The 115343-nt window shown below is 72.2% G+C and carries 101 protein-coding genes and 2 pseudogenes (1 of these 103 cut by a window edge); 50 read left to right on the forward strand and 53 right to left on the reverse strand.

Annotated features, from left to right (window positions below; genetic code table 11):
- Positions 1-138: 138 nt before the first annotated feature.
- Positions 139-3513, forward strand: a complete 3375-nt coding sequence (locus RM479_RS07950) for a pyruvate carboxylase (RefSeq protein WP_311511294.1) — start codon at positions 139-141, stop codon at positions 3511-3513.
- Positions 3514-3809: 296 nt separating this feature from the next.
- Entirely contained in the window at positions 3810-5354 is a 1545-nt protein-coding gene (locus RM479_RS07955) for an APC family permease (protein ID WP_311511075.1), read from the forward strand.
- Positions 5355-5474: 120 nt separating this feature from the next.
- Here RM479_RS07955 and RM479_RS07960 read toward each other — a convergent pair whose 3' ends face one another.
- The 6 genes from RM479_RS07960 to RM479_RS07985 all read right to left on the reverse strand — a co-directional run bounded on the left by RM479_RS07960 (position 5475) and on the right by RM479_RS07985 (position 11191).
- Complete coding sequence (locus tag RM479_RS07960; RefSeq protein WP_311511076.1) at positions 5475-6929, reverse strand: PepSY-associated TM helix domain-containing protein; 1455 nt, start codon at positions 6927-6929, stop codon at positions 5475-5477.
- A 116-nt stretch (positions 6930-7045) separates the two neighbouring features.
- A complete protein-coding gene (locus RM479_RS07965) occupies positions 7046-7615 on the reverse strand; it encodes a hypothetical protein (protein WP_311511077.1) in 570 nt (189 codons plus the stop codon).
- A gap of 108 nt (positions 7616-7723) precedes the next feature.
- A complete protein-coding gene (locus RM479_RS07970) occupies positions 7724-8743 on the reverse strand; it encodes a pyridoxal-phosphate dependent enzyme (RefSeq protein ID WP_311511078.1) in 1020 nt (339 codons plus the stop codon).
- A complete protein-coding gene (locus RM479_RS07975; protein WP_311511079.1) occupies positions 8701-9663 on the reverse strand; it encodes a GHMP family kinase ATP-binding protein in 963 nt (320 codons plus the stop codon). The genes RM479_RS07970 and RM479_RS07975 overlap by 43 nt, the downstream gene beginning before the upstream one ends.
- Positions 9660-10469 (reverse strand): Rossmann-like domain-containing protein, encoded by an 810-nt coding sequence (locus RM479_RS07980; RefSeq protein ID WP_311511080.1) that lies wholly within the window; start codon positions 10467-10469, stop codon positions 9660-9662. The genes RM479_RS07975 and RM479_RS07980 overlap by 4 nt, the downstream gene beginning before the upstream one ends.
- Positions 10466-11191, reverse strand: a complete 726-nt coding sequence (locus tag RM479_RS07985; RefSeq protein WP_311511081.1) for a methyltransferase — start codon at positions 11189-11191, stop codon at positions 10466-10468. Before RM479_RS07985 ends, RM479_RS07980 begins: the two co-directional genes overlap by 4 nt.
- Positions 11192-11480: 289 nt before the next feature.
- On the opposite strand from RM479_RS07985, the gene RM479_RS07990 reads away from it, so the two are divergent.
- A complete protein-coding gene (locus tag RM479_RS07990; RefSeq protein WP_311511082.1) occupies positions 11481-12722 on the forward strand; it encodes an MFS transporter in 1242 nt (413 codons plus the stop codon).
- 5 nt (positions 12723-12727) lie between these two features.
- Here the strand turns inward: RM479_RS07990 and RM479_RS07995 are convergent, their stop codons facing one another.
- Positions 12728-14062 carry an MATE family efflux transporter gene (locus tag RM479_RS07995; protein WP_311511083.1) on the reverse strand — a complete coding sequence of 445 codons (1335 nt, stop codon included), beginning with the start codon at positions 14060-14062 and terminating at the stop codon, positions 12728-12730.
- A gap of 177 nt (positions 14063-14239) precedes the next feature.
- Between RM479_RS07995 and RM479_RS08000 the strand changes: the two genes are divergently transcribed.
- The 7 genes from RM479_RS08000 (at position 14240) to RM479_RS08030 (ending at position 21306) form a co-directional block, all read left to right on the forward strand.
- Positions 14240-15331: a CobW family GTP-binding protein gene (locus RM479_RS08000; RefSeq protein ID WP_311511084.1), complete on the forward strand. Its 1092-nt coding sequence runs from the start codon at positions 14240-14242 to the stop codon at positions 15329-15331.
- Positions 15332-15702: 371 nt separating this feature from the next.
- A complete protein-coding gene (locus tag RM479_RS08005) occupies positions 15703-16857 on the forward strand; it encodes a FecCD family ABC transporter permease (RefSeq protein ID WP_397221621.1) in 1155 nt (384 codons plus the stop codon).
- On the forward strand, positions 16857-17639 hold the full coding sequence (locus RM479_RS08010) for an ABC transporter ATP-binding protein (protein WP_311511085.1): 783 nt from the start codon (positions 16857-16859) through the stop codon (positions 17637-17639). Before RM479_RS08005 ends, RM479_RS08010 begins: the two co-directional genes overlap by 1 nt.
- The gene (locus tag RM479_RS08015; RefSeq protein WP_311511086.1) at positions 17636-18631 is read left to right on the forward strand and encodes an ABC transporter substrate-binding protein; all 996 of its coding nucleotides are present in this window, start codon (positions 17636-17638) and stop codon (positions 18629-18631) included. Before RM479_RS08010 ends, RM479_RS08015 begins: the two co-directional genes overlap by 4 nt.
- 64 nt (positions 18632-18695) lie before the next feature.
- Positions 18696-19574: a LysR family transcriptional regulator gene (locus RM479_RS08020; RefSeq protein WP_311511087.1), complete on the forward strand. Its 879-nt coding sequence runs from the start codon at positions 18696-18698 to the stop codon at positions 19572-19574.
- A gap of 81 nt (positions 19575-19655) precedes the next feature.
- The gene (locus RM479_RS08025) at positions 19656-20840 is read left to right on the forward strand and encodes an alcohol dehydrogenase catalytic domain-containing protein (protein ID WP_311511088.1); all 1185 of its coding nucleotides are present in this window, start codon (positions 19656-19658) and stop codon (positions 20838-20840) included.
- A 55-nt stretch (positions 20841-20895) separates the two neighbouring features.
- Positions 20896-21306, forward strand: coding sequence for a ChaB family protein (locus RM479_RS08030; protein WP_311511089.1), 411 nt, complete (start codon positions 20896-20898; stop codon positions 21304-21306).
- A gap of 177 nt (positions 21307-21483) precedes the next feature.
- Here the strand turns inward: RM479_RS08030 and RM479_RS08035 are convergent, their stop codons facing one another.
- Positions 21484-22338 carry an SDR family oxidoreductase gene (locus tag RM479_RS08035; RefSeq protein ID WP_311511090.1) on the reverse strand — a complete coding sequence of 285 codons (855 nt, stop codon included), beginning with the start codon at positions 22336-22338 and terminating at the stop codon, positions 21484-21486.
- Between the two features lie 140 nt (positions 22339-22478).
- Between RM479_RS08035 and RM479_RS08040 the strand changes: the two genes are divergently transcribed.
- Positions 22479-24569 (forward strand): catalase, encoded by a 2091-nt coding sequence (locus tag RM479_RS08040; protein WP_311511091.1) that lies wholly within the window; start codon positions 22479-22481, stop codon positions 24567-24569.
- Between the two features lie 241 nt (positions 24570-24810).
- Here the strand turns inward: RM479_RS08040 and RM479_RS08045 are convergent, their stop codons facing one another.
- A complete protein-coding gene (locus tag RM479_RS08045) occupies positions 24811-26460 on the reverse strand; it encodes a carbamoyltransferase family protein (protein ID WP_311511092.1) in 1650 nt (549 codons plus the stop codon).
- Positions 26461-26661: 201 nt separating this feature from the next.
- Between RM479_RS08045 and RM479_RS08050 the strand changes: the two genes are divergently transcribed.
- From RM479_RS08050 to mgrA, 5 genes are all read left to right on the forward strand, one after another.
- The gene (locus tag RM479_RS08050) at positions 26662-27084 is read left to right on the forward strand and encodes a CBS domain-containing protein (protein ID WP_311511093.1); all 423 of its coding nucleotides are present in this window, start codon (positions 26662-26664) and stop codon (positions 27082-27084) included.
- A gap of 640 nt (positions 27085-27724) precedes the next feature.
- Positions 27725-28555, forward strand: a complete 831-nt coding sequence (locus RM479_RS08055) for a SigB/SigF/SigG family RNA polymerase sigma factor (RefSeq protein WP_311511094.1) — start codon at positions 27725-27727, stop codon at positions 28553-28555.
- Positions 28556-28563: 8 nt separating this feature from the next.
- A complete protein-coding gene (locus RM479_RS08060; RefSeq protein WP_311511095.1) occupies positions 28564-29757 on the forward strand; it encodes an aromatic acid exporter family protein in 1194 nt (397 codons plus the stop codon).
- A 229-nt stretch (positions 29758-29986) separates the two neighbouring features.
- Positions 29987-30415, forward strand: coding sequence for an HIT family protein (locus RM479_RS08065; RefSeq protein WP_311511096.1), 429 nt, complete (start codon positions 29987-29989; stop codon positions 30413-30415).
- 112 nt (positions 30416-30527) lie between these two features.
- Positions 30528-31568 carry an L-glyceraldehyde 3-phosphate reductase gene (gene mgrA, locus RM479_RS08070; RefSeq protein WP_311511097.1) on the forward strand — a complete coding sequence of 347 codons (1041 nt, stop codon included), beginning with the start codon at positions 30528-30530 and terminating at the stop codon, positions 31566-31568.
- A 16-nt stretch (positions 31569-31584) separates the two neighbouring features.
- Here the strand turns inward: mgrA and crcB (RM479_RS08075) are convergent, their stop codons facing one another.
- The 4 genes from crcB (RM479_RS08075) to RM479_RS08090 form a co-directional block, all read right to left on the reverse strand.
- A complete protein-coding gene (crcB, locus tag RM479_RS08075; protein WP_311511098.1) occupies positions 31585-31953 on the reverse strand; it encodes a fluoride efflux transporter CrcB in 369 nt (122 codons plus the stop codon).
- A complete protein-coding gene (gene crcB / locus RM479_RS08080) occupies positions 31950-32366 on the reverse strand; it encodes a fluoride efflux transporter CrcB (RefSeq protein ID WP_311511099.1) in 417 nt (138 codons plus the stop codon). Before crcB (RM479_RS08080) ends, crcB (RM479_RS08075) begins: the two co-directional genes overlap by 4 nt.
- Before the next feature lie 111 nt (positions 32367-32477).
- A complete protein-coding gene (locus tag RM479_RS08085) occupies positions 32478-32651 on the reverse strand; it encodes a DUF397 domain-containing protein (protein WP_311511100.1) in 174 nt (57 codons plus the stop codon).
- Positions 32648-33409 carry a Scr1 family TA system antitoxin-like transcriptional regulator gene (locus RM479_RS08090; protein ID WP_311511101.1) on the reverse strand — a complete coding sequence of 254 codons (762 nt, stop codon included), beginning with the start codon at positions 33407-33409 and terminating at the stop codon, positions 32648-32650. Before RM479_RS08090 ends, RM479_RS08085 begins: the two co-directional genes overlap by 4 nt.
- An 89-nt stretch (positions 33410-33498) precedes the next feature.
- On the opposite strand from RM479_RS08090, the gene RM479_RS08095 reads away from it, so the two are divergent.
- Both RM479_RS08095 and RM479_RS08100 read left to right on the forward strand, forming a co-directional pair.
- Positions 33499-33762, forward strand: a complete 264-nt coding sequence (locus RM479_RS08095) for a hypothetical protein (RefSeq protein WP_311511102.1) — start codon at positions 33499-33501, stop codon at positions 33760-33762.
- Positions 33763-33914: 152 nt separating this feature from the next.
- Positions 33915-34151 carry a hypothetical protein gene (locus RM479_RS08100; RefSeq protein ID WP_311511103.1) on the forward strand — a complete coding sequence of 79 codons (237 nt, stop codon included), beginning with the start codon at positions 33915-33917 and terminating at the stop codon, positions 34149-34151.
- A 26-nt stretch (positions 34152-34177) separates the two neighbouring features.
- Here the strand turns inward: RM479_RS08100 and RM479_RS08105 are convergent, their stop codons facing one another.
- Both RM479_RS08105 and RM479_RS08110 read right to left on the reverse strand, forming a co-directional pair.
- Complete coding sequence (locus RM479_RS08105) at positions 34178-35080, reverse strand: aminoglycoside phosphotransferase family protein (protein ID WP_311511104.1); 903 nt, start codon at positions 35078-35080, stop codon at positions 34178-34180.
- Between the two features lie 120 nt (positions 35081-35200).
- On the reverse strand, positions 35201-35773 hold the full coding sequence (locus RM479_RS08110) for a DUF4334 domain-containing protein (RefSeq protein WP_311511105.1): 573 nt from the start codon (positions 35771-35773) through the stop codon (positions 35201-35203).
- A 517-nt stretch (positions 35774-36290) separates the two neighbouring features.
- On the opposite strand from RM479_RS08110, the gene RM479_RS08115 reads away from it, so the two are divergent.
- Positions 36291-38681 carry an excinuclease ABC subunit UvrA gene (locus tag RM479_RS08115; protein ID WP_311511106.1) on the forward strand — a complete coding sequence of 797 codons (2391 nt, stop codon included), beginning with the start codon at positions 36291-36293 and terminating at the stop codon, positions 38679-38681.
- Between the two features lie 272 nt (positions 38682-38953).
- Here the strand turns inward: RM479_RS08115 and RM479_RS08120 are convergent, their stop codons facing one another.
- The gene (locus tag RM479_RS08120) at positions 38954-39583 is read right to left on the reverse strand and encodes a TetR/AcrR family transcriptional regulator (protein ID WP_397221631.1); all 630 of its coding nucleotides are present in this window, start codon (positions 39581-39583) and stop codon (positions 38954-38956) included.
- 145 nt (positions 39584-39728) lie between these two features.
- On the opposite strand from RM479_RS08120, the gene RM479_RS08125 reads away from it, so the two are divergent.
- The 4 genes from RM479_RS08125 to RM479_RS08140 all read left to right on the forward strand — a co-directional run bounded on the left by RM479_RS08125 (position 39729) and on the right by RM479_RS08140 (position 42162).
- Positions 39729-40490 (forward strand): SDR family NAD(P)-dependent oxidoreductase, encoded by a 762-nt coding sequence (locus RM479_RS08125; RefSeq protein ID WP_311511297.1) that lies wholly within the window; start codon positions 39729-39731, stop codon positions 40488-40490.
- Positions 40491-40976: 486 nt separating this feature from the next.
- Positions 40977-41219: a helix-turn-helix domain-containing protein gene (locus RM479_RS08130; RefSeq protein WP_311511107.1), complete on the forward strand. Its 243-nt coding sequence runs from the start codon at positions 40977-40979 to the stop codon at positions 41217-41219.
- 26 nt (positions 41220-41245) lie between these two features.
- Positions 41246-41713, forward strand: coding sequence for a hypothetical protein (locus tag RM479_RS08135; RefSeq protein ID WP_311511108.1), 468 nt, complete (start codon positions 41246-41248; stop codon positions 41711-41713).
- The gene (locus RM479_RS08140) at positions 41710-42162 is read left to right on the forward strand and encodes a hypothetical protein (protein ID WP_311511109.1); all 453 of its coding nucleotides are present in this window, start codon (positions 41710-41712) and stop codon (positions 42160-42162) included. The genes RM479_RS08135 and RM479_RS08140 overlap by 4 nt, the downstream gene beginning before the upstream one ends.
- 36 nt (positions 42163-42198) lie before the next feature.
- Here the strand turns inward: RM479_RS08140 and RM479_RS08145 are convergent, their stop codons facing one another.
- On the reverse strand, positions 42199-44952 hold the full coding sequence (locus tag RM479_RS08145; protein ID WP_311511110.1) for an HAD-IC family P-type ATPase: 2754 nt from the start codon (positions 44950-44952) through the stop codon (positions 42199-42201).
- Positions 44953-45222: 270 nt separating this feature from the next.
- Here RM479_RS08145 and RM479_RS08150 point away from each other — a divergent pair, with 270 nt between their 5' ends.
- The 4 genes from RM479_RS08150 to RM479_RS08165 all read left to right on the forward strand — a co-directional run bounded on the left by RM479_RS08150 (position 45223) and on the right by RM479_RS08165 (position 50711).
- Complete coding sequence (locus RM479_RS08150; protein WP_311511111.1) at positions 45223-45963, forward strand: HAD family hydrolase; 741 nt, start codon at positions 45223-45225, stop codon at positions 45961-45963.
- The gene (locus tag RM479_RS08155) at positions 45960-48332 is read left to right on the forward strand and encodes a glycoside hydrolase family 65 protein (protein WP_311511112.1); all 2373 of its coding nucleotides are present in this window, start codon (positions 45960-45962) and stop codon (positions 48330-48332) included. Before RM479_RS08150 ends, RM479_RS08155 begins: the two co-directional genes overlap by 4 nt.
- A gap of 108 nt (positions 48333-48440) precedes the next feature.
- A complete protein-coding gene (locus RM479_RS08160) occupies positions 48441-49118 on the forward strand; it encodes a helix-turn-helix domain-containing protein (RefSeq protein ID WP_311511113.1) in 678 nt (225 codons plus the stop codon).
- Between the two features lie 162 nt (positions 49119-49280).
- Positions 49281-50711: an acyl-CoA synthetase gene (locus RM479_RS08165; RefSeq protein WP_311511114.1), complete on the forward strand. Its 1431-nt coding sequence runs from the start codon at positions 49281-49283 to the stop codon at positions 50709-50711.
- Positions 50712-50737: 26 nt separating this feature from the next.
- Here the strand turns inward: RM479_RS08165 and RM479_RS08170 are convergent.
- The 5 genes and pseudogenes from RM479_RS08170 to RM479_RS08190 form a co-directional block, all read right to left on the reverse strand.
- Positions 50738-51901, reverse strand: a pseudogene (locus RM479_RS08170) (MFS transporter); the annotation flags it as partial.
- Complete coding sequence (locus RM479_RS08175; RefSeq protein WP_311511115.1) at positions 51898-52734, reverse strand: ABC transporter ATP-binding protein; 837 nt, start codon at positions 52732-52734, stop codon at positions 51898-51900. The pseudogene RM479_RS08170 and the gene RM479_RS08175, both read right to left, overlap by 4 nt.
- An 8-nt stretch (positions 52735-52742) precedes the next feature.
- Positions 52743-53759: an ABC transporter ATP-binding protein gene (locus RM479_RS08180; protein WP_311511116.1), complete on the reverse strand. Its 1017-nt coding sequence runs from the start codon at positions 53757-53759 to the stop codon at positions 52743-52745.
- The gene (locus RM479_RS08185; protein ID WP_311511117.1) at positions 53756-55576 is read right to left on the reverse strand and encodes an ABC transporter permease subunit; all 1821 of its coding nucleotides are present in this window, start codon (positions 55574-55576) and stop codon (positions 53756-53758) included. The genes RM479_RS08180 and RM479_RS08185 overlap by 4 nt, the downstream gene beginning before the upstream one ends.
- Entirely contained in the window at positions 55573-57060 is a 1488-nt protein-coding gene (locus RM479_RS08190; protein WP_311511118.1) for an ABC transporter substrate-binding protein, read from the reverse strand. Before RM479_RS08190 ends, RM479_RS08185 begins: the two co-directional genes overlap by 4 nt.
- 580 nt (positions 57061-57640) lie before the next feature.
- Here RM479_RS08190 and RM479_RS08195 point away from each other — a divergent pair.
- Positions 57641-59008, forward strand: coding sequence for a hypothetical protein (locus RM479_RS08195; RefSeq protein ID WP_311511119.1), 1368 nt, complete (start codon positions 57641-57643; stop codon positions 59006-59008).
- Between the two features lie 425 nt (positions 59009-59433).
- Here the strand turns inward: RM479_RS08195 and betT are convergent, their stop codons facing one another.
- The 8 genes from betT to RM479_RS08235 all read right to left on the reverse strand — a co-directional run bounded on the left by betT (position 59434) and on the right by RM479_RS08235 (position 68064).
- Positions 59434-61578 (reverse strand): choline BCCT transporter BetT, encoded by a 2145-nt coding sequence (gene betT / locus RM479_RS08200; RefSeq protein ID WP_311511120.1) that lies wholly within the window; start codon positions 61576-61578, stop codon positions 59434-59436.
- Positions 61579-61953: 375 nt separating this feature from the next.
- Positions 61954-62274 (reverse strand): putative quinol monooxygenase, encoded by a 321-nt coding sequence (locus RM479_RS08205; RefSeq protein ID WP_274812380.1) that lies wholly within the window; start codon positions 62272-62274, stop codon positions 61954-61956.
- Between the two features lie 195 nt (positions 62275-62469).
- On the reverse strand, positions 62470-62847 hold the full coding sequence (locus RM479_RS08210; protein ID WP_311511121.1) for a DUF1304 domain-containing protein: 378 nt from the start codon (positions 62845-62847) through the stop codon (positions 62470-62472).
- Positions 62848-63023: 176 nt separating this feature from the next.
- Positions 63024-63341: an L-rhamnose mutarotase gene (locus tag RM479_RS08215; protein ID WP_274812378.1), complete on the reverse strand. Its 318-nt coding sequence runs from the start codon at positions 63339-63341 to the stop codon at positions 63024-63026.
- 29 nt (positions 63342-63370) lie between these two features.
- Positions 63371-64435: a rhamnose ABC transporter substrate-binding protein gene (rhaS, locus tag RM479_RS08220; protein WP_311511122.1), complete on the reverse strand. Its 1065-nt coding sequence runs from the start codon at positions 64433-64435 to the stop codon at positions 63371-63373.
- Positions 64432-65517: an ABC transporter permease gene (locus RM479_RS08225; RefSeq protein ID WP_311511123.1), complete on the reverse strand. Its 1086-nt coding sequence runs from the start codon at positions 65515-65517 to the stop codon at positions 64432-64434. Before RM479_RS08225 ends, rhaS begins: the two co-directional genes overlap by 4 nt.
- The gene (locus RM479_RS08230; RefSeq protein ID WP_311511124.1) at positions 65501-66550 is read right to left on the reverse strand and encodes an ABC transporter permease; all 1050 of its coding nucleotides are present in this window, start codon (positions 66548-66550) and stop codon (positions 65501-65503) included. The genes RM479_RS08225 and RM479_RS08230 overlap by 17 nt, the downstream gene beginning before the upstream one ends.
- Positions 66547-68064: a sugar ABC transporter ATP-binding protein gene (locus RM479_RS08235; RefSeq protein ID WP_311511125.1), complete on the reverse strand. Its 1518-nt coding sequence runs from the start codon at positions 68062-68064 to the stop codon at positions 66547-66549. The genes RM479_RS08230 and RM479_RS08235 overlap by 4 nt, the downstream gene beginning before the upstream one ends.
- Positions 68065-68407: 343 nt before the next feature.
- Here RM479_RS08235 and RM479_RS08240 point away from each other — a divergent pair, with 343 nt between their 5' ends.
- Together RM479_RS08240 and RM479_RS08245 are read left to right on the forward strand one after the other, a co-directional pair.
- Positions 68408-69463, forward strand: coding sequence for a LacI family DNA-binding transcriptional regulator (locus tag RM479_RS08240; protein WP_311511126.1), 1056 nt, complete (start codon positions 68408-68410; stop codon positions 69461-69463).
- Positions 69464-69659: 196 nt separating this feature from the next.
- Positions 69660-70268 (forward strand): flavodoxin family protein, encoded by a 609-nt coding sequence (locus RM479_RS08245; RefSeq protein WP_311511127.1) that lies wholly within the window; start codon positions 69660-69662, stop codon positions 70266-70268.
- A 16-nt stretch (positions 70269-70284) separates the two neighbouring features.
- On the opposite strand, the gene RM479_RS08250 is transcribed toward RM479_RS08245, so the two are convergent.
- The 4 genes from RM479_RS08250 to RM479_RS08265 are packed head-to-tail and all read right to left on the reverse strand — an operon-like array spanning position 70285 to position 73177.
- Complete coding sequence (locus RM479_RS08250; RefSeq protein WP_311511128.1) at positions 70285-71331, reverse strand: L-histidine N(alpha)-methyltransferase; 1047 nt, start codon at positions 71329-71331, stop codon at positions 70285-70287.
- Complete coding sequence (locus RM479_RS08255) at positions 71328-72329, reverse strand: iron-containing redox enzyme family protein (RefSeq protein WP_311511129.1); 1002 nt, start codon at positions 72327-72329, stop codon at positions 71328-71330. Before RM479_RS08255 ends, RM479_RS08250 begins: the two co-directional genes overlap by 4 nt.
- A 10-nt stretch (positions 72330-72339) precedes the next feature.
- Positions 72340-72540: a CDGSH iron-sulfur domain-containing protein gene (locus RM479_RS08260; protein ID WP_311511130.1), complete on the reverse strand. Its 201-nt coding sequence runs from the start codon at positions 72538-72540 to the stop codon at positions 72340-72342.
- A complete protein-coding gene (locus RM479_RS08265) occupies positions 72533-73177 on the reverse strand; it encodes a HemK2/MTQ2 family protein methyltransferase (protein WP_311511298.1) in 645 nt (214 codons plus the stop codon). Before RM479_RS08265 ends, RM479_RS08260 begins: the two co-directional genes overlap by 8 nt.
- 417 nt (positions 73178-73594) lie before the next feature.
- Between RM479_RS08265 and RM479_RS08270 the strand changes: the two genes are divergently transcribed.
- The 5 genes from RM479_RS08270 to RM479_RS08290 all read left to right on the forward strand — a co-directional run bounded on the left by RM479_RS08270 (position 73595) and on the right by RM479_RS08290 (position 76838).
- Positions 73595-73837, forward strand: coding sequence for a hypothetical protein (locus RM479_RS08270; RefSeq protein WP_311511131.1), 243 nt, complete (start codon positions 73595-73597; stop codon positions 73835-73837).
- Complete coding sequence (locus tag RM479_RS08275; protein ID WP_311511132.1) at positions 73812-74339, forward strand: DUF6879 family protein; 528 nt, start codon at positions 73812-73814, stop codon at positions 74337-74339. The genes RM479_RS08270 and RM479_RS08275 overlap by 26 nt, the downstream gene beginning before the upstream one ends.
- A 27-nt stretch (positions 74340-74366) precedes the next feature.
- Complete coding sequence (locus RM479_RS08280; RefSeq protein ID WP_311511133.1) at positions 74367-75218, forward strand: helix-turn-helix domain-containing protein; 852 nt, start codon at positions 74367-74369, stop codon at positions 75216-75218.
- Positions 75219-75308: 90 nt separating this feature from the next.
- Positions 75309-75584 (forward strand): hypothetical protein, encoded by a 276-nt coding sequence (locus tag RM479_RS08285; protein ID WP_311511134.1) that lies wholly within the window; start codon positions 75309-75311, stop codon positions 75582-75584.
- A gap of 144 nt (positions 75585-75728) precedes the next feature.
- Positions 75729-76838 carry a protein-L-isoaspartate O-methyltransferase family protein gene (locus tag RM479_RS08290; protein ID WP_311511135.1) on the forward strand — a complete coding sequence of 370 codons (1110 nt, stop codon included), beginning with the start codon at positions 75729-75731 and terminating at the stop codon, positions 76836-76838.
- Between the two features lie 333 nt (positions 76839-77171).
- Here the strand turns inward: RM479_RS08290 and RM479_RS08300 are convergent, their stop codons facing one another.
- The gene (locus tag RM479_RS08300) at positions 77172-77429 is read right to left on the reverse strand and encodes a Scr1 family TA system antitoxin-like transcriptional regulator (protein ID WP_311511299.1); all 258 of its coding nucleotides are present in this window, start codon (positions 77427-77429) and stop codon (positions 77172-77174) included.
- Between the two features lie 73 nt (positions 77430-77502).
- On the opposite strand from RM479_RS08300, the gene bla reads away from it, so the two are divergent.
- Positions 77503-78444, forward strand: coding sequence for a class A beta-lactamase (bla, locus tag RM479_RS08305; protein ID WP_311511136.1), 942 nt, complete (start codon positions 77503-77505; stop codon positions 78442-78444).
- 114 nt (positions 78445-78558) lie between these two features.
- Here bla and RM479_RS08310 read toward each other — a convergent pair whose 3' ends face one another.
- Positions 78559-79308 (reverse strand): response regulator, encoded by a 750-nt coding sequence (locus RM479_RS08310; RefSeq protein WP_311511300.1) that lies wholly within the window; start codon positions 79306-79308, stop codon positions 78559-78561.
- 82 nt (positions 79309-79390) lie between these two features.
- Positions 79391-81013, reverse strand: a complete 1623-nt coding sequence (locus RM479_RS08315; protein ID WP_311511137.1) for a sensor histidine kinase — start codon at positions 81011-81013, stop codon at positions 79391-79393.
- Positions 81014-81181: 168 nt separating this feature from the next.
- Here RM479_RS08315 and RM479_RS08320 point away from each other — a divergent pair, with 168 nt between their 5' ends.
- The 5 genes from RM479_RS08320 to RM479_RS08340 all read left to right on the forward strand — a co-directional run bounded on the left by RM479_RS08320 (position 81182) and on the right by RM479_RS08340 (position 86611).
- Positions 81182-82234, forward strand: a complete 1053-nt coding sequence (locus tag RM479_RS08320) for a tripartite tricarboxylate transporter substrate binding protein (protein ID WP_311511138.1) — start codon at positions 81182-81184, stop codon at positions 82232-82234.
- Positions 82231-82905, forward strand: coding sequence for a tripartite tricarboxylate transporter TctB family protein (locus tag RM479_RS08325; RefSeq protein WP_311511139.1), 675 nt, complete (start codon positions 82231-82233; stop codon positions 82903-82905). Before RM479_RS08320 ends, RM479_RS08325 begins: the two co-directional genes overlap by 4 nt.
- A 24-nt stretch (positions 82906-82929) precedes the next feature.
- Entirely contained in the window at positions 82930-84480 is a 1551-nt protein-coding gene (locus tag RM479_RS08330; RefSeq protein ID WP_311511140.1) for a tripartite tricarboxylate transporter permease, read from the forward strand.
- 36 nt (positions 84481-84516) lie between these two features.
- Positions 84517-85512: a Bug family tripartite tricarboxylate transporter substrate binding protein gene (locus tag RM479_RS08335; protein ID WP_311511141.1), complete on the forward strand. Its 996-nt coding sequence runs from the start codon at positions 84517-84519 to the stop codon at positions 85510-85512.
- Positions 85513-86149: 637 nt separating this feature from the next.
- Entirely contained in the window at positions 86150-86611 is a 462-nt protein-coding gene (locus RM479_RS08340; protein WP_311511142.1) for a hypothetical protein, read from the forward strand.
- Between the two features lie 47 nt (positions 86612-86658).
- Here the strand turns inward: RM479_RS08340 and RM479_RS08345 are convergent, their stop codons facing one another.
- Genes RM479_RS08345 through rhaI form a run of 3 tightly spaced genes read right to left on the reverse strand, consistent with a single transcriptional unit; the run spans position 86659 to position 91417 of the window.
- Positions 86659-88116 (reverse strand): rhamnulokinase, encoded by a 1458-nt coding sequence (locus RM479_RS08345; RefSeq protein ID WP_311511143.1) that lies wholly within the window; start codon positions 88114-88116, stop codon positions 86659-86661.
- A complete protein-coding gene (locus tag RM479_RS08350; protein WP_311511144.1) occupies positions 88113-90215 on the reverse strand; it encodes a bifunctional aldolase/short-chain dehydrogenase in 2103 nt (700 codons plus the stop codon). The genes RM479_RS08345 and RM479_RS08350 overlap by 4 nt, the downstream gene beginning before the upstream one ends.
- Positions 90203-91417, reverse strand: a complete 1215-nt coding sequence (rhaI, locus tag RM479_RS08355; protein WP_311511145.1) for an L-rhamnose isomerase — start codon at positions 91415-91417, stop codon at positions 90203-90205. Before rhaI ends, RM479_RS08350 begins: the two co-directional genes overlap by 13 nt.
- 442 nt (positions 91418-91859) lie before the next feature.
- On the opposite strand from rhaI, the gene RM479_RS08360 reads away from it, so the two are divergent.
- Both RM479_RS08360 and RM479_RS08365 read left to right on the forward strand, forming a co-directional pair.
- A complete protein-coding gene (locus RM479_RS08360) occupies positions 91860-92423 on the forward strand; it encodes a DUF3887 domain-containing protein (protein WP_311511301.1) in 564 nt (187 codons plus the stop codon).
- Positions 92424-92476: 53 nt separating this feature from the next.
- Positions 92477-93448, forward strand: coding sequence for a CPBP family intramembrane glutamic endopeptidase (locus RM479_RS08365; protein WP_311511146.1), 972 nt, complete (start codon positions 92477-92479; stop codon positions 93446-93448).
- Positions 93449-93617: 169 nt separating this feature from the next.
- On the opposite strand, the pseudogene RM479_RS08370 reads toward RM479_RS08365, so the two are convergent.
- From RM479_RS08370 to RM479_RS08385, 4 genes and pseudogenes are all read right to left on the reverse strand, one after another.
- Positions 93618-93953: pseudogene (locus RM479_RS08370) on the reverse strand (Tn3 family transposase); the annotation flags it as partial.
- A gap of 88 nt (positions 93954-94041) precedes the next feature.
- Positions 94042-94980, reverse strand: a complete 939-nt coding sequence (locus RM479_RS08375; protein WP_311511148.1) for a universal stress protein — start codon at positions 94978-94980, stop codon at positions 94042-94044.
- Between the two features lie 127 nt (positions 94981-95107).
- Positions 95108-96154 carry a glucose 1-dehydrogenase gene (locus RM479_RS08380; protein ID WP_311511149.1) on the reverse strand — a complete coding sequence of 349 codons (1047 nt, stop codon included), beginning with the start codon at positions 96152-96154 and terminating at the stop codon, positions 95108-95110.
- Positions 96155-96278: 124 nt separating this feature from the next.
- Positions 96279-97910: an FAD-dependent oxidoreductase gene (locus RM479_RS08385; RefSeq protein WP_311511150.1), complete on the reverse strand. Its 1632-nt coding sequence runs from the start codon at positions 97908-97910 to the stop codon at positions 96279-96281.
- A 52-nt stretch (positions 97911-97962) separates the two neighbouring features.
- On the opposite strand from RM479_RS08385, the gene RM479_RS08390 reads away from it, so the two are divergent.
- Complete coding sequence (locus tag RM479_RS08390; protein WP_311511151.1) at positions 97963-98541, forward strand: TetR/AcrR family transcriptional regulator; 579 nt, start codon at positions 97963-97965, stop codon at positions 98539-98541.
- Positions 98542-98614: 73 nt separating this feature from the next.
- Here the strand turns inward: RM479_RS08390 and RM479_RS08395 are convergent, their stop codons facing one another.
- Positions 98615-99409 (reverse strand): helix-turn-helix domain-containing protein, encoded by a 795-nt coding sequence (locus RM479_RS08395; protein WP_446725096.1) that lies wholly within the window; start codon positions 99407-99409, stop codon positions 98615-98617.
- A 187-nt stretch (positions 99410-99596) separates the two neighbouring features.
- Between RM479_RS08395 and RM479_RS08400 the strand changes: the two genes are divergently transcribed.
- Positions 99597-101603 carry a cation:proton antiporter domain-containing protein gene (locus RM479_RS08400; protein ID WP_311511152.1) on the forward strand — a complete coding sequence of 669 codons (2007 nt, stop codon included), beginning with the start codon at positions 99597-99599 and terminating at the stop codon, positions 101601-101603.
- Positions 101604-101692: 89 nt separating this feature from the next.
- Here RM479_RS08400 and RM479_RS08405 read toward each other — a convergent pair whose 3' ends face one another.
- Positions 101693-102106 carry a hypothetical protein gene (locus tag RM479_RS08405; protein WP_311511153.1) on the reverse strand — a complete coding sequence of 138 codons (414 nt, stop codon included), beginning with the start codon at positions 102104-102106 and terminating at the stop codon, positions 101693-101695.
- Between the two features lie 214 nt (positions 102107-102320).
- Here RM479_RS08405 and RM479_RS08410 point away from each other — a divergent pair, with 214 nt between their 5' ends.
- Together RM479_RS08410 and RM479_RS08415 are read left to right on the forward strand one after the other, a co-directional pair.
- Positions 102321-102743 (forward strand): hypothetical protein, encoded by a 423-nt coding sequence (locus tag RM479_RS08410; RefSeq protein ID WP_311511154.1) that lies wholly within the window; start codon positions 102321-102323, stop codon positions 102741-102743.
- A 92-nt stretch (positions 102744-102835) separates the two neighbouring features.
- Complete coding sequence (locus tag RM479_RS08415; protein WP_311511155.1) at positions 102836-103468, forward strand: DUF305 domain-containing protein; 633 nt, start codon at positions 102836-102838, stop codon at positions 103466-103468.
- A 58-nt stretch (positions 103469-103526) separates the two neighbouring features.
- Here the strand turns inward: RM479_RS08415 and RM479_RS08420 are convergent, their stop codons facing one another.
- Positions 103527-103715 (reverse strand): hypothetical protein, encoded by a 189-nt coding sequence (locus RM479_RS08420; RefSeq protein WP_274812337.1) that lies wholly within the window; start codon positions 103713-103715, stop codon positions 103527-103529.
- Positions 103716-103873: 158 nt separating this feature from the next.
- Positions 103874-104902 carry a zinc-binding alcohol dehydrogenase family protein gene (locus tag RM479_RS08425; RefSeq protein WP_311511156.1) on the reverse strand — a complete coding sequence of 343 codons (1029 nt, stop codon included), beginning with the start codon at positions 104900-104902 and terminating at the stop codon, positions 103874-103876.
- 171 nt (positions 104903-105073) lie between these two features.
- On the opposite strand from RM479_RS08425, the gene RM479_RS08430 reads away from it, so the two are divergent.
- On the forward strand, positions 105074-106348 hold the full coding sequence (locus RM479_RS08430; protein ID WP_311511157.1) for a L,D-transpeptidase: 1275 nt from the start codon (positions 105074-105076) through the stop codon (positions 106346-106348).
- 54 nt (positions 106349-106402) lie between these two features.
- Here the strand turns inward: RM479_RS08430 and RM479_RS08435 are convergent, their stop codons facing one another.
- A complete protein-coding gene (locus RM479_RS08435; protein ID WP_311511158.1) occupies positions 106403-107155 on the reverse strand; it encodes an isocitrate lyase/PEP mutase family protein in 753 nt (250 codons plus the stop codon).
- A gap of 265 nt (positions 107156-107420) precedes the next feature.
- On the opposite strand from RM479_RS08435, the gene map reads away from it, so the two are divergent.
- Positions 107421-108203, forward strand: coding sequence for a type I methionyl aminopeptidase (map, locus tag RM479_RS08440; protein WP_311511159.1), 783 nt, complete (start codon positions 107421-107423; stop codon positions 108201-108203).
- 169 nt (positions 108204-108372) lie between these two features.
- On the opposite strand, the gene RM479_RS08445 is transcribed toward map, so the two are convergent.
- From RM479_RS08445 to gndA, 3 genes are all read right to left on the reverse strand, one after another.
- On the reverse strand, positions 108373-109443 hold the full coding sequence (locus tag RM479_RS08445; RefSeq protein WP_311511160.1) for a potassium channel family protein: 1071 nt from the start codon (positions 109441-109443) through the stop codon (positions 108373-108375).
- 74 nt (positions 109444-109517) lie between these two features.
- Entirely contained in the window at positions 109518-110423 is a 906-nt protein-coding gene (locus tag RM479_RS08450; RefSeq protein ID WP_311511161.1) for a polysaccharide lyase, read from the reverse strand.
- A gap of 276 nt (positions 110424-110699) precedes the next feature.
- Positions 110700-112139, reverse strand: a complete 1440-nt coding sequence (gene gndA / locus RM479_RS08455; RefSeq protein WP_311511162.1) for an NADP-dependent phosphogluconate dehydrogenase — start codon at positions 112137-112139, stop codon at positions 110700-110702.
- A gap of 451 nt (positions 112140-112590) precedes the next feature.
- Between gndA and RM479_RS08460 the strand changes: the two genes are divergently transcribed.
- Positions 112591-114297, forward strand: coding sequence for a dihydroxyacetone kinase subunit DhaK (locus RM479_RS08460; RefSeq protein ID WP_311511163.1), 1707 nt, complete (start codon positions 112591-112593; stop codon positions 114295-114297).
- A gap of 357 nt (positions 114298-114654) precedes the next feature.
- Here the strand turns inward: RM479_RS08460 and RM479_RS08465 are convergent, their stop codons facing one another.
- On the reverse strand, positions 114655-115343 hold the 3' portion of the coding sequence (locus RM479_RS08465) for a thiolase family protein (protein WP_311511164.1). 490 nt of this gene lie beyond the right edge of the window; 689 of the gene's 1179 nt are visible here — the last part of the coding sequence; the start codon falls outside the window, past its right edge — the gene reads right to left on this strand; it ends in the stop codon at positions 114655-114657.

Below are 115343 nucleotides of genomic sequence, written 5' to 3' on the forward strand. Positions count from 1 at the left end.
GACCCGGGGGCCGGCGCTGGTTATGGTGCCCGTACCGACGTGCGGGGCGTACACGCGCGAAGGGGGCGCGCCGTCAACGGGGACGGCGCCGGGCCCCTCGGCGCGACCTCCGCCGTTCCCACCGACCAGAAGGACACCATGTTCCGCACCGTGCTCGTGGCCAACCGTGGCGAGATCGCCATCCGGGCCCTGCGCGCCGCCTACGAACTGGGCGCCCGCACCATCGCGGTCTTCCCGCACGAGGACCGCAACTCGCTGCACCGTCTCAAGGCGGACGAGGCCTATCAGATCGGTGAACCCGGACATCCCGTCCGCGCCTACCTGTCCGTCGACGAGATCGTCCGGGCCGCCCGGGAGTCCGGCGCCGACGCCGTCTACCCCGGCTACGGGTTCCTGTCGGAGAACCCCGAACTGGCCCGCGCCTGTGAGCGGGCCGGGATCACGTTCGTCGGCCCGCCCGCCGACGTCCTGGAACTGACCGGCAACAAGGCCACCGCCGTGGCCGCCGCACGCGAGGCGGGCGTGCCGGTGCTGTCCTCCTCCGCGCCCTCCTCCGACGTCGACGCCCTTCTCGCGTCCGCGGACGACATCGGCTTCCCCCTGTTCGTCAAGGCCGTCGCCGGGGGCGGTGGCCGCGGCATGCGCCGCGTCGACCAGCCGGACCGGCTGCCCGAGGCGCTGGCCGCCGCCATGCGCGAGGCCGAGTCGGCGTTCGGCGACCCCACCGTCTTCCTGGAGAAGGCGGTCATCGACCCCCGCCACATCGAGGTGCAGATCCTCGCCGACGGCGAGGGGAACGTGGTGCACCTGTACGAACGCGACTGTTCGTTGCAGCGCCGCCACCAGAAGGTCATCGAGCTGGCCCCCGCGCCCAACCTGGACCCGGAGCTGCGCGCGCGGATCTGCGACGACGCGGTCCGCTTCGCCCGCCTCATCGGCTACCGCAACGCCGGGACCGTGGAGTTCCTGGTGGGCGCCGACGGCTCCCACGTGTTCATCGAGATGAACCCGCGCATCCAGGTCGAGCACACCGTGACCGAAGAGGTCACCGACATCGACCTGGTCCAGTCCCAGATGCGCATCGCCTCCGGTGAGACCCTCGCCGACCTGGGCATCTCCCAGGAGACCGTCACCGTGCACGGCGCCGCCCTGCAATGCCGCATCACCACCGAGGATCCCGCCAACGGGTTCCGCCCCGACACCGGCATCATCAGCGCCTACCGGTCCCCTGGCGGTTCGGGCATCCGCCTGGACGGCGGCACGGCGGCGGCCGGCACCGAGATCAGCCCCCACTTCGACTCGTTGCTGGTCAAGCTGACCTGCCGGGGTCGGGACCTGACCACCGCCGTCAACCGGGCCCGTCGCGCGGTGGCGGAGTTCCGCATCCGCAGCGTCGCCACCAACATCCCGTTCCTCCAGGCGGTGCTGGAGGACCCCGACTTCCAGGCGGGTCGGGTCACGACCTCGTTCATCGAGCAGCGCCCCCACCTGTTGACGGCGCGCCCCTCCGCCGACCGGGGCACCCGCCTGCTCACCTACCTGGCCGACGTCACCGTCAACAAGCCGCACGGCGAACGCCCCCACCTGATCGAACCGGCCGTCAAGCTGCCCGAGCTCCCGGCCGGGTCGCCCCCGCCGGGATCGCGTCAGCGGCTGGCCGACCTGGGCCCGGAGGGGTTCGCGCGGTGGCTGCGCGAGTCCCCGAACCTGGGGGTCACCGACACCACCTTCCGTGACGCCCACCAGTCGCTGTTGGCCACCCGGGTGCGCACCAAGGACCTGTTGGCCGTCGCGCCCACGGTCGCGCGCACCCTGCCCGGTCTGCTGTCCCTGGAGGCCTGGGGCGGGGCCACCTACGACGTGGCGCTGAGGTTCCTGGCCGAGGACCCGTGGGAGCGACTGGCCGCCCTGCGCGAGGCGGTCCCCAACATCTGCCTCCAGATGCTGCTGCGCGGTCGCAACACCGTCGGCTACACGCCCTATCCCACGGAGGTCACCTCGGCGTTCGTGGAGGAGGCCGCCGCGACGGGGATCGACATCTTCCGGATCTTCGACGCGCTCAACGACGTCGAGCAGATGCGCCCGGCCATCGAGGCGGTACGCGCCACCGGCACCTCCATCGCCGAGGTCGCCCTGTGCTACACCGGCGACCTGTCCGACCCGGCCGAGGAGCTCTACACCCTCGACTACTACATGCGCCTGGCCCAGAAGATCGTGGACGCCGGCGCGCACGTCATCGCCGTCAAGGACATGGCCGGTCTGCTGCGCGCCCCGGCCGCCGCCACCCTGGTGTCGGCGCTGCGCCGCGAGTTCGACCTGCCGGTGCACATCCACACCCACGACACCGCCGGTGGCCAGTTGGCCACCTACCTGGCGGCGGTCGGGGCCGGGGCCGACGCCGTGGACGGCGCGGTGGCGTCCATGGCCGGGACCACCTCCCAGCCGTCGCTGTCGGCGATCATCGCCGCCTTCGACCACACCGAGCGCACCACCGGCCTGGACCTGGGGGCCGCCAACGACCTGGAGCCGTACTGGGAGGCGGTGCGGCGCGTCTACGCCCCGTTCGAGGCGGGTCTGTCCTCGCCCACGGGGCGGGTGTACCGGCACGAGATCCCCGGTGGTCAGCTGTCCAACCTGCGCACCCAGGCGATCGCGCTCGGGTTGGGCGACCACTTCGAGGACATCGAGGCGATGTACGCCGCCGCGGACCGGATGCTGGGCCGGCTGGTGAAGGTGACCCCGTCCTCCAAGGTCGTGGGCGACCTGGCGTTGCACCTGGTCGGCGCGGGGGTCTCCCCGGCCGACTTCGAGGCCGACCCCGACCGGTTCGACATCCCGGACTCGGTGGTGGGCTTCCTGCACGGTGAGCTGGGGGTCCCGCCGGGCGGGTGGCCCGAGCCGTTCCGCACCCGCGCCCTGCGGGGGCGTCCGGCCGCACGGCCGGTGGTGGAGCTGACCGAGGAGCAGCGCGAGGGGTTGGCCAAGGAGCGGCGGACCACGTTGAACCGTCTGCTGTTCCCCGCGCCCACGGAGGAGTTCCAGAAGCACCGGTCGGCCTACGGGGACACCAGCGTGGTCTCCAGCGCCGACTTCTTCTACGGGCTGCGCGCCGGCAGGGAGTGCACCGTGGACCTGGACCCGGGTGTGCGGCTGCTCATCGAACTGGAGGCGGTGGGCGAGCCCGACGAGCGCGGTGTGCGCACCGTGCTGGCCCGGCTCAACGACCAGTTGCGGCCGTTGCAGATCCAGGACCGGTCGTCGGCGTCGACGGTGCGCGAGGCCGAGAAGGCCGACAAGAACGCGCCCGGGCACGTGGCGGCGCCGTTCGCCGGTGTGGTGACGCTGGTGGTGGGGGCCGGGGAGTCGGTCGAGGCCGGTGCCACGGTCGCCACGATCGAGGCGATGAAGATGGAGGCGGCGATCACCGCACCCGTCGCGGGCACGGTGTCGCGGGTGGCGGTCGACCGCGTCCAGCGCGTGGACGGCGGTGACCTGCTGGTCGTCCTGGAGTGACGTCCCGTTCGTGGTGACGCCCCCGCCGTTGCCCGGCGGGGGCGTTCGCGTTCCAGCGGCCCGGGGGAGGTGTCGGCGCGCGGGTGTGCTCAGGATGCGAAGGTGCCGTCCGGCCCCGCCCGGGGAGGGTGCGCGAGCACCGATCCCCAACCTGACGGAACCTCCTCACCAGACAACTGAATCCGTTGTCTTAATGTAAGAGTACAACGATCTCGACAGATTTAGGCAAAGTCCCATCAGATTTCAGTTGCTTAAACCTTGACTCGCAACGGTATCAGCATCTTCAATTGGGCACCATGCGTGAGACACATCACCCCCACCACTCCGGCTCGGGCGTCGGCGCCAAAGGGCTGGCCCGCGACCGTGTGGGCGTTCTTTCCGGTGCCCTGATCGGCGTCTCGACCGTGGCGCCCGCCTACACGCTCACCGCCACCATCGGCCTCATCGCGGCCTCCGTCGGCCTGAAGATGCCCGCCATCTTCATCGCCGGATGCGTACCGATGTTCCTCACCGCCTACGCCTACCGGGAACTCAACAACGCCGTGCCCGACTGCGGGGCGTCGTTCACCTGGTCGGCCCGCGCCTTCGGCCCCTACGTCGGCTGGATGTGCGGCTGGGGCATGGTGGCGGCCACCATCATCGTGCTCTCCAGTCTGGCGTCGGTGGCCGTGGAGTTCGGCTACCTCTTCCTGGGACGACTGTTCGGGGACCCGGCCATCACGGCCCTGGCCGCCGACAGGTTCGTCAACGTCCTCTCCACCGTCGCGCTCATCGCCCTGGCCACCGCCGTCGGATACCGGGGCGTCACCGTCACCCAGCGGCTCCAGGCGGTGCTGGTGATCTTCCAGCTCACCGTGCTCGCCCTGTTCGTCGTGGCCGCGTTCGTCCAGATCTCCACCGGCCGCGCCGCCGACGCGGTCCCCTTCGACCCCGACTGGTTCAACCCGTTCACCGGGCTCACCACGGTGGCGTTCGTCGCCGGTGTCACCGGATCGATCTTCGCGTTCTGGGGCTGGGACACCTGCCTGACCCTCAACGAGGAGAGCCGCGACCCCGAACGCACCCCGGGCCGGGCCGGCCTGCTGTGCGTGGCCGCGATCCTGCTCACCTACCTGCTGGTCACCGTCGCCGCGATGATGTACGCCGGGGTCGGCGAGACCGGGCTGGGCCTGAGCAACCCCGACACCGCGGACAACGTGTTCGCGGCCCTGGCCGGACCGGTCCTGGGCGGTCCGGGCGGCATGCTGCTGTTCCTGGCGGTGGTGGCCTCCAGCGTCGCCAGCCTCCAGACCACGCTCCTGCCGGCGGCGCGCACCATGTTGTCGATGGGCTCCCACGGGGCGTTCCCCCGTTCCCTGGCCGACACCCACCCGCGCTACCACGTGCCCTCCCGGGCGGTGGTCGTCGCGGGGGCGACCACCGCCGCCTTCTACACGGTGACGATGTACCTGAGCGAGCGGGTGCTCTACGACATGGTGGCCTCGCTGGGCATCCTGATCTGCTTCTACTACGGGATCACCGCGTTCGCCTGCGCGTGGTTCTTCCGCCGCTCGCGGCGCGGCGCCCGCGACCTCGTGTTCCGGCTGCTCTTCCCCGTCCTCGGCGGCCTGATGCTGCTGGGCGTGTTCGGGGTGTCGGTGTACGACAGCATGGACCCGGCCTACGGCAGCGGCAGCTCCGTGGGCGGGGTGGGCCTGGTGTTCGTCATGGCCTGCGGCATCCTCGCGCTGGGCGCGGTGCTGATGGGCGTCATGCGGGTGCGGAACCCGGCGTTCTTCCGGGACGGCGTCACGCCCACCGCCCCGCCCCCGGAACCGGAGCGCGCCTCCGAGCCCGTCTGACCCCGTCCCTTCCCGGCGGTCCCACCGTCGACGACGGAGGGACCACGCGCCCCCGCCGTCGTCGACGGCGGGGGCGCACGACCGTTCCGGATCCCTCGCCCGTGGCACCGGGCGGGTGCCTCAGGTCGCGGCGGTCCCGCGGCGGGCTCGGGCGGCGAGCAGCAGGTCCACCAGGACGAACGCCGCCAGCGACACCGCGAAGACCGGGAGCAGCAGACCGACGGCGACCGCGATGGCGACCACCAGGGCCTTGCCCCACCACGGCAGCGCCGACCAGGCGCCCCGGGCGACGGGGCGGCCCACCGTCCACGCCCCGGCCCGGGTGGGCCTGCGCAGCCACCACATCCGGTAGCCCCACGCCACCAGGGCGAGCACCCCCAGGGCGACCACGGTCAGCAGCACCTGGTTGGCGACCCCGAAGAGCAGCCCCATGTGGAAGGCGATCCCCCACGTGGTCAGCTTGGCCGGGAGCGGGTGATCGGCGAACCGCAGCTCCTCCACCACCTCGCCGGTGACGGAGTCCACCGCCACCGCGTCCTTGCGGGTGGGCCACCGGTCACCGGTCTCGCGCACCGTGTACGCGGCGCCCTCTTCCACCGGAAGGGTCACCTCCACCGACCCGGACAGCCCGGCGTCCCGGGCGGAGGCCAGCGCCGCGTCCACGTCCACCGCCGACGCGCCGTGATCACCGTGCCCCGAGTGCTCCCCGTGACCGGTGTGACCCCCGTGGTCGGAGGGTGCGGGCGCCGACAGGGACGGGGTGCTCCAGCCCCAGGCCTGCCGCAGTTCCCCGATGTTCTCCCCCGCGAAACGGGACCAGGTCAGCCCGGTCGCCGCCAGCACCAGTACGCCGACCAGAGCCCACACGCCGACGGCGCCGTGCCAGGACAGGGTGCGGGCCCGGCCGGTGGCCGAGGTGTCAGGGAGCAGGACCCGCCGTACCGCGCGACGGCGCCGCCCGATCCACAGGGCGGTCCCGCCCAGGGCGATGACCCAGATCCAGGTGGCGGCCAGTTCGCTGTAGATCCGGCCGGTCTCCCCCAGGTGCAGGTTCCGGTGGAACGTGGCGACCCAGGACCGCACCGGCAGGGAACCGCTGCTCCCGTAGCTGGTGGTCTCGCCCAGCACCTCGCCGGTGTGCGGGTCGACGAAGACCGCCAGCCGGTGGCTCTCGGGCAGGCCGTCGGCGTCGGCCAGCACCCGTGTGGCGTCGCCGGGGTCGGCGGCGGGGCGCACGGCGAGCACGGTGGCGTCGGGCCGGGTCTCGGCGGCGGCCGTCACCTGGTCGGCCAGCGGCACCGTCCCCGCTCCGGCTTCGACGGTGAGGAGGTCGGCGTACACGACCTGTTCCAGTTGCGGGGTCCACACGTAGACGAGGCCGGTCAGGGCGGCCACGGCGATGAACGGGGCGACGAGCACCCCGGCGTAGAAGTGCAGGCGCAACAGCAACGGCCGGGTCGAGGCCCACGCGCCGCGGCGGGCGCCGTCGTCGTCGGACCCCGTCGGGGCGGGGTCAGGCGCGGGAACGGCGGGCGGGGGTGCGGGCACGGGTGTGGAGGTGTCGTCCTTGGACACGGTGGTGTTCCTTCTGATTCCGCGCGGCGAGGCCGCGAGCACGTCGAGGATCCGGTGCGGGGGTCACCGGTTCGAGGCCGGGCGCACGGGCGCACGGCCATCGGAGGGGCGTGGGATCAGAGGGAACGCGGAGGGCCGCGCCGCACGTGGACGTGGCGCAGCAGGAAGGGCCGGGGAGGACGTTCGTCGACGGCCGCGAAGCGCGTCCCGCCCGTGGGGAGGGCGGGCGCCGGCAGGGGCCGCACCACCACCAGAACCCCGGCCAGCAGGACGCCGACGAACCCGAGCAGGTCGAAGAACCCGCGTTCGCCCTGGCGCAGCCACCAGGCGCTCGCGCATCCGGCGGCGATGTGCGCCGCGATCATCGACGCGCTCAGCCCGCCGTCACCGAGGTCGGCGGTGCCGCCGTGCGTCGTGGCGTGTCCCGACCCCCGGGTGGTGAGGGTGAACAACAGGTGCAGGGCGCCCTGCCCCCACAGCATCCACCCGGTCAACGGGCCCAGCCGGCGTTCGGACCGGGCCCATGTCCGGGACGCGGCGAACAGCAGCAGGAACCCCGCCGCCAGCGCGACCGGTGGGATCACGTGGCCGGAGCTCAGCGCGTGGCCGCACGCCGAGACCCCGGTGCACACGCCGGCGAACACGGCGGCGCGCGCCGAGCGGGGCGGTGACGGGGTCCGTGGCACGGGGTCGACCTTAACGCCACCTCACGCGGCGTCGCCATCCCCCCACCGACGAACGGGACCCGCACTCGATGGGGCGCGGGTCCCGTGCCGCCCGGTCCGCTCCCCGGGTCAGTCCTCGACGTGGACGGCTCGGGCCGGGGCGGGGGCCCGCCCCCACTCCATGCGCGACCACGGGGGCACCAGGTCGTCGGGGTCGCCGATCGCCGTCGGCGCCAACGCGCCCATGTCCGGGGCCTCCTCGTGCCGGGCGAACACCGACTCCACGTACCGGTGTCCGGTGTCGGCCGCCACGAACACCACCCGCCGTTCCGGTGCCCGCCGCGCCTCCCACCGGGCCACCAGGTGGGCGGCCCCGCCGGACAGCCCGGCGAAGACCGCGTGCCGACGCAGCAGTTCCACGCTCCCGGCCAGGGCCGCGTCGAACCCGACCCAGTGGACGACGTCGTACAGGGTGTGGTCCACGTTGCCGAACGGGATGGAGCTGCCGATCCCGGCGATGATGATCTCCTTGTCGCGCACCGCCTCCCCGCCGAAGGTGACGCTGCCGAACGGCTGCACCCCCACCAGCGCGGTGTCCGGCGCCCGCTCGCGCAGGAACGTCGCGAGCGCCCCCGTGGAGGCCCCCGACCCGACCCCGCCGACCACGGTCAGCGGGGTCGGGTCGCATTCCTTGGCGATCTGGTCCGCGACCGCCCGGTACCCCAGGTAGTGCACCGAGTCGTGGTACTGGCGCATCCAGTGGTAGTCGGGGTGTTCGGTGAGCAGCTCGCGCACCCGGGCGACCCGGCGGCTCTGGTCGAACCGCAGATCGTCGGAGGGCGGCACCTGCTCCAACGTGGCACCCAGGATCTCCAATTGCACCCGGGTGGTCCGGTCGATGGTGGTGGATCCCACGATGTGGCAGCGCAGTCCGTACCGGTGGCAGGCCAGCGCCAACCCGTAGGCGTAGATGCCGCTGGAGCTGTCCATCAGGGTGTCGCCGGGACGCACGGTCCCGGTGTCGAGCAGGTGGCGCACCGCCGCGACGGCGGAGGCCACCTTCATGGACTCGAACCGCAGGCAGGCCAACCCGCCGCCGAGGTCGATCAGGTCCGGTCTGCCAAGGGTCTCGCACACGTGGTCGTCCACGTCGTCTCTCCATGGGTCGGATGGGGGGTGGAAAAGACCCGGGTGGGGGTGAGCCCTTCCCCGCGCAACCGTTCCAGGGCGCTGTCGATCCGGGCCCCCAGATCGTCGACGCGGGCGTCGAAGAGCACACCGGCGACGTTGCCGCTGTGCGCGACCTGGACGCCGACCGCCCCGCACAGGCGGGCGACGTCCTTGATCGTCCCCAGTTCGGGCTTGGGCAGAACCCGTTGGTTGAGGATCGCGCTCTCGGTACCGATCCGCCCCACCTCCGCGGCGTCCCCGACGGCGAGCGCGACGCGCAGGGCGGCGCGCAGGCGTTCGTGGACCGCGGCCTCGCGCCGGTCCACGCGGATCCGGAGCGCCAGTGTGTTCACCGGGGCCCCGCCGCCGGTGAGGCAGCCCACCACGACCATGGGCGGCAGCGGCGCCCCCAGGTCCTCCAGGACGCGCCCCTCGCGCTGGGCGAACAGCAGCGCACGCCCGCCCTCCCACATGATGGGGTCGCTGGCCCCCTCGGCGGCCACGGCGATCCGGGCGACGGTCGCGGGCGAGGGGTCCACTCCGAAACCGGCGCACACGGCGCGGATGGCGGCGGTGACGTCGCTGGTGGAGGAGCCCAGGCCGAGCCCGGTGGGGACACCGCCGCGCAGCCGCAGCGTCCCCCCGCAGACCGCCGCCCGACGGGTGGCGCATTCGGCGACGGCCAGCGCGGCGGCCCGGGCCGCCTTGGCCCGGCCCACCGGGTGGACGTCCACCCGGTGGGCCGGGGTGCCGGGAAGGGGGGTGAACACCGCCTCCGTGACGGGGGCGGCCATGGGCAGGGTGACCAGGCCCCGGCGGGGACGGCCCCGCCGGTCCAGGAACACGCCTTGGACGATCTCGCCGTGGTGACAGGCGGCGCGTCCGGTGCCGGTGATCACGAACCGGCCCCCACCCCGTCGGACCGGTACCGGTACAGGGCGGTGGGGACCGCGCTGAACTGGGAGAACGGGAAGGGTTCGGCCGACAGGGCGGTCACCCCCTCCCCCAGGAGGGCGCGGGCGACGGCCGCGCCGCTCTGGGCGTAGACCACCAGCGGGATGTCGCGTTCGCGGCACCGCTCCAGGATCGTGTCGAAGGTGCCGTTGCCCAGGGTCATGCCGGTGGCGACGATGGCGTCGGCCTCGTCCAGCACCTCCTCCATGGAGGAGCCCACCTCGTCGCCCCACTGGGTGCGGCGCAGGTTGAGGTCGCAGGGCAGGCACTCGCCGCCGCGTTCGCGGATGGCGGCGACCAGCGGGTTGACCACACCGATCAGCCCCACCCGGCGTCCGCGCGGGTCGGGCAGCAGGCCGGCGATGGCGGCGTCGCGGGCGACGGCGCGCCGTTCGGGCGTGCCCTCGGGCAGGGACACGGCCTCGGCGCGCGGGTCGCGGTGGTGAGGGAGTTCCGCGGCCAGGAGCGCGTCCAGGGCCGCCAGCCGCAGCGGCAGCGGCCGGTCCTCGGCGAGCAGCTCTCCCAGGGGCAGCCCGGAGGCCTCGGCGCACACCGACGGGTCGAGTTCGCCCTCTTCGAACGCGCAGGCGCCGAAGGCGGGGCCGACCCGCACCAGCACGTAGCGGTTGAGGTAGGTGACGTCGCCGCCGGCCAGGCGGGTGCCGTGGTGGGCCCAGAACACGCTGGTGGCCACGGGCAGCGGGGTCGGGGAGGCCTGGGCCGCCTCGAACAGTGCGTTCAGGCCCTTCACGCGGCGTCCTCTCGGGTCAGGCGGAACAGGTAGGTGAGCACGCCGTCCTCCCAGTCGTGGAGGTGGGCGACCTCGGCGTCGAAGCCGAGGTCGACGGCGCGACCGATGATGGTGCGCAGGTCGGCGGTGTTGGAGGCGATGAGGTGCGCCTCTCCGCCGGGGGCGAGCAGGCCGCGTTCGGCGATCTGGGTGAAGAAGAGGTCGGTGATGGGAGCGCCCTCGCACACGTTGCGCACGATGTCGGGATCGGCGCTCACCCGTTGGCTGACGGCGGGCGGGTTGAAGGTGATGACGTCGAACCGGGTGCCGTCGGGCACGGCGGAGAACATGTCCGAGACCTTCGCGGTGAGGACGGTCTCGGACGCGCCCTCGCCGACGATGGTCCGGTGGACGGCCTCGGTGGCCGCGACGCTGGCGGGGTGGACGTCCAGGGCGTGGACGGTGCGGGCGCCGCGCAGGGCGGCGACGGCGGCCTCCACGCCCAGTCCGCAGCCCATGGCGGCGTAGTGTCGGCCGCGCACGTCGATGACGTCGTCGAGGATGCGCTGGTGGATCATGCGGCTGGTCGCACCGGGTAGGAAGACACCGGGCGGGACGTCCAGGACCCAGCCGTTCCATGCGTAGCGGCGGTGGGTGGCGAGATCGACACGGGGGCGGTTGAGGTCGATGATCTGTTGGGCCGGAAGCGGGGGCGGCAGGGTGGCGATGAGCGAACGGTCCACTCGGTTCCTTTCGGGAAGGGGGGTGTCCTGAGCGGCACTATAGGTGAAATGAAAATCGTTGTCATCGGATTCGGCGAACACGGAACGTGATCCGTCCCGCACCCGGGGACACGGCGGATCGCGCCCCCGGACGGACATTCCCACTTCCACCCACGCGAATGCGGGCCCGCCATCACCATCGTCCCCGTCGAGGGGGGCCGGGGTCCGTGGAAAAGTTCGCCACTGATAATCGTTTTCACTACAGTGGACGGGCAGCCATCACCACCTTCCGGAGAGTGAGAACCACCGCGTGTCCTCGACAACGGCGCCGAACACCGAACCCACCGCCCGCCGGGGCGGCCTGCTGCGCGATCCCGACTTCCTGCGGTTGTGGAGCGCCACCACCGCATCGGGCCTGGCCACCTGGGCTCTACCCTTCATCCTGGGGCTGGCCGTCCTGGACGGCACCCTCACCGCCATCGACCTCGGTCTGGTCCTGGCCCTGCGCACCGCCGGCTTCCTCGTCGCCGTCCCCGCCGGCGGCCTGCTCGCCGATCGCCACTCACGCCGGGCGGTCGTGCTGTGGTCGGGCCTGGCCGCCGCCCTGGCCACCCCGCTCCTCGTCGTCGGCCTGGGAGGCTCCACCGCGCTGATGGCCGTGGCCGCGACGGTCGTCGGCGCGGGCCAGGGCGCCTGCCGGCCCGCCTTCCAGGCGCTGACCGCCGAGGTCGTCGCCGAGCCGGACCGGCAGAGGGCGAACGCCGCCCTGACCTTCTCCACCCGCGTCAGCACCCTGCTCGCCCCCGGCCTGACCGCGCTGCTGGCCCTGGTCACCGGCACCTGGGTGCTGATCCTGGGCACCGCCGCCCTGTGGCTGATCGCCGCCCTGGCCCCCGCCCCCGGTTCGGCCGCCGTGGCGCCGCGCAGCCGCGCGCCCTTCCACACCGAGTTCCTCGACGGTCTGGCCGAGGCGCGCCGCCACCCGTGGTTCCTGGCCGGCCTGGGCGCCCTCACCGTCGTCATCGCCACCGGCTACTCCGCCACCGGCGTACTGCTGCCGCTGGCGAGCCGCGACCACTACGGCACCGAGGCGGTCCTGGCCGGGGCGCTGACCGCCTACACCGCGGGCGCCCTGCTCGGCGCGGTCATCGTGTCCCGGTGGCGACCGCGCGCCCAGGGGTGGGCGGCCCTGGCCGGGCTGGGACTGTACGCGCTGGCCCCGCTGAGCCTGATCGCCCCGGTGGGCCCGATCGTGGTGCTGGTCGCCTACGCGCTGGTGGGGGTGGGCATCGAACTGTTCAACGTGCCCTGGTTCACCTCCGTGCAGCGCGAGGTCGCCCCCGACAAGCTGGCCCGGGTGTCCTCCCTCGATTTCCTGCTGTCCTACGGCCTGGCGCCGGTGGGGCTGGCGCTCATCGCCCCGGCCGCCGCCGCGTGGGGCACCGGACCGGTGCTCGTCGGCTGCGCCCTGGCCTGTGTCATCGCCCCGGCCCTGGCCGCCCTGGCCCCGGGCGGACGCACCTTCACCGGCGCCCGCGCCACCGTCGGGTGAAACCGTCAGCCCGTCGACGCCCACTGTCGGTCCAGTGCCCGCCCCAGGCACAGGGCCGACAGGGCGTACCCGACGGCGCGGCCCGCGATCGCCCCGAACGCCGACCCCCACACGAACACCGCGCACCACGCCAGGGGCACCGTCACCGCGTAGGTGAGCAGCGAGGTCGCCACCAGCACGCCGCCACGACGGTGCACGCTCAGGAACCGGGCCCGGAGCTGGTCGAAGAAGTACGCGGGCAGGCCCGCCATGTAGGCGAGGAACAGCCAACGGGCCGGCTCCGGGTCCACACCCCCGCCGGAGAACGCCGCCACGAGCCAGGGCGCCGCCGCCACGGCCGCCACACCGCTCACCGCGGTGACCGCGCCCGCGTACCGGGTGAGGGTCCGCACGGTCCACCGGGCGTCCGGGCCGCCCCGGGCGTAGCCGTAGAACACGAACGCCGCCTCGAAGCACGACTGCGGCAGACGGCAGTACAGGGTGTAGACGCGGGTGGCCACGGCGGTGGCGGCCACCGCCTCCGCGCCCAGGGTGCCGATGAACAGCACCGGCAGCACGGCGCCCATGTAGTCGTTGACGTGGCGTCCGCCGATGCCGCACGCGGTGGGGACCAGGGTGCGCAGTTCCCGCCCCACCTCGCGCGCACACGGCCGCACGGGGCGCTCCCCGCGTCGGACCAGGAGCCGGTACAGCGCGAGCGCGCCCACGGGGAGCATCACCGCCTGCGCGCCGACGGTCGCCCAGGCCACCGCGGCCTCGGGCGATGAGAACCACACCGCCAGGCCGGTGTACAGGAAAGCGTGGTCGAGAGCGAGGTTGGCGACGAAGCCGACCGCGAGCACCGCCGTGGCCGTGCCCTTGGCACCGCACACCCGCAACGCCACACCCGTCACGGAGGCGGTCAGCGCGAGGGCGAGTCCGCCCAGCCGCACGCCCAGGTGGTCGGCCACGGCGGGCACGAGGAGCGGGTCCTGGCCCGCGGCGGTGAGCGCCGGCGCCACGAGCGGGGCCGCGATCAGGCCCACGACCTGGAACACGGCCAGCAGCGCCGCCCCGGCCACGGCCAGGACCGGCAGGCGGCGGACCGTCTCACCGGCGCCCTCGGCGACGGCCAACCGACCGGACAGGGCGTGCACCAGGCCGGCGAAGAACGAGAACAGGGCCACGGCGAGGAGATCGCCCAGGCCCAGCGCGGCGACGTGGACCATCCCCAGGGGGGCGATCATCAGCAGGTCCACCGCGCCCATGCCGACGACCATGAACTCGACCAGGAGCATCGTGGCGGCGAATCCGGCGAAGGAGCGCCCGGTGAGACGCGTGTGGTCGGTGACCGGAGGCACGTGGCGGACCTCTTCCGACGAGGGCGGGGGCCTTCGTTCTCTCATGGGGCTCAGCGGCCCCGCCACCGGTTTTCCGGGGCGACCGAGACGTGGTCCACACCCCCCGGGGACCATCCCGGGACCGACCTCGTGTATCTTTTGAGAACGGTTTTCATTTTCACAAGAGAGGAGGCGACCATGCGCGTGGCCGTGATCACCGGCCTGCACCGCGACGCACGCGAGCGCACCGTCCGGGCCGCCCTCACCGTTCCCCGCACCCTCGTCGTCCACCACGACCTGTCCGAGATCGACCGGGGCACCGTGTACCGGGTCGTCCGGGACCCCGGGGGCACCGTCGACCGCGCACGCGTCGACCTCGTCCACGCCTGCGCCTCGTGCACCCTGCGCGAGGACCTCGTCCCCTTCCTGCTCGACCTCGCCGCGGGCGGCGACCACGGCCTGTGCGTCGTCGACGCCTGGGACGGCGTCGAGCCCCGTTCGGTGGCCGAGGCGATCGCCGCCCGCGACGAACTCGTCCTCACCGCCGTCGTCACGGCCGTGGACGCCGACCGCCTCCTGCCCGACCTGGCCGGCCACGACGAACTCGCCGACCGGGGCCTGGACATCGCCCGGGACGACGACCGCGCCGTCTCCGAGGTGCTCAGCCGCCAGATCGAGTACCCGACCGCGATCGCCCTGCACGGCCGGCGCCACCTCGCCGAGGCCCGCGCCCTCGTCGAACACCTCAACCCGGCCGCCGCCGTCATGGACCCCACCGACACCTCGGCGCTCACCGCGGGCCGGTTCGACACCGCCGCCGCGCACAACCGCACCGACCCGCTCTCCGCCCACCACGGCGAGCACTCCCACGGCCGGGTGCGCACCGTGGTGTGGTCGCGCCGCCGCCCCGTGCACCCCACCCGGCTGCACGACGCCATGGACGGGCTCGTGTCGATGAGCCTGCGCGGCCGGGGACGGCTGTGGCTGGGCAGCCGCCCGGACACCGTCCTGGTGTGGGACTCCCACCGCGACATGGCCACCGTGGCCGCCGCGGGCCCCTGGCTCGCGGCACTGCCCGAGGCCGCGCTGGACCTGGTGCCCGAGGCCCGCCGCACCGCCGCGCTCCTGGACTGGGACCCGGCCGTGGGCGACCGGGGGCAGCACCTGGCGTTCACCGGCGTGGACCTGGACACGGACCGGCTCATCGCGCTGCTCGACTCCTGCCTGCTCACCGACGACGAGACGACCTCGACCTTCGCCGACGACCCCTTCGCGGCCGTCGAGGGCTGAGCGGACCGCCGCGCCCGGACCCGGCCGGGTCCGGTGCCGCCGCGCACGAGGCCCACACCGGATCCCGGAGGATCCCGCCGCGTCCCGTAGCGCCGTGCCACCGGGGGAAGCGGCCTCCGACGAACCGACGCCCCGCCCCGGTGGCGCACCCGTCGCCGCTCCGGGACCCCGGGGCGACTCGCGCGAGACGCCGGACGTCTCCGCTCGGTGCGACCGGGTGTCCGACGTCCCCCCGACCGGGCGTCCCCGCCGTTCCCTCCCTTCCTCCTCCGGCGGGGGCGCCCCCTCCACACCTCGACGCCCCGGATCCGGTGTTCCGCCCCCACGGGGACCGAATCACCCCTAACATGACAACCGTTGTCATTTCCACGATGAGGGTCGACCCCGCCCTCACACTCGGACAAGGAGCACGAGTGCCCCCGACCTCCGCACCGTCGGTGACGGCGCCACCGCCCACACCCCCGCGCACGCCCCACCCCAGGTGGCTCACCACCCCCACAGGCACCGCCGTCGCCGCCCTCGTCCTGGCCCTGCTCCTGGCCGCCTCCACCCTGCCCGCCATCGGCCTGGGCACCGCCCTCATCCCGCCCGCCGAGACCGCCCGCTACCTCTGGGCCGCCCTCACCGGCGGCGCCATCGCCCCCGACGAGGTCACCCGCTACCAGATCATCTGGAACATCCGCACCCCCCGCGTCGTCCTGGCCGCCCTCGTCGGCGCCGGTCTGGGCGCGGTCGGCGTCGCCGTCCAGGCCCTGGTCCGCAACCCCCTCGCCGACCCCTACATCCTCGGCGTCTCCTCCGGGGCCTCCGTCGGCGCCGTCACGGTCGGCGTCCTGGGCGCGCTGGCCGCCCTGGGCCCGTACGCCGTCTCGGCCGGGGCCTTCCTCGGCGCGCTGACCGCGACCCTGCTCGTCCACCTCATCGCCCGTTCACCGGCCGGCATCACCCCGCTGAGGCTGGTCCTCACCGGTGTCGCCCTCTCCTTCGGGTTCCAGGCGATCATGAGCGTCATCATCTACCTGGCCCCCGGCAACGAGGCCACCGCCACCGTCCTGTTCTGGACCATGGGCGGCTTCGGCGCCGCCACCTGGGGATCCCTGCCCGTCGTCGCCGTCATCGTGCTGGCCGGTCTGGCCGCGCTGCACACCATGTCCCGCCGCCTGGACGCCACCGCCCTGGGCGACGAGACCGCCACCAGCCTGGGCGTCGACGTCGACCGGACGCGCCGCGTCCTGTTCCTCATCACGGCGCTGATGACCGGCGCCATGGTCGCCGTCAGCGGCGCCATCGGGTTCGTGGGCCTGGTCGTCCCGCACGTCGTGCGCATCCTCGTCGGCGCCGCCCACCGTCGGGTCCTGACCATCGCGCCCCTGGCCGGGGCGGTCCTGATGATCTGGGTCGACCTGGTCTCGCGCACCATCGCCGCGCCCCGCGAACTCCCCCTGGGCGTGCTCACCGCCCTCATCGGCGTCCCGGTGTTCCTCACCCTCATGCGCCGTCGCGGCTACCTGTTCGGAGGACGCTGATGCGCCTGAGCCTGGACGGCCTCACCGTCGCCCTCGACGGCACCACCCTCGTGCACTCCCTGGACCTGGACGTCGCGGACGGTTCCGTGGTCGGTCTCATCGGTCCCAACGGTTCGGGCAAGTCCACCGCGCTGCGCTGTGTCTACCGGGCCCTGCGCCCCAGCGGCGGCACCGTCCGCGTCGGGGGCGACGACCTCGCCGACCTGCGGCCCCGCGAGGGGGCCCGCCGCGTCGCCGCCCTGACCCAGGAGAACGGCAGCGACCTCGACTTCACCGTCGCCGAGATCGTCGCCCTGGGCCGGGTCCCCCACCAGCGCGGCAACGGACCCCTCACCGCCCGCGAACGGGAACTGTGCGAGCACGCCATGGACTCCATGGACGTCGCCCACCTCGCCCATCGCGGCGTGCTGACCCTGTCCGGCGGCGAACGCCAACGCGTCCTCATGGCCCGCGCCCTGGTCCAGGAACCCCGCGTGCTGGTCCTGGACGAGCCCACCAACCACCTCGACGTCCGGCACCAGATCCACCTGCTGTCGCTGCTGCGCGGGCTCGGCGTCACCACCCTGGTCGTCCTGCACGACCTCAACCTCGCCGCCGCCGCGTGCGACCGCATCGGCGTCCTGGAGGAGGGCCGCCTCGTCGCCACCGGACCGCCGGCCGAGGTCCTCACCCCCGAGCTGATCCGCGACGTCTTCGGCGTCGAGGCCACCGTCGTCGCCCACCCCCTCACGGGCGACCCCCAGCTGCTCTACCGACTCACCCACGAGAAAGGCACTCCGTGAACCACCGTCCCCTCACCGCCGCCGCACTGGCCCTGACCGCCCTGGCCGCCACCGGCTGCGGCGCCCGGGTCGAAGAGGAACCGAACCGGGCGGGCGCCCCGGCCACCGTCACCGTCCCCCGCTGCGGCGAGGAGATCGAGTACACCACCCCCGAGCGCGCGGTCGTCTACGAGGGCGGCAGCGCCGACAAGATGTTCTCCCTGGGCCTGACCGACCACGTCCACGGCTACGTCATGCCACCGGCCAACCCGCCCGTCACCGAGTCCCCGTGGGCCGACGAGTACGCCCGGGTGGAGTTCCTCAGCGACGACCTCCTCAACCGCGAACTGGTCGTCGACGCCGAGGCCGACTTCGTCGTCGCGGGCTGGAACTCGGGCTTCAGCGACCAGCGCGGCATCACCCCGGAGATCCTCGACGGGCTCGGCATCCAGAGCTTCATGCACACCGAGTCGTGCTTCAACTACCCGGGGCACCCCGAGGAGGTGACCCCGTTCGAGGGGCTGTTCACCGACCTGGAGCGGCTGGGCGCCATCTTCGGGGTGGAGGACCGCGCCACCGAGCTCGTCGCCGACTACCGCGCCCGCGTCGAAACGGTCGAGGAGCAGGTACCGGAGGGCGAGCCCGTCCCCGTGTTCCTCTACGACTCGGGCACCGACCAGCCCTTCACCGCCGGCTCCCAGGTACCGCCCAACGACATCATCCGGTTCGCCGGTGGCCGCAACATCTTCGCCGACCTCGACGAACGCTGGACCCAGGTCGGCTGGGAGGCCGTCGTGGAGGCCGAGCCCGAGGTCATCATCATCCTCGACTACGGCGACCAGCCCGCCGAGGACAAGATCGGGTTCCTCACCGACCTGCCCGCCCTGGCCGACGTCCCGGCCGTCGCCGAGGAGAACTTCTTCATCCTCGACTACAACGAGGGCATCTCCGGTCCCCGCAACATCGACGGCTTGGAGAAGTTCGCCGAGTACCTGGGCGAACACACCTCCTGACCCCCTCCGGCGCCCTCCCCGCACCCCCGCCGGGGAGGGCGCCGGCCCGGCGATAATGAACGACGTGGAACTACGCCAGGTCGAATACTTCGTCGCCGTCGCCGAGGAGCGCAGCTTCACCCGTGCGGCCGAACGCACCCATGTCTCCCAGTCGGGGCTGTCCGCGGCGATCCGCACCCTGGAGCGCGAACTCGGCTCCCCCCTGTTCCACCGCACCACCCGCAGCGTCGAACTCTCCCCCGCCGGGTTCGCGCTGCTGCCCAAGGCCCGCGGCATGCTCGACCTGGCCGCGGCGGGGCGCGACGCGGTCGCCGCGACCACCGCCCACCTCCAGGGGTCCCTGCGGCTGGGCAGCGAACAGTGTCTGGGCGTCATCGACATCACCGAGCTGCTCGCCCGTTTCCACCGCCGCCACCCGCACGTCGACATCGTGTTCGACCAGGCGGGCAGCACGACCCTCCTGGAGCGCATGCGCCAGGGCACCCTGGACGTCGCCTTCGTCGCCACCGGTGGCAACGGACGGCCCACCGACGGGCTGCGGTGGCTCCCCCTGGCCGCCGAACCCCTCGTCCTGCTCTGCGCCCCCGATCACCCCCTCGCCGACCGGGACACCGCGCACTGGTCCGACCTGGAGGGCCGGGGGTTCGTGGACCTGAAGCACAGCTGGGCGGCCCGTGAGATCAACGAGGCCGCCTTCGCCGCCCGGGGCGTCCACCGCCGCGTCCACTACACGGTCAACGACATCCACACCCTCCTCGACCTGGTCCGGCGCGACCTGGGCATCGCCCTGGTCCCGGCCCCCGTGGTCCGCAAGACCCACGCCCGGGGACTGCCCGTGCTGGCCCTCGCCGACACCGCAGACCGGCCCTGGCGGGTCTCGGCCGTGGCGGGCGGCATCGACCCGGTCACCTCCGCCTTCCTCCAGGACCTGCCCGCCGGTTGACGCCGGTGTTTCCCCTGGGAGCGCACGGGTAGTGGCCCGCCCACGACGGACCGAGGACGCTTTCCGACACCGGGAGGGAACATGAGGGCGGTCGTGTGGAACGGCACGCGCGACGTGCGCACCGAGGAGGTCCCCGATCCCCGCGTCGAGGATCCCGGGGACGTGATCCTCAAGGTCGAGAGTTCGGGCCTGTGCGGATCGGACCTGCACCTGTACGAGGTCCTGGGCCCCTTCATGCGCCAGGGCGACATCCTGGGGCACGAGCCCCTGGGCGTCATCGAGGAGGTCGGCCCCGACGTGACCTCCCTGGTCCCCGGCCAACGCGTCGTGGTCCCCTTCCAGATCTCCTGCGGCCACTGCGTCACGTGTCGGAGCGGACTCCAGACCCAGTGCGAGAACACCCGCGACGACGAGCAGGGCACCGGCGCGCCCATCTACGGATACAGCTCCCTGTACGGTTCCGTGCCCGGGGCCCAGGCGGAGTACCTGCGCGTGCCCCGTGCCGAGGCCAACGTCATCCCGGTCCCGTCCCACGGCCCCGCCGACCGGTACGTGTTCCTGTCCGACGTACTGCCCACGGCCTGGCAGGCCGTCCGCTACGCCGACGTGCCCGAGGGCGGCTCGGTCGCCGTCCTGGGTCTGGGGCCCATCGGTGACATGTGCTGCCGGGTGGCCCACCACCTGGGCGCGGGGCGGGTCTTCGGGGTGGACCCCGTGCCGGAGCGCCGGCTCCGGGCCTCCGCCCGGGGCGTGGAGGTGTTCGATTCCTCCGACGGCATCGACGACCTCATCGAGCGGATCCGCGAACGGACCCGAGGCCAGGGGCCCGACGCCGTCATCGACGCGGTCGGGCTGGAGGCCGACGGCCACGGGCCGGCCCGGTTCGCCCAGCGGCTCACCTCGTTCCTGCCCAAGGGCGCGGCGGCCACGCTCATGGAGAACGTCGGCGTGGACCGGCTCTCGGCACTGCGGACCGCCATCGAACTGGTCCGCCGGGGCGGCACCATCTCGATCATCGGCGTCTACGGCGGCACCGCCGACCCGCTGCCCATGCTCACCCTGTTCGACAAGCAGATCCAGCTCCGGATGGGCCAGGCCAACGTGCGCCGCTGGACGCCCGACATCCTGCCGCTGCTCGACGACACCGACGTGCTGGGGGTGGACGACTTCGCCACCCACCACATGTCCCTGGACGAGGCGTCCGACGCCTACGCCATGTTCCAGAAGAAGCGGAACGGCGCCGTCAAGGTGCTCTTCCGTCCGTGAACCGGCCCGAGCCGGATCCGACACCCGACATCCCACACCGAAGGAGGTGGGTCCCGTGCCCGGGACTCGGGAACTGCCCGACACACTGCGCAGGTCGTCGAAGAAGGCACAGCGCACGTGGATCAAGGCCCACGACTCGGCCGTCGAACGGTACGGCGAGGGCGAGCGCGCCCACCGGGTCGCCATGGCCGCCGTCAAGCACGCCTTCGAGAAGGTCGGCGATCACTGGGAGCCCAAGAAGGACAAAGGTCCCTCGGACGCCCGGGCCGCCGACCCGAACGCGAGGAAGCGCGGGCGGGGGGACTCCGACACCGCCGGGGGCGTGAACGCCAACGCCACCAAGGAGCACCTCTACGAGCAGGCCCGCCGCCTCGGCGTGGAGGGTCGCTCGAAGATGACCAAGTCCCAGCTCGTGGACGCCCTGCGCAAGGAGAGCGACGACCGCACCTCGCGGGCCCGGAGCTGACACCCGGGGAACACCCACGTCCGTCGGGGATGTGCGGCCGCGCGGCCCCGACGAGGGGGAGATGACGCGGAGTGTCACCGCCCCCGGTCACGCGGATCGTCGCGGGTGTAGGACGCCGGTCGAGGCGGGGACGCACGGGGGCGGGGCGGACCGTGTCCGCCCCGCCCCCGCCCGCCGTCAGCCGGCCTGGATCTCGCCCCCGGTCGGCGCCAGGGTCTCCCCCGAGTAGTACGACGACAGCCGTCCACTGGCGAAGAACACGTACGAGGGCGCGATCTCGTCGGGATGGGCCGCCCTCTCCATGGGCGCCTGCTCCCCGAAACCCTCGGCCCCCTTCTCTCCGAGGGTGGCGGGGATGAGCGGCGTCCACACCGGTCCGGGCGCCACACAGTTCACCCGGATGCCACGGTCCATGAGCGACTGGGACAACGACAGCGACAGGTTCATGACGGCGGACTTGCTCGCCGCGTAGTCGATCAGCGTGTCGTTGCCGCGCAGACCGTTGATCGACCCGGTGATGATGATCGAACCGCCGTCGGGGATGTGCGGCACCGCTTCGCGCACGGTCCAGAACACCCCCATGACGTTGACGTCGAAGGTGCGGCGCAACTGTTCGGTGGTCAGCTCGGTGATGTCCTCCACCGGGGCCTGGGTGGCGGCGTGCTCGACCAGGACGTCGATCCCACCGAGTTCGTCCACCGCCCTGCGCACCAGGTGCGCGCAGTGGGACTCGTCGGCGAGGTCGCCGCGCACCGCCACCGCCCGTCGCCCCTGTTCCTGGACGAGTCCGACGGTGTGCCGCGCCTCGGCGTCCTCGCTCAGGTAGCCGAACACCACGTCGGCGCCCTCCTTGGCGAAGGCCACCGCCGTGGCCCGGCCGATCCCCGAGTCGCCTCCGGTGATCAGCGCGCGTTTGCCCTCCAGCAGGCCGCTGCCCCGATAGTCGCGCATCTCGTCGCGCGGGCGGGGCTCCATGGGCTCGGTCAGTCCCGGATGGGGCTGGCTCTGCGCCGGTGGTCGTCGTTCGGTCATCACCGATCCCCTCTCTTCTCTCTTCCGCGTGCCACTGCCCCGCCGACCCGGATCCACACCTGTGTGTTTCACTGCTCGCCGACCGGTCAGTGGCACCTCTGGACAGGGAGCATCGAGGAACCGCCCGGGGGAGTGACCCGATGAACGACGAGACCCGTGACGCCAAGGACCGTCGGCTCGACGCCGACCGGACCGACTCCGAAGGCCCGTTGACCACCGATACCGGGGTGCGGGTGGAGGACACCGACAACTCGCTCACCGCCGGTGCGCGGGGCCCCACGCTGTTGGAGGACTTCCACGCCCGTGAGAAGATCACCCACTTCGACCACGAGCGCATCCCGGAACGCGTCGTGCACGCCCGGGGCGCCGGAGCCTACGGGCGCTTCCGCCCCTACGAGGACCTGTCGGACCTGACCGCCGCCCACTTCCTGAGCGGTCCGGACGTGGTCACCCCGGTGTTCGTGCGGTTCTCCACCGTGGCGGGCTCGCGAGGGTCGGCCGACACGGTGCGCGACGTGCGCGGGTTCGCGGTGAAGTTCTACACCGAACAGGGCAACTACGACCTGGTCGGCAACAACATGCCGGTGTTCTTCATCCAGGACGGCATCAAGTTCCCGGACTTCGTGCACGCGGTCAAGCCCGAACCGCACAACGAGATCCCGCAGGCGCAGTCGGCGCACGACACCCTGTGGGACTTCGTGGGACTGCAACCCGAGACCACGCACATGATGATGTGGCTGATGTCGGACCGGGCCATCCCGCGCAGCTACCGGACCATGCAGGGGTTCGGGGTGCACACCTTCCGGTTCGTCAACGCCCGGGGTGAGGGCGTGTTCGTCAAGTTCCACTGGAAGCCGATGCTGGGCACCCACTCCCTGGTGTGGGACGAGGCCCAGCGCATCCAGGGCAAGGACCCCGACTTCAACCGGCGCGACCTGTGGGAGTCCATCGAACGCGGGCAGTACCCCGAGTGGGAACTGGGCGTGCAGCTGGTCCCGGAGGAGGACGAGCACGCCTTCGACTTCGACCTGCTGGACGCCACCAAGATCATCCCCGAGGAAGAGGTCCCGGTCCGGCCGATCGGCAGGCTCACCCTGGACCGCAACCCCGACAACTTCTTCGCCGAGACCGAACAGGTCGCCTTCCACACCGCCAACGTGGTGCCCGGGATCGACTTCACCAACGACCCGCTGCTCCAGGCCCGCAACTTCTCCTACCTGGACACCCAGCTGCTGCGGCTGGGCGGCTCCAACTTCCAGCAGATCCCGGTCAACCGACCCGTCGCACCCGTCGACAACAACCAGCGGGACGGATTCGCCCAGCACCGGGTGCACCGGGGCGGGACCTCCTACTTCCCCAACTCCCTGGGCGGGGGCTGCCCGGCGATGGCCGACGAGGGGGTCCACCGCCACTACACGGAGAAGGTGGAGGGCCGAAAGATCCGCGAGCGGGCGGAGAGCTTCAAGGACCACTACTCCCAGGCCACCCTGTTCTACAACAGCCTGGCCTCCTGGGAGCGCGAGCACCTCGTCGCCGCGTTCCGCTTCGAGCTGGGCAAGTGCGAGGAGCTCGCGGTGCGCCAACGGGTGGTGACCAACCTCGACAACGTCGATCACGGGCTGGCCTCGGCCGTGGCCGAAGGGGTCGGGGTGGAGGCGCCCGAGGAGGAGACGACGCCCAACCACGGCCGCTCCTCCCCCGCGCTCAGCCAGGCCGAGACGACCTTCGGTTCCGTGGTCGGCCGTCAGGTCGCCATCCTGGTCGCCGACGGCGTGGACGCGGCGAGCGTGGAGGGGTTGCGCGAACCGCTGATCGCGGAGGGCGCGATCGTGGAACTGCTCGCCGCCACCGACGGTGCCGTGCGCACCACCGACGGCGGCGCCCTGACCGTGGACCGGGCCCTGCCCACGATGTCCTCGGTGCTCTACGACGCGGTGGCCGTTCCCGACGGCGCCGACGCCGTCGCGGTCCTGTCCGACGACGGCCTGGCCCGCCACTTCGTGTTGGAGGCCTACAAGCACCATAAGCCGCTGGTGCTGGTGGGGGCCGGCGCGGGGCTGGCGATCGCGCCGCCGCTGCCCGAGCGCGTCGTCACCCCGGCGCGGCGGACCAGGGAGGAGCTGGGTGTGATCGTCGCGCCGGAGTCCGACGACATCTGCGTCGCCGAGTTCACCCGCCTCATCGGCCTGCACCGGAACTGGGACCGCCCCACCGGCGCGATCCCGGCCTGACGCCGCCCGCACGTGATGGTGCCGTGCCGCCGGTCGGCGGCACGGCACCATCACGTGCGGACCACTCCCGGTCGTACGCGAGACCGGGGGCGCGGGAGGTGCCGGGGCGCGGGAGGTGCCGGGGCGGGGCCGACCGCCGTCTCGCGCGGAGCCCCTCTCCTCGGGTGCCTCCAGGCGCGGCGTCCCGCCGGGCTCTCCCCGCCCGCCGCGGGCACCGGCGGCGGGTATCCGCCGTCGGCCGTCACGACGTCCCTCCGCGACGGCGAACGAGGAACGGGCCGATGGCCAGCACGTCCACGGGGGCGGAGCCGAGGTACTCCAGCGCGTCCCGGGGGGAGTCCACCATCGGGCGGCCGTCCGTGTTGAGGCCGGTGTTGACCAGGACCGGTAGGCCCGTGAGGTGTTCGAACTCGGACAACAGGCGAGAGGTGAGCGGGTCGTCCGCCGGTGAGACCGTCTGCACGCGGGCCGTGCCGTCCACGTGGACGACGGCGGGAATGCGCTCACGCCACTCCCGCGCCACCTCGTGCGAGAAGAGCATGTACGGGCTGGGCAGCGGGCCGCCGAAGAAGATCTCCGAGGCCCGTTCCTCCACCACCATCGGGGCCACCGGGCGGAAACGCTCCCTGCCCTTGACCCGGTTGAGGCGTTCGAGGTTGGCCGGGTCGGCCGGGTTGGCCAGCAGGGAGCGGTGCCCCAGCGCGCGGGGCCCGTACTCCGAGCGGCCCTGGAACCACGCCACCAGGGCGTTGTCGGACAGCGCCGAGGCGACCGCGGCGGGCAGGTCGGCGGGGCGTTCGACGGAGACCTCGGCGTCGCGCAGCAGGTCCGCCAGTTCGTCCTCGTCCCAGGATCGCCCCAGATCGGCGCCGGGCATCGGCCACGGCTCGTCCCCGCTGTGCGCCGCCACGTACAGGGCGCCGCCCAGCGCGGTCCCGGAGTCCCCGGACGCGGGCTGCACCCACACGTCCTCGAAGGGGCCCTCCCGGAAGACGCGGCTGTTGGCCCTGTGGTTGAGCGCCATCCCGCCCGCCATCGTCACCCGCCGCAGACCGGTGTTCTCGTACGTCCACCCCAGCACCCCCAGGAGCGCCTCCTCCGTCGCCTCCTGGACGCTGGCGGCCAGGTCGGCGTGCTCCCGTTCCGGGTCGGCGCCGGGCGGAAGCCGCCCCACCAGGGATTCCCACGGCATGTCACGGGCATGGACCCGCCCTTCGGACTCGTAGCGCAGGTGCTCGCGCACCCGGTCGAGCATCGTGGGCTCCCCGTAGGAGGCCAGGGCCATCACCTTGTACTCGTCGCCGAAGCGACGGAACCCCAGATGTTCGGTCAGCTGCTGGTAGATCAGCCCCAGCGAGTCGGGCAGCGGTTGCCGGGTCAGTACCTCGAATTCTCCGCCGATGTAGGTGCCGACCAGGTGCGACGTGGCCTCACCCCGTGCGTCCGCGACGAACACCGCGGAGTCGCGGCTCCCCTGGAACGGGGGCGCGGCGAACACCGCGGAGGCGGCGTGGGCCACGTGGTGGGCCACGTAGACGACCCGGGACGGATCCAGTCCCGGCAGCGTGGTGGCCAAGAAGTGGGGTACCCGTTCGACGTAGAACAGGCGCAACTGCTCCCAGTCGGTGTCCTGGCCCGGCCCCTCGGGGTCGGCCAGAGCGGGGTGGTAGGAGTAGCTGACGGCGTCCAGGTCCCGCGGTGCGAGTCCGCCCTTCTCCAGGCACCAGCGCATCGCCTCCACCGGCAACTCCCAGGTGGAGAAGGGGAGCGGATCCTTTCCGTGCTTGCGGCGGGAGAACCGTTCCTCCTCGGCCGCCGCCACCGTGTGGCCGTCGACGACCAGCGCCGCGGCCGGATCGTGGAAGACCGCGTTGACACCGAGGACACGCATGTGTTCAGCCTTCTTCCTGGGAGCGGGTGGAGCCGCCGAATGCCCGGCGCAACCATTCGACTACCTGCAGAAAGGCCAGGTAAACATGGCGGTCCCGCGCGACCGGGTCCACCGGGGCCGGTGTTTACGCCCCGCCCTACGGGCTAGTGGCCGAAGACGGGCTCCGAGAGTTCCGAACCGACGAGAGGAAAGGTGCCGAAGATGGCGACGAACAGCATCTCCGACGTGATGACCGCACCGGTGCGCACCGTCGCGCCCGCCACGTCCCTGCGGGAGGTCGCCGAGATCATGCGCGACTCCGACCTGGGCGACGTCCTCGTCGCCGAGGAGGACCGGCTGGTGGGCATCGTCACCGACCGGGACGTGATCGTGCGGTGCGTGGCCCAGGGGGGCGACCCCGCGGACCACACCGCCGGTGAGATCTGTAGCTCCGAGATGGTCACCGTGACCCCGCGGAGCGACATCCGCGAGGCCGTGAACACGATGCGCCAGGGCGCCGTACGCCGCCTGCCCGTCGTGGACGGCGGCCGACTCGTGGGCGTCGTGACCATGGGGGACCTCGCGAGGGTCGTCGACGGGGGCTCCGCGCTGGCCGACGTGAGTTCCGCGAGCCCCAACCGATGAGGAGGCGAGCCTCCACGGGGCCCTTCCGTCCGGTCACGGGGGATCGGACGAAAGGACCCCGAGCGGTACGCGCCCCCTGAGTCGGCACCCGGATCCGGGGGCCTCATCGCGTGGCGCGGACCGCGGAGCGTCGTCTTCCCTCCCGGTACCGTCGACCTCCGGGCGGGGCATCGCCGCGCCGGTGCCCGTGGACCTGTGCGCCCCTCGGCCCCCGAGCGGCCGGGGCCGCCATCGCCGGACGGGATCCACGACGCCCACCCGTGGGACCGACCGCTCTCCCGGCACCGTTCTCCCACCGATCCGGACGGCCCGCGCCGTCCCGTGTCGGAACCGCCCGACGGCTCCGAGCCGCCGGGCGTGAACGTCTGAGCCCCGCCCGACCGAGGGTGGACGGCGTCTCCTTCGATCACAGGGCACGCCACCTCCCGGTCAAACTTCGCGAAAAGCGTGTATCACCGCTTTAATCGTCGATTCCACCGGGAAAGTAGAGGCCCGAGGTCACTCTCCGGAGCCGTTCCGGCTCCCGACGGTGACCACGGCCATCGCGGCCCACCCGTCGGGTGGGCGACCGCCGAGCAGCACTTCGACGAGGACGCGGAGGCGGCGTCGCGAACGCACTCCCGCTCACGTGGAGGACGTCATGCCCGTGAACACGACCGGTGAGCGCACCGGTTCCGGCACCGCCGTCGATGACGAGGACATCGACGAGCGGTCGGCCGAAGAACTCCTGGCGGGCCTCAAGGCCCTGCCCGAGGGCAATCCGAAGGCCGTTCTCCTCCAGGAACGGGTCCTGGAGCTGTACCGACCGCTCCTGTACCGGATCGCCCGGCACTACAGCGGGCGCGGCGAACCCTACGAGGACCTGCGCCAGACCGCGCACCTGGGCCTGGTCAAGGCCATCCACGGATACGACCCCCACCGGGGGAAGAAGTTCATCTCCTACCTGCTGCCCACCGTCACCGGTGAGATCAAGCGCCACTTCCGCGACCACACCTGGGCCGTGCGCGTACCGCGCCGACACCAGGAACAGCGCGGCCGTCTCCACCGCGCCGTCGTCGAGTTCCAGCAGCGCCACGCCCGTGAGCCCGGCACCGACGAACTCGCCGCCGAGATGGGTCTGCCCGAAGAGGAGATCCGAGAACTGCTCCAGGCGTCCCAGGCCTACAGCACCCTGTCCCTGGACCTGCCCGACCACAAGGGCGAGGAAGGGGAGGGACCCACCCTGGAGGAGCGGATCGGCCGGGAGGACGACTCCTACGAGCTGGTGGTGGAACGCGAATCACTGCGCCCGGCGATGTCCTGTCTGAACTCGCGCGAGCGCACCATCCTCCACCTGCGTTTCTTCGCGGAGCGCACCCAGGCGCAGATCGCCGATGAGATCGGCTGTTCCCAGATGCACGTGTCCCGGCTCCTGGCCGCCACCCTGGACAAGCTCAGGAGGCGGGTCGACCGGGAGGACACCGAGGATTGAGGAGTGCGGTGGACCGTGACACCGAGGAGTCCGTGTCGCCCACGGCCGGAGTGCGCCGTCTGCTCCGCCGGATCCCGGCCTTCGGCGGCCGGGGGCGGGAGACCGCCGTCCTGCTCCTGAAGGCGACCCTGGCCACGACCCTGGCCTGGATCCTGGCCCATCACGTGATCGGGGCGGCCTCACCGGCGTTCGCCCCGTTCGCGGCCCTGATGATGGTGGAGATCACCGTCTACCGCTCGCTGCTGCGATCGTTGCGGATGGTCGGGGCGGTGCTCCTGGGCATCGCCCTGACCACCGTCCTGGTGGCCTTCGTGGGTCTGGGGCCGGTGGACTTCGCGCTCGCGGCGCTCCTGGCCCTGGCCATCGGCCGCTGGCGCCGTCTGGGCGACCAGGGCACCCAGGTCGGCACGGCGGCGTTCTTCGCCTTCGCCGTCTTCAGCGGTCTGAACGACACCGGGGAACTGCTCGGCCAGGCGGTGGAGATCTTCGTGGTCGTCCTCGTGGGTTCGGCCACGGGGGTGACCGTCAACCTCCTCCTGCTGCCGCCGCTGCGGTTGCGGGGTGTGGCGCGCGCGGTCACCTCCCTGGCCGGAGGGCTGCGCCGGCTGTGCGAGGACATCGGGGAGACGCTGCGCGAGGGACACCCCGATCGGGACACCGCCGAGGAGTGGCGTTCGCGTACGGAGGAGCTGGCGCGGATCGCACGTCAGGCCCGGGAGACGAGCGGAGTCGCATGGGAGAGCACCTTCTACAACCCCCGGCGGCTGTTCCACCGCGACCGCCTGCACGTACACGACCACGACCGGCTCATCGACTCGCTGGAACGGGCGATCCACCAGATCGCCTCGGTGGCACGGAGCCTGGCCAGAGGACGCGAGGAGGCCCCCTCCCCCACCCCCGCCATGACGGCCAGGTGCGGGGACCTGATCCTGGCCGTGGCCGGGGCATGGCGGGTCCTGGAGGACTGGCGGGGCTCGGAGGGTCCGACCTGGGATCCCCCGGTGGAGCGGTTCCACGAGGCGGTGGAACGGGTCGACCGGTGCGAGCGCGAGTTGGAGGAGGCCTGCCGCGCCCCCGACGGTCCCCCGGTGGACGACCCCGGTCTCCCCTATGGCGCGCTCCTTTTGGAGGCGAGCCGGCTGAACGACGAACTGGACCACGTCGACGAGGTCCTGCGAGCGTCCGTCGGGCGTTCCCGTTAGGCGCACCGCACGCCTCGTCACGACGGGAGGCGCACGACCTCGGGTCCCCCACGGCCCCGGACACCGCCGACCGGTGGATCCGCGCCGACGTGTCCGACCGCCACGGACACGCCCCGCCCGACAGCGCCGAGACCCTCTTCCGGAGGCGGAACCCGACCGCGCGTGAGAACGTGTCCTCCGAGGGGCCGCGCCCCTCGGAGGACAGCGATCACCGTTCGGAGAGGCGACCATGCCCACCCTGTTCACCCGCATCATCGACCGCGAACTGCCGGGACGCTTCGTCTGGGAGGACCCGGTCGCCGTGGCGTTCCTGTCCATCGCGCCCCTGAGGCCCGGGCACACCCTGGTCGTGCCGCGCGCCGAGGTGGACGACTGGACCACCGCCGACCCGGAGCTGCTCGACCACTGCTTCCGGGTGGCGGGCGCCATCGGCCGGGGGGTGAGGCACGCCTTCGACGCGCCGCGCGCCGGACTCCTCATCGCCGGGCTCGAAGTCCCCCACCTGCACATCCACGTGTCGCCGCTGTGGGAGACCGAGGACCTGGACGTCACCTCCGCCTCCGTCGAGGAGGACCAGGACGCCCTGGAGGACGCGGCCCAACGGTTGCGCCGCGCCCTGACCGGGCTGGGGTTCGCCGAAGCGGTCGCGCCGAACTGAGAAGCGGGACTTCTCAATCCGATCGCGAACACCTGTTGGACAACGCGACGCAGGTGGGAGCAGAGTGAAAGCCCCTCACCTCGACAGCAGCCACACGAGAAAGCCGCACCAGATGACCTACGTCGCCGCACCCGAACGCTACGACGGAAGCATGATCTACCGTCGCACCGGACGCTCCGGCCTGGACCTGCCGGTGCTGTCCCTGGGGTACTGGCACAACTTCGGCGACGACCGTCCCTTCGAGACCCAGCGGGCCATCGCCCGCCGGGCGTTCGACCTGGGCATCACCCACCACGACCTCGCCAACAACTACGGGCCGCCCTACGGGGCCGCCGAGATCAACTTCGGCCGGCTCATGCGCGAGGACTTCGCGCCGTACCGCGACGAGATGATCGTCTCGACCAAGGCCGGCTGGGACATGTGGCCGGGCCCGTACGGGCAGGGCGGCGGGTCGCGCAAGTACGTGCTGGCCTCCCTGGACCAATCGTTGCGACGCATGGGACTCGACCACGTCGACATCTTCTACTCGCACCGGTTGGACGCCACCACTCCCCTGGAGGAGACCATGGGGGCGCTGGACACGGCGGTGCGGCAGGGGAAGGCGCTGTACGTGGGGATCTCCTCGTACGACGCCGAGCGCACGCGGCGGGCGTACGAGATCCTCCGGGACCTGGGGACGCCGCTGCTGATCCACCAGCCCTCGTACTCGATGCTCAACCGGTGGATCGAGACCGAGGGCCTGCTCGACACCGTCGGTGAACTGGGCGTGGGGGTCATCGGTTTCACCGCGCTGGCGCAGGGACTGCTCACCGACCGCTACCTCGACGGGGTGCCGGAGGGGTCGCGGGCGACGCAGGACAAGTCGTTCGACACCTCGTGGCTGTCGGAGGAGACGCGGGGGCACCTGCGCGCGCTCGACGCCATCGCGACGTCGCGCGGGCAGTCCTTGGCCCAGTTGGCCCTGGCCTGGGCGCTGCGGGACCCGCGGGTGACGTCGCTGGTCACCGGGGCCTCCTCGGTCTCCCAACTGGAGCAGAACGTCGCGGCGCTGGGGAACCTGGAGTTCACGAAGGAGGAGCTGGCCGCCATCGACGAGCACGCGGTCGACGGCGGGCTGGACCTGTGGAAGGACGCCCGCACCGGCGCCGTGTAGGCCACGGCCGCGCTGGTCACCAGGACCCGGCCAGCGCGGCCGCACCCAACAGGGCGCCGACCCCGGCCACCACGCTCACCAGCACGTTGACCACGGCGGCCCGGCGCTCACCGGCCTCCGCGAGCGTCAACGTCTCGTACGAGAAGGTCGAATACGTGGTCAGCGCCCCGCACAGACCGACACCGAGGGTGAGCCGCACCGTCTCGGTTACCCCGCCGTGGGCGGAGAGCCCGGTCAGCAGGCCCAGGATCGCGCAGCCGAGGACGTTGACCGTCAGCGTTCCCCAGGGGAAGGGCGTGTCGGCGCGGGCCTTGACCGCGTGGTCGACGAGGTAGCGGGCGGCGGCCCCGGCCGTACCGCCGACGAACACCCACAGCCAGCTCATGGTGCCTCCCCGGGGAACAGTCGCCGCGCGGCCGAGGCGCCGGCCCACACGGCGGTCATCGCGGCCACGACCGTGCCCGCCAGGTAGAGGGCGGCGACGATCGTGCGCCCCTGCTCCAGCAGATGATGGACGTCGAACGCGTAGGCCGAGAAGCTGGTGAAACCGCCGAGCACACCGATTCCCAGGAACGGGCGCACCAGGGGATGGGCGTCCCACCGTTCGGTGACGGCCACCATCAGCACGCCGATCGCGGCGCAGCCCACGGTGTTCACGGCCAGGATCGCCCAGGGCAGGGCATCGGGGTCGGGGGTGGAGAGGCCGACGGCATACCGGGCGAGGGCGCCGAGGCCGCCCCCGAGGGCCACGACGGCGACGACGGAACCCCGTCGGGGGGTCGGGTGTGCGGACGGCAAGGGTCTCCTCCTCGGGTCGTGCCCGTTCTCGGAAACGATCCTCTCCGAGAGGAGACCGGCGGCGCACACCCCTGTCGGGCACGGCGGGTCCCGCCGCCGTTCGGGACGAGGTCAGCGGGCCACGGCCACGGAGTTCAGGAGGGCCGCCCACTCCACACCGGAGAAGGCCAGGCGCCCGGCCTCACGATTCTTCGTGTCGCGCATCTGCGCTTCGCCGGTCCACCTGCACTCGACACAGTTCCCGCTGTTGGGGCTGTACGAGCTTTTGGACCAAGAATCGTTCACCGTAGACCTTCCAAGATCTCTCGTGACTCCCTGGCCGGGAGTGCCGCTGCAAGCGCGGAGGACACCCCTCCCAGCAGTGCGGGGTGATCCGACCGCTCCGCCAACACGGTACCGCCGCTCCAGTCTCCGGCGATCGCCACCTCCCCGTTGGGAAAGTGATAGACCGTGGTCGCGCTACCGGGCGTGAGAAGTATGGAACCGCGTGGCACCAGGTGCACGGCGACCCTGCCGGTCTCGATCCATTTCAACAGCACGGTCACCTGTTCGGCCCGGATCTCTTCCGGGAGCGCGTCCAACACGAACATGGGGAAGGCGGCCTTCACCCGCAGGTGCGGCAACTGATGGAGCCTGCCGCATCGAAGGGCGGTGAGCTTGGCCGTCTCTTCCTCCGACATCCAAGGGCGTGCGGTCGTGAACAGCAGCGAGGCCAGGGAAGGTGATTGCAGGTATCCGGGGACCATGTTCGGGATGACGGCTTCGGCCGCTCGCGCCTCGGCCTCGATGTGGGAGAGCGAGCGCGCCCAAGGCGGGAGGGTGAACCCGTCCTTCGCCTCCTGGTGCCGTGCCAGCAGGGATCCGCCGCATCCCAGGATGCGATCCAGCGTCTCGGCGTTCTCCCGCCGGGGAAGCGAACCGGAATTTTCCCACCGATTAAGCGACGAAAGAGACAAAGAGGCGGATTTCGCAAGCTGCGTCTGGCTCAATCCCGCGGCTTCCCGTGCGCAGGTCAGCGCTTCTGCGAATATCTCGGGGGTCATGAGATGAAGCTACCGACAACGCTACCGGTAGCGCCTGGGATTCCAGGATATTCCTATGGGAAGGAAAAGGGATCCCCGACGCTGGAGGCATGAACGGAATCCACGGGACCGAAGACGCGGTCCTCGCACCGCGCTCCGCCTTGCGCCGCCGGGGGATCGCCGCCATGGACGGTGACCTGTCCGGAAGCGTGCGCGCCGAACACGCCGGGATCGGGGTGACCGTCCGCCACGCCGACCATCGGTGGTGGCGGCCGATGTCCGGTGCCCCCGAGGTCACCGTCCCCGTCGCCCGTGAGGGGGACGAGGACGCCCTCGCTCGGCGGCTCACCGACGAACTCCTGGGACGGCTATGAGCGGGCTCACCTGGGGCGAGTTCGCACGGCTCACCCGTCCCCGTTCCCGCGCCCACCCCGCGGAGACCCCGCCCGGTCCATCAGGCCCGCTGCCCCGACGAACACGCGACGTGCGAACCCCACCCGACCCACGAGCGGACGGAGAAGCCGCCATGCCCCGGACCGAACCCGACGCCTCCCGCCGCGAACGACGTCCGAGCACCGCTCAGCGGGAACGGGCCGACGAACTGTTCGACACCGTCTCCTCTGCGCTGCGCGACGTCGAGGAGCCCGGCTCGGATCCGGCGATCGCCCTGCGCCGCGCCGACCGGGCCTTCGAGACCCTCCACCGGCACCTCGAACGAGGCGGCGTCCTGCCCGGCCCGTGGAGCAGGGCGCGACACCCCTGACTCGCCCTCCATGACCCGGCCTCGGTTCACCCCTGGTCGTCGAGAACGCGACGCAGTGTGCGGCGTCCGATGCGGCTCATGGGCGGGTTGGTGTCGCGGTAATACCGAACGAGGCCCAGCGCCTGCTCGAACGCCCAGGCCCGGCCGCGCTCCCACTCGGGGTCGTCCACGCCGAGGGCGTCCCGGAACACGCGCCGGGGTCGCTCCTCCAGGACGTCCCAGGCACAGAGCAGGTCCAGTGCGGGGTCGGCCGGGCCCAGGCCGCCCACGTCGACGACCCCGACGAGGCGGCCGTCCCGGACGAGCAGGTTGCCGGGCATCAGGTCTCCGTGGTTCATGACGTCGGGGGCGTCGCCCCGGGGCAGGTCGCGGAGTCGCTCCTCCCAGAGTCGCCGCAGGCGGGGAACGTCCAGCATCCCCTCCGAGCGTTCCAGGCAGGTGCGGACCCAGGCGTCGTGGTCGGCGACGCGACCGCCACGGCCCGTCCCGGCGAACACCCGGCCCCGGGTGTCGATCGAGCGCACGTCGCGCACGAACTCGGCCAGGTCCAGGGCGAAGTCGACGCCGTCCCCGGGGTCGATCCGGTCGGCGGGTGTCCCGTGAAGCCGGGTCTGCACGCTCCACGGCATGGGGTACCCCTCCCCCGGTTCGCCGAGGGCCACCGGTTCGGGCGTGGGGAAACGGGTCCGTCCGAGGAGTTCGCGTGCCGCCTCGTCCTCCTCCTTGAGTGCGGACAGCGCGGTCTCGGGGTCCGTCGGCAGCAGGGGGAACCGGGCGATGAGGTGGTCGCCCAGGTGGAACACCGCGTTGACCGTGCCGCCGGGGAGGACGGGGGCGAGGGGCAGGTCGGCCCAGTGCGGGAACCGGTCGGCGATGAGTCGTGCGGCCGTCTCCGTGTCGACCGTGAGCTGGTCCGTGTGCATCCGCATCGGCCCAGTGTGCCGACCCGGTCGCCCCGGCGCATCCGATTTCCCGCCCCGGGCGGCCCTCTCCACGATCGCGGACCGCCGGCCCCGAACGCGCGACGCCCCCTCCACCGGGGGCTCCGGTCACTCCAACCGCCGCGAGTCGTCACGCCGCAGCACGAAGAAGTACGGACGGCGCGACCCGCGCATGTCCATCGCCCCGATCACCGTGTCGTCGGAGAGCCGACGGAACACGTCGTGGATCGGGAGCCGGTCGTAGACCATCGTCGCCGTGTCCACGCCCCGGTACCGCGTGGTGCGCAGCCGCGCCGCGGCGGAACGCGTCCTGAGGATCGGCCGCAGGACGGCGATCGGTCCGACGAGGGGAAGGCCTTTCGGCATCGGCAGTGCGCGCACCGCCCCGAGGCCCCCGAAGGCCTTGACCGGGTCGAACGCCCACAGCGACGTCGGGCCCGGACCGGGGAACAGGAGCGGATGCACGGTCTCGGCGTCCTCGAAGCGCTTCCCCCACCAGCCGCTCGCCGCCAGGAGGCCGTCCATCGGGTGACCGGTGGGCAGTTCGGCGCCGCGCCACGTGCCGAGCATGGAGTCCGGGTCGACCGCCTCCGAGGCGTCGAACAGCTCCAGGGCCTCCTCGGTGGTCGTCGGCACCGTCGTGAGCAGGTTCTTCGACCACGTCGGCCGCGCACGGGTCATGGCGCGCCTCCTCGATCCTCTTGCGGCGAACGCCCCTTCGCGGCGTCCGGGCTCGGGGCGTCCGGTCGCACCGACGGCACCGCGCCCGCACGTCGAAGGCCCCGGGAGCCCCCGCACCTCGGCGGCGCCCTGCCACCCAACCTGCCACACCCTCGGGGCGGGGCGCGACCGGTGTGGCGACCGTGTCGTGGGGCTCGGGGGTCACGGTCCGTTGCCCGCCCCCGACGTGGTGCCGTTCCGGCGGGGCATGGCGGATCGATCAGGATCGGAGAAGCGTCGGACGGGGGTCGGCGATTAACGTGATCACCCTGGGCATCGGCCCTCACACGGGCCCGTCACCGCGGTCCCGCCGACGACACACGGACCACGAGCGCGCAGAGGCGGCCACCCGGGCCGCACCGATCGCAAGAATCGGACGTGGGGCCCGCGTCCGGCCGGGACGGGCCGGGGCCGGGGCCACCGATCACCTCCCGGGGACCGTGGACACGGCCCCCACGACGACGCACGGAGAGCACGGATGAGCAAGGTCATCACGACGGATCAGCGGTCGTCCGCGGCGCACGTCGCCGACGGTCACGACATGATCCGGGTGCGGGGCGCGCGCGAGAACAATCTCACGGGCCTCGACATCGACATCCCCAAGCGCCGGCTGACGGTGTTCACCGGCGTCTCCGGGTCGGGCAAGAGCTCGCTCGTGTTCGGTACGATCGCCGCCGAGTCCCAACGCCTGATCAACGAGACCTACAGCACCTTCGTGCAGGGCTTCATGCCGTCCCTCGCCCGCCCCGAGGTGGACGTGCTCGACGGTCTGACGACCGCGATCATCGTGGACCAGGAGCGGCTGGGCTCGGACCCCCGTTCCACGGTCGGCACCGTCACCGACGCCCACGCGATGCTGCGCATCCTCTTCAGCCGGTTGGGGGACCCCCATGTCGGTCCGCCCGGCGCGTTCTCCTTCAACGTCCCCTCGGTCCGGGCGAGCGGCGCGATCACGGTCGAGCGCGGGAACAAGAAGGCGGTGAAGGCGACCTTCAACCGCGTCGGCGGTATGTGTCCGCGCTGTGAGGGCCGGGGCTCGGTCTCCGACATCGACCTCTCCCGGCTCTACGACGACTCCAAGTCGATCTCCGGGGGCGCGTTCACCATCCCGGGCTGGAAGTCGGACGGTTGGTGGACCGTGCGGCTCTACGCCGAGTCGGGGTTCCTCGACCCGAACAAGCCGATCCGCGAGTTCACCGAGGGCGAGATGTGGGACTTCCTCCACAGGGAGCCGACCAAGGTGAAGGTGGAGGGCGTGAACCTCACCTACGAGGGGCTGATCCCCAAGATCCAGAAGTCGTTCCTGTCCAAGGACCGGGAGGCGATGCAGCCGCACATCCGGGCGTTCGTGGACGAGGCGGTCACCTTCACCACCTGCCCCGAGTGCCACGGCACGCGGCTCGGACCCGAGGCCCGTTCCTCGAAGATCAGGGGGATCTCCATCGCCGAGGCGTCCGCGATGGAGATCAGGGACCTGGCCGAGTGGGTCCGCGGCCTCGACGAGCCCTCGATGGCCCCGCTCCTGGACGCGTTGCGGCAGACCTTCGACTCGTTCACCGAGATCGGCCTCGGTTACCTCTCGCTCGACCGGCCCTCGGGGACGCTCTCGGGGGGCGAGGCGCAGCGCGTCAAGATGATCCGTCACCTCGGTTCCTCCCTCACCGACGTCACCTACGTCTTCGACGAGCCGACCATCGGTCTGCACCCCCACGACATCCGGCGGATGAACGATCTGCTGCTGAAGTTGCGGGACAAGGGCAACACGGTGCTCGTCGTGGAGCACAAGCCGGAGACGATCGCGATCGCCGACCACGTCGTGGACCTCGGCCCGGGCGCGGGCTCGGCGGGCGGCTCCGTCTGCTTCGAGGGCACCGTCGAGGGGTTGAGGGCCGGCGACACCCTCACCGGACGTCACTTCGACGACCGGGCGACCCTCAAGGAGAAGGTGCGCGCGTCGACCGGGGTGATGGAGATCCGCGGCGCCGACGCCCACAACCTCCGGGACGTCGATGTCGACGTCCCGCTCGGCGTGCTCTGCGTGGTGACGGGGGTCGCCGGTTCCGGCAAGAGTTCCCTGATCCACGGGTCGATCCCGGCGGGCGCGGGGGTGGTGTCGATCGACCAGACGGCGATCCGCGGCTCGCGGCGCAGCAACCCGGCGACGTACACCGGGCTGCTCGACCCGATCCGCAAGGCGTTCGCGAAGGCCAACGGGGTCAAGCCCGCGCTGTTCAGCGCCAACTCCGAGGGGGCCTGCCCCGACTGCAACGGCGCCGGTGTCATCTACACCGATCTGCCCATGGCGGCGGGGGTCACCACCCTCTGTGAGGGATGCGAGGGGAGGCGGTTCCAGGCCGCGGTGCTGGAGTACCGCCTCGGCGGTCGCGATATCGGCGAGGTGCTCGCGATGTCGGTGTCCGAGGCCGAGGGGTTCTTCGACGCGGGTGAGGCGCGCACACCGGCGGCGCACAGGATCCTTCGGCGACTGGACGACGTCGGGCTCGGCTACCTCACCCTGGGGCAGCCGCTGACGACGCTGTCCGGCGGTGAGCGGCAGCGGCTCAAGCTGGCCACCCGCATGGGCGAGAAGGGCGGCTGCTACATCCTCGACGAGCCGACCACCGGTCTGCACCTCGCCGACGTCGAGCAGTTGCTCGGTCTGCTCGACCGGCTCGTCGACTCCGGTACGTCGGTGATCGTGATCGAGCACCACCAGGCGGTCATGGCGCACGCCGACTGGATCATCGACCTCGGTCCGGGCGCGGGGCACGACGGTGGCCGGGTCGTCTTCGAGGGCACGCCCGCCGACCTCGTCGCCGCGCGCTCCACCCTCACCGGCGAGCACCTCGCGGAGTACGTCGGCGCCTGACCGGACACCCCGGGGCGGGGGCCGCCCCGGGGACGCGAACGAGAGGAGCGCGGCGGGGTCCGTCCGTGGCGGTCCGACCGGATCCTCCATCGGTCGCTCCCCGCCCTTCGGCGTCGGCGGGGGACGACCGGGCGGGGGCGGGACTCCTCCGCGTCCGACAGCACGACCGCGCGGCGCAGGTGGCCGACCGCGACGAAGACGCCGGCCTCGCCGCCCGGGCGCCCGACGTGGTCCGCGTGGATCCTGAAGGTGCGGGGAACCCTGGCAGGGGCTCAGGCGGGACCGAAGCCCTCTTCCAGGGCCACCAGCGCCGAGCGCAGCAGCGCCCCCATGGAGGGACCGTCCGCGCCCCGCAGGGCCTGCTCCTCGGCGGCCGAGCGCAGGGCCGCGTTGAGCGCCGCCGCCCGGACCCGCACGGCGAAGTCGTCCGGTCCGACCCCCCGCCGGTCGGCGAGGATCTCCGCGAAGACCCCTTCCGCAGCCCGGTGCACGTCCAGCCACACCGCCATGAGCGCGGGCTCCTCACCGGTCATCCGGATCAGTGACGCCACCGGTTCCACCACCTGCCCGCCGTCCTGACCGAACAGGCCGCTGCGGTCGAGGTGGTCGACGAGCGACTCCCCCCTCGGCCAGCCGCGCAGCTCGGCCGCCATCTCCTCCAGGCCGCTGGTGAGCAGCGGGCGCACACAGCCCTCCTTGTTCGGGAAGTAGCGCCACAGGGTCCGGGTGGAGATGCCGATGGCGTGGGCGATGTCGTCCCCCGTCGTCCCCGCGACGCCCTTCTCCGCGAACAACTCCACGGCCGCGCGGGCGATCTGGAGCCGAACGATCCGTTTGCGCCTCTCGGTCATGGGCGGGCGGCCCTTGGCGCCGGCGCCCGTGGTCCGCTCGGCCGTCGTCATCGTCCCCACCGTTCCCTCACTCCTCGGAGGCCTCCAGCCTAGGCCCACCAGGCCTCCATGGACAAAATGTCGCTTAGCGACAAAAAGACATACGATGACAGAGTCGGCCGAGGACGGCCGTCAGCGAGCACACGAGAGGACGACGATGGAAACGGGTCTCAAGGGGAAGAAGGTCATCGTCACCGGGGGCGGCTCCGGGATCGGCCGCGCCGCCGTCCTGGCCTTCGCCGCCGAGGGCGCCTCGGTCCTGGTGGCCGACATCAACGGGGCCAAGGCGCTCGCCGCGGCCGAGGAGGCGCGCGCGGCCGGGGTGACGGCCGAGGCGGTCGTCGGCGACCTGGGATCGCCCGAGGTCGTCGACGAGGTGATCCGCACCGCCCTGGACGTTCTGGGCGGTGTCGACGTCCTGGTCAACAACGCCGGGATCATGGACGACATGTCGGCGACGGCCGATGTCACCGACGAGACGTGGGAGCGGCTGATCCGGATCAACCTCACCGCGCCGTTCCTGCTCACCCGCGCCGTGCTCCCGCACATGAGGGCGCGGGGAGAGGGATCGATCGTGTTCACCGCGTCGGAGGCCTCCCTGCGCGGCGGCGCCTCGGGGACCGCCTACACCGCCTCCAAGCACGGCGTCATGGGCCTGGTCAAGTCGACCGCGGTCATGTACCGCGACCACGGCATCCGCGTGAACGCGATCGCGCCCGGCGGCACCGCCACCGACATCTCCATCGGCACGCCCACGAGCGTGGACGGCCCGACGGCGCTGGGGCGGTACGCGCAGAACATCGGACGCGTGGCCGACGCGAAGGAGCAGGCCGCCGCCATCGTGTTCCTGGCCTCGGACGCCGCGAGCAACGTCAACGGCGCGATCCTGCCCGTCGACAACGGCTGGGCCGCCGTCTGAGACCGTTCTCGGGTCCCGGCTCTCGGAGAGGGCCGGGACCTTCGCGTGCGCCCTCCGGGAAGCGGACCCCGCCGAGGCGGACGCGTGCCCGGACGGCCGGTCCCGCGCCGCGGTCCGCCCGGGACGCCGCCGTCGGGATGACCCTCGACGGGAGACGCCCCGCACGAGGAACCCGAGCCGTGAACCGCGCCCTTCCACCTTCGGAGAGAGGTCGCGCCTCGTGGGCCAGCGTATTCGCGCCCCCCTTCACACCCGCCGTCGATCACCGTGAGCGACCGGACCGGAAGGGCCTACCAAGGTAAAGCAAGGTCACACTGTTTTTTTCTTTAATTTTACGGTGCGAGACCGACAAAGGCTCGCAGAGGCTTGCGGTCGTCACCATATTTTTTTCCCATGAGACTAAAGTCCTGAACAATCACATACACCGCAAACAACCCAGGATCTCGACCTTGTAGCACCTCGGTCCCCGTTGCTACATTCAGCCTCATGACAGAGCAACTGGAAACCTCCGTCACAGAACTCCCGAAGCTTCTGGTGAGCGTGCGGAAAGCCGCAGAAATACTGGACATCTCCGAACGGGTCGTCTACGAACTCTGCTACACACACGAGCTCGAATCGGTGAAGGTCGGCCCCAAGAAGTGGATTCGCCGGATCACCTGCGAATCGTTGAGCCGTTACGTGGAGAAAGCCCGACTGGAATCTCACGACGTCGGCGAAGCATCACGGTGAACGGAATCCAGGAAAGGAGTATTCGTATGAGCGCCCTCCGAATCGACACCCCCCGGGTCAAGAACCGGACCCTCGCGCCACCCTCGGGTGAGCCCCCTCTCGTGAGCGGACCGCGCAAGATCATGGCCACGGCCCGGCACATCGCGGCGGTCCTGGAACGCGAACCGGGGCTGTGGCCGGGGCTGACCACCTGCGTCACCGACACCGACGGCCGGATCATCGTCCACTACACGATCGTGACCGGACGCGACACGGTCGGCGGCGAGGACGCGGCGGCGGCCCTCTCCGGCCCCGACGGTGTCGTGGCGCGATGGCGGTCCCTCCTGGCCCGGGAACGGGAGTCACGACGCGAACGCGGAAACGGGCGCGAGCGCGTCACGACCGTCCGGGGGTTCTCCTCCGGCTTCCCCGTCACGGTGCTGTTCACCGTCCTGCGCACCGGCCGAGGCGTGCATCCCCGCACGGGGCACGACCACGAGAGGAGGACCCCGTGACCACGACTCGGAGCGGCGGCGGGCTGGTCTATCCCGACGCCAACACCACCCCCTGGCCCCTCAATCACCACGCCTACGTACGAGCGTGCGCGGACCGGTTGCGCAAGGACCTCAGCGACGCGCCCCTCCTCCACTTCCCCGAGTGCCACATGCAGCGGCACGAGGTCCGCAGCGCCCGCGTCAGCGTCGGCCCGAGCGAGGGGACCCGTCCCCTGACGCTCTTCTGGAACGAACTGCGGGGGTGGACCCATCGGAGGGAGGGGGCCCGCGTCCCCCTCGTCCTGGGCGCGGAGACGCTCCTGTCCCCGGAGACGTTCGCGGTGGCCGTGACGGCGTTGCTGTCCCCCGATCCCCGCGTGTTGTTGACGGTGGAGGATCGCTCCCGGTACGCCGCCCACCCGGTGGACCCGTTCTTCGAACGGCGGTTGGCCTCCTACCGCAGGGGCTGACGGGGATCCGGGACACACGGGGGCGGCCCCGTCGCCTCAGGAGCGCAGTTCGGGGAAGATCCCGAACCTGCGGACGAGGAGCTTCTCGACCTCCAGCAGGGGCAACACCAAGGCACCCAGCGCCACCACCAGCACACCGTCCGCGAACGGAACCGGCGCGGTACCGAACACCTCGTTCAGGAAGGGCGTGTACGTCAGCGCGAACTGGGCCGGGACGAGGACGGCCAACGCCAGGAGTACCGCGGGGGTGCCCCGGACCGCGCGCAGACGCATCGAGCTCGCGTGCAGGTAGCGGATGTCGAACAGGTAGAAGATCTTCAGGACGACGATGACGTTGACGACCAGGGTGCGCGCGGTCGCCACGTCATGGCCCCGCGCCAGCGCGTGGGAGAACACCGCGACGCCCACCACCAGGAGCAGTACGGAGACCAGGACCACGCGCCACAGGAGGAAGCGTGAGAGCAGTGCGGCGTTCGGTTCACGGGGCGGGCGGTCCATCACCCCGTCCTCGGCCGGTTCGAAGGCCAGGGCGAGCCCCAGGGTGACCCCGAGGACGAGGTTGAGCCACAGGATCTGCACGGGGCTCACCGGCAGGGTCGCGCCCACGGCGATGGCCGCGATGACGATGAGCACCTCACCTCCGTTGGTGGGCAGGGTCCACGCGATCACCTTGCGGATGTTGTCGTGCACGACACGGCCCTGGTTGACCGCGGCGACGATGGAGGCGAAGTCGTCGTCGAGCAGGACCATGTCCGACGCCTCCTTGGCGGCCTCGGTCCCGCGTCGCCCCATCGCCACTCCGACATCCGCCTGTTTGAGGGCGGGGGCGTCGTTGACGCCGTCACCGGTCATAGCCACGATCCGTCCCCGGCCCTGGAGCGCGCGAACGATCCGCAGTTTGTGCTCGGGGTCGGTACGGGCGAACACGTTCACGCCCTCGACCGTGTCCGCCAGGGCGTCGTCGTCCAGTGCGTCGAGTTCGTGACCGGTGACCACGACGGGGGCTTCGGCGATGCCCAGTTCACGGGCGACGGCGGCGGCGGTACCGGTGTGGTCTCCGGTGATCATGACGACGGTGATCCCCGCGGTGCGGCAACGGGCGATGGCGGCGGACGCCTCGTCACGGATGGGGTCGATGAGGCCGACCAGGCCCGCGAGGACCAGTCCGTCCACGACGTCCTCGGCGCCGAGTACCCGGGTGTCGTCGGGCACGTCGCGGTGTGCCAGGGCGATGACGCGTTCACCGGCCTGGGCGGCCGTGGCGATGATCTCCTCCCAACGGGCGGTGTCCAGGGGTTCCTCGGTCCCGTCGTCGCCGACTTGACGGGAGCACATGGACAGGAGGCGTTCGGGCGCGCCCTTGACGTGGATCCGCCGACCTCCCCCGGGCGTGTGGGAGAGCACGGCCATGTACCGGTGCCGGGCGTCGAAGGGGATCTCGGCCGGCCGGGCGTGGGCCGCCCTGATCCGGTCCGGGTCGGCACCGGCCTTGCGCGCCGCGGTGATGAGGGCGGCCTCCATCGGGTCTCCCACGACGCGCCACCCCTCGGGGGAGGGGTGCACGTCGGCGTCATTGCACAGCACCATCGTCTCGACGATCGCCGCAAGGGGCGCACTCGGTGTGTCCGGATCCCCGTGGACGGTGAAGCGCCCCACGGGGGTGTGTCCGGATCCGTCGCTCGTCAGGGTGCGCCCCCACAGGTACAGCCGGCGCACGGTCATCTCGTTGCGGGTCAGGGTGCCGGTCTTGTCGGAGCAGATCACCGAGGTGGCTCCGAGGGTCTCCACGGCCGGCAGGCGCCGGATGAGGGCCCGGCGCGCCGCCATCCTGCGCACACCGATGGCCAGGGTGATGGTGATGACGGCGGGCAGCCCCTCGGGGATGATGGAGACCGCGAGCGCAACCACGGCGACGAGGGCCTCCACCAGGGCGAAGTCGCGCACCAGAACGGCGAAGGCGAACAGGAGCGTGCCGCCGACGGCCGCGGCCAGGGTGACCGCCCTCCCGAACCCGTTGATCTGACGCAACAGGGGGGTGACGAGGGCGCGCACCCCGCCGACCAGGCCGCTGATCCCGCCGATGCGTGTGTCGGCGCCGGTGGCCACGACCACTCCGCTGGCCCGGCCGGCGACCACCAGCGTCCCGGAGTGGGCCATGGAGGCGCGCTCGGCCAGGAGGGTGTCGGCGGGCACCGACGCGGGTTGTTTCTCCGCCGGCACCGACTCCCCCGTGAGCACGGCCTCCTCGATCAGCAGGGAGCGGCTGTCGATCAGCCGCAGATCGGCGGGCACCCGGTCGCCCGCCTCCAGCACCACAACGTCGCCGGGGACCAGGGCGTCGGCCGCGACGGTGGTGCGACGGCCCCCTCGCACCACCGTGGCGCGCGGTGCGACGACGTCCTGGATGGCGTCGAGCGCCCGTTCGGCCCGGCCCTCCTGGACGAAGCCGACGATCGCGTTGACCACGACGACGGCGAGGATCACCGCGGCGTCGACCCGGTGGTCCAGCAGCCAGGTCAGGACGGCGGCGCAGAGCAGGAAGTAGATGAGGACGTTGTGGAACTGGGCCAGGAAACGGACGAGGGGACCGCGCCCCAGGGAGGAGGGCAACCGGTTCGGGCCGTGACGGGCGAGCCGGGCGGCGGCCTCGGTCGGAGAGAGACCGTCGGGACCGGAGTCCCGGCCCTCCATGGCCTCCTCCGCGGTGAGGGAGTGCCAGGGGACGTTCGCGCCGCGTGCACGGGTCCCGGGATCGCGCGCGGAACCCCCGTGGTGGGTCGTTCCGGCCATAAGGGCATCACCGTCCCCGTCCGGGAGCGCGGACCCGCCGTCCGCAGGCCCCGTCTCCACCCTCGGTGATGGACCATACCGGGCACCGGGGTCGAAGGGCCGAATCCAGGCGGGTCGAAAGTCCCGGTCCGACATCACCCAGAACCCGCTCCGAACTGCGAGGACATCACGGATCACGGAACGGCCCGAGGGCAGGGTCCCTTGACATCGGGCCCTCACCGGCGTGGTCTGGGAGGCCGGGAACGCCGCGCACCGAGGAGGCGATCGCCCGTGTCCGAGACCGACCCGGTGCTCTGGCCCGACCGTGTCGAAGCGGTGCTGTTCGACGTGGACGGGGTGGTCACCGACACCGCCCGGGTGCATGCCGCCGCCTGGAAACGCCTGTTCGACGGTTTCCTGCGGGTGCGCTCCGGTGAGGGCTTCGAGCCGTTCGACGAGGGCGACGACTACGCGCGGTTCGTCGACGGACGGTCCCGGCTCGACGGGGTGCGCGCGTTCCTCGCCTCGCGGGGCGTCGAGGTTCCCGAGACGGGGACGGGTGACACGGTGGAGTCGCTGGGCGCGCGCAAGGACCACTACTTCCTGGAGGCCCTGCGCCGGTCGGGGGCATCGGCGTTCCCGACCGTGGTCGCGATGATCCGCAGGCTACGGGAGCGGGGCAGGGCCACGGCGGCGGTGTCGGCCAGCCGCAACTGCTCCGAGGTCCTGCGGGCCGCGGGGGTGGAGGGGTTGTTCGACGTTCGGGTGGACGGTGTGGACGCCGCGCGGCTGGGCCTGGCCGGCAAACCGGACCCCGCCCTGTTCCTGGAGGCGGCGCGCCGACTGGGGGTCGCCCCTGCCCGGGCAGCCGTGGTGGAGGACGCCTTCGCCGGTGTGGAGGCCGGAACGCGCGGGGGATTCGGGTTCGTGGTCGGGGTCGACCCCGGGGGCCGGGCCGAGGGGCTGTACCGGCGCGGCGCCCACACCGTGATCTCCGTGGACGGGTCCGCGACGACCGGGAGGACCCGATGAGCCGCTGGTCGTTGGTCTACGAGGGGGTCGATGCCGAGCGCACGGGCCTACGCGAGGCCCTGTGCACGCTCGGCAACGGGGTCTTCGCCACCCGAGGCGCGAACCCGGAGAGCCGCTCGGACGGGGAGCACCGTCCCGGCACCTACATCGCCGGTTGCTTCGACAGGGCGGTATCGGTCGTCAACGGTCGGGAGATCGAGAACGAGGACATGGTCAACGCCCCGAACTGGCTGCCGTTGACCTTCCACACCGGCGACGGCGTGTGGTTCTGCGGCCCCGGATCGGATGAGCGGATCGAACTGGACATGCGGCGCGGGCTGCTGACCCGGAGCTTCGAGGCGGGCCCGCCGGGACGGCGGACCGGAGTGGTGCAGCGCCGGCTGGTGTCCATGGCCGACCCGCACCTGGCCGCGTTGGAGACGACCTTCGTCCCGAGGGACTGGAGCGGCGCCCTAACGGTCCGATCGGCGTTGGACGGGGAGGTCGCCAACACGGGCGTGGCCCGCTACCGGGGGTTGGCCTCACGGCATCTGGTCCCCGGCGGCACCGGTACGGACACCGAGGAGATCACGTGGCTGCGATGCGCCACCGCGCGGTCGCGGATCGGGATCGCCCTGGCCGCGCGCACCCGCGTCTCCTCGGGACCGTCACCGACGCACGCCAACGTGAACGCGCGCGATGCCCGGATCGGGATCGATCTGAGCCTGGACGTCATCGAGGGGGTGCCGGTGACCGTGGAGAAGACCGTGGCGCTGCACACCTCGCGCGACCACGCCATCGAGGAGCCGTTGCAGGCCGCGCGGACGTCGCTGGCGCGCGCCGGGGGTTTCGACGCCCTGCTGGAGCGGCACACCACCGCCTGGCATCACCTGTGGCGCGCGTGCGCGCTGGACATCGGCGACGAGGAGGACCAGCGGATCCTCGACCTGCACCTGTTCCACCTGTTCCAGACGCTGTCGCCGCACACCGCGGACCTGGACGCGGGCGTGCCGGCCCGGGGGCTGCACGGGGAGGCGTACCGGGGGCACGTGTTCTGGGACGAGCTGTTCGTCCTGCCGTTCCTGGACCTGCGACTCCCCGAGATCTCCCGTGGGGCGCTGCGCTATCGGGCGCGGCGGCTGCCGGCGGCGCGCGACGAGGCCCGGGCGTGCGGGGTGCGCGGTGCGCTGTTCCCCTGGCAGAGCGGGAGCGACGGACGGGAGGAGTCCCAGTCGGTGCACCTCAACCCCCGGTCCGGGCGCTGGGTACCCGACCGTTCGCGGTCGCAGCGGCACATCGGTCTGGCCATCGGGATGAACGTGTGGCGCCACTACCAGGCCACCGGCGACCTGGAGTTCCTGTGCGACGTCGGCGCCGAACTGCTACTGGAGATCGCCCGGGCCTTCTCCGATCTGGCCGTCCACGACAAGGCCCTGGACCGGTACCGCGTTCGCGGTGTCATGGGCCCCGACGAGTACCACGACGGCCTTCCCGACCGGAAGGAGCCCGGTCTGGACGACAACGCCTACACCAACGTCCTGACGTCGTGGCTGTTGTCGCGGGCGCTGGACGTGCTGCGGGAGCTGCCCGGGGCGCGCGCACGCGACCTCTGTGAACGCCTGGGACTGGCCCCCGAGGAGATGGAACGGTTCGAGACGGTCTCCCGCAGGCTGTACGTGCCCTTCCACGACGGTGTCATCAGCCAGTTCGCCGGCTACGGCGACTTGGCCGAACTGGACTGGGACGGCTACCGGGAACGGTACGGCGACATCCGCAGGCTGGACCGCGTCCTGGAGGCGGAGGGCGACACCTGCAACCGGTACCGGGCCTCCAAACAGGCCGACGTGCTCATGCTGTTCTTCCTGTTGTCGCGGGAGGAGGTGATGGGACGCCTGCACCACATGGGCTACGAGGTCGACCCCGACCTGATCCCGCGCACGGTCGAGTACTACATGCGGCGCACCTCGCACGGTTCGACGCTCAGTTCGGTGGTGCACTCCTGGGTGTCGGCGCGGATGGACCGGCGGACCTCGTGGAGGTTCTTCCGGGAGGCGTTGCGTTCGGACATCGACGACGTCCAGGGCGGTACGACCGCCGAGGGCGTGCACCTGGGGGCGATGGTGGGCACGATCGACCTGCTCACCCGTTGCGCGACGGGGATGGAGGTGCGCGACGGGGTCCTGTACCTGGATCCGCTGTTGCCGGAGGAACTTCCCGAGTTGGCCTTCGAGGTGCGTTACCGGGGCCACTGGGGAGTCGGCGTGCGAATACGCGGTGACCGTGTCACGGTGTCGGTACCGGTGTCGCGGGAGGCGCCGATCACCGTCCAGGTGCGGGGGGACCGTGCCGTCGTGCCACCGGGGGGTTCGTGGACCTCGCCGCCGCGTTGACGGCACGGGACCGTAGGCCCCTTGCCGAAGACAGGGACGGGGACGAACACTGGAGGGTCCGGGGGAGACTCGTACCGGCCGTGCGCACGGCCGGGGTTCGGAGGGGACATGGAGAGCGCACACGGTTCCGGGGCGCCCGGCGGGGATTTCTGCCGACGGGTGGTGCACCGGAGGACGGAACTGGGGTTGAGCCAGGAGGACGTGGCCGTGCGCGCCGGGATGGATCCGGGGTACGTGGCCTATCTGGAGGAGCATCCACCGGTGTTGACCCGCTCGGCGCTCTATCGGTTGGCGCTGGCCCTGCGCACCTCGCCGGACGATCTGCTGGGCTCGGCCTCGGGGCTTCCGCCGGGAGCGGTGGTCACCGCCTTTCCGCACCACGACCTGCGCGTGCTGTCCCGGAGTGAGTGCGAGGAGCTCATCTCCCCGGGCGGAATCGGTCGGATCGCCTTCGGCACCGGTGGGGTCACCGCGCCGACCGTGCTTCCGGTGACCTACGTCTGGGACGGCGACGGGGTCCTGTTCCGCACGACGCGGGAGGGGGTCATCTCCTCCCACGTGGAGGGCCCGGTGTCCTTCCAGGTGGACCGGATCGACGAGACCCTGAGCGAGGGATGGAGCGTGCTGATCGCCGGCAGGGGGCGGGTGGTGCGCGACCCCGACGAGGAGGCCGTGCTGCGCGCGGGGTTGCCGTTGGCGACGTGGGTGGACCGGGAGGACGGCGTCCACGTGCGGGTGACCGCCATCGAGATCACCGGGCGGCGGCTGTCCGGCCGCTCGCTGTGACCACCGCGGGGGGAACGTGTTCCCCGGGGACGGGGCGGGGGGAGCCGCGCCGGTCCCGCGTCCGGCGCGTGTTCCCAGGGGGCCGGGGCGGGAGGGACGCGGCTCCTCGGATGCGGTAGAGATGGGGGTGCTCCCCCGCCGCCACCGGGAAGGACTCCGCCCGTGCTCCCGTTCGTCACCGATCCCGTCGATCGGCCCGCCCTGGTCTTCGGCGACCGCTCCCTGTCCTATCGGGGGCTGGCGTCGGCCGCCTCCCGACTGGCCGCCGACCTGCCGGCGGGCGGCCGGGTCGCCGTGTGGGCCGTACCGACCCCGGAGACCTGTGTGGCGGTCACCGCGGCGGTCCTGGCCGGGGCGGCGGCGGTGCCGCTGAACCCGCGTTCGGGTGAGCGCGAGTCGGCGCACGTCATCGGCGACAGCGACCCCGATCTGCTGCTGGCCCCGCCGGGCGCCGAGCCGCCCGAGGCGCTGCACGGCCTGCCCCGGATCGACGTGGACGTCTCCCCCGCCCCGGCCGTGGCGCCCCTCGTCCGGGAGGTCGACGACGAGGCCACCGCGCTGATCGTCTACACCTCCGGGACGACCGGCGCCCCCAAGGGCGTGCCGCTGTCGCGTCGGGCGATCGTCTCGACCCTGGACGCGCTCGCCGAGGTCTGGTCGTGGACGGCCGACGACGTGCTGGTGCACGCCCTCCCCCTCTTCCACGTGCACGGTCTGGTGCTGGGGGTGCTCGGCCCGCTGCGCCGGGGCGGGACGCTGCGCCACCCGGGCCGGTTCGAGGTCGCGGCGATCACCGAGGCCCTGTCCGGGGGAGGGACGCTGCTGTTCGGTGTGCCCACCATGTACCACCGGTTGGCGCTGGCCGTCGACGACGATCCGGCCCTGGTCGAGGCGTTGGCCGGGGCGCGGCTGCTGGTCTCGGGGTCGGCGGCGCTGCCCCGGCCCGACCACGATCGGTTGACGGCGGCCACCGGGCACCGGGTGATCGAGCGGTACGGGATGTCGGAGACGTTGATGAACACCTCCGTCCGGCCGGGCGACGGCTCCCGGCCGGGCGGGGTGGGCACCCCGCTGCCGGGGGTGGGGCTGCGGCTGGTCGAGGAGGACGGGACGCCGATGCCGCCGGGCGACCCCGAGGCGGTGGGCGAGATCCAGGTGCGCGGACCGAACCTGTTCGACGGTTACCTGAACCGGCCGGAGGCCACCGCCGAGGCGATGACCTCCGACGGCTGGTTCCGGACCGGGGACATGGCCGTCCGGGAGGCCGACGGGTCGGTGCGCATCGTGGGCCGCAAGAGCACGGACCTGATCAAGAGCGCCGGGTACAAGATCGGCGCCGGGGAGATCGAGAACGTGCTGTTGGCCCACCCAGCGGTGGCGGAGGCGGCGGTGACCGGGGAACCGGACCCGGATCTGGGCGAACGGGTCGTGGCCTGGGTGGTGCCGCGCGGTCAGGCCCCGTCGTTGGCGGAGCTGTCGGACCTGGTGGCCGCAGAGCTGGCGCCCCACAAGCGGCCCCGCCGGTTGCGCGTGGTCGACTCCCTGCCCCGCAACGACATGGGCAAGGTCCTCAAGCGGGCGCTGGGCTCCTGATCCCGGGGGACCATGGCCGCCGCGGCCAGCGTCACCAGGGCCAGGAGGAACCACACGAGCGGGCCGCCGAGGTCCAGGAGCGCGCCGACGGGTACGCCGCCCAGCAGGACCACCAGGCCGGACACCGAGGACAGGACGCCGGTGAACAGGCCCAGCCGACGGTCCTCGACCAGATCGGGGACCCAGGCGCGGACCGTGGGCACGATGAGGGCCTGGCCCAGGGTGAGCGCGGTGACGAACACCGCCGCGGGCAGCAGCCCCGGTGAGGCGTCGACCGCGATCGGCACGGCGACGGCGACGAACCCCAGCGCGATCAGCACCAGCCCGGACACCAGGGTCCCCCGGCGGCTCGGGCGGACGGTGGCCCAGCGCAGCAGGGGGAACTGCGCGGCGATGTAGAGCGCCGACGACCAGGCGAGCAGCCAGCCCAGGGCCGTCTGGGAGCCGGTGACCCGCTCCACCTCTCCGGGCAGCGCCAGGTAGAGCTGGTTGTAGGCCAGGAGGTAGCCGCCGTAGACCAGGCACAGGCCCGCGAAGCGGCGGTCGACCGCCCTCGGCCGGCGCGCGTCCCCGGGGTCGGTGGCGCGCGGCTCGGGCGCGCCCGGGGGCATCAGGAACAGGTGCCCGACCAGCACCAGGACGAAGACGGCCGCCCCGACCAGGCAGGCCGTCCGGAAACCGCCGGAGAGCAGGAGGATCCCCAGCAGCGGGCCGACGAGGGTTCCGGCCTGCCCCGCGACGGAGAACCATCCGAGCATCCGGGTCCGGGGGGTGCCGGTGCGGCGTTCGTGCTCGACGGCCTGGCGGGCGATCTCCGTCTCGACCGCCGGGGAGAACAGCGCGGCGGCGAAACCGATGAGCAGCACCGAGACGATGACCGCGCCCGTCGCCTCGGCGAAGCCGAGCAGGCAGAACCCGACCACGCGCAGCGCGCAGCCGACCAGCACGACCGGACGCGGCCCGAACCGGTCGGTGAGCGCGCCCCCGACGACGAACAGCCCCTGTTGGCTGAAGGTGCGCAGCCCCAGGACCAGGCCGACCAGCCACCCCGCGAGGCCGAGCGCGCCGCCGAGGTGATCGGCCAGGTACGGGAGCACCGCGAAGAAGCCGACGTTGAACGCGCACTGGGAGCCGATCAACAGCAGGGGCAGCGGGCCCGGAGCGCGCCGGGCCACCGGAGCGGGGGTCACGGCGCGGCCGGGAGCGAGGACTCGGAGGGCGCTCCGTGGATCGACGGGACCGCCCGCACGAGTTCACGCGTGTACGGGTGTTCGGGATCGGTCAGGACACGGCGCGCGGGTCCGGTCTCCACGATCCTCCCCCGGTGCATGACGGCGACGCGGTGGGCGATGTGCCGCGCGAGGGGGAGGTCGTGGCAGATGAACAGGTAACCCAGGCCCAGCTCGTCCTGGAGTCCGTTGAGCAGGTTGAGGACGCCGGCGCGCACCGAGGGGTCCAGGGCGGAGACGGGTTCGTCCAGGACCAGCAGTCTCGGTTCGCAGGCCAGCGCGCGGGCGATGCCGACGCGCTGGCACTGCCCGCCGGACAGCTCGTGCGGGAACCGGTCGCCGTGGGCGGGGTCGAGCCCCACCTTCCCCAGGAGCGCGTCCACCTGGTCGGGGCCGGTCGCGCGCTCCCAGCGGCCGTGGATCCGCAGGGGTTCGGCGACGGCGTCGCGCACCCGCAGGCGCGGGCTGAGCGAACCGTACGGGTCCTGGAGGACGGGCTGGAAGGCGGGCCGCAGGGCGCGCAGTCCGGCCTCGCCCAGGGTGGTGAGCTCGGTGCCCTCGAAGCGCACGGACCCGGCGTCGGGGCGGCGCAGGCCCAGGACGGCGGTGGCCGCGCTGGTCTTGCCGCATCCGGATTCGCCGACCAGGGCGAGCGTCTCCCCGGCGTGCACGTCGAAGGAGACGCCGTCGACGGCGGTCAGCGGCGCGGAACGCCGGGTGGGGCCGGGGTGGCGCACCACGAGGTCGCGCACCCGGAGCAGCGGCGCCGGGGCGGGGTCGTTCGGGTCGTCCATGGTGGTCCTCATCGCGGGGTCGGCGCGAACGGGTGGGTCAGCGGGTCGGGCAGGTCCGTCAGGCGGTGGCAGGAGACCAGGCGGCCGGGTTCGCCGGTGGGGAGCGGTGCGGGTTCCTCCGTCCGGCAGACCTCTCGGGCGTGGGGGCAGCGGGGGGCGAAGGCGCAGCCGCCCGGCGGCGACTCCGGGGCGGACGGTGCGCCCTCGATGGTGGGGAGCCGGCGGTCGGTCGCCTCCAGCGGCGGCAGGGACGCGACCAGGCCCGCGGTGTAGGGGGCGCGGGGAGCGGTGAGGACCGGCACCGCCGGGCCCGACTCGACGTGACGTCCGGCGTACACGACCACCGTCCGGTCGGCGTATCCGCCGACCACGCCCAGGTCGTGGGTGATGAGGACGATCGCGGTGCCGGTCCGCTCGCGCAGTTCGCGGAGCCGGTCGAGCACGCGGGCCTGCATGACGGGGTCGAGCGCGGTGGTGGGCTCGTCGGCGAACACGAGGTCGGGCTCGTTGACGGTGGCCATCGCGATGACCGCCCGCTGGCGCATGCCGCCGGAGAACTCGTGGGGGTGGGCCCGGGCGCGTCGGGCGGCGTCGGGGATCCCGGCCCGGTCCAGGGCCTCCACCGCCAGCCGCCACGCCCTGGCCCGGCTCATCCTCCGGTTCGAGCGCAGCGCGCGAACGAGCTGTCCGCCCACGGTGTGGACGGGGCTGAGGGCGCTGAGCGCGTTCTGGGGGATCAGGGCCATGCGACGGCCGCGCAGGGACCGCAGGACGGCCGGTGAGGCGCCGACCAGTTCCCGGCCGTCCAGGTCGACGCTGCCGCCGACGGTCGCGCCGTGGGGCGCCATGCCCAGGACCGTGTGCGCGGTGATGGACTTCCCGGCACCGGACTCACCCACCAGGCCGAGGACCTCGCCGGGCCGGACGTCGAAGGACAGGCCGCGGACGGCGTGGACCGGTGTCCCGCCCCGTCCGCGCAGGGTGACCCGCAGGTCGCGGACCGCCAGCAGGGGTCGGTCGGTCATCGGGCCGTCCCTTCCGGTGTCGTCGCCCCGGCCGGTGCGGGGGCCCGCCGTGCCGGGCGGGTCCGGGTGCGCGGCGGGAGCGTGGAGGCGGAGACCGCGAACGCGGCCAGGAGCAGGAGCATGGCGGTGGGGGCCAGGGCCGCCAGGGGGGCCCGTTCGACGTAGGGCAGGGACTCCGACAGGCTCGCCCCCCATTCGGCGGAGGGCGGCTGGGCGCCCAGTCCGAGGAAGCCCAGGGAGGCCAGGGCGAGGGCGGTGCCCGGCAGGCGCAGCACCGCGTTCCTGGCGACCGGTCCCAGCACCGAGGGCAGGACGTGCCGCAGCAGGATCCAGCGGGCGTCGGCGCCCAGGGCGCGCTGGGCGGTCAGGTGGGTCGCCGCGCGCGTCTCCTGGACCAGGGCGGCGGTGTGGGCGGCCAACGGGGGCCAGGTGACCAGGGCCACGGCCAGGGCGGCGCCCGACTGCCCGGGGCCGAGCACGGCGGCCACCAGGATGCCCGCGATCACCGGGGGCAGGGCGTTGGCCGTTTCAGCGAGGCCCGCCGACAGTCCCGGGAGGAATCCGATCGGCACCGCGATGAGCAGACCCGCCAGGCACACCAGGGCGGCGACGCCGACGGTGGTGAGGGCGCCGTGGCCCAGGCGGGCCAGGACGTCGCGGCCGACCCCGTCGGTGCCCAGCGGATGCGCCCAGGAGGGGGCCGCGAGCCGCTCGGCCACCTGGACGGTCATCGCGTCGCGGGTCAGGCCCCAGAGGATCACCGTCAGGAGCAGGGTCGCGCACACCCGGGGGATCGCCCGGCGGACCGCGCCCGCCGCGTCGGTGCTCGGCGGCGGCGGGGTCAGGGCCGCCGCGCGCAGGCCCGGTCCCAGCATGCGCAGGCGGGCGCTCTGCGCGAGCAGACCGGACGCCATGCCCAGGAGCACCAGGGCGAGCACCGACCCTTGGACCATCGGCAGGTCCTGGGCCCGCACGGCGCCCAGGGCGGTGCGGCCGATGCCGGGGACGGTGAAGACGGTCTCCACCGCCACCGCGCCCCCGAGCAGGCCGATGGCGACCATGCCGAGCTGGGGGACGAGCGCGGGGGTGGCCCGGCGCAGCACCGCCAGGGCGATCAGCCCCGGCGCGCACCCCGAGGCCCGCCACAGGGGCACCCAGCGTTCGGCGTACACGGCGGGCAGCGCGTCGTCGACGAGCCGGCCCAGCAGTCCGCCGGCGGGGACGCCCAGCGCCAGGGCCGGGAGCACCAGGTGCACCGGTTCCCGCCAGCCGTAGGGCGGGAGCAGCCCCGCCCACACCGACAGCACGAGCATGAGCAGGATGGCGATGAGGAACTCGGGCAGGGCCGTGAACATCGCCGCGGCGGCCCCGCCGCCCGAGGCGCCCGGGCGCAGGGTGCCGCGCGCCCCCCGGATCAGGGTGGGCGCGCACAGCGCCGTCGCGGTGAGGAGCGCGACGGCGAGCGCGGCCGTCATGACCGTGAGCGAGACGCCCATCGCCGAGACGACGGCGGGCAGGACGGGCGCGCCGGAGACCCAGGAGTGGCCGAGGTCGCCGAGTGCGGCCCCGTGGAGCCAGTGGGCGAGCATCACCCAGGGTCCGGCGTCCAGGCCCAGGTCCGCCCGGATCGCCGCCAGCGCCTCCTCGGTGGGTTCGCGTTCGGCGAAGCGGGCGCGCAGCACCGCCAGGGCGGGGTCGCGGCCGGACAGCCAGGGCAGCAGTCCGATGACGACGGTGATGAGCGTCAGCGCGGCGAGACGGGAGACGACGGGCGTCGCCCACCGGGCGGACCGGGCGCCGGTGTGTGCGGCGGTCACGGGGTCAGGTGGGTGAGCGGGGTGACGAGCAGGCGTTCGCGGGGGTCCTTGGCGGAGTCCGCGACGTGGGTCGCGTCCCCCTGGATGACGCGTTCGTGCAGCATCGGGATGGCGGCGTCGGTGTCCAGGATCGCGGCCTCGGCGGCCAGGATCGCGGCGCGGCGCTCGTCGCCCACGGACGCCTTCTCGGCCTCCGACAGGGCGGCGTCCACGTCCTCGTCGCACAGCCGGGCGATGTTGAAGGACCCCTCGCAGGAGAAGTCGCTGGTCATGTAGGCGGCGGGGTCCCCGGAGTCGAGCACGGTCGCCCGGGAGAGGATGAACGCGTCGAACTCTCCGGCGAGGGCGTCCTCCTCGATGTCGGCGTACTCGCGCACGACCTGTCGCACCTCGAAGCCGGCGTCCTCCAACTGCTGTTCCAGCACGGTGGCGACCTCGGGCAGTTCGGCGCGGTCGGTGAAGGTGGCCAGGGTGATGGCCGCCCCGTCGGGGTCGCCGGCGGGGGTGGGCTCATCGCGTTCGGGGCGCTCGGCGGCCCAGGGCAGGGCGGGGCCGAGGAGGCCTTCGGCGACGTCGGCGCGTCCCTCGTAGACGCCGTCCACCAGGGCCCGGGGGTCGATGGCCGCGCGGACGGCGGCACGCAGCGCGGGGTCGGTGAAGGGACCCTCCTCGGTGTTGAGGTAGAGGGTGTTGGTGCGCGGCATCGGCACCTCGGTGAGGGTGTCCGGGTCCAGGAGCGAGGCCTGGGAGGTGGGCACGGACTCGACGATGTCGGCCTCGCCGGTGCGCAGGGCGGCGGCGCGGGCGGTGCCGTCGGGCACGAAGGTCACGTCGATGCCGGCGGCCAGGGCGGGTTCTCCCCAGTAACCGTCGTAGCGGTCCAGACGGGCGGAGGTGGTGCCGTCGACCTCGACCAGCTCGAAGGGGCCCGATCCGGTGCCGACGGGGCTGACCGTGTCGCCGGAGTAGGCGCTCTCGGCGAGGATCGACAGTTGCGGCGAGGAGAGCCGCTGGGGCAGCAGGGGGTCCTCCCGCTCGGCGGTGACGGTGAGCGTGTCGCCCTCCGCCTCGATCTCCAGTGCCAGGCCGTCGAGGATGCGCGGCGCGGGCGTGGCCCGGGCGGCGTACTCCAGGGAGTGGGCTGCCACGGCGGCGGTGAGCTCCGTGCCGTCGTGGAAGGTCACCCCGTCCCGGACGGTGAACGTCCAGGTCGTGTCGTCGGCCGAGGACCATTCGGTGGCCAGGCCCGGAAGCGGGTCGCCGTCCTCGTCGAGGGTGACGAGGGTCTCGGCGGTGCTCCAACGGGAGAGCTTGAAGGCGTCGTCGCTCAGCGGGGAGAGGGACGACCGGGGAGGCTGCATCATCGCGATCGAGATGCGCCCGTCGTCGGCGGCGTCGGCGCCGCCGTCGGGCAGGCAGCCGGCCACCGCCAGGGCCGAGGCCGCGGCGAGGCAGGCGGAGAGGGCGGATCTGTGAGGGTGCACGAGGGTTCTTCCGGTCGGGGCGTACGGGGGCCGGGGGCATGGGGCGACACGGCGTGGAGACGTCGTACCTGATCAGGACATATTACGATAATCGTTTTCATTATCGCGACACGGAGCCCCGTGGGCCCGGTCACGTCCGCGCGCACGTCGGTCACATCCCGCCGGCCCCGCCCGGCCGGGCGGGCGGGGCCGGCGCGCGCGGTTCGCGGGCATGACGCGGCACACCGGTGTGCGCGGCCGTCGAGACCGCCCCGACGTGATCACACCCGCCGCCCGTGGGCGGGGCCCTTCGTACGCGTTACGGGTGTCCCCTAACCCGGGTAACCGGTCCCTCGCTTCGGCGGGCCTTTGTCCCGTGTCCTCCGCACGTGGGCACCCGGCGTGCGGCGATCCGCGGAGGGAACCGCGCGGCGCCGGCGCGATCCCGCCCGCCGCGGAGACCATGGCGGTGTCGGCGTCGCGTACGCGGTTCTGCCCCCTGTCGGCACACAACGCCCTGGCAGACGGGGCGCGGCGCCCGGCCTTGCACGCCGATCGGCCCGGCCGGGCGCCGCGCCCCCGGCACCACAGGAAGAGGCCCATGCCCTACTCCAAGGAATGCGTGTTCGGGGAGATCACCGCGATCTTCTCCACCGGTGAGACCGCCCGTCCCAACGAGAACTACTACGCACTGACCGGAAGCATCGACACCAAGGGGATCACCACCTGGATCAGGTCCACTGACCCCTCCAGCGGGGCGGTCCGACCGGCCCAGGACTGGCACAAGCTCGACTGGGGCCACCGGGTCGTCCCGCCCGCCGGCTACCACGCCTTCTCCGACGCGCCGGACCACCAGTTCTCCTGGCTCAAGCGCGTGCCCAAGGAACACCTGGCCTGCGTCAAGGAGACCATCGACGGCGTCGACTACGCGGTGCCCGGCGACAAGTACATCGTCGCGGTGGACCACGGAATGATCTTCGAGCTGCTGCGCACCAAGCGGCCCCGGCAGACCCTGGAGAAGGACAGCGTCCTGATCGCGCCCGACCCGGGGTTCTGGTTCTGCGGCCTGAACATGATGGGGCTCCCCATCGGGAAGGACCCGGGTCAGGTCTACGTGCTCAACCTGCCCCTCCCCGTCACCCGGGGCGGGAACCTGGCCCGCCCCAGGATCACGGACCCCGACGACATCCCCCAGGAGCAGAACGCGATCATCGACCGCGAGGTCCTCGTACCCTGCGTGGCGGTCGACGACCGCACCAAGTCCCGAGCCTGGATCGTCGAGAACTCGCCCACCTACACCCTGCGCCGCCGCCGCTCCTACACGCTGGTGGCCGCGCTGGACCTGCGCGGCAGCAGCAGGGACGGCCACATGGGGCAGACCGTCTCCTGGGGCGTCACCGACACCCAGACCCGTACCTACAGCAAGAGCGTCGGCATCACGGTGGGCTTCGAGGCCGGTGTGTCGGTGGAGGGCGTCGGCGTCAAGGTGAGCGGGTCGGTGACGACGACCCTGGGCTACTCGCGCTCCTTCGCGAACACCGAGATGCAGCAGCAGTCGGTGCAGGTGGACGGGAACGCCGCCGCCGGTCGGGTCACGGCCATGTACGCCGAGAAGCACGTGATCTACGTGGTGCGCGACGACCCCGACCACACCTTCTGCTCGGACGACGAGAAGAACGTGGTGACGTTCAAGGCGGGGCTGCGCTACGCCATCGTGGACGACAGCGGCGCGTTCTCCGGGTCCCCGGCACTCGCGGGCGGGTTCGACGCGTCCGCTCCGTCCCCGGACGGGCGGCGCGGCGTCGAGGGGGCCGACGGGGGGATCCGCGCGGTCGGCTACGGCATGGACGCCGCCGAGGTGCCCGCGCCCGAACAGCTGACCGGCCCGAGCGCGCCCGAAGGCGTACCGGCCCCCCGAAGCCCCGAACGGGTCGGACGGGAGACGACCACGGGCACACCCGCCTCCTGATGATCGGGGCCGGGGGCCTCGGTGATCGTGGGCGGTCGGGGACCGCTCCACGGGTGCGCCGGTCTCCCGGTCGCGCCCGATCGCCGCGGCCCTGACGAGCGGGCCTCGCCCCGTGCGGACGCGCACCCCTGTCGGTGCGCGTCCGCCGTGCGGCCCTTCCAGCGTGTCGACGGCGGTCTCGGACCGCTGACGGACCCGCGCCGGTCCGCCGGGGCGGACGACTCGCGCGGGGCGATGCGGACCGAGGGCCACACGCGCGCCGTCATCGCCGCCCGCTCGGTGGAGCCGGTCGTGCCCCCTTCCCGGGTACGCCTCGTCTTTTCGGCCCGCACGCGGTCCGCTCCCCCCGACGGAAGGCCGAAACGGTGCGCGGGGGTCGAACCCTCACCACGGCGCGATCGGGTGCGTGGACCGCGGGAACGGCCTCACGACCCCTCCTCGGCCTGGACGTCGGCCGTACCGGGCCCGTGGCCGGGCATGGCCGAGCGGGCCTGCGCGTCCCGGTGCAGGCGCAGGAACTCCAGGTGCCGCTCGTACTCGTCGAGGATGTTCGCGATGAGCTGCTCCTTGGTGTAGCCCATCACGTCGTAGCCCTGGCTGCCCTCGGTGAGGTAGACCTCGAAGCGCACGTAGGTGTCGTGTTCGGCGAGCGAGCGCATGGCGAACGCCGGGGTGGGGACCACGATCGGCCACACCCGGTAGGTGAACTCCTCCTCGGAGCCCATCGGCACCCTCAGCTCCAGGTGCGGGATCCCGGCCTCCTCGTCGGCCACCTCGGTCACCGACGCCTCCGCGCCCTGGTCGCGCAGCCCTTCGGCGACGTCCTCGAACGCGGGTCGGCACACCTCCCGGACGAACCTGGTGGCCGCACGCTCGCCGGGGAAGCTCACCGCCCTCGCGATCCGCTGGCGCCAGTTGCGCTCCGTGCCCCGGCGGTCGATCGCGGTCCGGTCCGACAGCGAGGACGACAGGGTCGTCCGGAACGCGTCCTGCCGGAACCTCTCGATCCGCAGCGCCTTGTACAGGCCCCAGACGATCAGGAGCATCACGAACGAGAACGGTAGCCCCATGATGATGGTCGCGCTGGTCAGCGTGTCCAACCCGCCGACCAGGAGCATGGCGAGGGTGAGCAGGCCGGTCGCCGACGCCCAGAAGACGCGCAGCCACGCCGGCGCGTCGGTGATCGGTGTCGGCAGGTGGGAGCTGAGGTTGCCCATCACCAGCGCGCCGGAGTCGGCCGAGGTGACGTAGAGGAGCAGGCCGACGACCGTCGCGAGCCCGGCGCTGAACAGCACACCCGGGTACTGGGTGAGCAGTGTGTAGAACCCCCGTTCGGGTTCGTTCATGGCGAGTTCCCCGAACGCCAGGTCGCCCTGGCGCACGATGCTCAGGGCGCTGTTGCCGAAGACCGACAGGAACGTCAGCGTGTACAGCAGCGGGACCACCAGGGTCGCCGCCACGAACTGCCGGATGGTGCGGCCTCGCGAGATCCTGGCCAGGAAGAGCCCGACGAAGGGCGCCCACGCGACCCACCAGGCCCAGAAGAACAGCGTCCAGTCGTTGAGCCAGGCGATCGGCGGGTCGTAGGCGAAGGTGTTCAGCGTCATCGAGGGGAACCGGCTGACGTAGTCGCCGATGTTCAGCACGAGGGCGTTGAGCAGCTGGACGGGATTCTCGAAGACCAGCACGTAGAGCATCAGGACGATGGCGAGCACGACGTTGAGCTGGGACAGCCGCCGGATGCCCCGGTCGACGCCCGCCACGGCCGACACCGTGGCCACGAGCACGGCGATGAGGATCAGGCCGATCTGCGCCGCCGTCCCCTCGGGGATGCCGAAGAGGAAGTTCAGCCCGTAGTTGAGCTGGACGACGCCGATGCCCAGCGACACGGAGATGCCGAAGATCGTGCCGATGATGGCCGCCAGGTCGACCGCGTCACCGATGCGGCCGTGGATGCGCTTGCCGATCAGCGGATACAGGGCCGAGCGGATGGCCAGGGGGAGGTGGTAGCGGAACGAGAAGTAGCCGAGGGCCATGCCCATCAGCGCGTACATCGCCCACCCGGTGATGCCGTAGTGGAAGAGCGTCCACACCACGCCCTGCCGCGCCGCCTCGACGGTCTGCGCGTCGCCCTCGGGAGGGGCCAGGTAGTGGGTGACCGGACCGGCCACGGAGAAGAACATCAGATCGATGCCGATCCCCGCCGCGAACAGCATGGCGGACCACGCGAACACCCCGTAGTCCGGCCGGGAGTGCTGGGGGCCGAGCTTGATGGTGCCGTACCGGGAGACCGCGACGAACACCACGAACCCCAGGTACAGGGTGGCGGCGAGGAAGTAGTACCAGCCGAACACCTGGCTGATCCACCCCACGACGGTGCCGATGACGTACTCGGCGCCCGTCGGAGTGATGATCGCCCAGATCGAGAGTGCGATGATCAGGATCGACGAGCCGAAGAACACGGCCGGTTTGAGCCGGCTCCGTCCGGGCTCGGTCCTCTCCGGGTCCGCCGGCGTCCGCGGATTCGCCGCGTCGTCCTGACGATCCCGTCCTCCGTCATCGGTGGCCACCGATCTCACCTCTCGTTCCTGCGGTTGCCGGTGGTGGCTCCCCCCCGGGCGGCGGTGACGGGGGCGTCGAGGAGGGGTTCGGGGGCCTTCCGCGAGCGGGCACCGCGCTCGGGAGCGCGCGGCGTCGGCGCGGACCGCGCGGCCCTGTCCGACGCCCACCCAGGCGCCGTCCCGGTGCCGCGAGGCCGGCGGGAAGCGAACCATGGGACTCGGGTAGTCCACGGCGCCATCTTCACCGATCGTCCGTCGAGGTGCCCGTAACCCGCGCACGGCGGCGTGGCGCGTCACCCGCGCGGAGCCCTTACACGGCGGCCGGGTCCCCGTGCCCGTCATCGCGGAACCGAGTCCGGGCATCGGGAACTCAGGGGAACGCCACTAGTCGACGGTGAGTTCGCCCATCCGGTCCCAGCCCTCGCCCTCGACCGCGCGGCTGACGATCAACGGGGTCTCGGTGAGCAGCGGCCTCATCGCGGCCAGGCCGGCGCGGAAGTGGTCGCTGTTCACGTGCGCCTCGGCCGCGCCGTCCTTGAACGCCTCGACCAGCACGAACTCGTTCTCGCGCTCGACGCTGCGGGACCACTCGAACCACAGGTTGCCGGGTTCGGCGCGGGTGGCCGCGGTGAAGTCGGCGACAGCGTCGAGGAACCCGTCCCCGACCTCGGGCTCGACCCGGAACTTGACGACGATGAGGATCATCGTGTGCCTTCCTCTCGTTCTCGTTGTGCGTCGGGCACCCGTGCCGTGCCCGCGGGTCACCACTCTCGCAGGGCAGGGGCCGGGTCGGGCCGCCGACGTCCCGCCGCCGGGCCACGGCCCGGTGTGGAGGGGGCCCGCGCGCGGCGGTCGACCGGGCGCGCGTCAGCGCCGACCGGGTGTGGTGAGGGCCGTTGGTCAGAGGGCGAGCAGGACGGAGACGACGGCCAGGGCGGGGGCCGTCCCCTGGATCATGGCGGCGCGCGTCTTGGTGGCGTCCCGGGTGACCAGGACGAGGGCGGCGGCGAGCATGGAGCCGGTGCCGGCCAGGATCAGGGCGGTGCCGGCGGCCGGGATCGGACCCCACAGGGCCAGGCCGACCACGGTGACGATCGCCAGGAACAGGTTGTAGAAGCCCTGGTTGTAGGCGAGTTCGCGCGTGGTCTCGGCGGCCTCCGCCGAGGTCCCGAAGATCCGGCGGGTGGACGGCGCGGTCCAGCGCAGCGACTCCAGGACGAAGATGTAGACGTGGAGGAGCGCGGCGATCGCGGCGAGGACGACGGTGACGATCTGCACGGGACCACCTCGGGTACGTCGGACGGAGCGGGACGGAACGGTACCAGCCTGGCCCGCGAGCGCCCGAAGGACCCCCCGACACTCCGAGGGACTCGGCCGCGCACACGCGACGGCGCGGCGGTCCAGGACGGTGACCGCCGCGCCGTGCGCGCACCCGACCTCTCGGGTCGCCGCCTCTAGGGCAGGTGGAAGACCTCGGTCAGCGGCACCATGCTCGCGTCCGGGGCCGCTTCGAGCCCTTCGAAGAAGGGCGCCATCTCGGCCTGCCAGCGGGCGTTGACCTCGGTGCGGGCCATGAGCTCACGGGCCCGCTCGAAGTCCTCGGTCTCCAGGTAGCCGATGATCGTGCCGTCCCCCGCGGAGAACAGGGAGTAGTTGCCCCACCCGGCCTCGGTGAGCGCTTCGCGCATCTCGGGCCAGACGGCGGCGTGCCGCTCCTCGTACTCCTTCAGCCGGTCCTCGCGGACCTTCAGGACGAAGCAGACGCGCTGCACGGTCGTCCCCCTTCCTCGGTCGGGATCCGTCAGAAGTCGAAGTCGTCGACGTTGTCGGCGTCGAAGACCTGCGGCGGGCCCAGGACGATCTCACCGTCGGTCTCGAAGGTGTACTCGCCCAGACGCCCGGCCGTGAAGGTCTCCCCCGCCGCACCGGTGATCTGCCCGGCCTTGAGGGCGGCGCCGGTGTAGCCGGCGAGGTAGCCCAGGTCGAGCGGGTTCCACAGGGCGAACCGGTCGACGGTGCCGTCGTGGACGAACTCGCTCATCTGGTTGGGGGTGCCCAGACCGGTGACGGCGAAGTCGCCCTTGTACTCGGAGTCGCTGATGTAGCGGGCGGCGGCGGCCACTCCGACGGTGGTCGGGGAGACCACGCCGTCCAGGTCGGGGTGGGCCTGGATGAGGCCCTGCATCTCCTGGAAGGACTGGAGGTCGTCGTCGTTGCCGTAGACCACGTCGACCAGTTCCAGGTCGGCGTACTCGTCCTCGGTCAGGACCTCCTCCATCGCCGCGATCCAGGCGTTCTGGTTGGTGGCGTTGGGGGTGGCGGACAGGACGGCGAACGTGCCCTCGCCGCCCAGGTCCTCGGAGATCATCTCCACCAGGGTGCGGCCGACCAGTTCGGTGGTCGACTGGTTGACGAACACGTCGGTGCAGTTGGCGTTGGAGTCGTAGCCGACGATGGCGGCACCGTTGTCGCGGGCCTCGTTGAGGGCCGGGCAGACCGCGTCGGGGTCGTTGGCGGCGATGACGATGACGTCGCTGCCGGCCTGGCTGGCGGCGTTGATGTACTCCACCTGGGAGTCGGCCGTGGCCTCGGTGCCGCCGCGCTCGGTGGCCTCGCCGCCGAGCTCGTCGACGGCCTCGGTGCCGCCCGTGTTGACGATGTCGAAGAAGGGGTTGTTGAGCTGCTTGGGCAGGAAGTCGATCTTCAGGCCCTCGGGGATCTCCGCGTCGGGGTCGGCGGTGCCGGTGGGGCCGGTGCCGCCCGCGTCCTGGGCGTCGTCGATGGTGGTCCCACCGCAGGCGGCCGTCATCAGGACGGCGGCGAACGCGGAGGCCGCCAGGAAGAGGTGACGGGGACGGTGTGTCATGACTTTTCTCCGTTGAGTGGACGGTCACCGGGGACGGTTCCGGTGGGGACCTCGGATGTGCGGCGGGAACGCACCCGGGCCACGATGTTGGGGGTGACGACGGAGGCGATGAGGATGGAGCCGGTGACGATCTGCAACACGTCGCTGCCGATGCCGAACAGTTGGAGGGCGTTGCGGATGACGCCCAGGAGCAGCACGCCGGACATGACGCCGAGCACCGATCCGACGCCGCCGAAGATGGACACGCCACCGAGCAGGACCGCCGCGACGACCTGGAGTTCCAGGCCCATGGCGGTGTCGGCCCGGGACGTGCCGTACTGGAGGGTCCAGAAGACGCCGGCGCCGGAGGCGACCACGCCGCTGAGGGTGAAGAGCCAGAACTTGGTCCACTTCACCGAGACGCCCGTGAACCGGGCGGCCTCGGCGTTGTGGCCGATGTCGTACAGGGACCGGCCGAACGCGGTGACGTGCAGCAGGACGGCGAAGAGCAGCGCCATCACCAGGACGGCCACGGCGATCCAGGGCAGCCCCTGGACACCGAGGAACGGCTGGCGCACCCCGCTCACCCAGTCCTGCGGGTAGCTGGCCACGGCGCGGTCGCCCAGGAGCACGTACGCCAGGCCCCGGTACAGGGCCATGGTCCCGATGGTGACGGCCAACGACGGCAGCCCGCACACGGTGACGAGGAACCCGTTGAAGGCGCCCAGGGCCAGCCCCAGGAGCAGGGCGATGGGGATCGCGGTCTCCAGCGGCGTCCCCGACTCCCAGAGGAGGCCGAGGGTGGCGCTGGTCAGGGCCAGGGTGCTGGCCACCGACAGGTCGATCTCGCCGGTGATGACGATGAGCGTCATCGGCAGGGCGATCATCGCGATCGCGGCGATGCTGAGCACCAGGAAGTTGACGTTGCGCGGGGTGCCGAACATGTCCACGAACAGGACGGCGATCGCGGCGACCACGATGAGCGCGCCCAGCACCGGGACGCCCTGGGTGGACAGTACCGACCGGATCGGGGACTCCGGCGCGGTGGCGCGGATCCGCTCCCGGTCGGGAGCGGGGACGGTCGTGTCAGGCGCCACGGGCACCTCCTCCTCGAAGCCTGCGCGCCGTGCGGAGCGCGAGCAGCCGGTCCAGGCCGATGGCGGCGAGGATGAGCACGCCCACGACGGCCTGCTGCCAGAACGGGTTGATCTGCCAGATGGGCAGGGCGGCGGTGATGGTGGTCATCAGGACGCCGCCCAGGACGGCGCCGAAGATGGTGCCCACACCACCGGTGAGGGCGACGCCCCCGACGACGGCGGCGGCCACGACCTGGAGTTCCATGCCGGTGCCGACGGTGGAGTCGACGGTTCCGTAGCGGGCGGTGAACAGGACGCCGGCCAGTCCGGCCAGGGCGCCGTTGAGGGCGAAGGCGAGCACGACCCGTCGGCCGGCGGGGATGCCGGACAGGCGGGCGGCCTCGGCGTTGGAGCCGATGGCGTAGAGTTCACGGCCGCTGCGGTAGTGGGACAGGTACACGCCGACGGCGATGGCCACGATGATGGCGACCAGCGCGGGCAACGGGACGCCCAGGAAGCCCACCCGGCCGAGCCGGAGGAACGCGGCGGGCATGTCGGCGGCGTTGATCTGCGATCCACCGGCCCACCAGTGGTCCAGGCCCCGGAAGATGTACAGGGTGCCCAGGGTGACGACCAGGGCGGGCACCTTGACGGTGGTGACCAGCAGACCGTTGAACAGGCCGCACAGCAGGCCGATGGCCACACCGGCGATCATGCCGACGGGGACGGGCAGTCCGGGGAAGGCCGCGAAGAGCGCCGCCGTACCGAAGGCCGACAGACCCAGCACCGATCCGACCGACAGGTCGACGTTCTTGGTGATGAGAACCAGGGACTGGCCGATGGCCAGGATGACCAGGACGGTGGCGCCCAGGAACAGGTCGCGCACGCCCTGGGTGGAAAGGAAGCCCGGGTTGTGCAGCCAGGTGGCCGTGATGAGGATGACGACGGCCAGGAGCACGCCGATCTCACGGAACTGGCGCCGGGTCCGGGCGGTGCGGCCGGTGTTCTCCGGCGGCTCCCCGGCGGTGGACTCGGGGACGGCGGTGGACGTGTGCGTCATGCGGCCTCACTCGGTCGCTGTCCGGTGGCCGCGTACATGACCGACTCCTCGTCGGCCTGGGCGCGGTCGAGTTCGGCGGTGATGCGGCCCTCGTGCATGACCAGGACCCGGTCGGCCATGCCCAGGACCTCGGGGAGTTCGCTGGAGACCATGACGATGGCCAGGCCCTGACCGGCCAGGGTCGACAGCAGACGGTGGACCTCGGCCTTGGTGCCGACGTCGATGCCCCGGGTGGGCTCGTCGATGAACAGCACGCGGGGTTCGGTCGACAGCCATTTGGCCAGGACGACCTTCTGCTGGTTGCCGCCCGAGAGGGTGGCGACGGCGTCGTCGATGTGGCCGTACTTGAGGTTGAGTCGCTCGCCCCAGGCGCGGGCGGTGTCGCGTTCGTCGCGGGAGCGCAGCAGCCCGAAGCGGCTGAGCACGCGGCGTCGGGTCGAGGTGGCGTTGCGGCCGATGGAGGACTCCATGATCAGCCCCTGGTGGCGCCGGTCCTCGGGGACCAGGGCCATGCCCGCCTCGATGGCGGCCTTGGGCCGGCCGGCGGGCAGTGCCGCGCCCTCGACGCGGACACCGCCGGCGTCGTAGTGGTCGATGCCGAAGACGGCGCGGACGACCTCGCTGCGTCCGGCGCCGACCAGCCCGGCCAGGGCGACGATCTCACCGGTGCGCACGGAGAACGACACGTCGGCGAACACGCCGGTGCGGGTCAGGCCCTCCACTTCGAGGACGACGTCGCCGTGTTCGGCCTCCTCCTTGGGGTAGAGGCTGGTGACCTCACGGCCGACCATGCGGCGCACCACGGTGTCGACGTCCAGTTCGGCGGTGGGGTCGCAGGAGACGAACGCGCCGTCGCGGACGACGGTGATGCGGTCGCACAGCGAGAACACCTCGTCGAAGCGGTGCGAGATGAACAGCAGCGCCGCCCCGGAGTCGCGCAGGGTACGGGCGACGGTGAAGAGGCGCCGCGCCTCCACCCCGGACAGCGCGGCGGTGGGCTCGTCCATGATGAGCACGCGCGCCCGCCGGGTGATGGCCTTGGCGATCTCGACGAGCTGTTGGTCGGCGATGGACAGGCCGTTGGCCGGGCGGTCGGGGTCGATGTCGACGCCCAGCCGGGTGAACGCCTCGGCGGTCTCGCGTCGCATGCGCGCCTTGTCGATGGTGCCCAGGCGGGTGCGCGGCTGGCGGCCGATGAAGATGTTCTCGGCGACGCTCAGGTCGGGGAAGAGCGTGGGCTCCTGGTAGATGACGGCGACGCCGGCGCGCTGGGCGTCGGCGGGCGCGGTGAAGACCGTGGGGTCTCCGTCGACCAGGATCCGGCCCGTGTCGGGTCGGTGCACTCCCGCGATGGTCTTGACCAGGGTGGACTTACCCGCCCCGTTCTCCCCGACGAGCGCGTGGATCTCTCCGGCGCGCAGTTCCAGGGACAGCCCGCGCAGGGCGCGGACACTGCCGAAGGACTTGGTGACGTCGACCAGCGCGAGGGGTGGGGGGACCTCCGATGGGTCCACGTGGCCCTCCTTCTCCGGTGCGGGGGGTTCCGTTCGGGGAGCACTCCCCGAACCAGAACCTCAAAAACGTTTTAATATGAACTGGATGTTAAGTGGCACACACCCACCCGTCAAGGGGAGACCTTGGAAAACACCAGACCGGGAGCGGGTGATCACCGCTTGAGGATATCTGGGAGACCCTCACACTTCGACACACGAGGGGTCACCGAGGGCGTTTTCGTTGACACGTTTCAAACCAGGTGTGACCATGGGGGCGCAAGCGTGCGATCCGTGCGGCCCCGCCGGGGGACACGCCGATACCATGCGAGGGCCCTCGCCCCCGAAGACCGCCCGGGAGAACCCCTTGTCCAGCAGCGCCCGCCCCTCCCACCCCAAGGTGGGGATCACCGAGGTCGCCAGACACGCGGGCGTCTCCCCCGGTACCGTCTCCAACGTGCTCAACCGCCCCGAGCGGGTGGCCTCGGCCACCCGGCGCCGGGTCGAGGCGGCCATCGCCGAACTCGACTACGTGCGCAACTCCTCGGGCAGCAGCCTGCGCTCGGGCCGCAGCAGCTCGGTGGGCCTGCTGGTCCTGGACGTGACCAACCCCTTCTTCACCGGGGTCTCCCGCGGCGTGGAGGACGAGGCCGCCACCCAGGGGCTGGCCGTGGTCCTGCTCAACTCCGCCGAGGCCCGTGACCGCCAGCGCCGCAACATCCGCCTGCTGGCCGAACAGCGCGCCGCGGGCGCGGTGGTGATGCCCGTCGACGACGATCTGTCCGACCTGCTCTGGCTGCGCCGACAGGGCACCGCCTGGGTGGCCCTGGACCGCGGCGACGTGGGCGAGGACGTGGGGTGCAGCGTCAGCGTCGACAACCTGGCCGGCGGCCTGATCGCCGGTCGGCACCTCATCGGGCTGGGCCACGAGCAGGTGACGTTCCTGGCCGGACCCTTCTCCATCGAACAGGTACGGCAGCGCCACGAGGGACTGCGGACGGCCTTCGAGGAGGCGGGCATGGACCCCGAGGAGGCGGTGCGGGTCGTCGAACGCCCCCTGCTCAACCCCGAACAGGGCGAGCAGGCCGTGGACGCGGTGCTGGCGGGCGGCCCCCGCCAGCGGCCGAGCGCGGTGCTGTGCGCCAACGACCAGCTGGCCCTGGGCCTGATGAAGGGGCTGGGCAGACGCGGCCTGCGGGTCCCCGACGACCTCTCGGTGATGGGGTACGACGACGTCGACTTCGCCGACCTGATCCACCCCGGCCTGACCACGGTCGCCCAGCCCAAGTACCGGCTGGGCCGGGCGGCGATGCGCCTGCTCAACTCCGAACTCGACCATCCCGAGCACCACGTCCACGAGCGGATACTGTTCACCCCCGAACTGGTCGTGCGCGGCTCCACCGCCGTCCACCGCACCGGATGATCCGGGGCGGAGCACCGCCGGGCGCTCCGCCGGGACGCACCGGGCGTTCGTGTCGGCCGCCCGGCCCTGGTCGCGGCGGCGTGCGCACCGTTCGTCCGCCGCCTCCCCCGGCCGCCGCTCACGTGCCGCCGGGCACCTTCACAGAAAATCGCCTTGAGTAGGCGGATGAACACGATCTGTTGGGTATCCATCCCGCATGGATTCCTTGAACGCGTTGGCCCTCGTGTGCAGCCTCAAACCCTCGCCGGCTCCTTCGAGCAGCGAACTGATGGCACGACAGGTCCTCGACGCCCTGGCCGAGCAGGGCGTCACCGGTGGCTCCGTCCGCGTCGTCGACTTCGACGTCCGTCCCGGCGTGGAGACCGACATGGGCGGCGGTGACGCGTGGCCGGGCATCCGCCGACGCGTCCTCGACACGGACATCCTGGTGGTGTCGACGCCCACCTGGGTCGGCCACATGTCCAGCGTCGCCCAGCGCGTCCTGGAGCGCCTGGACGCCGAGCTGTCCGAGACCGACGACGGGGGTCGGCCGAGCATGTTCGGCAAGGTCGCCGTGACGGCGGTGGTCGGCAACGAGGACGGTGCGCACAAGATCACCGCGGACCTGTTCCAGGCGCTCGGCGACATCGGTTTCACCATTCCGGCCCAGGGCGGCACCTACTGGAACAACGAGGCGATGAACCCGAAGGACTACATCGACCTGGAGCGGACACCGGAGGCGGTCGCCGCCGCGACGGCCACCCTGGCCCGCAACGCGGCCCATCTCGCCCGGCGGTTGCGCGAGCACCCCTACCCGGCGCCCTGACCCGGGGGCACGGCGGTCACCGGGTGCGGTGCGTCACGGCGCGTCGGGTGGCGCCGTTCACCCGGTCACCACGGCGGCGGAAGAGGAAGAGCCCGTACCGCGCGTCGTCGTCCAGCCACCGGGCCCGCAGGCCGAACCCGTGCGCCTCGACCTCGCCGACCAGCCGTCGGTCGTCGAACTTGACCGAGTACCCGACGTTGAGGAACCGCCCGCGCGGTACGCGCAGCGTGATCCCGAGCCCCGGAACGGGCACCTCCTGGTCGGACCGGGCGCGAAGAACGCCCTCCACGGTGGAGGTGGCCGCGTTGTAGTGGGCCTCCGGGACGAAGTCGGCGAGCACGAAGTCGGCGCCGTAGAGGTCGTTGAGCCGGGTGAGGTGGTTGAGCCGGAAGTCGGCGAACGCCGAGTGCCCGGCCGGATCGTTGTAGCAGGTCTCCAGTTCCTCGCGGCTCTTGTCCAGGTCGGCGGAGACCAGGAAGCTCCCGCCCGGGCCCAGGGTGCGGGCGATCTCGCCGAGCAGCCCGTCGCGTTCCCGGCGCGTGGCGTTGCCGAAGCCGCTGCCGAGGAAGACGACCGCGAGCGGTCCCGGGGCGTGGGTGCGCAGCCAGTCGAGACCTGCCTCGTAGCGTCCCCACAGGCCCGTGACCTCCAGACCGTCCAGCTCGGCGCACAGGGCGGCGCCACTGGACCGCAGCATGTCCCGGTCGACGTCGATCGGCAGGTAGCCGGTCCCCCGCAGGCGCAGGTGGCTTTCCAGCAGCAGCCGCGTCTTCTTCGCGCTCCCGCTGCCCAGTTCCGCGATCCGCTCGCAGTCGAGCAGACCGGCGATCTCGGGGGCGTGGCGCTCCAGCAGGGCGCGTTCCACACGGGTCAGGTGGTAGGTGGGCAGCTCGGTGATCTGCTCGAACAGTCGGGAACCGACCGCGTCGTAGCCGAGCCAGGGCGGCAGCCGGGGCGGTGTGTCCTGAAGGTGGTCGCGCACGACCACGTCCCGGGGCACGGTGTCGCCCCGGTCGGCGACCGGGATGACACGGAGCCGGTCCTCCGGTCCATGGGACGTCATGGTCTCCCCGTTTCCGCGCCGTCGCGCAGGCTCGACTCGCCGCGGTTCCAGTGGTGCAGCAGCCGCTCCTCCGACCGGGCGGCCAGGAACACGCTGCTGCGAATGCCGAACACGATGTCGGGCGCCAGCGCGGGTTCGGCGGCCAGCAGCGGCGCGATGACCTCGCGCCGAAGGAGCTGCTCGTGCACCGCGTCGGCCTCGACGTGCTCGGCGTAGAACCGGATCGCGGCCGGACCGCAGCCCAGCCTGCGCATGGCCTTGACCATCCGGTCCGAGCCGGGCGAGGACGTGAGCTCGACGGTGGCGAACTGTCCGATCAGCATCGCGCGCAACCCGCGGTGCAGCCCGTACAGCGACATGAGGTTGACCTCGGCCAGTGTCTCGGCGGGGGCGGAGTCGAGATAGGCGCCGTAGTCCTCGGAGAGGCCGAGTTCGGTCATCATGTCGGCGAAGAGCCTGGCGTGCGCCCGCTCGGGGTCGCCCGCGCCGTACTCGTCGTGCTGCACCGTCACGAGGGCGGCTTTGCCCGGCCCGTCCAGGCGCGGGATGACGAAGGTCTGCGGGTCGGCCTCCTTCAGGTGGTAGAGCGAGCGGTGCGCGACGTACTCGCGCAGCTGCCACGGTTCCCCGTCACGGCTCAGGTACCGGGAGACGCCGGGCGCGTCGACGTGCTCGACGAGGAGTGCGTCGAGTTCGCCCTCGACGTCCGAGCCGGGGGGCACGTCCTCTCTGAGCGCGTCGAGGAAGACCCGTTCCAGCTCGGCACGGATCGCCAGCAGCGCGGGATCCCACTCACGCTCGGCGTCGACCTCCCCGAAGCCGCGGTAGTGCAGCTCGTAACAGCAGTAGAGGGCCAGTTGGAGGTCCTCGCCGTAGGGCGGGGACCCGTCCACGTCGGGAGGTCCGGCACGGTTCCCGCGCAACGCGGACAGGACCGCCTCGGAGATCGGGCCGCGAGGAGAGGGCAGCGCCGGCGCTCTCCGCATCGTCGTGGTCATGGGTCGCGCCCTACCTTTCCTTGTCGCGTACGCGTCGGCGGTGGCTGGTGTCGCAGAACGGGCGGCGTCGGCTGCGACCGCACGCGCACAGCGCGGTCACCGCCCGGTCGCTGCGCACGCGCGTTCCGTCGGGCATCTCCACGTCGACCGGCCCGTAGACGAGGATCGGGCCCTCGCCGGTGACGATGACCCGACGGCGGTCCTCAGCCATGACGCGCCTCGATGACCACGAGCTCCTCCTCCGTCTGGTCGGGGGCGAGCAGCCCGCGGGCGCGCAGCGCCGGGGCCCGGGACCGCAGCACCGGCCCGAACGGGACGCGGCCCCTGGCGAGGACCGCGGGCACCAGGTCGGCCTTCTCCAGCCGGTCCAGGGTGGCCTGCTCGTCGGCGAGTTCGGACTGCACGAGCAGGAGCGCGCCGTCCTCGCTGAGCACCGAGGGCGCCCCCGCGCAGATGCGGTCCAGCAGGAACCGCCCGTCCGGTCCCGCGTCCCAGCACCTCGCCATCCGGTGGCGGGGCGGTCGCAGGTCAGGGGCGGGCACGTAGGGCGGGTTGGCGAGCACGAGGTCGAAGCGCCGCGGGGCCACGGGGGCGAACAGGTCACCGCGTCGGACCGTCACCGGGATGCCGTGCAGTCGGCTGTTGAGCCAGCTCGTCAGGACCGAACGCAGTGACAGGTCGACCGAGGTGACGCTGGCCGCGCCGGCGCGGAAGGCCTCGATGCCCAGGGCACCGGTCCCCGAGCCCACGTCCAGGACCGAGCGGCCGACGACCCGGCCGTGACGGCGCAGCACGGCACGGAGCAGCGAGGTGTCGTGCTGTGTCCGGTAGACGCCCGGCAGCCTCATGAGCAGCATGGGACGACCACTACCCGGTCTCCACGCGGCCAATCGCCCCTTGACGTCTTCTGGGTGATGGCCGGTGACCGTGGGTGATTCCCGGCGTCCTCCGGTCCACGCGAGCGATCCGCGCCGAACCCGATGCGGCACGATCGACTTTCCCGGGCGCGGGCCGAATCCTTTCGGCGCGCCCGCACCTCCTGTACATGTTCCGGGAGGTGAACCGGACGGCCAGATCGCCCCTCCGTGTGCGGCCACTGCGGTTTCGAGCGTCCGAGGAGCCACCTCCCGGTGTCCCCTTCGTCCCGCCCCGGACATCTCGGAGAGGAACTCCGCCGTCCGTATACGGCCATGGCCTTGACACACGGAGTGATCACACGGGATGTTCGTGCAACCGGATGCAACCAACGCGAGAGGAATGCATCCATGACGACACTGAAGTTCATCGGCAAGGATCCCGGGTCGGACACCAAGGGATCACCGACGGTCTTCGTGGACCCGTCCACGGCCGATCTGGTCATCCAGGGATGGAAGGCCGATGAGGACACCCTGTCGGTCTGCCGGGAACTGGGCGACCTCCCCGACCACGAGGCGGTCGTGCGCCTCCCCGCCCGCATGATCGAGATTCTGAGGAAGGCCTGCGATGACGCAGAACGCGCCCACCTTTGACGAGCTGTTCGCCTCCTGCCGAGACTCCGCCGTCCACCTGGAGATGCGCGACGTCTACGACATCGACGGGGAGATCGAGGGCTTCGAGAAGTGGAGGCGCTCCGGGCACCGCGACGACTGGGACGACCGGGACTCCTGGTGGCTGCCCTTTCACCAGTCGGTCGCCGACGCCACCGCACGAGGGGTGCTGGTACGCCGTGCGCGCATCGTCTCCATGCCGGTGACCGAGTACATCCGCTACGAACACGCGGGGACCCCGGGGAACATCCTCGCCGGGGAACACGTACGCTGGCTCCCACGCCGCCGGGCCACCGACCTCGCCCTGCCAGGCAACGACTTCTGGCTCTTCGACGGCCGGGTCACCCATGTCAACCACTTCACGGGCGACGGACGGTGGCTCGAAGAAGAGATCACCGAAGACCCGGAGCTGGCCGAGTTGTGCTCCTCCGCCTTCGAAGCCGTGTGGGAACGAGCCGTCCCCCACGAAGAATTCGCCCTCTGACCCCTTCGACCACCGGATTGCCCGCTCGTGCCTTCCTCGTCCAGATCCAGCGCCCAGGCGGCCCGTGAGGCCGTCGCATCCCGACTGAAGGAAATCCGCCTGGACGCCGGGCTGACGGGTGTCGAACTCGCCGCCCGGTGCGACTGGAACAAGTCGAAGTCCTCCCGTATCGAGAACGCGAAGACACCCCCTTCCGACGCCGACATCCGGGCGTGGTGCCGGGCCTGTGGTGCGGACGGGCAGGCGGAGGACCTCGTCGCGGCCTCCAGGAACGCCGAGTCGCTGTACGTGGAGTGGCGGCGCAAGCAGCGGGCCGGGCTGCGCCGCCTCCAGGAGTCCTACGTTCCGCTGTACGAACAGACCGGGCTCTTCCGGATCTACAGCCCGAACGTGGTTCCCGGCTTCCTTCAGACATCCGGTTACATCACCGCGCTCTTCAGCGCCATCACCGATCTCGACGGCGACGATGACCAGGACGTCGAGGCGGCGGTGGAGGCCCGTATGGACCGCTCGCGCATCCTCAGGCGCGGGGGGCACCGCTTCTCGATGGTGCTCGAAGAGTCCGTCCTGCGCTATCGCATGGGCGAAACGGAAGTGATGGCGGGGCAGCTCGGACACCTGCTGTCCGTCATGTCCCTGGCGAACGTCTCCGTCGGGATCATCCCCTTCGCGGCACGGCGTCTCGTGTGGCCGCTGGAGGCCTTCACCGTCTATGACGACCACCTCGTGCGCGTCGAACTCACCACCGCGGAACTGGCCATCCAGGCCCCCACCGAGGTGGAGACCTACATCAAGGCGTTCGGACGCCTCCAGAAGCACGCCGTGTACGGACCCGAGGCGCGGGCGCTGATCACCTCGGCCATCGAAGCGCTCGATTAGTTTATGCAACTTCATGCAACAAGCTCGACTCTCCTGAACCACACTCCGTAGTGTCCTGAACAGAGCCCCGGACACAGATCGGACGCCCCCGTGAAGGACACCCCCGAGCCCGATGCCGCACAGACCGACCCCACCCGAACGGCGCTCGCCGCCGTGCGCCGACACTACGGCGACCGGTACACCATCCACCACAACGGTGACCTGTGGGTGGCCTGCGACCGATCCCCGTGCGGCCTGACCGCGCCCACGATCATCGAGCCCACCCTGGAGTCGTTCGTGGCCGCACTGGAGGCACCCGGACCGCGCTTCGGTCGCCCGTTCCCCCCGGATCCCGGGGACCCGGGCCCGTTCCTCTCCCGACTGTGAGGTCTCGATGGCCGAGAAATGCTCGATGTGCAGGGGTGACGGCACCGTCATCGCCAAACGCGACGGAAAGAAGAAGGATGACTGGGACAGCCAGGAGGTTCTCATGACCTGCCCCGGCTGCAACGGAACCGGGGAAGTGGAGTAGTGGAACTCGACGACATGCACGAACGGCTCGTCACCGCTCTGGAGGCCTCCGACACGATCCGCGCCGCTTTCGCGGACCGTCCCCGGCACCGGTTCATCCCTGACATGGTGTGGCCGAGCGCGACCGGCCTGCCGCTGTTCCGTAACGCCGATCCGGAGCGGTGGGCCCGGATCGTCTACGCGCAGGACGCGGTGACCATCCAGGCCAACGACGGGGGTGCGGGGCCGCGCAACGAACCCGGTTCGTCGTCGTCCGCACCGCAGCTCATGGCGGACATGATCGCCGCCGCCCGTGTCGAGCCGGGCATGTCCGTCCTGGAGATCGGTACGGGAAGCGGCTGGAACGCCGCGATCCTGTCCTCCCTGGTGGGACCCACCGGCCGAGTCACGACCGTGGAGATCGACCCCGACGTGGCGGCACACGCGCGGACGCGGCTGGAGGGGACCGGGGTCCGAGTCGTCAACGACGTTCTGCCGCCGGAAGCCGACGCCCACGACGCGGTCATCGCCACCTGCGCCGTCAGCCGTGTTCCCCCGGAATGGCTCGCACGCATCGGGCCGGGCGCGGTGGTCGTCACCCCGTGGGCGGCCTCGTCGGACTGGCAGCGCACACCCGTGGCGGCGCTGGTCAAAACCGAGGAGGGACACGCCTCGGGGCCGTTCGTGTGCGACGCCATGTTCATGCATGACCGTACCCAGCGCGTCCCCGACGGGGACTTCCCCGGGGTGGGCCATCGGCCGGAGACGACCACGGTCGTGCCCTTCACCTCCGGTGAAGTGGTCGAACGCGATCTGCTGACCCGGCTCATGCTGATGCTCCCGGGTGTGCGCGTCGGTCTGGGGCTGCGTCCGTTCAACGGCGGTCACGGCCGGATCGTGTACCTGGGCGCGCCGGACGGGTCGTGGGCGTACCTGTGGCCGGACGGATCGGTCACCGGCGGTGGGAGCCTGCCGCTGGCGGAGCGGCTGGAGGACGCTCACCAACGGCTGTCCCAGGCGAACGCGCCCGACCTGGAGGAGTTCTCACTGGAGGTCGGCCCGCCGGATGGGACATGCCGCGTGCGGGCCGGCTCACTCGGGGCGTGGAAGCACGCACCGGGCTCGTACTGAAGCGGGACGGGGCCGGTGCTCATCGCGAACACCGGCCCCACCAGGCGCTAGAGCCGGACGAGTTCGGCGCGCAGCCGCCGGGCGGCGCTCTCCGGCAGACTCCCCTTGATGATCGAACGGTCCAGGATGTCGTAGATGACGGTGCGGCCGTCGGGGAGTCCCATCCCCCGGGCGAACGCCCCGCCCTCGTGCTCGCTCCTCGTCGGCTGCGGCTCGAAGAACCCCGCACCACAGTGCCCTCCTCCAGATGCGCCACCTCCACGCAGCCCTGGGCGGTCTCGCTCGCCCGGGCCTTGAACCAGCGCGCACCGGAAAGGTCGGGGGTGGGTCTTCTCATCTTTCGTGCTCCTCCGCGGCCTTCTCGATGAGAGTCAGGGACTCCTGCGGCGACAGCGGTTCCATCTGCAACCGGTCGAAACGCTCACGGAACTCCGCCACCGTCCGCCGCTTCTGGATGAAGAAGATGTTCCCGGCCGGGGACTCGACGTAGACGTGCTGCCGCACCTCGGAATCATCGAACTCCAGCAGGGTGAAGTGACCGTCCACCCCGGCATGAACGCCCCGCAGGCGTACACGCCGTGCCGCCGGCATCGTCGACAGCGCACCCGACAACCGTGAGACTTCTGAGAGTCACCGTCCACATACGGGGAGAAGGTGTTGCGCGGTGCCGTGGTCCACGACTCGACACGTTGCGTTGGCGGCGCTGGCTCCGGTCGCGCTGGCCCCGCTCGCCGGCTGCTCGCCCCCCGACGTCCCGACCGGCCCCGCCGCCGCGCCGCCGTCGGCCGTCGAGTCCGCCCCGCCCTCCGATCCGCCCCCGCCCCTCCGGGTGGACTCCGATTTCACCCGCCTGGAGGAGGAGTTCGACGCCCGGCTCGGCGTCTACGCGCTCGACACCGGCACGGAGCAGGCGCTGGAGTTCCGGGCCGACGAGCGGTTCGCCTACTGCTCCACGTTCAAGGTCCTGGCCTTCGGCGCCGTACTCGACCGCACACCCGTCGACGAACTCGACCGGGTCGTCACCTTCTCCGAGGCCGACCTGGTCTTCCACTCCCCCGTCACCCGGGAACACGTGTCCACCGGCATGACGCTGCGCGAACTCGGCGACGCCGCGCTGCGCCACAGCGACAACACCGCCTCCAACCTGCTCTTCGAGGAACTGGGCGGACCGGAAGGACTGGGCGAGGTCCTGCGCGGGATCGGTGACGACGTCACCAGCGTGGACCGGATCGCACCGGAGATGGCGGAGGCGGTCCCGGGCGACCCGCGCGACACCAGCACACCGCGCGCGATGGCCACCAGCCTGCGCGCGTTCACCCTGGGCGACGTCCTACCGGAAAACGAACGCGACATCCTCGTCACCATGATGCGCACCAACACCACCGGCGACGACCTGATCCGAGCCGGGGTCCCCGAGGGGTGGGAGGTCGGGGACAAGACCGGCGCCTGCGGCTACGGGACCCGGCACGACATCGGTGTGCTGTGGCCGCCGGAGGGCGACCCCGTCGTCCTGGCGGTCATGTCCGGCCGTGACGAGGCGGGCGCGGACTACGACGACGCCCTCCTCGCGAGGGCCACCGAACTGGCGGTCGAAGCCCTGGGCTGACGGCCGGTCCGGGGCCCGCTACGGCCCCCGCACCGGCCGGCCCGTGTGCCGGCCCTCGGGCTTCGCACACGCGGCCCACCGGGTGGATCCGCGCCATGACCTCCCCGGGGGCGCTCACCCCGACCAGAGGTAGCGCCGTTCGGGACGGCCGGCCGTCCCGTAGCGCAGCCGCACCTCCACGCGCCCGGAGTCGACGAAGAACTCCAGGTAGCGGCGGGCGCTGACCCGGGAGATCCCGGTGGCGGCGGCGCACTCGGTCGCCGACAGGTCCTCGGCGCCCCCGTCCCCGGATCCCCCGTCCCCGGACCGGGCCGCGCGCTCGCGCAGCGCCCGCTCCACCAGGCCGGCGGTCTGGCTGGTCAGCCCCTTGGGCATGGCCTTGGCCGTCCGGCCGGGTGCCCGGCCCGCCGGCCGGGCCGCGCCGAACGCCCGGTCGACGGCCTCCTGGTCGGCCGCACCGCTGTTCTCCAGGTCGCGGCGCAGCCGGGCGTAGTCACGCAGCCGCTCGATCAGGACCGCGGGCTCGAACGGCTTGATGAGGTACTGCACCGCCCCGCCGCGCAGCGCGCGGCGGACGGTGTCGCTGTCCCTGGCCGCGGTGATGACCAGGACGTCCACCTCCGGCAGATCCACGCCGCCGGATCCGCGCAGGCCGCGCAGCACTTCGATGCCGTTCACGTCGGGCAGGTAGATGTCCAGCAGGACCAGGTCCGGGCGCAGCCGGGAGACCATCTCCAGCGCCTCGGCCCCCGTCATGGCCTCACCGACGACGGTGAAGCCGGGGACGCGCTCCACCAGACCGCGATGGACCCGCGCGACCATGAAGTCGTCGTCGACGATGAGCGTTCTGACCTGCGGGTCCATGCTCCGGTCTGCCGTCGCCTCTGGCGCGTTCAACGTGTACCTCCGGTGTGGTGGCGTCCCGGGCGGTGGGGGATGGTCGGCATCAGGTCGTTCCTTCGGTCTCGGACGGGCTGTCGGGCGGGCTCTCGTTCAGGACGGCGACGAACTCCGAACCGGAGACGGTCGCCGACCCGCCCCGGCGCGCGCAGACCAGTCCGACGATGGCCAGTCCCAGGCCGCGTTTTCGCCCTGATCCGCCCTTGGTCGTGTATCCGTGCTGGAACACCTCACCGGCGAGTTCGCTGGGCACGCCCGGCCCGGAGTCGCGGACCGCGACGCGGACCGGATCTCCGCCACCGCCGACGACCTCGACCTCGACCCAGGGCCGCTCGGCGCCCCTGCTGGTCGGGGCGACGGCGTCCAGGGCGTTGTCGATCAGGTTGGCCACGACGGTGACCAGGTCGTCGGACAGCTCCTCCGAGACCGGGTCCAGGCCGGTCCGCGGGGAGACGAGCAGACGTGTGCGCTGTTCGTCGGCCAGGCTGGTCTTGGCGATGAGCAGCGCGGCCAGCGAGGGATCGTTGACCCGGCCGGTGACCTCGGCGCTGAGCTGGGCTCGGGCCCCGCCGATCTGGCTGACGTACTTGGCGGCCTCACCGTACTCGCGCAGCTCCAGCAGCCCGGAGATGACGTGCAGCCGGTTGCTGAACTCGTGCGCCTGGGCACGCAGGGTCTCGGTGGTGGTCTGGCTGGTGTCCAGTTCGTGCTGGAGTTCGACCAGGTCGGTGCGGTCGCGCATCGTCGTCACGGATCCGACGGGGCGCCCCGCGGTCATCAGCGGCATGCGGTTGAGGGCGACGAGCCGGTCGCCCAGCGCCACGACGGTGTCGCGCCCCCGGACCCGGCCCAGGAGCACGTCCTCCAGCTCACCGCCCACGTCCAGGTCGTCCAGGGTGGCGCCGACGCAGTCGGACGGCAGGCCGAGCAGACGGACCGCGGCGTCGTTGGCCAGGGTGACCCGGTGACCCGCGTCCAGTCCCAGGACGCCCTCCTTGATGCCGTGCAGCATGGCCTCGCGGTGTTCGACCAGCCGTGCGATCTGGTCGGGCTCCAGGCCCAGGGTCTGACGTTTGACCCGGCGGGACAGCAGCAGGGACCCGGCCACCCCGGTCACGCTGGCGATGCCCAGGTAGACCAGGAGATTGGGGGTGGCCAGGGCCAGGAGCTCCCACGTTCCGGGGTAGTCCACGCCCGCGACCACGACGCCGAGAATGGTGCCGCCCTCGCCGATGACCGGGACCGCCGCGACCACGGCGCGCTCACCCTCGATCTCGGTCACGCCGGTCCAGGCGCGGCCACGCAGGGCCGAGGCCAGGCCCGGGTCGTCCCGGGACCCCCCGCCCTCGGGGCCGGGGTTCAGGGTCAGGGCCCGGCCGTCCCTGTCGTGGACGACGATGTGGTCGGCGCTGGAGAGCGCGCGGACGCTCTCGGCATGGGGGGCCAGCAGCTCCGGTTGGCCGGAGGTCTCCAGCCCCGCGCGGATGATGTCGCGTGCGGCGGTGCTCTCGGCGACGGAGAGCATGCGGCGGCTCTCGGTCTGGCGCAGGCGGGCGTCGGACTGGGCCATGGACACGGCGGCGACCATGACCAGCACGGTGACCACGATGACCAGCTGGAGTGCGAGGAACTGCCCGGCCAGCGTCGTGCGCGGCGCCCCGAACCTCATCGGTGCGCCGCCCTCCGCGCCGGTGTGAACACAACGACCACAACGTTCCTTAGGACCAATGCCCGCACAAAAGACACAACGCTTTTCACCCGTGTTTCCCTCTGCTTGCCTGTGTGTTGCATCACACACAACCGGAACATACCCGGCCACATCCCCTACGGAGAAATCATGTCTCGCCTGACGAAGACGCATGTCAGTCCTGGTGCCCCCGGTTCGGGCACGTTCCGCCGCACCCTCGGACTCCGCGCGGTCGCGGCCACCGCGGCCCTGCCCCTGCTGCTCACCGCCTGCGGCGGTACCGACGACGGCGTCGCCGAGGACGGGACCTGGGCCCCGACCCAGGCGATCGAGATCACCGCGCCCGCCGCCACCGGCGGCGGCTGGGACACCCTCGCCCGCACCAGCGCCCGCCTGCTGGAGGAGGAGGGGCTGGTCGACCACTCGCCCCAGGTGGTCAACAAGCCGGGTGCCGGCGGCGCCATCGGCTGGGGTTACATCGCCAACAACGCCGGCGACCCGCACAAGCTGTTCGTGACCAGCCCGCCCATCCTGCTGGTGCCGATGGCCGGTGACTCCGACCACGACCACAACGACTTCACACCGATCGCCCGCCTGGCGACCGACTACATGGTCTACCTCGTGGCGGCCGACTCCGACATCGAGACCTTCGCCGACCTGGCCGGGCAGGTGGAGTCGGGCGACCTGAGCGTCGGCGGCGGCTCCGGCCCCGGGAGCATGGACCACGTCGCCCTGGCCGGCGCCCTCCAGGCCGCCGGAGCCGACGCCACCCAGGCCAACTACATCCCCTTCGACGGCGGGGGCGAGGCCCTGACCTCCCTGCTGGGCGGTCACGTGGACGCGGCCGTGGTGGGTGTCGGAGAGGCCCTGGGCATGCTGGAGTCGGGCGACCTGCGCGCGGTGGGCGTCTCCTCGGCCGAGCGCCTGGACGCCGTGGCGGAGGTGCCGACCCTGGTGGAGCAGGACGTCGACTTCACCTTCGACATCTGGCGCGGCGTGATGGGACCGGCGGACCTGACCGAGGAGCAGATTGCCTACCACGAGACCCTCTTCGCGGACCTCATGGAGACCGAGGCGTGGAAGGAGGAGTCCGCCCGCCTGGGCTGGACGGACGCCTACCAGGACAGCGAGGAGTTCGGGACGTTCCTGGACGACACCCGTGGCGAGTTCGCCGAGATCCTGACCGAGGTCGGCCTCCAGTGAGCGAGAAGAGCACGGAGCGCGGGAGCGCGCCGGCGGTGGGGGCGGCTTCGGGCCGCCCCCGGAAGCCCTGGGGGCCGCGGGTCCCCGTCCTGCCGGAGCGGGCGTTCCTGTTCTCGCCGCGCACGCTGGGCGTCGCGATCGCGCTGTTCGCGATCGGTTACCTGGTACTGGCGTTCCAGATGCCCGACTACACGGCGGTGAACGTCCCGGTCCAGCCCTCGACCCTGCCGCGCTGGCTGGGCGTGGTGCTGCTGGTGCTGGCAGTCCTGCTGTTCTTCCAGCGTCCCCAGGTGGACGGAGGGCCCGAGGCCGCCCCGACGGAGGGGGCCGCCGAGGGAGCGGCCGGGGCATCGGCGGACGCCGAGACCGTGGACACGTCCACCGAGGTGTCCGCGGACACGTCGAAGGGCGAGGCCCGGCTGGGCCGCTTCGAGGACACCCGGTTGGAGATCGGTCTGTTCGTCGCCGCTCTGGTGGCCTACGTGGCCCTGTTCGAATTCCTCGGGTTCATCCTGGCCACCGCCCTCTACCTGGGATCGATGACCTGGTATCTCGGCTACCGCCGCCACCTGGTCAACGCCGTGGTCGCCATCGCCCTGCCGTTCACGCTCTACGCGGGCATGACGTGGGGCCTGAACGTGGCGCTGCCGAACGGCCTGCTCCCCTTCTGACCCGAAACCGAGGAACTCCCACTCATGGGCATGCTCGACCAACTCCTGTACGGGTTCAGTATCGCGCTGACCCCGGAGAACCTGCTCTACGTCTTCATCGGCGTCCTGGCCGGAACGATCATCGGCATCCTGCCGGGGCTGGGGCCGATGAGCGCGATCGCGCTGATGATCCCCATCGCCTACGGCATGGATCCCACCTCGGCGATCATCATGCTGGCCGGGGTGTACTACGGCGCGATCTTCGGCGGATCGACCTCGTCCATCCTGCTCAACGCACCGGGTGTGGCCGGAACGGTCGCCACCTCCTTCGACGGCTATCCGATGGCCCTCAAGGGCCAGGCGGGCAAGGCGCTGGCGATCGCGGCGGTCTCGTCGTTCGTCGGCGGCACCATCGGCGTCGTGGGCCTGATGGCCATCGCCCCGAGCCTGGCGTCGTTCGCCGTCAGCTTCGGTCCCACCGAGTACTTCGCGCTGATGGTGCTGGGGTTGACCGCGGTGGTGTCCCTGGGCGGGCGCAACCTGACCAAGGGCCTGATCTCGGCGGTCGTCGGTGTGATCATCGCCCTGGTGGGCATCGACTCCCAGACCGCCATCACCCGGTTCACCTTCGACCGGCCGGAACTCTACGAGGGCGTGGAGTTCCTCATCGTGGCGCTGGGCGTGTTCGCGCTGGCCGAGGTGCTGGTGATGCTCAACCGGCGCGGGAAGGGCGGCGTGCGCAAGGCCGTGACCTCGCTGCGGCTGTCCCGCGGTGAGCTGGCCAGGATCACCCCGCCCACGCTGCGCTCCTCGGTGCTGGGGTTCTTCACCGGTGTCCTGCCCGGGGCCGGGGCCACGGTGGCCTCCTTCCTGGCGTACTCCATGGAGAAGAAGATCGCCCGTGACGGGAAGACCTTCGGACAGGGCAACCTGAAGGGCGTGGCCGCGCCCGAGGCGGCCAACAACGCCGCGGCGGTGGGGTCGTTCGTGCCGCTGATGACCCTGGGTGTGCCGGGGTCGGGCACGACGGCCATCCTGCTGGGCGCGCTGATGGTGCTCGGTGTGCAGCCGGGCCCGACGATGCTGACCGACAACCCCGGCATGTTCTGGGGCGTGGTGGCGTCGATGTACCTGGGCACCGTGGTGCTGCTGGTCCTGAACCTGCCGCTGATCCCGGTGTTCGCCAAGGTCCTCAACACGCCCAGGACGATGCTCCTCCCGCTGGTCGTCGTATTCTGCGTGGTGGGCGTGTACGGGCTCAGCTTCAGCGTGTTCGACCTGGGGCTGCTGGCCGCGTTCGGCGTGATCGGCTTCCTGATGCGGCGCAACGACTTCCCGGCAGCCCCGCTGATCCTGGGTCTGATCCTGGGTGGTCTGATGGAGACGAACATGCGGCGGGCACTACAGATCTCCGGCGGTGAGTGGTCGGTGTTCGTCACCGAGCCGATCTCGGCCGGTCTGCTGGTCCTGGCCGTGCTGTCGCTGCTGCCGTCCCTGGTGCGCGTGCTGCGGCGGCGCCCGGCGGCGGGCACGCCCGCCGAGGTGTCGACGCCCGTGGACGGGTCGGAGGAGCGGACCCCGACGCCACGGGGCTGACGGACGGTCGACGGGTACGAGGAAGAAGCGGGCGGAGTGGACGAGTACGACCGGATGGCCGGGACGCACGCGATGAGTCGCCGTGCCGTCCTGGCCGCCGGCCTCGTCCTGGCCCTGGCGGGGTGCCGGGAGCCCGGACGGCAGGACACGATGCGGATCATGGTGCCGACCCCGCCCGGCGGCGGGTTCGACCACACCGCCCGGACCCTGGCGGCCGTGATCGAGGAGATCGGGGCGGTCTCCGACATGGCGGTCTTCAATCTGGCGGGGAGCACGGGAACCGCCGCGCTGGCCCGCCTGGTGTACGAGCGCGGCTCGGCGGACCTGCTGTTGCAGATGGGGCTGGGCCTGGTCGCCAACACCCACGTCGACTCCGCCGCCGACTCGGTCACCGAGGCCACCGCGCTGGCCCGCCTGATCGAGGTGCCCGAGGTACTGCTGGTCCCGGCCGACTCGGAGTACGCGACCATCGACGACGTGGTGCGGGCCTGGCGGGCGTCCCCGGGCACGATGCGGGTCGGCGGCGGATCGACCCCGGCGGGGCCCGACCACCTGGTGATCATGCTGTTGGCGGAGGAACTGGGCATCGCCCCCGCCGACGTGGTGTACCGCTCCTACGACGGCGGCGGCCCGATGCAGGCCGCGCTGATGAGCCGCGCGGTCGACTTCGCCGCCGCGGGGCCGAGCGAGCAGCGCGCCGCGATCGACTCCGGTCAGCTACGGGTCCTGGCGCTGACGGGGCCGGAGCCGGACCCGGGGATCGACGCGCCGACGTTGACGCAGGCCGGGATCGACCTGGAGTTCATGAACTGGCGCGGGCTGTTGGCCCCGCCCGGCCTGGCCGACGACGACCTCGCGTGGCTGCTCGCGCTGGTGGAGCGGGTGCACGCCTCACCGGAGTGGGAAGAGCGCCTGACGCGCAACCGGTGGACCGACGCCTACCTGGCGGGCGAGGAGTTCGCCGCGTTCCTGGCCGCGGAGGACGAGCGCACCGGGCGGACCCTGGAGCGCATCGGCCTGGCCGGAACCTGACGCTGCCGTCGATCTCGGGAGCCGGGACGTCCCCGCCGGTCCGGGAGCCTCTGGGCGCGGACCGGTTCCCTGGTGTGGAAAGCATCCGCCCCGCTCGCATCGAAGCGGGGCCGGGGCCGGGGCCCCTCGCGGACACCGGCCTGGCCCGCTGCTCGGAGCCAGACGAGTTCGGCGCGCAGCCGCCGTAGCGGCAGGTGCCAGGGAAGGTGGTATCGGCACAAGGCCTGGATGGGGAGATCACTGCTCGCAATGACCGGCGGACCCTCTCTCAGCGAGTGGCATCATCCACCCATCCCCGCGTGTGCGAGGCTCACAGTTAACGAACTGGGCAAACGCGGGACGTTATGTTCACTGCGGCGCGACTCAAGCCGATGCCTCCGGACACTGTGGCATGAGAACCGGCACCGGCTCAAGACAAGCCGTCAGGACCCAGCGGCCCGAGTCGGCACACACGTGCACGCTCACGCTCCAAGGCGGGGCGAGGCAGATGTGTGCGGCCTTTATCCACATTGGCCTGGAACAGAGGGGATTCCTCCCCCAGCCCCTGGGGCGAGAGGAAGCGATTCCCGTTTCGGGCGGGTGGGCGACCTCCTGCGGCCGGCGGGGTGGTGTCGGCGCGGGATGGAAGAATCCCAGGATGCACCTGAGAATCGCCCCGGACCGCCAGGTCACCCCCTCCGCATGTGACCATTGCGGTTCCGAGCACCTGCGGATCTGCGGATTCCTCAACAGTGAGCACGGCGCGTTCGCCGTCTACTACGCCTCGCTCTACGACCACGGCGGGGTGCACGAGGCCTACGTCGACGTCGTCATGGACGACGTATGGAACGACAGCCCCCTGGACCCCAGCCCCAACAGGACGACCTTCGGCTGCCGTGTCGGGCCGGTGGAGGGCGCCCCCGCTCCCGCGTGCTCGCTCGTACAGGCGGCGCGATTCCATGAGGGCGACCCCTTCTACGGGGACCGCCTCGACCGGGACAGGGCCCTCCCCCACCCGTGGCTGCCCCTGTTCTGGGAGACCATGGACCACCTCCTCGAACACGAACCCGACGTTCACGCACACGTGTACTGCGTCAACGCCGCCCCTCAGAAGAACTGAAAAGCCCGTGGCACCCGACCGAGCGGAAGCCACGGGCGATGGGAGGGTCAGATGCGGCGGGCGGCCTCTTCCCAGAGGGTCTGCGGGCCGTCGGGTCGGTAGGTGACGGTCTCGGCGGAGGCGGCGACGATGCGGCGCAGGGCGGCCAGGTCTCCGTCGACGGTGCCGACGGCGCGGGCTTGGACCAGCAGGTTGCCGATGGCGGTCCCCTCGGCGGGGCCCGCGATGACGGGAAGACCCACGGCGTCGGCGGTGAGCCGGCAGAGCAGCGCGTTGTTCGCTCCGCCACCGACGATGTGGACCACCTCCACGTCCTTGCCGCTGAGTTCGGCGGCCTGGTGGACCGCCTTCCGGTAGGCCAGCGCGAGGGAGTCCAGGATGCAGCGGGCGACCTCGGCATCGGCCTCCGGCGGACGCTGGCCGGTCTCGGCGGCGAACGCGGCGATGCGCGCGGGCATGTCGCCCGGCGGCAGGAACCGCGCGTCCTCCACGTCCACCACGCACCCCAGCGCCGGGACCCGGGCGGCCCGCTCCAGCAGGTCGGCCAGGTCCACGCCCCTCCCCCGCTCACGCCAGGTGCGCAGGGACTCCTGGAGGAGCCACAGGCCGCTGACGTTGCGCAGGTAGCGGACGGTGCCGTCCACTCCGAGTTCGTTGGTGAAGTTCGCGGCCCGGGAGGCCTCCGTGCGGACGGGGGCGTCCAGTTCCACCCCGACCAGCGACCACGTCCCCGAGGAGACGTAGGCGAAGTTCGGCGTGGTCGCGGGTACCGCCACCACCGCCGAGGCGGTGTCGTGGGAGCCCACCGCCACCAGCGGGGCGCCGACCGCGCCGCCCAGGTCGCCGCGCAGGGGCGCGATCACCGTTCCGGGTTCGACCAGGTCCGGCAGCAGGCTTCGGGCGTCGACGCCGAAGGAACCGGCGAGCACGTCCAACCCCTCCGGAGCCCAGCCGCGCGACCGCACGTCCACCAGGCCGGTGGTCGAGGCGTTGGTCAGTTCCGCGACCTTCACCCCCGTCAGCCGGTACCCCAGCAGGTCGGGAATGAGGAGGAGATCCCGAGCAGCCGACAGGCGGGCGGCCCCCGTCTCGGCGGCGAGCTGGAACACGGTGTTGAACGGCTGCACCTGGAGGCCGTTGACCGCGTACATCCGATCGGCGGGCCAGTGTCGGAAGACCTGTTCGGGAACCCCTTCGGTGCGTGGGTCGCGGTAGTGGACCGGGTTGCCGATCAGCGCACCGTCGGCGTCCAGCAGGCCGTAGTCCACCGCCCAGGTGTCGATGCCCACCGAGACCGGGGCGACCCGCCGCAGCCCCTCCACCACCCCCGCGTACAGGGACGGCACGTCCCAGTGCAGGGTGGTGCGTTCCCCGGCGCGCACCGCGACCGGCCCGTTGGGGAAGCGGGCGACCTCCTCGGTCAGCAGCCGCCCGCCTTCGATCCGCCCCGCGATGACCCGACCGCTGGACGCCCCCAGGTCGACCGCCGCGTGCACACCGCTCATCGCAGGAACGCCGCGGCCACGCCGCCGTCGACCGGCACGTGCAGCCCCGTGGTGTGCGACAGGTCCCCCGCCGTCAGCGCGAACACCGCGTTCGCCACGTGCTCGGGCAGCACCTCCCGTCCCAGGATGGTCCGCTGCGCGTAGAACCTGCCCAGCTCCTCTTCCTCCACCCCGTACACCTTGGCGCGCTGCGCCCCCCAGCCCCCCGCGAAGATCCCCGAGCCGCGAACGACCCCGTCCGGGTTGACCCCGTTGACGCGGATACCGTGCCCGCCCAGCTCGGCGGCGAGCAGGCGCACCTGGTGGGCCTGGTCGGCCTTCACCGCGGAGTAGGCGATGTTGTTGGGGCCGGCGAACACGGCGTTCTTGGAGGCGATGTAGACGATGTCGCCGCCCATGTCCTGGGCGATCATGATCCGGGCGGCCTCGCGGGAGACGAGGAAGGAGCCCTTGGCCATGACGTCGTGCTGGAGGTCCCAGTCGCGTTCGGTGGTCTCCAGCAGCGGCTTGGAGATGGACAGACCCGCGTTGTTGACGACCAGGTCCACGCCGCCGAAGGCCAGGCAGGCCTCGCCCAGGGCGCGGGCGACGGCGTCAGCGTCGCTGACGTCGCAGGCCACACCGACCGCCACGTCGGAGTTCCCGATCTCGGCGGCGGCCTCGGCGGCCTTGTCGGCGTCCAGGTCGGCGATGACCACGCAGGCGCCCTCGGCGGCCAGACGGGTGGCGATCGCCTTGCCGATCCCGCTCGCGGCACCGGTCACCAGGGCGACCCGGGTGGCCAGCGGCTTGGGCTCGGGCAACCGGGCCAGCTTGGCCTCCTCCAGCGCCCAGTACTCGATGCGGAACTTCTCCGACTCCTCGATGGGCCGGTAGGAGGACACCGCCTCGGCGCCGCGCATCACGTTGATGGCGTTGACGTAGAACTCGCCGGCGACGCGCGCGGTCTTGGTGTCCTTACCGAAGGAGAACATGCCCACGCCCGGGACCAGCACGATCGCCGGGTCGGCGCCGCGGATGGCCGGGCTGTCGGGGGTGGCGTAGCGCTCGTAGTAGGCGCGGTACCGCGCCCGGTACTCCTCGTGGAGTTCCCTCAGGCGCTCGGTCACCCGCTCCAGGGGGGCGTCGGCGGGCAGGTCCAGGACCAGGGGCCGGACCTTGGTGCGCAGGAAGTGGTCGGGGCAGGAGGTGCCCAGGGCGGCCAGGCGCGGGTGTTCGGTGCGGGCCAGGAAGTCCAGGACCACGTCGGTGTCGGTGAAGCGGCCGACCTGGGGGTGGTCGGTGGAGGCCAGGCCGCGGATGACCGGGGCCAGTGCGGCGGCGCGCTCGCGGCGTTCGGTCTCGGGCAGGGCCTCGTGGCCGGGCAGGAGGGGGCCGAAGGGGTCGGGGCGGCCCCGCTCGGCGATGAAACGCTCGGCGGCGCGGATGATCTCCAGCGAGTTGGCCTCGGACTCCTCGCTGGTGGAGCCCCAGGCGGTGATGCCGTGGCCGCCGAGGATCGCGCCGATGGCGTTCGGGTTGGCCTTGGCGATGGCGGAGATGTCCAGGCCGAGCTGGAACCCGGGGCGGCGCCAGGGCACCCACACCACGCGGTCGCCGAAGCACTCGCGGGTGAGGGCCTCACCGTCGGCGGCGGTGGCCAGGGCGATGCCGGAGTCGGGGTGCAGGTGGTCCACGTGGGGGGCGTCGACGAGGCCGTGCATGGCGGTGTCGATGGAGGGCGCGGCGCCGCCCTTGCCGAAGAGGCAGTGGTCGAACGCGGCGACCATCTCGTCCTCGCGCTCCTCGCCCGGGTAGACGTCGACGAGGGCGCGCAGGCGGTCCAGGCGCAGGACGGCCAGGCCGTCCTCGGTGAGGGTGCCCAGGTCGCCGCCGGAGCCCTTGACCCACAGGACCTCGACGGGCCTGCCGGTGACGGGGTCGGGGCGCTCCCCCTTGGCGGAGGTGTTGCCGCCGGCGAAGTTGGTGTTGCGCGGATCGGAGCCCAGGGCGTTGCTGCGGGCGATCAGCCGATCGACGGCGTTGTCGGACACGGGTTCCCCCTGCTGGTCGGTGTGGTGCGGACGGGACTGCGGGTCGGTGGTGCTCACGCGCCCCACCCGGCCTGGGTGCCGCCCTTGCGCTCGTTGATGACGCGCTCCATGTAGCCGGATCGGGCGTGCGCGGCCATCGGGTCGGGGTCCAGGCCCTGCTCGGCGCGCAGGTCGGCCAGCAGGGGGCGCACGTCGGTGTTGTAGGCGTCCATGAGCACGGCGTTGGCGGCCAGGACGTCGCCCTCGCGCTGGGCGACGGCCAGGGCGTCGGCGTCCACGAGCAGGGCCTTGGCGGTGGCCTCCTGCACGTTCATGACCGAGCGGATCTGGCCGGCGATCTTGGGTTCGATGTTGTGGCACTGGTCGAGCATGAACGCGACCCGCGTGTCGGCGTCCAGGCCGCCGCCGCGCACGACCTCGTACATGATGCGGAAGAGCTGGAAGGGGTCGGCGGAGCCGACCATGAGGTCGTCGTCGGCGTAGAAGCGCGAGTTGAAGTCGAAGGCGCCGAGTCTTTCCGCCCGCAGCAGGAACGCGACGATGAACTCGATGTTGGTGTGGGCGGCGTGGTGGCCGGTGTCGACGCACACGACGGCCTTCTCGCCCAGTTCGAGGCAGTGGGCGTAGGCGGTGCCCCAGTCGGGGACGTCGGTGGCGTAGAAGGCGGGCTCGAAGAGCTTGTACTCCAGCAGCATGCGCTGGTCGGGGCCGAGCCGGTCGTAGACCTCGGACAGGGCCTCGGCGAGGCGGTCCTGGCGGGCGCGCAGGTCGTCCTGGCCGGGGTAGTTGGTGCCGTCGGAGAACCACAGCTTGAGGTCGCGCGACCCGGTGGCGTCCATGATGTCGACGCACTCCAGGAGGTGGTCGACGGCCTTGCGACGCACGGCGGGGTCGGGGTTGGTGACGCTGCCGAGCATGTAGTCGTCGTCTTGGAAGACGTTCGAATTGATGGCGCCGACGGAGATGCCGAGGTCGGCGGCGTGGGCGGCCAGGGCGGCGTGGTCGTCGACCCGGTCCCAGGGGATGTGGAGGGCGACCGTGGGGGCGACACCGGTGAGGCGGTGGACCTGGGCGGCGTCGGCGAGCTTCTCCCAGGGGTCGCGGGGGACGCCGGCCTGGGCGAACACCTTGAAGCGGGTTCCGGAGTTGCCGAACGCCCAGGAGGGGAGCTCGATGTGCTGGCGCCGCAGGACCTCCAGGGCGCCGGCGCGACGGTCGGAGGACGATGTGGCCACGGCGGGTCTCCGTTCGCAAGGGGGTGTTCGCATCGACCAGGGTGACCCTGGAGCGAGTGACTTGAATCGTTTTACATGATTCAGTGCGAAGATTATCCCCGAGATCACAGAGGCGTCAAGATGCGCACCTGGGGGGAGACGGCACGGCGACCGAAGCGATCTTGAATCGTTTTTACCGCAGGCTGCCCGGGGTCGAGGAGAACACGCCACGGAGGGGGCGGACCAAGCAAGCCCGAAAGAGGCATCCTGTCGGCGACGGCCGTGGTGTGGCATCCCATGCACACCACGCCGCCGCACCCGCACCAGAGGAAAGACCACGGGTCGGTGGACGAGCCCTCACGGTGGACGGACACACCCGTTCGGGCAGGGTCGCACATCGTTGCGCGCACCCTCCTGGCGCACGGCCCGGTTGTAAAGGTATGCTTTACAAATGCAAGAAGGATTGACAGATGCGCTGCGGGCCTTGAAAGCGCGCATGGAGGCGTTCCTCGCGGCACGTGTCCTGACGAAGGACGACGACTGGGCCGACTCGATAGGGCGTGCCGTGAGCATGCAGGCGGCTGCCGATGACGTCGTGCGTGCTGTCGTGCGGCAGGCGCGCCAGAACGGCACCACGTGGCAGGTCATCGGTGACGCGCTCGGCGTGAGCAGGCAGGCGGCGTTTCAGCGCTATGGCAAACCGATCGATCCCAGAACAGGAGAACCCATGAACACCACGCCACTCTCCGGCGTTGCCGAACTGGCCGCCTCGACGATCGAGGACCTCGCTTCCGGGCGATGGACGCGTGTCACCGAGCGGTTCGATCCGGCCATGCGCGACGGCCTGTCGGAGGACGCGCTCGCGGCCGCGTGGGCACAGGTCGTCGGGCTGTCAGGAGCCTTCGAGGGGTTGGGAGAGCCGGAGGTCATCCGGGCCGGCGACGTGACCATCACGAACACACCACTCTCGTTCGAGGCGGGCGACTACACGGCACGGATCGCGTTCCGCGACGACCGCACCATCGCCGGTCTGCACATCCTCGAAGGGCGGACGTCGTGACCATCGAATCTCCGGGCGGGTCGAAGACGACCACGCCCCGTGGCGGACCCCGCGTGAGCGGCCGAGATCTGCGATCCATCGGCGTGTTCACCACCCTGGCGTTCGCGCTCGCCTGGCTCCTCGCGCTCCCTCTCTGGTTCGGTGACGGACTCGCCAGCCCCTGGTTCACCCTCGTGGCGACCGCCACGATGATGACCCCCGCGATCGCCGCCCTCGTCGTCGTGCTGTTCGTGGAGCGGCCGCAGCAGAAGGCGTGGACGCTCGGACTGTGGCCGTTGAGACCGGTTCGCAGACTCCTCGTCTACTCGGCGCTGGCCATCTTCGTGCCCATCGCGCTGGTCCTGGTGGCGCTCCCGGTCGGCGCGCTGCTGGGGGTCTATCCGGCCGACTTCACGAACTTCTCCGCGTTCCAGCAGGTCCTCGACGAGCAAGCGGGCACCGCAGGAGCGGCCGAAATCCCGATACCCATCGGCGCGCTCATCGCCATCCAGATCGCCATACTCCCCTTGGCGGCGTTCATCAACCTCATCCCGGCGCTGGGCGAGGAACTCGGGTGGCGAGGGTGGCTGCTCCCGAAACTGATACCGCTGGGTACACTCCCGGCCCTCCTGATCTCTGGCGTGATCTGGGGCCTTTGGCACGCCCCGCTCATCCTCCTCGGGTACAACCATCCCGATGCACCGGGCTGGCTCGGCTTGACCGCGATGGTCGTCATGTGCGTTCTGGTCGGCGCGGTCTTCGGCTGGCTGAGGCTCCGATCGGGATCCGTGTGGCCCGCGGCCCTGGCACATGCCGCGTTCAACGGGGCGGGCGGGACCTACCTCCTTTTCGCCGCGGCGGGAGAGCACGTCGACACCACGCAGGCGACGGTCCTCGGCTGGAGCGGGTGGATCGTGCCGCTCGCGCTCGTCGTGGTCCTGATCGCCACGGGACAGTTCGCTTCCGCGAAGCACCCGCCCGCCCCGCCGTCGAAGAAGGGGCGTCTCCCCGCACAGCCGGCGACGGGACGAGTGACCCGTGAGTAGTCACAGCGGATTCTGCGGCCTTCAAGAAGGGGTGTAGCGGTGTGGCCGGTGGAACACCGGTCCCCCGCGTGGCCGGAGTCGCCTACGGGCCCCGGCCGTCGCGGAGGGAGGCCCCACCATTGCGCGGAGGTTCTCGTCCGAGGCGCAGGCGGGCCCAGGCCCCGGTGTCCTCGATCGGCCGCCGGTCGATGACGTTGCGGCCCCGCTCCCCGGACAACTCGTCCGCGCCGGGGTAGAGCACCTCGTCCGAGGCCCGGAAGAAGGTCAGGTCCTTGAAGTCGCGGATCCGGGGCATCAGGTCGAACCCGAACAGGGTGGCCGGGGTGAACAACGGCGCCGACCGGCCCTGGGTGTCGGCGTGTACGGTCGAGGGCTGCACATCGGACTTGTCGTCGAGCAGCCCCTCGATCAGGTGGACGGCCTCCCGCGCCCCGCACGGGATGAACCGGGAGAACAGCGCGACGTAGGTGTCGGAGACGTAGTGGTGGGCGATCCGACCCGCCCCGGTGAGCGGATCCGGCCGGGGAACCCCACGAGAACGCGGGCGGCCCGGTGGGATGTCCCCCACCGGACCGCCCGCGATCGCCGGTCGGTCAGTCGCCGCCCCCGGCCCAGGGCGTGTCCTCGGGGTCCTCGGCGTGGTGCGGGATCACCACCACCGGGACGGTCGACCGGTGCAGCACACCCTGGCTGACCGACCCCAGGAAGAGCCCGCGGATGCCACCGCGCCCGCGCGACCCCACGACCACCATGTCCGACTTCTCCCCCTCCGCCGCCAGGGCCTCCACCGGGGAGACCCGGGTGCGCAGCACCGAGACGTCGACCCCCTCGGTCTCCTCACCGAGTTCGGCGAACATCGTGGAGATCATCTCGGCCGAACGCTCCGCCAGCATCTCCTCGGGCGGGGTCCATCCGGAGGCGATCATCGCCTCGGGCGCGAAGGGCGTGGTCATCTCCCAGCTGTGCACCACCACGAGCGAGACCCCGTCCTCACGGGCCCGCCCGAAGGCGAACCGCAGGGCCGGCCGGGAGACCTCCGAGTCGTCCACACCGACCACGATCCGACCGGTGCGGTCGGTGCGGGACCACTCCGCCGGCACGACCACGACCGGGCAGTGCGCCCGGGCGGCCAGACGCACCGCCGTGGAACCCGTCACCGCGACCCGCAGCGCGCCCAGGCCGCGCGAACCCACCACCAGCAGGTCCTCGTGGTCGGACCGCTCCAGCAGAGCCGAGGCCGGGTCGTCCATCTCCAGGAAGGTGCGCACCCGCGCGTCGGGGGCCAGGACCCGCACCCGGGCGGCGGCCTCGGCCAGGACCTCCTCGCCATGCGAGCGCAGCTGCTCGGTGGCCGACGGACGGGTCGGCCCCTCCGACATCACCAGCAGGGGCATCGGCAGGGCGAACACGATGTCCAGCGGGCGTCGCGTCCGTCGGACCTCGGCCGCCGCCCATTCCAGGGCCAGGCGGGCCGGTTCGGACCCGTCCACGCCCAGCACGATCTTCGGGGATCGGGGGTCATCGGAGATCATCTACGGACTCCTCGCGTCTCGGTGTTCACAAGGGATGACTGCCCGGGCGCCAAGAGGGAAAACACCGCGAAGGTCCCCTCCGGGCAGGGCCGAGGACCCCTCACCCGGGAGCCGCGACACGTCGCTCTCACAGGTCGATGACCACCTTCACCTCCTCGCCGGACGGAGCGGTGAACACCCCGGCGGCGTCCGCCAACGGCACCCGGCGGGTGATCATGCGTTCCAGCCAGGACGGATCCGTCCCGCTCAGGGCCAGGGCCGCCTGCTCGTAGTGGCGACGGTTGGCGTTGACCGAACCGAACAGCACGTCGTTCTCCAGGACCAGGCGTCGGCCCATGACGTCGGCGTCCAGCTCCACCCGGCCGCCGCCGCCCAGGCCGACGAAACAGACGATGCCGACGGCGGCGTTGTGGACCATCGCGTCGAGGATGACGTCGCTCGCGCCGGTGGTCTCGACGATGATGTCCAGGGGCACCTCACGGGCGAGGTCCGCGATCGAACCGGTGTGGTAAGTGGCGCCCAGCGCGGTCACGAGGCCGGGCTTGGCACCCGTGTCGACCCGGTCCAGGACGTGCACGTCCAGTCCGCGCCGGACCCCCAGGAGGGCGGCGAGCAGGCCGATCGGGCCGGCCCCGGTGACCAGGACGGTACGCGGTTCGAACCAGGCGCGCCGGCCGATGCGCTCGATCTGCTCCCAGGCCTTGGCGACGATGGTGGTCGGCTCCATGAGGACGCCCACGCGCTCCAGCGCGGGGTCCAGTCGCACCGCGTAGCCGGGCTCCACGGTCCACTGCTCCGCGCCGTAGCCGTGCAGTTCCTTGATGCCGCGTTCGGTGAACCCCCCGTTGCGGCACATGTCGAACTCCCCGTGGCCGCACGGCCCGCAGGGCGACGGATCGGGACGGCGCACGATGCCCACCACCAGGTCGCCGGGTGAGAAACCGCTGCCGGGCGGGGCCTGTCGGACGCGGCCCAGGGATTCGTGGCCCAGGACGAGGCGATCGTGTCCGGGCGGGGCCGCGCCGTACTCGCCGTCGACGATCTCGCGGTCGGTGCCGCAGACGCCCAGCGCCACCCCGTCGACGAGGAGTTCGTTCTCACCGGGGACGGGCGGGTCGATCTCCTCCACCCGCACCGAGCCGATCCGCATCGGTGCCACCGTCAGTGCCTTCATCCGTCCCCCGCCGTGTCAGGTGCCTCCGGGTGCGACCGCACGGCCGCACCCGGAGTGGTTCCCACGGTGAGGGCGGGCATGGTCGGGACTACGGTGTCTTGCCCCGATCCATGACCTCCCTTGGTCACCCCGCGGCCATGTGACGGGCGCCGCGCACACCGAACACGGCGGCCGGGCCGATGGTGGAACCCGGGCCCGGGTAGGTGCGGCCCATGACGGACGCGGAGGTGTTGCCGGCGGCGTACAGACCCTCGATCACCGAGCCGTCCTCGCGCAGGGCGCGGGCGTCGGCGTCGGTGAGGACCCCGCCCTTGGTCCCCAGGTCGCCGACGACGACGCGGAAGGCGGTGAAGGGCCCCTTCTCCAACGGGCCCAGGCACGGGTTGGGGCGCACCGTCGGGTCCCCGTAGTAGCGGTCGTAGGCGGAGTCGCCGCGGTGGAAGTCGGCGTCGATCCCGGCGCGGGCGAACCCGTTGAACCGGTCGACGGTGGCGCGCAACCGGTCGGGGTCCACGTCGATGCGGTGGGCCAGGCCGGCGAGGTCGGACGCCTTGACGAGGATGCCGGCGTCGGCCATGGCCTTGTTCTTGCGCGGGTCCAGGGCGAAGGTGCGCAGGTAGCGGCGGGCGTGGCGGGCGTCTCCGATGAGCCAGAAGGCGCCGCCGCGGTCGTGTTCGAGCATGTGGTGGCCGAGGTCGACGTAGGACTCGGCCTCGTTCGCGAAGCGCTCGCCCCGGGCGTCGACCATGATCGAGTAGGGCAGGGCGCGTTCGCCCACGATGAAGGCGGGTTCGTGGCCGGGTGCGGCGGCGATGGACGCCCCCCACCAGGCGTCGTCCATGAGGTCCAGGGCGGCGCCGGCCTCGTGGGCGAGTTCGATGGGTCCGCCCAGGTCGCCCGGGTTGCCGGAGGGGTCGCCGTCGATGCCGTGGTACTTCCGGCGCCAGGCGGTGTTGTGGTCGAAGCCGCCGGCGGCGAGCATGACGCCCCGCCGGGCGCGCACCTCCACGGAACGACCCTCGCGGACGGTGCGCACGCCCACGACACGGCCGTTCTCGACGACGAGGGACTCCAGCGGGGACTCCAGCCACAGGGGGACCTTGAGGCGGCCGACGACGGCGCGCAGGAGGGAGACCGCCAGACCGGCGCCGATACCGGCGAGGCGGCGGCCTCGGAGGGTGGAGAGGGCGACGCGTCGGACGACCTCCGCGCCCCGGACGAACCCGGCCGGGGTGGACCAGGCGCGTTGCAGCAGCCAGACGTCATCGGTCTTGACGGGCATGGCGGCGGGGGTGCGCAGGGTGGGCCACCAGGGGCCGGCCGCCCGGGTGTCGACGGGGTCGACCTCCACCGCGCGGCCGATCTTGCCGCCGGTGCGCTCGGGATAGTAGTCGGGGTAGTCGGGAGCGCGGGTGAAGACCACTCCGTGCCGCCGGGCGGTGTCGACCAGGTCGGCCACCCCGTCGACGAAGGCCTCCTTGCGGGCGCGGGAGGTGGCGGGCCCCTGATCGCCGACGGTGGCCTCCAGGTAGGCCAGGGCCTCCTCCCGGGAGTCGGCGACCCCGTCGCGGCGCATGAGCGGGTTGTCGGGCAGCCACAGTCCGCCGCCGGACATGGCGGTGCTGCCGCCCCACCGGTCGGTGCCCTCCAGCAGCAGGACCTCCAGTCCGGCGTCGGCGGCGCCCAACGCCGTGGCGAATCCGGCTCCGCCGCTGCCGACCACGATGACGTCGTAGATGTGCTCGGACTCGGACATGGCCCACCACCTCACCTATCCGGACAGGACTGTCCGGTTCTATGCTGTCAGCATGCCCTCTTCTCGCACCAGGCACAACAGGGGCCCGGCCGCGGCCTCCGACAATCGGGCCGCCGTCCTGGCCGCGGCCCGTTCGCTGTTCGCCGATCAGGGCTACCAGGTGCCGCTGAACGCGATCGCGCGGGCGGCCGGGGTCGGCCAAGGGGTGCTCTACCGTCACTTCCCCACCCGGCTGGACCTGGCGTTCGCGGTGTTCGAGGAGAACTTCGCCGAACTGGAGGCGCTCGCCGCCGACTCCGGACCGGAGGGCTTCGGCCGGCTGTGGCGCCGGCTGGTGGAGATGACGGTGGCCGAGGCGGCGTTCGTGGAGATGGTGGTGGACGCCCGACGCGCCCTGCCCGACTACGACGGCCCCCGCCGCCTGGCCGCCCTGCTGGAGGAGCCGCTGCGACGCGCCCGGGAGGCGGGGTCGGCGCCGGCCACCGCCGACCCGCGTGACGTGCTGACCGCCGTGCGGATGGTGTACGGGGTGACGGTGACCGAGCCCGACCGGGACCACACCCGCGCGGCGGTGGAGCGGGCGCTGGGGCTGCTGCCCCGGTGGTTTCCCCCCATCCCCGAAGGGGGGTGAGCCCGCCCCGGGCGGTCCTCGCCCGCTCACCCCCGGGAACGGTGCGGACCCCCCGCGAGCGTGTCCCCGCCGGTCATTCCGCCGGGCGTCCGGCGCCCAGCAGGCGGGCGGTGGCGGCGTCGGCGGGGAAGAAGGACTCGATGGCCAGCTCGGAGACGGTCACGTCCAGGGGGGTCCCGAAGGTCGCCACGGTGGACAGGAACGACAGCTCCGTCCCGTCCCGGTGCAGGCGCAGGGGCACCGCGATGGGCGGGGTCCCGGACGGTTCCCCGGGGTCACCGCCCGGGTAGCCGACCAGTTCCCGGTACAGGGCGGCCAGGTCGGCGTCGCCGGTCCAGTCGACCTGGAGGCGCAGCCGGTGCAGCAGGTGGGCCCGCCACTGCCCCAGGTTGGCGATGGCGGGCGCCATACCCCGCGGGTGCAGGCCCACCCGCAGCACGTTCACGGGCGGGGCCAACAGGTCGGGGGCGACGCCTTCGAGCAGGAGGGCGGCACCGGCGTTGGCGTCGACGAGGGTCCAGTCACGGTCGATGACCACCGCCGGGTAAGGGTCGTGTCCGGCGAGCAGACGACGCACCACCTCGCGCACCGGGCCCATGTCGGCGTCGTCGAGGGTGCGCTCGGCGTAGGCGGGGGCGTATCCGGCCGCGAGCAGCAGCCGATTGCGTTCGCGGAGGGGAACGTCCAGGCACTCCCCCAGCCGCAGGATCATCTCGCGTCCGGGTCGGGAACGACCGGTCTCGACGAAACTGAGGTGACGGGCGGACACCTCGGCCCGCAGGGACAGTTCCAGCTGACTCAGCCTGCGCCGGTTACGCCACTCCCTCAGGAGCGCGCCGACCGGCGCGGTCTCGGCCACCTCGATCACGCCATGTCCTTTCTCGTCGCCCGGACCGTCGCGTGAAGGTCGTGCGACGGCGGGTGGGGCGGGGCGGGGAGCCCCTGGTCACCTGTGCCGACTCCCGGTACTACGCTGTTCCCCTGTTCGACCCGCGCGCGACCACGCCCCGCGCCGGCCGTCTCCCCGCGGTCCCGGGTCAAGGCAAGGGAGTTCCATGATGATCCTCGCGGCGGGGGACACCCCGGCCTACCTCGGCCCGGTCGTGGCCCTGCTCGTGGCCGCCGGCCTGATCGGTGCGCTGTTCGTACGGCTGAGGGTGGTCCCGATCGTGGGCTTCCTCCTCGCCGGTGTGGTGATCGGCCCCCACCAGCTCGGATTGGTCGCCGACGAGGAGGTCGTCCGCAACGCCGCCGACATCGGGGTGATGCTGCTGCTCTTCACCATCGGTGTGGAGTTCTCCGTCGATCGCCTCGCCCGGATCAAACGCTTCGTCCTGGGCGGGGGGACCGCCCAGGTGGCCCTGACCGTCCTGGCCGTGACCGGGATCCTGGTCCTCTTCGGGCAGGACTGGCGGGTGGGCGTCTTCACCGGCTTCCTGGTCGCGCTGTCCTCCACCGCGATCGTGCTGAAGGTGGTCGCGGCCAAGGGCCTCACCCGGCAGCCCGTCGGCCAGGCCGCGGTGGGCACGCTCATCCTCCAGGACCTCGCCATCATCGTCATGGTGCTGCTGATCCCGCTCCTGGGCGGTGACAACGACGGCGGACTCTGGGGCATCGTCCGTGCGCTGGGCACCGCGGCCCTGGTCCTGACCTCGGTCCTGCTCATCGCGCGCAAGGTCATGCCGCCGCTGCTGGAGCGGGTCGCACGACTGTGCTCCCCGGAGATCTTCCTGTTGACCATCGTGGCGATCGCCCTGGGCGTGGCCTACCTGACCTCGCTGGCCGGGGTCAGCGACGCCCTGGGGGCCTTCCTCGCGGGCATGGTGCTGAGCGAGTCGCGGCACAGCGCCCACGCGCTCAGCGAGATCATGCCGCTCCAGATGATCTTCAGCGCGGTGTTCTTCGTCTCCATCGGCATGCTCCTGGACCTCTCCGCCCTGATCCGGCTGTGGTGGGTGGTCCTGCTCGTGGCACTGGCGGTCGTGGTGCTCAAGGCGGTGACGGCCACCGTGGCCATCGCCGCGCTCAGGGTCGGCGCCCCCACCGCCGTGGGAGCCGCCTTCCTGTTGACGCAGATCGGCGAGTTCTCGTTCGTCCTGCAACAGGCCGGGGCGGAGTACGGTCTCACCCCCGCGGGGCTCGGCGCCCAGGGGGACCAGCTCCTCGTCGCGGTCACCGTCGTGCTGATGACGTTGACCCCCGCGCTCGGCGCGCTCGGCGAGGCCATCGCCCGGCGGCTGCCCGGGGCGCGGACGGGTGCGGCGCACGGGCGGGAACCGGAGGCGGAGGGGACGAAGGACCGACGGGACCGCGTCCTCCTGGCGGGCTGGGGACCGGCCGCCCGGAACCTGGGCCACTACCTGGTCGTCAACGACGTCCCGGTCACGGTGACCACACTCCACCCCGACCTGGCCGCCGAAGCCGAGTCGTTCGGGCACACGGTCGTGATCGGGGAGGCGACCAAGGAGAGCGTCCTGCACGAGATCGGCATGGAGCGGGTCGAACTCATCGTCCTCGCGGAGAACAGTGCCGAGGAGAGCACGCACATCGCGCACATCCTGCGCGGCGTGGCGCCCGGTGTCCCCATCGTGGTGCGACCGACCGACGCCCCGGACATCCCCGGCCTGCACGAGGCGGAGGTCGTCCGGGTGGTGGACACCAACCGGGCCGTCACCGAGCCGCTGGGACGAACGGTCCTGGACCTCCTGGGCATCGGGCACGCGGAGCCGACCCACCCCGACCCGACGGTCATCGACGTCTTCGACCACGACCCCGACACCCCCTGCGCGCACGTCGACATGATCCGACCGGTCCTGCCCAAGAGCACCGGGTGCACCGAGTGCCTGCAACAGGGCCGCCTGGACTGGTTCCACCTGCGCATGTGCACCACCTGCGGATTCGTGGGCTGCTGTGACGACTCCCCGGGGCGGCACGCGCGCTCGCACGCGGACGCGATGGGACACCCCGTCATCCGCTCGGTGGAGCCCGGGGAGACCTGGGCCTGGTGCCACCTCGACTCGACCGTGATCGACCCGGCCCGGCATCCGAGCGAGCGGCCCTAGTGTTCCGCGGGCACCCGCCCCGCCGGGCGACGGGCGGCGCCCGCGGAACGCGCCCCGGGCCCGCCGGACTCCCGGACCGTCACGGAGGCTCAGGACAGGTCGGCCCGGCGCAGGGCCACGGCCTCCAGGACGGTCAACACGGCGACGGCGACCGCCTGGGCGACGAGGAAGGCCACGCCGAGCCCGGTGGGGTCGATGAGGAGACCCGCCGCCAGGGCCAGGCTCGCCACGACCCACACGGCGTTGACCGCGATGACGGTCCGCACGCCCGGTCGGGTCGGGCCCCGACCACCGGCCATCGAGGCGAGCCAGGCGCCGAAGACCAGCAGGAGGATCCCGGCCGTGACCGACAGGGCGAGGGGGAGGCCCAGGAGGTCGGTCAACCACGGGGAGGCGACGGTGAGCAGAGCCCCGGAGGCGAGGCAGGCGGCGGCGTCGACGCCCAGGACGAGACGGAGCGGGCGGACGGTGTCGATGCCGGCGGAGGCGGTACGGGAGGTCATGATGGTTCCCTTCCGGGTGGTGTCGTTGACATCACCGAGCATCCCGGGCGGAGGGAAGGACGTCGATTACCCCGCAGGTAAGGGGAACGGTGATCGAGGCCCGGATCCCGGCCGTCACCTGCGGGAACGACGAGCGGATCTTCCCGAACGGAGCGGCACGACGGAGCAACGACCCCGGATACCCCTACCCCGTTGAGGAACATAGACTGGCGTCGTGACCGTGACGACGCAGCGACGCCCCATCCCGGGCATGCCTCCGTGGATACGGGCGCTCCTGCTCACGGTGCTGCTGCTGGGTTTCGGGACAATGCACACGCTCGGCCACGCCGCCCACGGCGAGGACGCCTCGGCCGCGCACGCGGGCGGCGGACACGCGGTCTCCGGCGCGACCCTGGAACCGGTCGCCCACACCGCCGAGACCACCTCGGGGGCCCTCCCGGAACTGGACCCCTCGTCGGTGTGTCCGGCGATGAAGGGTCCCGGACTCCCGCTGTCCGGGCTCTACGTCACGGCGTTCGCGTCCTGGCCCGAACCCGCTCCGGCGGTAGCGGTGCCCGTCCTGCGTCGCGGCGACCCGCCCTCGGTGAGGGCCGGGAACCGGCCCTGCCTCTCCGAGCTCCAGGTGCTCCGTATATAGGGTCCACGCGGACACCGGGGATCGTTCGAGCCCGTGGTGTCCGCCTCTCACCGCCCACGGAAAGCACCCGTATCGAGAGGATTGAGGTCGACATGACCTTCTTCGAGCGTGCCCTGACCGGCACCGCGGCCACCCTGATCACCGCCTTCGCCCTGACCGCCTGCGGTGCCTCGGAGGCACCGGAGACGTCCGAGACGTCCGAGACGCCCACCGCCGAACAGAGCACGGCGGAGTTCAACGACGCCGACGTGCGCTTCGCGCGGATGATGATCCCGCACCACGAGCAGGCGGTCGTCATGGCCGACCTGGCCGAGACCCGCGCCGGCGACGAGGTCGCCGAACTGGCCGAACGGATCCGCGACGCCCAGGGGCCCGAGATCGAGCGGATGAACGGGATGTTGGAGTCCTGGGGCGTCGAGTCCGGGCCGCACATGGACGAGTCCGGGCCGCACATGGACATGGACCACGGGAACATGATGGAGGGCATGCTCTCCGAGGAGCAGATGGACGAACTGGAGTCGGCCGAGGGCGAGGAGTTCGACCGGCTGTTCCTGGAGTACATGATCGAGCACCACGAGGGCGCGGTGGCGATGGCCGAGGCCGAGATCGCCGACGGGGTCGACGCCGAGGCCCGCGAGCTGGCCCAGGAGATCGTGGACGCCCAGGAGGCGGAGATCGAGGAGATGCGGGGGATGCTCGACCCCGAAGCGGGCCCGACCTCCTAGCGTCGGGGAGACCGACGCCCCACGGCCCGGCCGCCCGTGTCGGCGGCCGGGCCGGCGGTCAACGGCGAGCGCCCCGCCAGGAGCGGCGTCCGCCGGTGGCGGAACCGTAGCCGGCCAGGTGCAGGGCGAGGAAGATCAGCCCGGCGAGGGCCAGCGTGGTGGGGGTCAGGAGCCCGGCGATACCGAAGCCGATCAGCTCGAACAGCAGGGCCAGACCGAAAAGGACGGCCGCGATGGTGGCCGACATGAGAACCTCCCGAGGTCGTCGGTGTCGATGGTGACCTCCCGCCTACCCCCGGTCCCGACGTCCAATCCCGGCCTTGGCGGCGGAAGCGGCCTCGGCCCAGGTCGGAGCAGCCGAGATTCGTCGGGGAAGGCGCCGGTCCCACGGGGCGGACCGACGTCTCAGGCGCCGGGGACCAGGACGGCGGCACCCGCGAAGCGGCCCGCCTTGAGATCCTCCAGCGCCCGCGGCGCCTCCTCCAACGGGTACACGGTGGTGGTCACCGCCAACCGGACCGTCTCGGCGATCGCCAGGAAGGCGCGGGCGTCGGTGCGGGTGTTGGAGGTGACGCTGCGCAGCTCGCGCTCCTGGAACAGGTGATCGCGGTGGTTCAGCGGCGGGACGTCGCTGAGGTGGATGCCCGCCACCGACAGCACCCCGCCCCGGTCCAGGGCGGCCAACGCCACCGGGACCAGGTCACCGACGGGCGCGAAGAGGATCGCGGCGTCCAGGGGTTCGGGAGGGGCCTCGCGCGCTCCTCGGGCGGAGGCCGCTCCCAGTTCCAGCGCCAGTCGTCGGGCCCGTTCGCCCCGCGTGAGCACATGGACCCGGGCGCCCCGGGCCAGGGCGACCTGCGCGGCCAGGTGGGCGCTGCCGCCGAACCCGTACACGCCGAGCCTGCCGCCCTCCGGCAGGGAGGCCCGCCGCAGGGCGCGGTACCCGATGATGCCCGCGCACAGCAGCGGGGCGAGGTCGCGGTGCTCGTAGCCGGTGGGCAGGGCATGGACGTGGGCGGCGGGGGCCACGGTGTACTCGGCGTAACCGCCGTCGGCGTCCCAGCCGGTGTAGCGGGATCCGGGGCACAGGTTCTCGTCGCCGCGCACGCAGAACCGGCAGCGGCCGCAGGTGTGCCGCAACCAGGCCACCCCGACCGCGGCCCCCACCGCGGGCCCGGTGACGCCCTCCCCCACCGCCACGACCTCGCCGACGACCTCGTGCCCGGGCACCACCCGCGGCCGGTGGACGGGGAGATCGCCCTCGACGACGTGCAGGTCGGTCCGGCACACCCCGCAGGCGAGCACTCTCACCAGGAGTTCCCCGGGGCCGGGCGAGGGCACGGGGCGGCGCACCCGCCGCAGGGGACCGCCCTCGATCGGCCCCGGCACGTCGACCTCCCAGGCCGTCATCTCCCCTGTGATCCGCGTCGGCATGGCCCACCCCCTCCGTACCCCTGCCCGTTCCCGCCGTGAGGCCCGGAAACGCCCGTCCGATCGGCGAAATATGTCCATTGATGCGTGGAACGCGCGAACCCTTCTCCAACGATGGGAGTCATAAAAACCAGAGGAACAAGGCGTTCCGGACGAAATGAGGAACCCGACGTGATGGGCACGCTCCCCCGATCGGCGCCGCGCCGATACGGCATCGGACTGGTGGTACTGGCACTCGCGGCGACCGCCTGCACCTCCGGGGGAGGCGACGGACCGGCCGGTGAGCCGGTGCCCGACACCGATGCCGCGGTGCTCACCATCACCCCGGAGAACGGGACCGAGGCCGTCGCGCCCAACACACCGATCACGGTGAGTACGGAGGACGGCGCGATCTCCGAGGTCGTGGTCGCCCAGGTGGTGCCCGACCAGGCCGAGGAGGACGTCTCCCCCTTCGAGATGACCGGGACCCTCAACGAGGAGGGCACCGAGTGGACCAGTGACTGGAACCTGGCGCCGGGCGCGCAGGTCACGGTGACGGCCACCGCCGAGGACGGAGCGGGCGGCACCAGCGAGCTGGTCCACGAGTTCACCACCGAGGCGGCGGTGCCGGGGCAGCGCCTGGAGGTGGCCTACAACTACCCGACCTCCGGCGACACCGTGGGCGTGGGCATGCCGATCGTCGTCGGATTCGACCTGCCGGTCACGAACAAGGCCGCCGTGGAGAACTCCATGAAGGTCGTCTCCGAGCAGGGCGTGGCCGGCTCGTGGCGGTGGCTCGACGACAAGACGGCCGCCTTCCGCACGGAGGAGCGCTGGGAGCCCTACCAGGAGGTGGCCGTCGAACTGCGGCTGGCCGGGGTGGAGGCCTCCGACGGCATCTACGGCGTGCAGGACCGCCACCTGCGGTTCGAGGTCGGCCGCGAGCTGTTGGTCGACATGAACGTGCCCGACCACGAGGCCGTCGTGACGATCGACGGGGAGGAGGTGCGCACCATCCCGGTGAGCAACGGCGACGGGACCTCGAACTTCTCCACCACCAGCAGCGGCGTCCACGTGCTCATGGAGCGGCACGAGACACTGCTCATGGACTCCGACACCGTGGACCTGCCCGCGGGACGCGACGGGTACAGCACCGAGGTGAGGTACGCGATCCGCACCTCCAACAGCGGCGAGTTCTTCCACGAGGCGTCCTACAACGGCAACATCGGCAGCGCCAACACCTCCAACGGGTGCACCAACATGCGGTTGGACGACGCCGAGTGGTTCTTCGAGAACACACTGACCGGCGACATCGTGGAGACCACCGGTACCGACCGCGTCAAGGAGTGGTACAACGGCTGGGGTTACTGGCAGCTGAGCTGGGACGAGTGGCTCTCCGAGAGCGCCACCGGCGAGCCCCAGGTCACCGACGGCACCGACCCGCCGCGGTCCCCCCACGGCGGGGAGTAGGTCACTCCCCCGGGGCGCGGTCCCGAGCCGGGGCCGTGTCCCCGGGGCGAGCGGTCACTCGGCGAGGTCCTGGACCTCGCCGTAGGGGATCGCCGGGGGGAACGGGCTCCCGTCGCGGACGGCCAGGGCGGTGTCGAGGGCCCGTTCGAGGGCGGACCGGTACAGCAGGGAGCCCGTGCTGATGCGGGCGACCCCCAGGTTCCCGAGCCGACGGCGGGTGAGGGCCGGGGTGGCGAGGACGTTGAGGGGCCGGGCGATCCCGAGGGCGACGGTCTCGATGACCCCCGGGTCGGCGGTGCCGGGCAGGAACACGCCGTCCGCGCCGGCGTCGGCGTAGGCCGACAGTCGGTCGAGCGCGGCGTGGAGGTCGCTGCCGCCGAGCCAGTGGACGTCGGTGCGGGCGTTGACGAACACGGTCGGGGCGGCGGTCTTGATCGCGACGATCTTCCGGGCGGCCAGATCCGGGGCGATGAGTTCGCCGCGCGTGCTGTCCTCGATGTTCACCCCGTCGACCCCCAGGCCGGCGACGAACTCGGCGACGGCGGCCGGATCGTCGGAGAACCCGTCCTCGATGTCCACGGTCACGTAGCGGCCCAGCCGCGCGGCGGTGATGTCGTGGGCGAGGCGGGCCGTGGCCTCCCGCGCGGCGCGGGAGCCGTCGACCAGGCCGTGCGCGGCGGCGACCCCCAGACTCGTGGTCCCGATCGCGGGGAAGTCCTGTCGGGCGAGCAGGCCGGCCGAGGCGAGGTCCCACGCGTTGGGCAGCACGAACGGGTGGCCGGGGCGGTGGAGGTCGGCGAACGTCATCGGTGGACCCTCCTTCGAGCGGATACCGCCCATCGTAGAGGCGCCCGACGACGGGAGTCCGTGATCGTCGACTCCCCGCGCGCCTCCGTGGTCCAGGACGTGCGCGGCCCACGGCGGTCGCCGCCCCGGGGCCGACGCGGGAGGGCGCCGAGGCGTGGTCCGGGCGCGCCCCCACGGGAGCGAACGGCGGCCGGACCAGGGCACCGACTCCGACAACGGGATAGTATGGACGGTATAGTTATTGGTCGCACGAGTAAGGCTTCGCATGATCGAGATCCTGAACCCCGCCAAACTGGCCCGAGCGAAGGAGGCGGGCGCCCTGGTCGCCGACATCCTCGAAACGCTGAGGAGACGTGGCACGGTCGGCACGAACCTCCTGGACATCGACCGGTGGGCCAAGGCCATGATCATCGAGGCCGGTGCGCGGTCCTGCTACGTCGACTACGCGCCGTCCTTCGGACGCGGCCCCTTCGGCCACTACATCTGCACGGCCGTCAACGACGCCGTGCTCCACGGACGGCCGTACGACTACACGCTCGCCGACGGCGATCTGCTGACCCTCGACCTCGCCGTTTCCCAGGGCGGGATCGCCGCGGACTCCGCCATCAGCTTCATCGTGGGCGACTCCAGGCCTGCGGAGAGCGTCGCGATGATCAGCGCGACCGAGCGGGCGCTGGCCGCGGGGATCGCCGCCGCCGAACCCGGGGCCCGCGTCGGCGATATCTCCCACGCCATCGGCACGGTCCTCACCGAGGCGGGGTACCCGATCAACACCGAGTTCGGAGGCCATGGCATCGGATCGACGATGCACCAAGACCCGCACGTCGCCAACACCGGACGGCCCGGCCGCGGGTACAGACTGCGCCCGGGGCTGCTGCTGGCGCTGGAGCCGTGGGTCATGGCGGACACCGCCGAACTCGTCACCGACGCCGACGGGTGGACGCTCCGGAGCGCGACGGGCTGCCGGACGGCGCACAGCGAGCACACGATCGCCATCACCGACGACGGAGCGGAGATCCTCACCCTGCCGGAGCAGGCGCGACCCTGAGGTCGAAGCCACCCCGCCCGGGGCACCGCGTCCACCCGCGGCGGCGCCCCCGAACGCGACGGCGAGGAGCGCCGTCGGCCGCGCACGGCCGTGATCGACGCACCGGACGGGGCGGGCACGCCCCGGCCCGGCGAGCGCGACGTCTCGCGACCGCCCGGCCGGGTCACCGTCAACGCGCGTCCCACTCGTACGGGGGTGCCTCGGAGCGCGCCCACGCGTGCAGGCCGTCCAGGAAGACCCGGCAGCGGTGGACCGTCTCGGCCACCTCCTCCCGTCCGCCCTCCACGGGCGCGCCGCCGGCGTCGTCGAGGCCGGCCGCGAGCACGCGCTCCACCTCCTCCACCGCCCGGCGGTCGTGGTCGTCCGGCCGGGGATCCCGCAGACGGCGGACGACCTCATCGGTCAGGTAGGTGTCGGCGATCGTCCGTTGCAAGCGGGTCAGCGCCAGGTCCAGCGCCTGGGCCGACGTGCGCAGCGAGGGCTCGCGACCGCTCGCCACGAGCACGGCCACCGTCACCTCGGCCATGTGGCGCAGCGCGGGCTCGGGGTCGTACTCGTCGCGACGGGACCGGTAGGTGAACGCCACCAGCGGGTACCGGTGCACCAGCTCGTCCACCTCGCGCAGGACCGCCGCCCAGTCCCGGCACCGCGTGCGGGTGTCGGAGGCGCCGCCGTCGGACAGGTGCTCCGCGAACATGGTGACGCCGCCCCGGTCGCGTGTGTCGTCGTGGACCGAGAGCGCGAACCGGTTGCGCGTGGACACACCGCCGATGACCTCGATGGCGTAGGTCGCCATCCCGGTGAACAGGGTGAACCCGACCGCCGCGCCCACCAGCGAGACCGCCTGTCCGGAGACCGTGAGCGGGGTGAGGTCGCCGTAGCCCAGGACGGTGATCGTGCCGCCCGCGAAGTAGAGGGCGTCGGCGAAGCCGGCGGGACCCATGTCGGTCTGGATCTCGAAGCCCTCCTCCAACATCGGCCACACGGCCAAGGCCAGGCCGAGGATGAGCAGGGTGATCCAGGCCAGGAAGGTCGAGGCCACGATCAGCGGCCCGGCCAGGCCGAGCACCCGTCTCTCCACCCGGGGCAAGCGCGCGCCCGCCACGGCCACGGAGCGCCACACCACCTTGCGGACCCGACCGGCCACCAGCCCCTCGGCGTCCGGATGGAGCACGGTGGCGGCGGCGTCACAGACCGCCGACACCACGATCAACAGACCCAGAAGCGAAACGAAGACCATGCCCGGCGCCTACCCACCGACGCCTCCGATAGCCGGCGCGTCGGATGCCGCGCGTCACGCCCGCCCGGAAGTCGTCACAGGCAGCCGCCGAGTTCGCAGATGTCGGCGCGCGAGGTGGACACCTTCAGGTCGTCGTACCAGATGTAGCCGTCGTTGGCCGGGGCGAACCCCTCGGTGGAACCGCCGAAGAAGGTGGAGAGGGGGGCGCCGTCCACCAGGTCGTCGTTGGTCACCAGACGCAGTCCGGTGACCAGCGCGGCGGACTCTCCGTTGTAGAAGGCCTCGATCTCCCCGTCGGGAACGGCTCGGCCGTCGGCCACCGTGTTGACCCGGAGCCGCTGTGCGATGTGCACCCACTCGCCCCGGGGGTGGTGGATGTCGTCACCGTCGGCGCGCAGGGGCAGTCGGTCGCCGTATTCACCCTTCTTGTCCATGTGGTAGTAGTACAGCGCCGCCCGGCCGTCGCGGCCCCAGACCACGCGTGAGCTGTAACCGTTCTCGCCGTCGCAGACCTGCCCGCCCGAGCAGCCCCTGCCCCCGGTCAGTCCGAACCCCAGTTTTCCGCCGAACGAGGTGGTCCCCCAGCTGAAGTCCTCGCTGAAGCGGGCCCAGAAGGACAGGTGGTACTCACGCCCGGGGGCGAGCCGGAACCGTGCCAGAGCGCCGGATTCCCGCGGGCCGATCTTCCCCGCGGGGTAGAACACGCGCAGCGACTTCTCGCCTCCACGGGCGGGTACCGAGTCGTCGATGACGGTGTGCTCGTCCAGGCCCACGCCGCGGGCGGCGGACCACCCGTCCTTCTCCCACTCCTCCAGGGAGTAGACGCTACCCGCGGGCAGGCGTTCGAAGGTGTTGTGCCGGTACGTGGGCGAGGGCGCGTCCTCCGCCGCCGCGGGGGCGACGCCCCACGCGGTGGAGACGAGCGCGGAGGCGAGGGCGAAGGCGAGCGTGGAGGCGAGCAGGGCCCTGGCGGCCGTCATGGGCTCTCCGTTTCACAGCGACGGATCGGGTGGTGCCGCCGCATCGGCCGTCCGGGAGAGCCGACGCCTCGGCGATACGGCCATCCTCTTCCGCGGAACGCGCCCGGGTCGTGCACGACACGGGCGATTCCCACCCCGTGCTCGTGACCGCCGCCCGGCCGCCGAGGCCCGGCCGGGGCGGTTCGTTGGCCGGTCGGACGGACACGACTGGGGCGGGGCTTCCGGACCAGGCTCCCCTGAGGTCACGGTCGCCCGCCCGGTCGCGCGTCCTCACGGTCAGGCCTCGACCTCGGAGCGGTCCCCGCCCCAGAGGGTGTGGAACGTCCCCTCCCCATCGGTGCGGCGGTAGGTGTGCGCGCCGAAGTAGTCCCGCTGGCCCTGGATGAGCGCGGCGGGCGACCGGTCGGTGCGCAGCCCGTCGTAGTACGCCAGCGCCGCGGCGAACCCCGGAGTCGGCACGCCCTGTGTCGTGGCGGCGGCCAGCACCGCCCGCCAGTCGTCCTGGGCCGCGCCGATCTCGTCCGCGAAGTCCCGGTCCGACAGCAGGGAGACCAGGCCGGGGTCGGCCTCGTAGGCGGCGGTGATCCGATCCAGGAAGGCGGCCCGGATGATGCAGCCGCCACGCCAGATACGGGCCACCGCGCCCGCGTCGACACCCCAGTCGTACTCCGCGCTCGCGGCGGCGATCTGGTGGAAGCCCTGTGTGTACGACACGATCTTGGAGGCGTACAGGGCCTGTTCCACCCTGTCCGCGAAGGCGGCGGCCTCCGCCTCCGGCAACGTCCGGGGCGTCGGCCCCGGCAGGCCCCGGGCCGCGGAGCGCAGGTCGGCGTGCCCCGACAGCGACCGGGCGAACACGGCCTCGGCGATGCCCGACACGGGGACGCCCAGGTCGAGGGCGATCTGCACCGTCCAGCGGCCGGTGCCCTTCTGCTCGGCCCGGTCCAGCACCACGTCCACGAACGGCTTCCCGGTCGCGGCGTCCACGTGGGACAGCACCTCGGCGGTGATCTCGATGAGGTAGGAGTCCAGGCGCCCGGTGTTCCAGCGCCGGAACACGTCGGCGATCCGGGCCGGGGTGTACCCGGCGACGTCGCGCAGCAGCTGGTAGGCCTCGCCGATGAGCTGCATGTCGGCGTACTCGATGCCGTTGTGCACCATCTTCACGAAGTGGCCGGCGCCGTCGGGGCCGACGTGGGTGACGCAGGGGGCGCCGTCGTCGGCCTTCGCGGAGATCCGTTCCAGCATCGGCCCCAGCGACTCGTACGATTCCGCGGATCCGCCGGGCATGATGCTCGGCCCGTGCAGCGCGCCCTCCTCGCCGCCCGAGACCCCCGTGCCGACGAAGTGGACTCCCCGCTCGCGCAGTTCGCGTTCGCGGCGCCGGGTGTCGGCGAAGTGCGCGTTGCCACCGTCGACGATCATGTCGCCGGGCTCCAGCAGCGGAGCGAACTCGGCGATGACCGCGTCGGTGGGCTCCCCCGCCTTGACCATGACGACGAGGCGCCGCGGCCGTTCCAGGGCCGCCACGAACTCCTCGGCCGTCTCCGCCGCGACGAAGTCCCCTTCGCCGCCGAACTCCTCGATCAGGGCGCGGGTGCGCGCCACCGTCCGGTTGTGCACGGCCACCGTGTAGCCGTTGCGCGCGAAGTTGCGTGCGAGGTTGCGTCCCATGACCGCGAGGCCGGTGACACCGATCTGAGCCGTAGTGCCCATGGTCGTCCGCTCCTGGACCGAGAATCCGAACACCTTCGACGGATCGCCGCCCGGCGGGCCGTGGCGCGATCCGTCCGTACCCCTCGGACCCTACAAGCGGCGAACACGGTGCGGCGGTGTCCACGCGCCGGGGCGCCGATGCGGAAGGTCACCCCCGGCACCCGGAATCGCTCCGGGCCCCGTGCCGTTGGCATCCGCCGTTCCCGGCTCACCGCCGGGGCGCGAGCGTACCGGCGGGAAAGGGCGTGCGCGGGGCGGGCCCTGTGGAGATCGGGGCCCGGATCGCGCAGGATGGGGGCCGGTGCGGGCGGACCGCCGCCCGCCACAGCACGCACGACGCCGAGGGGTTCCCCTCTCGACCGCGACACCACGGGCCGCGCCTCCCCGCGCGTCGGCCCGGGGTCGGCCGCCGACGACCCGCCACCGCACACCTTCGAACGGAGTACCGACGATGACCCACTTCCTGCCGTCCGCCGACCCGGTCGCGACCGCCGCGCGCGGTCTCGCCCTGGCCCACCCCGGCCTCGTCGAGGTCCACCGCGACCCGCTCTTCCTGCGCACGCGCTCCAGCGCGCCCGGCCGCACCGTCGCCCTGGTCTCGGGCGGCGGCTCCGGACACGAACCGCTGCACACGGGTCTGCTCGGCCCCGGCGGTCTGGACGCCGTCTGCCCCGGCGAGGTCTTCGCCTCCCCGCACAACCGGCAGATCCACGCGGCCTGCACGGCCGTGGCCAAGGACGGCGGCGTGCTGCTCATCGTCAAGAACTACACCGGCGACGTCATCAACTTCGGGATCGCCGCGGAACGCCTGCGCCACGACGGAGTCCCCGTCGCCACCGTCCTGGTCGACGACGACCTGGCCACCGACGGCACCGCCACCGGCCGCCGCGGGACCGCCGCGACCGTCGTCCTGGAGAAGCTGCTCGGCGCCCGCGCCGACCAGGGCGCCGGGCTCGACGAACTCGCGGAGCTGGGCGGGAGGATCGTGGCGCGGTCGCGCAGCCTGGCGGTCGCCGCCCGGGCGCAGACCTCCCCGGCGACCGGGGAACCGGCCTTCGCCCTGGACCCGGGGACCCTGGAGTACGGGGTGGGGATCCACGGCGAGCGCGGCACCGGCACCATCGGGCGCCTGCCCGTCGACGAGCTGGTGGAGCGGATGACCGACGACCTGCTCGCGGCGCTGCCCGCCGGGCGTGAACGGGTGTTGGCCGTCGTCAACGGCCTGGGCGCCACCACCGGCCTGGAGCTGCACGCCATCGGCTCGCTGCTGCACGACGCGCTGACGGCGCGCGGCGCCGAGCCGCTGGCGATCGTTCCCGGGACCTTCACCGCGGCGCTGGACATGGCCGGGTTCTCCCTCACCCTCACCCGGATGGAACCGGAGTGGGTCGGGTTGTGGACGGCGCCCGCCGGCACCCCCCTCGTGCTCCCCTCCCGCACCCTGGCGGCGGACAGCGCGGGCGCGGCCGTCGTGCGAACGGCGGCGGAACCGGAGCAGGACGGCCCCGCCGCACCGTCCGGCGGGGCCGTCCTGGACCGCTTCTCGGAGGCCGTCTCGGGGTTCCGCGACGACCTCACCGCGCTCGACCAGCTCGTCGGCGACGGCGACTTCGGGGACAACCTCCTCGGCGGCGTGCGCAGGGCCGTGTCTCGGAACGGTGCCCGGGGCGGCGGCATGGAGGCGCTGGCCCGGGCGTTCCTCGACGACGTGGGCGGCACCAGCGGCCCGCTCTTCGGGCTCCTCTTCCAGCGGCTCTCGACGGTGTCCTGGCCGGACGACGGTGCGCCCGACGCGGGGTCGGCCGCCGAGGCGGCCTCGGCCGGGCTGGCCGCCGTCCAGCGGGTGGGCGGCGCCGAGGTCGGTGACAGCACCCTGGTGGACGCGCTCGCGCCCGCCGCCGACGCCCTCGGCGCAGCCGCCCGGGACGGGGCGGACGCCCCCTTCACCGCCGCCGCCGAGGCGGCGGCGCGGGGCGCCGCGGGCACGGCGGACCTCGCCCCCAGGCGCGGGCGCGCCAGCTACGTGGGGGAGCGCGCCATGGGGGTCCCCGACCCCGGCGCCCTGGGGGTGGCCCTGCTGTTCACCGCTCTGGCGGACGTCTACGAGCCGGAGGCGGCCACCGGCCTGCCCGACCTGAGGCGGATCGCGGCCCGCTGAGCGGATCCGGCGCACGCGCCGAGGGGCGTGCGCGCCGCCACCCGGCGCGGGCGGGCCCCGGCACCCCGGCAACGCCGTCCGCGCCGGGGCCCGGCCCCCGGCGCGTCCCGAGCCGCACGGCGGCGCAGCCGCTCGCGTTCCGGTCGGCGGACCGGATCCAACGTCCGGCGCACCGGCGCGGACGCCGATCTCGCCCGGGATCTCGCCCGTGGCGGGCACCGTGACCGTGCGGGTGGCGGCGGGCCGCACCCGTCGGTGTGGACGTGCGACCGCCCACGGCCGTGCTCCGACGGGGTGTCGTCAGGGGTGCGGGCCTGCGGGTGATCGACGGATCGGGCGGGGCCGTCCCCCGGGTGATCAGTCGGCGTGCAGGACGACGGCCAGGCCCTGCCCGACGCCGATGCACAGGGCCGCCAGGCCCCAGCCGCCGCCGCGACGGCGCAGTTCGTGGGCGAGCGAGCCCAGGACGCGGGCACCGGAGGCCCCCAGGGGGTGACCGATGGCGATGGCCCCGCCGTGGGGGTTGACGATGGCGGGGTCCAGGTCCTTCCAGGATCGAACGCAGGCCAGGGCCTGGGCGGCGAAGGCCTCGTTGAGCTCCACGACGGACAGGTCGTCCCAGCCGATGCCCGCGCGGTCCAGGGCGATCTCGGCGGCGCGGACGGGGCCGATGCCGAACACGTCGGGGTCGACCCCGGCCGCACCACGGCCGGCGATGCGGGCCAGCGGTCGCACGCCCAGGGCCTCGGCGCCGGAGGTGTCGCCGATGAGCAGGGCGGCGGCGCCGTCGTTGAGGGGCGAGGCGTTGCCCGCGGTGACGGTGCCGTCCTCGCGGAAGGCGGGCTTGAGCGCGGCGAGTTTCTCGGCGGAGGTCGCGCGGATGCACTCGTCACGGTCCAGCACGGCGCCGGGCACCTGGACGATCTCGTCGTCGAACACGCCCTTCTCCCAGGCCAGGGCGGCCTTGGTGTGGCTGGCCAGGGCGAAGGCGTCCTGGTCGGCGCGGTCGATGCCGTGCCGTTCGGCCAGTCCCTCGGTGGACTCGC

Origin of the sequence: Nocardiopsis lambiniae (assembly GCF_031845465.1) — a bacterium.
GTDB lineage: Bacteria > Actinomycetota > Actinomycetes > Streptosporangiales > Streptosporangiaceae > Nocardiopsis > Nocardiopsis lambiniae.

Bases quoted from the DNA above. Each gene is read 5' to 3' on its own strand.
- crcB (WP_311511098.1), bottom strand. From the start codon at position 31,953: ATGAGCTGGCTGTGGGTGTTCGTCGGCGGTACGGCCGGGGCCGCCGCC.
- RM479_RS08435 (WP_311511158.1), bottom strand. From the start codon at position 107,155: ATGACGTTCGCCGACCTCCACCGCCCCGGCCACCCGTTCGTGCTGCCC.
- RM479_RS07950 (WP_311511294.1), top strand. From the start codon at position 139: ATGTTCCGCACCGTGCTCGTGGCCAACCGTGGCGAGATCGCCATCCGG.
- RM479_RS08315 (WP_311511137.1), bottom strand. From the start codon at position 81,013: ATGAGGTTCGGGGCGCCGCGCACGACGCTGGCCGGGCAGTTCCTCGCA.
- RM479_RS08245 (WP_311511127.1), top strand. From the start codon at position 69,660: ATGGATTCCTTGAACGCGTTGGCCCTCGTGTGCAGCCTCAAACCCTCG.
- RM479_RS08270 (WP_311511131.1), top strand. From the start codon at position 73,595: ATGACGACACTGAAGTTCATCGGCAAGGATCCCGGGTCGGACACCAAG.
- RM479_RS08450 (WP_311511161.1), bottom strand. From the start codon at position 110,423: ATGACGGCCGCCAGGGCCCTGCTCGCCTCCACGCTCGCCTTCGCCCTC.
- rhaS (WP_311511122.1), bottom strand. From the start codon at position 64,435: ATGACACACCGTCCCCGTCACCTCTTCCTGGCGGCCTCCGCGTTCGCC.
- RM479_RS08260 (WP_311511130.1), bottom strand. From the start codon at position 72,540: ATGGCTGAGGACCGCCGTCGGGTCATCGTCACCGGCGAGGGCCCGATC.
- RM479_RS07955 (WP_311511075.1), top strand. From the start codon at position 3,810: ATGCGTGAGACACATCACCCCCACCACTCCGGCTCGGGCGTCGGCGCC.
- RM479_RS08400 (WP_311511152.1), top strand. From the start codon at position 99,597: ATGATGATCCTCGCGGCGGGGGACACCCCGGCCTACCTCGGCCCGGTC.
- RM479_RS08460 (WP_311511163.1), top strand. From the start codon at position 112,591: ATGACCCACTTCCTGCCGTCCGCCGACCCGGTCGCGACCGCCGCGCGC.
- RM479_RS08375 (WP_311511148.1), bottom strand. From the start codon at position 94,980: ATGATCTCCGATGACCCCCGATCCCCGAAGATCGTGCTGGGCGTGGAC.
- RM479_RS08330 (WP_311511140.1), top strand. From the start codon at position 82,930: ATGGGCATGCTCGACCAACTCCTGTACGGGTTCAGTATCGCGCTGACC.
- RM479_RS08035 (WP_311511090.1), bottom strand. From the start codon at position 22,338: ATGACCGAACGACGACCACCGGCGCAGAGCCAGCCCCATCCGGGACTG.
- RM479_RS08275 (WP_311511132.1), top strand. From the start codon at position 73,812: ATGACGCAGAACGCGCCCACCTTTGACGAGCTGTTCGCCTCCTGCCGA.
- RM479_RS08310 (WP_311511300.1), bottom strand. From the start codon at position 79,308: ATGGACCCGCAGGTCAGAACGCTCATCGTCGACGACGACTTCATGGTC.
- RM479_RS08145 (WP_311511110.1), bottom strand. From the start codon at position 44,952: ATGGCCGGAACGACCCACCACGGGGGTTCCGCGCGCGATCCCGGGACC.
- RM479_RS08155 (WP_311511112.1), top strand. From the start codon at position 45,960: ATGAGCCGCTGGTCGTTGGTCTACGAGGGGGTCGATGCCGAGCGCACG.
- RM479_RS08360 (WP_311511301.1), top strand. From the start codon at position 91,860: ATGGAGGCGTTCCTCGCGGCACGTGTCCTGACGAAGGACGACGACTGG.
- RM479_RS08115 (WP_311511106.1), top strand. From the start codon at position 36,291: ATGAGCAAGGTCATCACGACGGATCAGCGGTCGTCCGCGGCGCACGTC.
- RM479_RS08345 (WP_311511143.1), bottom strand. From the start codon at position 88,116: ATGAGCGGTGTGCACGCGGCGGTCGACCTGGGGGCGTCCAGCGGTCGG.
- gndA (WP_311511162.1), bottom strand. From the start codon at position 112,139: ATGGGCACTACGGCTCAGATCGGTGTCACCGGCCTCGCGGTCATGGGA.
- RM479_RS08230 (WP_311511124.1), bottom strand. From the start codon at position 66,550: ATGACGCACACGTCCACCGCCGTCCCCGAGTCCACCGCCGGGGAGCCG.
- RM479_RS08065 (WP_311511096.1), top strand. From the start codon at position 29,987: ATGCCCACCCTGTTCACCCGCATCATCGACCGCGAACTGCCGGGACGC.
- RM479_RS08250 (WP_311511128.1), bottom strand. From the start codon at position 71,331: ATGACGTCCCATGGACCGGAGGACCGGCTCCGTGTCATCCCGGTCGCC.
- RM479_RS08135 (WP_311511108.1), top strand. From the start codon at position 41,246: ATGAGCGCCCTCCGAATCGACACCCCCCGGGTCAAGAACCGGACCCTC.
- RM479_RS08095 (WP_311511102.1), top strand. From the start codon at position 33,499: ATGAACGGAATCCACGGGACCGAAGACGCGGTCCTCGCACCGCGCTCC.
- RM479_RS08300 (WP_311511299.1), bottom strand. From the start codon at position 77,429: ATGCCGGCGGCACGGCGTGTACGCCTGCGGGGCGTTCATGCCGGGGTG.
- RM479_RS08380 (WP_311511149.1), bottom strand. From the start codon at position 96,154: ATGAAGGCACTGACGGTGGCACCGATGCGGATCGGCTCGGTGCGGGTG.
- RM479_RS08390 (WP_311511151.1), top strand. From the start codon at position 97,963: ATGCCCTCTTCTCGCACCAGGCACAACAGGGGCCCGGCCGCGGCCTCC.
- RM479_RS08255 (WP_311511129.1), bottom strand. From the start codon at position 72,329: ATGACCACGACGATGCGGAGAGCGCCGGCGCTGCCCTCTCCTCGCGGC.
- mgrA (WP_311511097.1), top strand. From the start codon at position 30,528: ATGACCTACGTCGCCGCACCCGAACGCTACGACGGAAGCATGATCTAC.
- RM479_RS08175 (WP_311511115.1), bottom strand. From the start codon at position 52,734: ATGGACGACCCGAACGACCCCGCCCCGGCGCCGCTGCTCCGGGTGCGC.
- RM479_RS08420 (WP_274812337.1), bottom strand. From the start codon at position 103,715: ATGTCGGCCACCATCGCGGCCGTCCTTTTCGGTCTGGCCCTGCTGTTC.
- RM479_RS08005 (WP_397221621.1), top strand. From the start codon at position 15,703: ATGAGGGTCGACCCCGCCCTCACACTCGGACAAGGAGCACGAGTGCCC.
- RM479_RS08025 (WP_311511088.1), top strand. From the start codon at position 19,656: ATGAGGGCGGTCGTGTGGAACGGCACGCGCGACGTGCGCACCGAGGAG.
- RM479_RS08110 (WP_311511105.1), bottom strand. From the start codon at position 35,773: ATGACCCGTGCGCGGCCGACGTGGTCGAAGAACCTGCTCACGACGGTG.
- RM479_RS08205 (WP_274812380.1), bottom strand. From the start codon at position 62,274: ATGATCCTCATCGTCGTCAAGTTCCGGGTCGAGCCCGAGGTCGGGGAC.
- RM479_RS08090 (WP_311511101.1), bottom strand. From the start codon at position 33,409: ATGACCCCCGAGATATTCGCAGAAGCGCTGACCTGCGCACGGGAAGCC.
- RM479_RS08430 (WP_311511157.1), top strand. From the start codon at position 105,074: ATGGGCACGCTCCCCCGATCGGCGCCGCGCCGATACGGCATCGGACTG.
- RM479_RS08265 (WP_311511298.1), bottom strand. From the start codon at position 73,177: ATGAGGCTGCCGGGCGTCTACCGGACACAGCACGACACCTCGCTGCTC.
- RM479_RS08100 (WP_311511103.1), top strand. From the start codon at position 33,915: ATGCCCCGGACCGAACCCGACGCCTCCCGCCGCGAACGACGTCCGAGC.
- map (WP_311511159.1), top strand. From the start codon at position 107,421: ATGATCGAGATCCTGAACCCCGCCAAACTGGCCCGAGCGAAGGAGGCG.
- RM479_RS08320 (WP_311511138.1), top strand. From the start codon at position 81,182: ATGTCTCGCCTGACGAAGACGCATGTCAGTCCTGGTGCCCCCGGTTCG.
- RM479_RS08160 (WP_311511113.1), top strand. From the start codon at position 48,441: ATGGAGAGCGCACACGGTTCCGGGGCGCCCGGCGGGGATTTCTGCCGA.
- RM479_RS08180 (WP_311511116.1), bottom strand. From the start codon at position 53,759: ATGACCGACCGACCCCTGCTGGCGGTCCGCGACCTGCGGGTCACCCTG.
- RM479_RS08340 (WP_311511142.1), top strand. From the start codon at position 86,150: ATGCACCTGAGAATCGCCCCGGACCGCCAGGTCACCCCCTCCGCATGT.
- rhaI (WP_311511145.1), bottom strand. From the start codon at position 91,417: ATGCGAACACCCCCTTGCGAACGGAGACCCGCCGTGGCCACATCGTCC.
- RM479_RS08105 (WP_311511104.1), bottom strand. From the start codon at position 35,080: ATGCGGATGCACACGGACCAGCTCACGGTCGACACGGAGACGGCCGCA.
- RM479_RS08195 (WP_311511119.1), top strand. From the start codon at position 57,641: ATGCCCTACTCCAAGGAATGCGTGTTCGGGGAGATCACCGCGATCTTC.
- RM479_RS08405 (WP_311511153.1), bottom strand. From the start codon at position 102,106: ATGACCTCCCGTACCGCCTCCGCCGGCATCGACACCGTCCGCCCGCTC.
- RM479_RS08010 (WP_311511085.1), top strand. From the start codon at position 16,857: ATGCGCCTGAGCCTGGACGGCCTCACCGTCGCCCTCGACGGCACCACC.
- RM479_RS08425 (WP_311511156.1), bottom strand. From the start codon at position 104,902: ATGCCGACGCGGATCACAGGGGAGATGACGGCCTGGGAGGTCGACGTG.
- RM479_RS08040 (WP_311511091.1), top strand. From the start codon at position 22,479: ATGAACGACGAGACCCGTGACGCCAAGGACCGTCGGCTCGACGCCGAC.
- RM479_RS08385 (WP_311511150.1), bottom strand. From the start codon at position 97,910: ATGTCCGAGTCCGAGCACATCTACGACGTCATCGTGGTCGGCAGCGGC.
- RM479_RS08000 (WP_311511084.1), top strand. From the start codon at position 14,240: ATGCGCGTGGCCGTGATCACCGGCCTGCACCGCGACGCACGCGAGCGC.
- RM479_RS08050 (WP_311511093.1), top strand. From the start codon at position 26,662: ATGGCGACGAACAGCATCTCCGACGTGATGACCGCACCGGTGCGCACC.
- RM479_RS08055 (WP_311511094.1), top strand. From the start codon at position 27,725: ATGCCCGTGAACACGACCGGTGAGCGCACCGGTTCCGGCACCGCCGTC.
- RM479_RS08415 (WP_311511155.1), top strand. From the start codon at position 102,836: ATGACCTTCTTCGAGCGTGCCCTGACCGGCACCGCGGCCACCCTGATC.
- RM479_RS08130 (WP_311511107.1), top strand. From the start codon at position 40,977: ATGACAGAGCAACTGGAAACCTCCGTCACAGAACTCCCGAAGCTTCTG.
- RM479_RS08120 (WP_397221631.1), bottom strand. From the start codon at position 39,583: ATGACGACGGCCGAGCGGACCACGGGCGCCGGCGCCAAGGGCCGCCCG.
- RM479_RS08445 (WP_311511160.1), bottom strand. From the start codon at position 109,443: ATGGTCTTCGTTTCGCTTCTGGGTCTGTTGATCGTGGTGTCGGCGGTC.
- RM479_RS08045 (WP_311511092.1), bottom strand. From the start codon at position 26,460: ATGCGTGTCCTCGGTGTCAACGCGGTCTTCCACGATCCGGCCGCGGCG.
- RM479_RS08125 (WP_311511297.1), top strand. From the start codon at position 39,729: ATGGAAACGGGTCTCAAGGGGAAGAAGGTCATCGTCACCGGGGGCGGC.